The organism is Aeromonas sp. s9 (genome assembly GCF_040907765.1).
GTDB lineage: Bacteria > Pseudomonadota > Gammaproteobacteria > Enterobacterales > Aeromonadaceae > Aeromonas > Aeromonas caviae.
This window is the reverse complement of the sequence record NZ_JBFOCK010000006.1, coordinates 1-115,343: the sequence shown is the minus strand read 5'-3', so window position 1 is coordinate 115,343 and position 115,343 is coordinate 1. Positions and strand designations below refer to the sequence as shown.

Sequence of the window (115,343 nt, the reverse complement as noted above, 5' to 3'; positions counted from 1 at the left end):
TCCCAGCTGGAAGGTGGTGCGTTCGGCATAGTTGACGAAGCCGACGTTGGCCAGGGCATTGCCCTGGGCGATGTTGACCGCCCCCCAGTTGAGCCCCTTCACATTGTTGGTCAGGTTGACGAAGCCCAGATTGAGGCCGGTATCCTGCCCTTCGTGCCAGTTGACGGCGTTGATGGCGACCCCGCCAAACTGGTGGCGCACCCGGCTCGCGCCAAAGAACACACCAAGCTGCAGGCCGGTGAACTGATCCACGTCGGAGAGGGCGAACACCGGCAGATCGATCCCCTTCACCTGGCCGGTGCGGCCGTAGAGGAAGGAAGCCCGTGCCCCTTCCACCTGATTGGACGAGGGCAGGTTGACACCGGGCAGGGAGATCTGGACCGGCGTGCTGGCCTGGGCGACACCGGCGAGGGTCAGGGCACCACAGCCGAGCAGCAGGGCGAACGGTTTCATCGGGGATTCCTTGTGAAGAGGGTGTGGCTCAAGGGTACCAGCGCAGGCCCCGGGGAACGAGACCCCGCCCCCTGCCCTGCGTCACCTCTCGTCTGAACCCGGGGATGGCTCTCTCGGCGGATTGGAAAATTCAAACAGAAACTAACATTTATGCCATTTATACCAAAGGTGGATTGGTTGCAGAATGCTCAAACGTGTGTTTGAACAGAGCAAACAACACGTAACACAGGGATGACGTGCTGTACCCGCAAGAAGGGTCGATTGACCCGCAAAAACAGTGTTCTGCCGAACCGGAGACCCATGATGAATATGGACGTGATCAAGAGCTTTACCGAGCAGATGCAAGGCTTTGCCGCTCCCCTCCCCCGCTACAACCAGCTGCTGGCCAGCAACATCGAACAGCTGACCCGGTTGCAACTGGCGTCCGCCAATGCCTACGCCGAACTGGGGCTCAACCAGTTGTAGGCCGTCGGCAAGGTGCAGGATGCCCAGAGCCTGGCGGCCCTCGGCACCGTGCAGCTGGAGAGCGCCAGCCAGCTCTCCCGCCAGATGCTGGATGACATCCAGAAGCTCAACGCCCTCGGCCAGCAGTTCAAGGAAGAGCTGGATGCCCTGACCGCAGATGGCATCAAGAAGAGCACGGGCAAGGCCTGATAACCCCTGGCTGCCCGTCTTGCGGGCAGCCACATCTCCCTACGACTCGACAGAACGGGCAAGTGCCCGCCTCGGGCGTGGGTGAAGGAGAACACATGAGCCAATCATCTTACGGCCCGCTGTTCGAGGCCCTGGCCCACTACAACGACAAGCTGCTGGCCATGGCCAGAGCCCAGACCGAGCGCACGGCCCAGGCCCTGCTGCAGACCAGTCTGGACGATCTGGGCCAGGTGCTGGAGCAGGGCAGCCAGCAGCCCTGGCAGCTGATCCAGTCCCAGATGAACTGGTGGCAGGATCAGCTCAAGCTGATGCAGCACACCCTGCTCAAGAGTGCAGGCCAGCCGAGCGAGCCGGTGATCACCCCGGATCGCAGCGATCGCCGCTTCAAGGCCGAGGCCTGGAGCGAGCAACCCCTCTATGACTACCTCAAGCAATCCTATCTGCTGACCGCAAGACACCTGCTGGCGGCGGTGGATGCCCTGGAGGGCGTGCCCGAGAAGAGCCGGGAGCGACTGCGCTTTTTCACCCGCCAGTACGTCAACGCCATGGCTCCCAGCAACTTCCTGGCCACCAACCCGGAGCTGCTCAAGCTCACCCTGGAGTCCGACGGCCAGAATCTGGTGCGCGGCCTTGCGCTCCTGGCCGAAGATCTGGAGCGCAGCGCCGATCACCTCAACATCCGCCTGACCGACGAGTCCGCCTTCGAGCTCGGCCGGGATCTGGCGACCACCCCGGGCCGGGTAGTGCTGCGCACCGAGCTCTTTGAGCTCATCCAGTACAGCCCGACCACGGCGACGGTGGGCAAGACCCCGGTGCTGGTCGTGCCCCCCTTCATCAACAAGTACTACATCATGGACATGCGCCCCCAGAACTCCCTGGTGGCCTGGCTGGTCGCCCAGGGGCAGACGGTCTTCATGATCTCCTGGCGCAACCCGGGGCCGGCCCAGGCCGACATCGATCTCGACGACTACGTGGTGGACGGGGTCATCGCCGCCCTGGACGCCGTGGAGGCGGCCACCGGCGAGCGGGAGGTGTACGGCATCGGCTACTGCATCGGTGGCACTGCATTGTCACTCGCCATGGGCTGGCTGGCGGCGCGGCGCCAGAAGCAGCGGGTGCGCAGCGCCACCCTGTTCACCACCCTGCTGGACTTCTCCCAGCCCGGGGAGCTTGGCATCTTCATCCACGAGCCCATCATCGCGGCGCTGGAAGCCCAGAACGAGGCCAGGGGCATCATGGACGGGCGCCAGCTGGCGGTCTCCTTCAGTCTGCTGCGGGAGAACAGCCTCTACTGGAACTACTACATTGACAGCTACCTCAAGGGCCAGAGCCCGGTGGCGTTCGATCTGCTGCACTGGAACAGCGACAGCACCAACGTGGCGGGCAAGACCCACAACAGCCTGCTGCGCCGACTCTACCTGGAAAACCAGCTGGTGAAGGGGGAACTTCGGATCCGCCACACCCGCATCGATCTCGCCAAGGTGAAGACCCCGGTGCTGCTGGTGTCCGCCGTGGACGATCACATCGCCCTCTGGCAGGGGACCTGGCAGGGCATGGCGCTGTTCGGGGGCGAGCGGCGCTTCATTCTGGCCGAATCCGGGCACATCGCCGGCATCATCAATCCGCCGGATGCCAACAAATACGGCTTCTGGCAGAGCGAGGCCGAGGCGGACAGCCCGACGCAGTGGCTGGCGGGGGCGACCCACCAGAGCGGCTCCTGGTGGCCCGAGATGATGCGCTTTATCAAAGACCGTGACGAGGCAGAGCCCGTCCCCGCCCGGCAGCCTGTCGAGGGGCTGGAGGCAGCCCCCGGCAGCTACGTCAAGGTACGGCTCAATCCGGTGTTTGCCGGCGTCAGGAAGCAAGAAGAGGAACCCGCATGAGTACACAACCCCTTGCCGTGGGCCAGAAAGCCAGCCTGACCAAGCGCTTCGGCCCGGCCGAGGTGGCGGCCTTCGCCGGCCTCTCGGAGGATTTCAATCCCCTGCACCTGGACCCGGACTTCGCCGCCACGACGGTGTTCGAGCGCCCCATCGTCCACGGCATGTTGCTGGCGAGCCTCTTCTCCGGGCTGCTCGGTCAGCAGTTGCCAGGCAAGGGGAGCATCTACCTGGGCCAGAGCCTCGGCTTCAAACTGCCGGTGTTCGTGGGGGACGAGGTGACGGCGGAGGTGGAGGTGATTGCCCTTCGAAGCGACAAGCCCATCGCCACCCTGGCCACCCGCATCTTCACCCAGGGCGGCGCCCTCGCCGTGACGGGGGAAGCGGTGGTGAAACTCCCTTGAGCGCCAGTGGCCCCCAGAGACACAACCAGCCCGGTCGGGCTGGTTTTTTTGCCTGTGCTCGCCCCTTTTTCGGGGCAATTCGGCCCGGGCCCTTTCCCTGCCCCGCCTAACTGCCTAGAATGACCCCCCGCTGTTTCAGCCATTCATCCAGCTAGAGGATTTCCCATGGAGACGTTTCTGCTCGAAGGTCACCCCTTCGTTGCCTTGTGTGACCTGATCAAGCATCAGGGTTGGGCCGATTGTGGCGGTGCCGCCAAGGCGCTGGTCGCCGAGGGCCTGGTGGAAGTGGACGGTCAGGTCGAGACCCGCAAACGCTGCAAGATAGTCGCCGAGCAGGTGGTCAACTTCAACGGCATGAAGGTGGTCGTGAAAGAAGGCGTCAGCCCCGAGATCCTCTGATCCCGGCTTGAACAAGGGCGCCAAGCGCCCTCTGGCCTTCAGCTGGCCTTGATGGAGAGGGTCAGCACGAAGCGGGCCATGGCCTCGTCGCCGTTGCGCGACGGGCAGGTGGCCACCACCTGGATGGGGCGGTTGATGCGCTGACCGCTCGCCAGGGACTCGTCGATCATGGCGTCGATAAGCTCCCCCGCCGCGCAATCAAACTGCACGTCCCCCTCCGGGCGCTTCAAAAACTCCCCCTGCACATCCTTGAAGGCGAAATGCACCTTCTTGCGCCGCGCCCGCCCCTTCTCCATGACCAGGAGCCCTCCCACCAGGTCGGCACCGGTGGCGAGCGCCCCGAAATACATGCTGCCCAGGTGGTTGCGGGTGCGCCAGCCCAGCGGAATGCGGATGCGCAGCGCCCTGGCGTCCATCTGCTCGATGACGGGGGCACAGAAACCAATGACGGGAATGTAGCGCCAGGCGAACAGACGCAGGGCGAGGTTGCCTTTGAGGCGTTGCAGGTCCATTGCAAACTGATCCGATGAGTGAATGTGACGCAAATGTTGCCAGCCTGCTTCCCGATAGACAAGCCTCCCGTGCCATCCCTGTGAGCGGCCCCCCAAAGGGTATTTGCAAAATTCATGCAATGGCTGGGTTCTATTTACCTGGCAAATGATAAAACCGGCCTTTCCTGATCCCGGGTCGCCTCTCTTTTCCCCTTTTTCCGATTTTTATCAAGGTCCCGCCCCGGATGACGGGACCATGACAGCCATATCCGAATGAAACACAACGAGAAATACTCCCCGTCAGGGGGCTAGCCCAGGATCCCGCCCCCGCCACTGGGATTATTCGCAGTAACCAAACCCCCTCTCCCTCGCTAGGCTGTTGCTGGCCCGGAAGTAGCCACTCGGCACCGGGTCAACCCGTCTACCAATCTCACCATAAGGATAGAGAGATGAGTCACGTGCAACAGTTGTTCAACGGGGGCGAGAGCGCCGGTACTTTCCAGCTCAACTTCAACAACAACCGTGCCTACGAGCTGTTTGGCCGGGAGTACCTCAAGTGCTATGCCAACCTCAGCGCCAAGGGGAAGATGAGCAAGCCCCTGCCCACCGGGCCGCTGAGCTACACCGTCGACTTCGCCATGGATTGCGGCTGCAGTTCGGTGCTGTTTGACTTCAACCTCGCCTACAAGAAGACCTTCGGCAACCAGTTGCAGGCCCCCCTGTGGCGCGAGTCGGACTACGAGGCCGAGCTGGTGCTCTGCCAGCTGGTGCGCGAGGCACCGGCCAACCGCCTGAGCAACCATGATCAGTTCGCCGAGGCCGAGGCCTTCTTCAACGACGTCAATCTGCCCGATACCGTCCGGGCGGTGGGCAATGATCCCTATGCCGACAAGGACGGCCTGGTGGAGTTCATCGTGGCCAACGAGCTGCTGGACGATCCCGCCGTCATGGCCAAGCTGGCGGAGCAGAAGGCCTACCTCATCGCCATCACCTCCGTGGTCACCGCCTACATCAACCGTTACGCCGAAGCCTATGGCGAGCAGTACAAGACGGACGCGGATCTCTGGGCCAGGGCCCTCTCCAAGATCCCCCTGATGGGGCCGAGCAAGATCGATCAGCAGAGCTACAGCCGCCACATCAAGGGGCTCAGCATCGCCACCGACTTCATCAACTTCATCATGGACGTGGTGGTGAGCCAGGGCACCACGGCGCTGGCCAGCTTCAACAAGTTCCTGCAAAAGCAGGGGGATGCCATCCGCTTCGGGGTGGAGAACAACAAGGACTTCTACAAGACCATCACGGTGGGGGTCACGGTGGAAGTGTTCAAGGTGGGCAACGAGCTGGTCTATGTGCCGAAGATCAAGCAGTACCGCGTCAACTTCGACCGCCAGAACAGCAAGTTCACCTCCGCCTGTGCCAGCGCCGAGTTCGTCGACATCTACTTCAACTACCTCTATGCCGCCAACGTGTTCGACTACGAGGCCCTCAAGGACCCCGAGATCAAGCGCGACTTCGACAGCTTCATCCAGAAGCAGCGCAAGGCACAAATTGAAGAAGCGGATACCTTCTTCAACGATGACTTCCCGCCCCTGGAGCCCAAGCTGGTCAGCCGCAGCAAGGTCACGGTGTAACCCCGCCAGTCAAAAAAACAGCCGGCAGATGCCGGCTGTTTTTTTAGGTGGGCCTCAGGCCCGTTTCTCTTCAAGCCAGGCCCCCTGGCTCTGCATCTCGAACAGCTGGGCATAATGCCCCCCCAGCGCCATCAGCTCGCCGTGGGTGCCGCGCTCGCTCACCCACCCGCGGGAGAGCAGCAGGATTTCATCGGCATCCACAATGGTGGAGAGACGGTGGGCGATGGCGATGGTGGTGCGGCCACGGCGCGCCGCCGAGAGCGCCTGGGAGAGGGCGAGCTCGGTCTGGGAGTCCACGCTCGCGGTCGCCTCGTCCAGGATGAGGATGCGCGGATCCCCCACCAGGGCGCGGGCAAAGGAGAGCAGCTGGCGCTGGCCGGCGGAGAGGTTCTTGCCCCCCTCCTCCATCAGTGTGGCCAGGCCATCGGGCAGGCGGCGCACGAAATCGGCCAGCTGCACCTCCTCCAGGGCCTGCCAGAGCCGGCCATCCTCGATGCCGTCACGCCCAAGGCGCAGGTTCTCGGCCAGGGTGCCGACGAAGATGAAAGGATCCTGCTGCACCAGGCCGATGCTGCGGCGCACCGCCGAGAGGGCCAGGCCGTTCATGGGGTGATCATCGAAGTGGATGCTCCCCCGATCCAGGGGGTAGAAGCCCTTCAGCAGGCTGATGATGGTGGACTTGCCGCTGCCGGTGTGGCCCACCAGCGCCAGCATCTGGCCCGGCCGGGTGGCAAAGCTCACATCTTGCAGTACCTGCTGCTCCCCGTCGTAGGAGAAGCCCACCCCGTCGAAGCGTACCCGTCCCTCCAGGGGGCGCACCTCCCCGTCGGTGCTCTCGCGGGTTTCATCGAGCAGGGCGAATACCCGCTCCCCCGCCACCATGGCCTGCTGCAACTGGTTGAGCTGGTTGGTCATCTCGATGAGGGGCTCGATCATCCGCCCCAGATAGCTGATGAAGGCGTAAAGCACCCCCACCTGGATGGCCCCCGCCGTGCTCAGCCCCTCGTGGGCAAACAGGGCCAGCAGACCGATGAGCACCATCATGTAGAAGAGATCGATGAGGGGGCGCAGCAGGATGCCGTTGATCTTGAGGCTCTTGATCCGCGCCTGCCAGTGCTGCTGGTTCACCCCGGCAAAGGCATTGGCGAAGTGGCGCTCCTGCACCATGGCCTGGATCACCGGCATCCCCTGCAACGACTCGTTGAGACGGCTGTTGATGTCGGAGAGCAAGGATCGGGTCGCCCGCACCACGGGCACGCTCAGTTTCTGGTAGAGCCACATCACGGCCCCCACCGCCGGCAGCAGGGTGGCGCACACCAGCATCAGGCGCAAGTCCAGCAGCGCCATGGAGAGCAGGATGCCGCACAGGAGCACCACTTTTTGCACCAGGAGCCCTATCACCTGGACATAGAGGTTCATGATCGCCTCGGTGTCGTTGGTGATGCGGGAGATGAGGGAGCCCGAGCGGTGCTTGTCGAAATAGCGGGCAGGCAGGCGGATGGCGGTGGCGAACACCTGCTCACGCAGGCGCTGCACCACCGCCTGGGCGATGCGGTTGAAGCGCAGGGATTGCAGATAGAAGCCGGCCGCCGACAACACCTGCAACCCCAGATAACCGGCGGCAAGGGCGGCGATGATGCCCCACTCCAGCCGGCGCGGCGCCAGGTAGTCATCGATGAAGAGCTTGATGAGCAAGGGGCCCGCCACCTCGGCGCCGGTGGCGAGCAGCAGGCAGATGCCCGCCTGCACCAGCCAGCGGGGGTAGCTGGCGCAGTAGGCGAGCAGCCGTTTGATGGTTGGATTCACAGACTTGCCTCCAGCGCAAGGTTCCACGGGAATTGACTCTCTTTGCTCCCCTCTCCGATCGCGGGAGCCGGGCGGGGGGTGAAGGAAACCAGGGGTCTTGTCATCCTGTTCACAGGCTCTCCTCCACGTCCTGCTCCAGGCGCTGGTAGCGGACCATGTCCGCGTACCAGCCGTTCCTGGCCATCAGGGCCTCGTGACGGCCCCGCTCGCTGATCGCTCCCTGCTCCAGCACCAGGATCTCGTCCGCCTGCTCCACCGCCGTCATGCGGTGGCTCACCAGCACCAGGGTGCGTTTGTGGACCTTGAGGGCCAGCAGGATCTGCTGCTCGGTGTGGGCATCCACCGCCGAGAGGGCGTCATCCAGCACCAGGATAGGGGCATCCAGCAGCAGGGCGCGGGCGATGGCCAGACGCTGCTTCTGACCGCCGGAGAGGGTCACCCCCTTCTCCCCCACCTCGGTTTCATACCCTTTGGGGAAGCGACTGATGTCGTCGTGCACGCAGGCGATGCGCGCCACCCGCTCAATCTCCTCCCGACTCGCCTCGGGGCGGCCCAGGGCGATGTTGGCCGCGATGGTGGTGGAGAACAGAAACGGCTCCTGGGGCACATAGGCAAACTGGCTGCGCAGCTCACCCAGCGACAGTTGCGAGATGGGCACCTCCCCCATGCGGATCTCCCCGGCCGTGGGGTTGGCCAGGCGCATCAGCAGCTTGAGCAGGGAGCTCTTGCCTGCCCCGGTGCGTCCCACTATCCCCAGCATGGCGCCAGCCTGCAGGGTGACATCCACCCCCTGCAACAGGGTGCGCTGCTCCAGCCGGTAGCCCAGTCCCTGCACCCGCAAGGGAAAGGCCGAGGCCAGCGCCACGGGATGGACCGGCTCCTCGATGTCGCTGCGCTCCCCCAGCAGGCTTTCGATGCGCGAGTAGGCGGCGCTGCCCCGCTCGATGATGTTGAACAGCCAGGCGATGGCGAACATGGGCCAAATGAGCTGGCCGAGGTACATGGTGAAGCTGGTGAGCTCCCCCAGAGTCAGCTTGTCTTGCAGCACCAGGGCGCTGCCCCCTGCGACCGCCAGAAAATAGGAGCAGCCGATGCACAGGTAAATCACGGGGTCGAACTTGGCGTCGATGCGGGCCACCGCCATGTTGCGCTCCCCCGCCTGACGAGTCAGCTCGGCAAAGCCCTCGTCCTCCAGGGATTCGACCGTGTAGGATTTGAGCACCCGTACCCCGGATAGGGCCTCCTGGGTCTTGTTGTTGAGGCGGGAGAAGGCCCCCTGAGCCGCCTTGAACTCCTTGTAGATCTGGGTCCCGAAGCGGTTCATGAAGAAGGCCATCACCGGCAGGGGCAGCAGGGAGAGCAGGGTCAGCTGCCAGGAGTACTGGCTGCACATGATGGAGAGCACCAGGATGCCGACGATGAAGGAGTCCACCAGGGTCAGCACCCCTTCCCCTGCGGTCATCTCCACCGCCTGGATGTCGTTGGTGGCGTGGGCCATCAGATCACCGGTACGGTGGCGCTGGTAGAAATCCGGGCTCATGCGGGTGAAGTGGCTGAACAGCCGGTTGCGCAGCACGTAGGCAAGCCGGTAGGAGGCACCGAACAGCATGACCCGCCACACGTAGCGCAGCAGGTAGATAAGCAGTCCCAGGCCAAAAAGCCCCGCCAGATAGCCGGTCAGGGTGCCGCTGTCCAAGTCACCCTTGGCGATGCCATCCACCACCCAGCCCACCACCTTGGGGGGGATCACGGTCAACAGGGCCACCAGCATCAGCAGGGAGATGGCCACCAGATAACGCCGCCACTGATCCTTGAAAAACCAGCCAAGCCGCAAAAATACGCTCACAGAGAAGTCCTTGGTCGCGGCGCGCTGCCGCGTGATCGTGAAGAGAAGCTCAATACAATCGCCCCCTGGCGGGGGCGAACGAGTGGGTCATCATAGCCTGAAGCGGGTGACTTGAGAACGATTGCTATCTTGCCCTCCCTCAGAGCCGCTTGTCGGGGGGCGAAAACGGGAAGGCGACCGACTCCTGCTGCTCCCCGGTGAGCAGGAAGTGGGAGACCTCCTCCCGGGTCTGGGTAAAGACCTGCTGCAACTGGTTGAGCTCCCCCTCGCTCAGCTCCTCCTGCAGCCGCAGCCGCCACTCCAGTTCCCCGGCCAGCAGTTGCAGGCGGGAAGCGGAGATGTTGGCCGACACCCCCTTCAGGGTATGCAGCAAGCGGCACGCCACTTCGGGCTGCTGGCGACGCAGGGCGGTGCGGATGTCCCACAGATCGTCCTTGTGCTCGGAGAGGAACAGCTTGAAGAGGATCTGCAGCGCCTCCCTGTCATGCTCCAGCCGGCGCAGGGCATCCTCCAGATCCAGCACGCCCATGAGGGCCGGCGGCTTGACCTCGATGGGCACCTTGGGCTCCCCGCCGCTGCTCTTCACCCATTGCAGCAGGTTGTTGTAGAGATCGAGCTTGCTCACCGGCTTGGTGACATAGCCGTTCATGCCGACGCCAAGGCAGCGCTCCCTGTCCCCCGGCATGGCGCTGGCGGTGAGGGCGATGATGGGCACATCGTGCTTGTCCACCATCTTGCGGATCTGGCGGGTGGCATCCAGCCCGTCCAGCACCGGCATCTGCAGATCCATCAGGATGACGTCGAACGGCTGCTCCGCCACCTGCTCCACCGCCTCGCGGCCGTTGTCCACCACGGTGACCTTGGCCTCCACCCGGCGCAGGTACTCCAGAATGAGCTGCTGGTTGACCCGGTTGTCCTCGGCCAGCAGCACCCGGGTACCGCGCAGCAGCTCCCGGAACTGCTGCTGATCCCCCTGGGCCTCCGCCTGGCGGACCTTGCTGTCATGGGAGCTGCCGTTGAGCAGTTCGTCCACCTTGGCCAGCAAGGCGTTTTCGGTCATGGGCTTGGCCAGGAAATGGGTCAGTCCCATGCTCTCCATCCGCCCGTGCAGCCCCTCCCTGGACCAGGCGCTGGTCATCAGGACAGGCAGGCGCCGCCACTGGCTGTGCTGGTACATCTCGAGAGCCAAGTCCAGGCCATCCTCCTGACCCATGCGCCAGTCGAGGATGGCGAGGCGGATGTGATGCCCCTCTTCCCGCAGCACCTGACGGGCGCGGGAGAGGCTGTTGACCGTGATGACGGACGCCCCCGCCCGTCCCAGGATGTCCTTGGCCAGCTCCAGCACCAGCTCGTTGTCATCCATCATCAGGATCAGAGGCTGGTGATCGAAGAAGACCCGGCGCCCCGAGACACCGTACACCGCCTGGGAGATGGGGATCTCGAACAGGAAGGTGGATCCCACCCCGGGCTTGCTCTGCACGGTGATCTCCCCGCCCATCAGCCCCACCAGCCGCTGGGAGATGTTGAGGCCAAGCCCGGAGCCGCCATATTTGCGGGTATTGCCCGCCTCCAGCTGGGTAAAGGGCTGGAACAGCTGGGCCTGTTTCTCCGGGGCGATGCCGATGCCGGTATCCCGCACGCTGAAACAGACCCGCATGGGATGCTGGCTGGTGAGCGTAATGGCCACCTCCACCTCGCCCCGCTCGGTGAACTTGATGGCATTGTTCACCAGGTTGACCAGCACCTGACCGAGGCGCAGCGGATCCCCGCGCAGGAAGTCGGGCACGGCGGGAGACTTGTTGATGATGACCTCGATGTGCTTGCGCTCCGCCAGATCCGCGAACATGGCGGCGAGGGAGTCGAGCTGCTCGCTGAGATCGAAGTCGATCTCCTCCAGAGTCAGCTTGCCGGACTCCACCTTGGTGAGATCCAGGATGTCGTTGATGAGCAGCAGCAAGGTATCCGACGAGGATTTGATCTTGTTGAGATAGTCCCGCTGCTGGGGATCCAGACTGGTTTGCAGTGCCAGGGCGCTGAAGCCGATGATGGCATTCATGGGGGTGCGGATCTCGTGGCTCATGTTGGCCAGGAAGTCGCTCTTGGCCTGGGCCAGCAGCGCGGCATGGCGAGAGAGCTCGCTCAGCTTCTGGTTGCGACGCCACAGGGTCGCGGCCACCAGCGAGAAGCAGAGCAGCGCTCCCCCCAGCACCATCAGGTAGAAGCGGCTCTTGAGAGAGGAGGCCCGCTCCAGCTTGCTCTGCTTCCAGGCGGGCAGCGAGCTCAGCCCCTTCATCTCCACCACCTGATTGCGCAGGCGATGGTACTCCATCACCTGCTGATTGAACTCCTGGCCCAGCCGAACGAGGGCCGCGACCCTCGGCTGCTCGCCATAGCGGTCGAGCAGGTGCTGCTGGAGTTGCAGCAGTTGCCGCTGCTCGTTCTGATCCCAGCTGCGTCTGAGGTAGTGGTGCAGGCGCATGAGTTCGGTCAGGTCGCGGTACTGCGCCTCACCGACCGGCAGGGTGCCTTGCAACGCCTTGAGCTGGCCCTGGAAGCGGGGAGCCAGATACTCGATGGTCATCTCCATGGTGTAGAGCCTGGCGAGATCCAGCAGATAACCGTCGATGTCCCGCTGCAACGCCTGGGAGCCGGGGTCGTCCACCGACTCCGGATCCTCGTGCACCAGCCTGACGAACCTGTCCAGGTGACTGGAGAGCAGGCTCAGGCGTTGCTGTACGCTGCCATCGCTGGCCTTCTCGCGCCCCAGCAGATAGACGGTATCGGTATTGACCCGATTGAGCACCATCTCAGCCGCCACGCTCAAATCGAAGGCACGCTGCTGCTGGCTGAGCAACTGCCAGCAATAGGCAGAAAAGCCCACCAGCGATACGATGATAAGGCCAAAGACAACACGATTGGCCCGTGCAACACTCTTCATCCCGTCTCGATTCTCATGTCATGGTCGGCCATCCGGTGACATCAGGTCACGGCCGGAGGCCAACTGTGAAAAACCACTGAGTGCTATGTTACCGTTAGTCGGCGCTTTGATTGCAATAAAGATGTTGCCGGGCCATGAAATAAGGAAGCAATTATGTCACTTGTCACCACCTATTGTAGCCAATGCTTTACCCGCAACCGCCTGCCTGTCGAAAAAGCAGACTCAAACGCGAAGTGCGGCCGCTGCCGTCACCCCCTCTTCGAACAAACCCCGGTGGCGGGGCGTCAGGCCAGCTTCGATGCCCTGATCCAGTCCGACATCCCGGTGGTGGTGGACTTTTGGGCAAGCTGGTGTGGCCCCTGCCTCCAGTTTGCCCCCGTCTTTCAGGAGGTCGCCCGGGAGCTTGAGCCCCGCCTTCGCTTCGTGAAACTCGATACCGAGCAGGAGGCCGCCATCGCAGGTCGCTATGGCATCCGCAGCATTCCTACCCTGATGGTCTTCCAGCGGGGGGAGATCCTGGCACAGCGCAGCGGCGCCCTGCCCAAGAGCCTGTTCAAGGAGTGGCTGCTCTCCTTCACCTCCCCCGTCAAATGAAAACAAAATGTTTCATTTCTGTTTGATTGAAGATCCATTTTCACTTGACTCTGTGAGTCGCCACATGATTTGACCATATCCCCCTGTTTCAAACAGGGGGATAAATGTAACCTCGGCATCACAACAACAACCATAAATTAACCGAGAGAACGTTATGCACACATCGGCTGTACCTACGACTCCCCCCTCACGCTGGCTGGACATCAAGTCCGGGATCGTCATCCTGGATCTGCTCCTGCTCTGCGCCATGCTGGCATGGCTCCCGTTTGACCCCATGGTCAACAAGGGGCTGGCCATCCTGATCTTCATCGCCATCCTCTGGCTGACCGAGGCCGTGAACATCACCATCACCGCCATCTCCATCCCGGTGCTCGCCACCCTGCTCGGGGTGTTCGACATGAGCAAGTCGCTGACCGACTTTGCCAACCCCGTCCTGTTCCTCTTTTTTGGCGGCTTTGCCCTCGCGGCAGCCCTCTCCAAGCAGGGACTCGACACCCAGATCGCCGGCAAGGTGATGCAGCTCGCCAAGGGACACCTGGGCTGGGCTTCCATCGTGCTCTTCACCATCACGGCCGCCCTCTCCATGTGGATCAGCAACACCGCCACCGCGGCCATGATGATGCCGCTGGCCCTCGGCATGCTGAAGGGGCTGGACGTTCACAAGGAGCGCCGCACCCTGGTCTTCGTGCTGCTTGGCGTCGCCTATAGCGCCAGCATCGGTGGCATCGGCACCCTGGTGGGCAGCCCCCCCAATGCCATCGCCGCCGCCCAGATGGGCTTGGGCTTCACCGACTGGCTGGAGTTCGGCATCCCCGTGGTGATCATCTTCATGCCGGTAGGTATCGGCCTGCTCTACTGGGTGACCCGTCCCAATCTCTCCCACCAGGTGAGCACCGAGCAGGTCACCATTGAATGGACAGGTCAGCGCAAAGTGACCCTGGCCATCTTCCTGACCACGGTGCTGCTGTGGATTGGATCCCAGCCTCTTGCCAAGGCGCTGGGCGGCATTCCCCAGTTCGATACCCTGATCGCCATGGGCGCTATCCTGGCCATCGCCGTCAGCCGGGTCGCCAGCTGGGATGACATCAACCAGAACACCGACTGGGGCGTGCTGCTGCTGTTCGGGGGTGGTCTCACCTTGAGCGCCATCCTCAAGCAGACCGGGGCCAACGCCTTCCTGGCGGAGCACCTCTCCAGCGGCCTCTCCTCCATGCCCATCTTCGTGATCCTGCTCTGCCTGGCCGCCTTCGTGGTGTTCCTGACCGAGCTGGTCTCCAACACCGCCACCGCCGCGCTGCTGGTGCCGCTGTTCGCCGGGGTGGCCGAGGCTCTGGGGGTCTCCCCCATCGTGGTCTCCGTGCTGATCGCCGTCGGCGCCTCCTGTGCCTTCATGCTGCCGGTGGCCACGCCCCCCAACGCCATCGTCTTCGCCAGCGGCCATATCCAGCAACGGGAGATGATGCGGGCCGGCCTGGTACTGAACCTGGTGTTCACCGTCATCCTGACCATGCTGGCCTATTTCATGGGGGATATCCTCCACTGAGGTTCGCCCCCTAATGCCCCTCCAAGCCCCGCATCGCCGGGGCTTTTTCTCGCCCCGACACCACCGCACTCCCTACCCGTGACATCACGGCGACATTAACTCGCACTTAAGAAATCACCTCCATGATGCTGACAACGGCCATCACGCAGCCATGGCTGACGATGGCGATGATCATGGACATCACGACAAGGGGATCACCTCATGGGAAAGACGATGCAGAACAACCGTGAAATCAAGGTATGGGATCCGGTGGTCAGGGGATTTCACTGGGCCACTGTGCTGTTGTGCGTGCTGAATCTCTTCATCCTTGAAGAGGGAGCGCGCAACCACCGCTATGCGGGATATGCGCTGGCAGGACTGCTGGTACTGCGCATCGTATGGGGTTTCATCGGCTCCTATCATGCCCGCTTCGCCCAGTGGCTGCCGACACCGGCCGGCGTCATCACCTATCTCAAGGAGACGATCAAGGGGCGCCACCCCTACTACGCCGGTCACAATCCTTTGGGGTCCTTGATGATACTGCTGCTGTTGACCTGCCTTGTCGGCACCGCCGCCAGCGGGATCATGACCGAATACGGGCCGCTCTCCGGCACCCATCGCATGGAAGAGATCCACGAGTTCTTTGCCAAGGGGTTGCAGGTGGCCATCTTCGTCCATGTGCTGGCCGTCATCGCCCTGGATCGCCTGGTACGGGGCGATCTCGTCAGGGCGATGATCACCGGCAAGAAACGGGTGCCGGCGGACACCCGGGTGGTCGACAGGCCCTGAGCCTCCCTCAGCCCGACAGATGAAAAAAAACCCCGCATCGCGGGGTTTTTCACAGGAGCAGACATCAACCGACGCTGCAGCTCGTCAGTTTCCAGATCCGGTCTACGTAATCCTGGATGGAGCGGTCGGAGTTGAACTTGCCCATGGTGGCCGAGTTGATGATGGCTTTCTTCGCCCACAGGGCCGGATCCCGGTACCAGGCGTCGATCAGCTTGTGCGTCTCGGAGTAGGACTCGAAATCGGCCAGGGTCAGGTAAGGGTCTCCCCCTTCCAGCAGGGAACGCTTGATGGAGGAGAGTTCCCCCGGGCGACCCGGCGTGAAGTAGTCGGTATCAAACCAGTCCAGCACGGCTTTCAGTTCGGAGTTGGCGTAGTAGAAGTCATACGGGTTGTAGCCGCGCGCCTTCAGGGACTTCACCTCGTCCACATTCAGACCGAAGATGGCGCAGTTTTCGGCACCCGCCTCTTCGGCGATCTCGATGTTGGCTCCATCCAGCGTCCCGATGGTGATGGCACCGTTCAGCGCCATCTTCATGTTGCCGGTACCGGATGCTTCGTAACCTGCGGTGGAGATCTGCTCGGAGACATCCGCCGCCGGGATCAGCTTCTCGGCAAGGCTCACGCGGTAGTTCGGCATGAACACCACTTTCAGCTTGCCCTGGATACGGGCGTCGTTGTTGACCCGCTCCGCCAGCTTGTTGATGGCGTAGATGATGTCCTTGGCCAGCTTGTAGCCGGGCGCCGCCTTGGAGCCGAAGATGAACACCCGCGGATGCATGTCATAGTCCGGGTTCGCCAGCAGGCGACGGTAGAGCGCCATGATGTGGATGAGGTTCAGCTGCTGGCGCTTGTACTCGTGCAGACGCTTGATCTGGACGTCGAAGATCGCCTCCGCGCTCACGTCGATGCCGGTTTCCGCCTTGATGACCTTGACCAGCTTCTCCTTGTTGTGGCGCTTGATGGTCATGAACTGCTGCTGGAACGCCTTGTCGTCGGCAAACTTCACCACGCTGCGCAGCTTGTCCAGTTGCAGCGGCCACTCCTTGCCCACTACCTCGTTGTAGAGTTCGGCCAGTTCCGGGTTGCAGGCCAGCAGCCAGCGACGGGGAGTCACGCCGTTGGTGACGTTGCACATCTTCTCGGGCCACAGCTCGGCATACTCGGGGAAGAGATCTTCCTTCACCAGCTTGGAGTGGATCTCGGCCACACCGTTCACCTTGGAGGAGCCGATGACGCACAGGTTGCCCATACGCACCTTGCGCACGTCACCCTCTTCGATGATGGAGAGCTTGGCCTTGATGGCATCGTTGCCCGGCCACTTGGGCTCCACCAGCTCGTTCAGGAAGCGGGCGTTGATTTCATAAATGATCTCGAGGTGACGGGGCAGTACCTTCTCGAACAGGCTGACGGACCACTTCTCCAGCGCTTCCGGCAGCAGGGTGTGGTTGGTGTAGGAGAAGACCTGATAGCAGATGCCCCAGGCGGTATCCCAGTTCAGCCCCTCTTCGTCCACCAGCACGCGCATAAGCTCGGGGATGGCCACGGTGGGGTGGGTATCGTTGAGCTGGATGGCGATTTGCGCGGCAAAGTTGCTGAAGTCACTGCCATGCACCCGCTTGTAGCGACGCATGATGTCCTTGATGGAGCAGGCGCAGAAGAAGTACTGCTGGATCAGGCGCAGCTCCTTGCCGGCGTCGGTCTCATCGTTCGGGTAGAGCACCTTGGAGATGGTCTCGGCCTGGGCCTTCTCGGCCTGGGAGTCGATATAACCACCGGCGTTGAACACGTCCCAGTCGAAGAACTCGGAGGCGCGGGATTCCCACAGACGCAGGATGTTGACGGTGTGACCACCGAAGCCGACCACCGGAATGTCCCAGGGCACCCCTTTGATCTTGCGACCGGCGTGCCACACCTTCTTCAGGCCACCCTTGTCACCAAAGACGGTCTCCACGTAGCCGTAGAGCGGGATCTCCTGCACCGATTCCGGGCGGCAGATCTCCCAGGGGTTGCCATATTCGCGCCAGGAGTCCGGACGCTCGATCTGACGGCCATCCTGAATTTCCTGACGGAACAGGCCGTGCTCGTAGTGGATGCCATAGCCCACCGCCGGGTAGTTCAGAGTGGCCAGGGAATCGATGAAGCAGGCAGCCAGACGACCCAGGCCGCCGTTGCCAAGGGCCATGTCAGGCTCTTGTTCACACAGATCGGTCAGTTCCAGACCAAGTTCACCCAGCGCCTCTTCACAGACTTTGTAGAGGGAGAGGTTGTGCAGGTTGTTGGAGGTCAAACGCCCCATCAAAAATTCAGCAGAGAGATAGTGAATCGCACGAGTATCTTTCTTGAAGTGAGCCTGCTGAGTACGGGTCAGGCGCTCGTACACCTGTTCATTGACGGCGGCAGCGGTCGCTTTCCACCAGGCATCCGGAGAGGCTTTCTGTTCGCTTGTACCCAAGGTAGAACGCAGGTGACGCACGATACTCGCCTTGAGCTGATCTTTATCCAGTTGGAGATCCTGGTCTGTCTTCTTCTTGGTAGCCATAAACCATTTTCCTTCGTTACAAATAAAAAATGTCATCCCATCGGGTGGACCGGCGCTGTTGTTATCTCAGAATATGCTCCGGCGGGGGCATACTAGCTAAAGCCAAGGGTTTAAAAGTTAACGTGAGTCACACTTTAACGCATAAAAATGACAGTTTCACCATGAAAACCCTTTCCTTGAGCCAGCCTGAATGAAATATAAATTTCGTTTTAAATCATAGTGATATAAGAAAACAAAAAAGATAGTTTCATGAATAGGTTTTCAATGATTGCCTGTGACTGAAAATACGTGAAAATAACCGCCGACTAGGGAGAAATTGAAAGCGCTTTCAATTCACACCCCCTCGTCAGGTAATAAAAAGGATGCCCCAATCGGAGCACCCTTTGATTTCAATTAACCATGTGCCTTGAACTGATTGCTCATAGGGTCGTAGTGATACCCGATCTGTTGCAGACGGGTAGCCAGCTGATCTTCTGTCATATCGTAGTAAGCCAGCAGCTCTTCCAGACCATCACACTCCAGCCGCAGCTTCTCGTTGATGATCCCGAGCAGAATGTTCGCATCCAGTCGTTGCAAGGTACTAACGTCCATCTCGCTCCCTCCTCTCCCTATACAGGACTGTATAACCATGAGCGCCGACCCGAAGTTTGTCTACAGGTTAAAAAACACCCTGTATAAGGAAGATATAAATATCCTTTTTAATCATGTAGTTAAAGTCATCTCCTGTTAATCGGCTCACACTTTTAGCCACAAATGACTTGTCACTCCTTGCGAACAGAACTACTGTATGTGCATACAGCATGGTTATTCATACAGGAACGACATATGAGCCAGCCCCTGAATCTTTGCCCCCCCTCCTCCTCTGCCGGTCTGATCACCACCTGGCCCACTCGCCATCAGAGCAAGATGGGACAAGAGCAGCGGCGCGGCCCTCTCCATCAGGAAGCGCCGCTGCTGGATGCCCTGGGGCAACTGAGTCAGTCTGACAGTGGCTGGATCCTGCTCGTCGCCCCGCCCGGTCTGCCCGCCGCCGCGCAATTGCAGGCCAGAGGGATCAATCCTGCCAGGGTGCTTGTCGTGCACGCCCCCAAGATCAAGAATTGGCAGCGCCTGCTGGAGCAGAGCCTGATCAATGGTCACTGCGCCGCCGTGCTGACCTGGCTGCCCGAACAGGTCGCCCTGGACCGGAGCACATTGAGCACCCTGGGCCAACGTGCCGGTGTCCTGACCCGCTTCTTCGAGCCCTCAACCCCTCTGGGTGGGGCACTGAGCTACGGCGGCCAGGATATCTACCTGAACCACTGATCGCCCCTTCGGCGTAACAGCCAATGCGCCGGCATTGCCCACCGGGTTATCCAGGCTTCCGACCCGGGATGCCATGACGACAAAGACAAAGCAGCACAGCAGCACAGCAGCACAGCAGCACAGCAGCACAGCAGCACAGCAGCACAGCAGCACAGCAGCACAGCAGCACAGCAGCACAGCAGCAGTAAATTTGCTCAGGCCCAGACCGTCAAATGGGGCCCGTAAAAAAGGCGACCCGAGGGTCGCCTTTCAACATGCTGCTGTACGGGGGCTAATCGCTCTCCGTTTGCATCGAAGTCCGATTGATCAAGCCAGCTTGGTCTCCAGCTCGGCAATCTTGGCGGACCAGTAGGCCGGGCCGGTCTCGTGGATGTTGTTGCCCTGGGAGTCGACCGCCACGGTGACCGGCATGTCTTCCACCTCGAACTCGTAGATGGCCTCCATCCCCAGATCGGCAAAGGCCACCACGCGCGCCTTCTTGATGGCTTTCGCCACCAGATAGGCGGCGCCGCCCACCGCCATCAGGTAGACAGCCTGGTGCTGCTTGATGCTCTCGACCGTCTTGGGGCCGCGCTCGGACTTGCCGATCATGCCGATGAGGCCGGTTTCTCCCAGCATCATGTCGGTGAATTTGTCCATCCGGGTGGACGTGGTGGGGCCAGCCGGGCCGACCACCTCGTCACGCACCGCATCGACCGGGCCCACGTAATAGATGAAGCGGTTGGTGAAATCGACCCCTTCCGGCAGTCCTTCACCTTTTTTCAGCATGTCGGCGATGCGCTTGTGGGCGGCGTCGCGGCCGGTCAGGATCTTGCCGGAGAGCAGCACGGTATCACCGCTCTTCCAGCTGGCAAGCTCTGCCTTGGTGATGCCATCCACGTTGACCCGGCGCACATTGCCACCGGACTCACGGGTGATCTCCGGCCAGTCTTCCAGCCTGGGGGGTGTCAGCTCCGCCGGGCCGGAGCCATCGAGTTCGAAATGCACGTGACGGGTGGCGGCGCAGTTGGGGATCATCACCACGGGCTTGGAGGCGGCGTGGGTCGGTGCGGATTTCACCTTCACATCCAGCACCGTGGTCAGGCCGCCCAGCCCCTGGGCACCGATCCCGAGCTTATTGACCTTGTCATAGAGCTCGACCCTCAGCTTCTCTTCGGTGGTCTCGGGACCACGGGTAATCAGCTCCTGGATGTCTATGTGCTCCATCAGAGCTTCCTTGGCGAGCACCGCCGCCTTCTCGGCGGTGCCGCCGATGCCGATGCCGAGCATGCCGGGCGGGCACCAGCCAGCCCCCATGGTCGGCACCGTCTTGAGTACCCACTCCACGATGTCGTCGGAGGGATTGAGCATCACCATCTTCGATTTGTTTTCGGAGCCGCCGCCCTTGGCCGCGATACTCACTTCCACCTTGTTGCCCGGGATCATGTCGATGTGCACGACAGCGGGGGCATTGTCTTTGGTGTTCTTGCGGCTGCCGGCCGGATCCGCCAGCACGGAGGCGCGCAGCGGGTTGTCCGGATTGGTATAGGCGCGGCGGGTGCCCTCATCCACCATCTCCTGGACCGTCATGTCGCTGTCCCACTGTACCTGCATGCCGATCTTGACGAAGCAGGTGACGATACCGGTGTCCTGACAGAGCGGGCGATGACCTTCGGCAGACATGCGGGAGTTGATCAGAATCTGGGCCAGGGCATCTTTGGCGGCCGGGTTGATCTCGCGGTCATAGGCGGCCTTGGCGGCCTGCACGAAATCGAGGGGGTGGTAGAAGGAGATGTACTGCAGGGCGTCAGCAATGGAATCGATAAAGTCCTGTTTTCTAATGATGCTCATATCATCCTCACTGGTCCTTGTTATCGCTTGCGCGAGCAAGGGCTTCCATATGAGCCGGGCCTTCGGCAGGTGGCAAATGCACCTGGAGCCGGCAGACTGCGGCGTGTTTTTATAACGGTGTTTTTCTTAAAAATGCCGGCGGCCATGATACGCTTGACCACCCGAACCGGCTAGGGAGCCGGGCGCAAACTGTTGCCTATGTAACAAAAAATGAAACCAAGACTGCATATCCACCATTTCGACCCGCAGGCCTCGCTCCACACCTGGTTTGCCTGCCTGCAACACCAACCCTGGGCCATCCTGCTGGAATCCGCCGGCCCCCTGGGGGCTGACAACGGTTTTGACATCATCAGCGCCGATCCGCTTGCCACCCTGGAAACCCGGGGTACCAGCACCTGCCTCACCCAGGATAACCACCAGCACCATCATGACGGCGATCCCCTCGCCCTGCTCGCCAAGACCCAGCAAGCCCTGCTTGGGGAGCGCGTTGAGGATGACTCGGGATTGCCGTTTATCGGGGGAGCCCTGGGACTCTTTGGCTACGATCTGGGCCGACGATTCGAGCGTCTGCCCGCAGTGGCGCAACAGGACATCCAGGTGCCCGACATGGCGGTCGGGATCTACGACTGGGCGCTGCTGCGAAATGTCGCGACGGGACACTGGCAACTGGCCCACTGGGGTGATGAAGCCGGCCTCGCCCGCAGGCTCGACTGGCTGATGGCGCAGCGCGAACGAACCACCCTCCCCCTTCGCCTGACCGGCCCCTGGCAGAGCAACATGACGCGGGCCGAATACGGAGACAAGTTTGCCCGTATCCAGGCCTATCTGGCGGCGGGGGATTGTTACCAGATCAACCTGACCCAGCGCTTCAGCGCCCCTTATCAGGGGGATGAATGGTCCGCCTATCTCGCCCTGAGCGCCGCCAACAAGGCGCCGTTCTCCGCCTTTGTCCGCTTGCCGCACAGCGCCATTCTGAGCCTCTCCCCGGAGCGTTTCCTGCTGCTCGACAAGCGCCATATCGAGACCAAGCCCATCAAGGGCACCCGTCCTCGCCACCCTGATCCCGCCCAGGATGCCAGGGTGGCCGAGTCGCTCGCCAGCGCCGACAAGGACAGATCGGAGAACCTGATGATCGTCGATCTGCTGCGCAACGACATCGGCCGGGTGAGCCGGCCGGGGTCGGTCACGGTCCCGCACCTCTTTGCCGTGGAATCCTTCCCGGCGGTGCATCATCTGGTTTCCACCATTCACGGAGAACTGGATGCGCGCTGGCAAGAAGTGGATCTGCTGCGGGCCTGCTTCCCCGGCGGCTCCATCACAGGGGCTCCCAAGATCCGGGCGATGGAGATCATCGAGGAGCTGGAACCGGTGCGGCGCAATGCCTACTGCGGCAGCATCGGTTATCTGAGTCAGCACGGAAGGATGGATACCAGCATCTGCATCCGTACCCTGATCGCCGAAGCCGGTCAGCTGCACTGCTGGGCGGGGGGCGGCATCATCGCCGACTCCGATCCCGACGCCGAATATCAGGAGACCTACGACAAGGTGGCCCGCATCCTGCCACTGCTCGATGCCCTTTGACCCCATCCGGCCCTGCGGGGCCGACACAAGGAGACCCATGGAGATGACGAGTGCCGAGCTGCTGACCCGCTTTTTGCTGCAGCGCCCCGCCCCCGCCCATCGCCTGGCACTGGCCGGGCTCAAACCTGCCGCCGTGTTGATCCCCCTGGTGGAGCGCCCCGAGGGCCTGCACCTGCTGCTGACGCGCCGCAGCGCCGCCCTGCGCCACCACCCGGGGCAGATCAGCTTTCCCGGCGGGCGCCAGGACCCGGAAGACCGGGACCTCATTCACACCGCGCTCAGGGAAACCGAGGAGGAGCTTGGCATTCCCCCCTCCCAGATCCGGATCATCGGCAGCCTCACCCCTCTCAATACCGTCTCACGCTTCGATGTGCTGCCGGTCCTCGCCATGCTCGACCCAGGCTACGGGCTGACCCTGAGCCAGGACGAGGTGGCCCAGGCCTTCGAAGTCCCCCTCGCCCACGTGCTGGATCCGGGGCAGCACATATCCCTGAGCCTGCCAAGGGCGGACGGACGTCACACCATCTATTGGATCCCTTGGGAGCAATCTTTCATCTGGGGGGCCACTGCCAGCATGATCCGCCAGCTTGCCCAACACATCTCGACATAACATTTCGACAACATGATGAGGTGGGAAATTATCCAGTTAACATTCAAATAACACTGCATTTGATAAATAAGTTTTGATTTTTTATTCTTTTGATCACATTTCTACAAGAAAGTACGGGTTTTAGCCGCACAAAGGTGAATTTGATCAACATTTTTGATTAAAAAGAAAGTATTCTTGCGCCGACTAATTAAAACCACACATTCGGGGTGAGACACATGTCCAATACTGTCACTGGCGCACAGGATGTTGCAGCCGCACAGGAGCAAGGAATCAGCTCGGTCCAATCTCGCGGTTGGAGTAAACAAGACACCACCTGGGTGATCAGCCTGTTCGGTACCGCCGTCGGTGCAGGTATCCTGTTCCTGCCCATCAACGCCGGCATGGGTGGCTTCTGGCCGCTGGTAGTGATGGCGCTGCTGGTCGGCCCCATGACCTACCTGGCACACCGTGGTCTGGCGCGCTTCGTGCTCTCCTCCAAGCAGCCCAATGCCGACATCACCCAGGTGGTGGAAGAGCACTTCGGCGTGGGTGCCGGTAAATTGATCACCCTGCTCTACTTCTTTGCCATCTACCCCATCGTGCTGATCTACGGCGTGGGCATCACCAACACGGTGGAAAGCTTCCTGGTCAACCAGTTGCAGATGACGCCGCCCCCGCGCTGGATCCTCTCCATCGTGCTCATCATGGCCATGATGTCCGTGATGCTGGCTGGCGAGAAGCTGATGCTGAAAGTGACCGAGTTCCTGGTCTATCCGCTCATCGCCATTCTGGCGGGCATCTCCCTGTACCTGATCCCGGACTGGACCGGTGCGGCCCTGAATGAAATGCCGAGCACCAAGGATTTCGCCACCACCCTGTGGCTGACCATCCCGGTGCTGGTGTTCTCCTTCAACCACAGCCCGGCCATCTCCAGCTTCGCCCTGGCTCAGCGCCGTGATCACGGTGAGCATGCCGTCGCCAAGTCCGACGCCATCCTCAAGCGCACCGCCATCATTCTGCTGGGCTTCGTGATGTTCTTCGTCTTCTCCTGCGTGATGAGCCTGACGCCGGCCCAGCTGGCAGAAGCCAAGTCCCAGAACATCGCCGTGCTCTCCTACCTGGCCAACCAGCATGCGAGCCCCATCATCTCCTACTTCGGTCCGCTGGTTGCCTTCGTGGCCATCGTCTCCTCCTTCTTCGGCCACTATCTGGGTGCCCGTGAAGGTCTGAAAGGGATGATCGTCCAGAACATGCGCAGCTCCGGCAAGGCACCGAACCACAAGAAAGTGGAGCTGTTCATCATCGCCTTCTTCATCCTGACCCTGTGGGGCGTGGCCGTGATCAACCCCTCCATCCTCGGGATGATCGAATCCCTGGGTGGCCCCATCATCGCCACCATCCTGTTCCTCATGCCCATGTACGCCATCAAGCGCGTTCCGGCCATGGCGAAATACCAGGGTCAGATCAGCAACGTCTTCGTGGCGACCATGGGCCTCATCGCCATCTCCGCCATCCTCTATCAACTGGTCGGCTAAGCCTTCCTGCGATACCGTCGGGCCAGCATCTGGCCCGGCGCCTCCCACAGCCCGGCAGATCTCCTCTGCCGGGCTGTGTTCGTTATGATCATCAGACACTGGACTCAGATGATCAGAGCCCCTCAGATCAAAGACAGCCCTTTCATCCACTCTCTTTCCCCTTGGTGACAGCTTGCCGCTCATATTCCTTTCCCCATGGCACACGACCAAGGCGTGCTGCGTTATCCCGTCATCTGCCGCACGCCATTTGCCTTGCCAGACAGAACACCAGAGCCCTTGTCCTTACCAGGAACGCCCGATCTTCGGGGTTTAGCCCAGAGAGCCCAGATCCCCACCCAATTGAGCCTTTCTTCAAGGCATTCAAGGAAAATACCGGCCACAGGGCGCAGGCAAACCGCCGAGAGGGCCTTGACCGGGCTTCCCGTACAGCGTCCGAAGAGCAGATGACCCCTTCGGTCACCAGAGGGGATGCCACAGGCCGCCATGCTGACAGCACAAACAGCCCGATATGCCCTGCCGAATGCAGTGCCGGGCACGCGGGTACAGGGAATGGCTTGTTGGCGGTGGCGAGAACACGTAAGGCGGCCAACGGGCCCCTCCCGGGAAATCACACAGGGGGATCCGAGCACTGTCAGTGCCATGACACGGCGAGAAGGTGCAGGGCGCCTGACGCGCGCGCAAATAAAAAGCGCCCTCCGAAGAGGGCGCCTGTGCAGAGCGGAAAGTCTGAGGGGATCAAGCTTCGCGGCTGGGGACCGGGGCGGCATCCAGCAGGCTCTCATCCTCGGCCATGCAGGCGGCCGCAGTGAACAGCACGTCGGTGGAGCTGTTGAGGGCCGTTTCGGCGGAATCCTGCAACACCCCGATGATGAAGCCAACGGCCACCACCTGCATGGCGATGTCGTTGCTGATACCGAACAGGCTGCACGCCAGCGGGATCAGCAGCAGGGAGCCGCCCGCCACACCGGAAGCGCCACAGGCACTGATGGTGGCGACGACGGAGAGCAGAATGGCGGTTGCCATGTCCACTTCCATCCCCAGGGTATGCACCGCCGCCATGGAGAGCACGGTAATGGTGATGGCGGCGCCGGCCATGTTGATGGTGGCCCCCAGCGGGATGGAGACCGCATAGGTGTCTTCCGGCAGGCGCAGCCTCTCGGCCAGGGCCATGTTGACCGGAATGTTGGCGGCGGAGCTGCGGGTGAAGAAGGCGGTCACACCGCTCTCTTTCAGGCAGGTCAGCACCAGGGGATAGGGGTTGCGCTTGATCTTCCAGAAGACGATGAGCGGATTGACCACGAAGGCGATGAACAGCATGCAGCCGATCAGTACCACCAGCAGCTGGGCATAGCCAAACAGCGCATCGAAGCCGGTTTCAGCCAGGGTGGAGGCAACCAGGCCCAGGATGCCGAGTGGAGCGCAACGGATCACGGCCTTGACGATGGCGGAAACCCCGTGGGACACATCGGAAATCAGTGATTTGGTGCTCTCATTGGCGTGACGCATGGCGATACCAAGGCCGATGGCCCAGGCCAGGATGCCGATATAGTTGGCTTCCAGCAGTGCTTTCACCGGGTTGGTCACCACGTTGAACAGCAGGGTCTGCAGCACTTCCGTGATGCCCCCCGGCGGCGTGATCTCGGTAGCGCCTGCCACCAGATGCAGGTTGGAGGGGAAGAGGAAGCTCGCCACCACTGCCACGGCAGCCGCCAGGAAGGTACCCAGCACATAGAGCAGCAGGATCGGTTTCATGTTGGTCTTCTGACCCTGCTTGTGGCCGATGATCGCCGACATCACCAGCACGAAGACCAGCAGCGGCGCCACGGCCTTCAGGGCGCCGACGAACAGGCTGCCGAGCAGACCCGCCGCCTTGGCCCACTCGGGCATGAACATCGCAAGAAGGATACCGAATACCAGACCGACTAGGATCTGGCTAACCAGACTGGTGCTGTTGACCAGTCGAATGAGGGGGTGTTGTTGTGTCATCAAGTAGTCCCTGTGCACTCATGGTGCGTGAATCATTAGTCCTGTTGGCAACCAGCCCCGCGCATTGGCACCGGTCCGTTGACGGTGACGCCGTGGGCAGCTCTTCTGGTGGATCTGTCCCGTTCGCGTGGGGTTGCGGACAAGAATATCCCATCTGCCATGGTTTTTTTCCACATAATCACTGAAAAATATCAGGGTTACCTCACAAAAAATCTACAACAATGTGATAACACAATATCAACCACGGTCAAAATGTCACCAAACCAGTCCGATCATCGGCCACCACTGGGCCAGAAGTGATATGATGACGCCCTTTTTCAGGGAGCCTTGCCATGATCACCTCTTTATTGACCCGACACTTCGGCTTTGATCGCTTGCGGCCCGGGCAGGAAGCGGTGATCAGTCGTCTGCTGGCCGGCAAGAGCGCCGCAGCCATCTTCCCGACTGGCGCGGGGAAATCCCTCTGTTATCAATTGCCCGCCCTCGCACTGCCCCACCTGACCCTGGTCATCTCTCCCCTGCTGGCCCTGATGCACGATCAGCTCGCCTTTTTGCGCAGCAAGGGGATCGCCGCCGCCACTCTGGACTCCAGCCAGACAGCGGAAGAGAGCCGGCGCGTGATGCAGCAGGCCAGCGATGGCCAGCTCAAGATCCTGATGATTTCGGTGGAGCGCCTCAAAAATGAGCGCTTTCGCCGCTTCATCGCCCACATCCCCCTGTCACTGCTGGTGGTGGACGAGGCCCACTGCATCTCGGAGTGGGGCCACAACTTTCGCCCCGACTACCTCAAGCTGCCGGATCATCGCCGTGAACTGGCCATCCCCCAGGTGCTGTTGCTGACCGCCACCGCCACCCCGGCCGTCATGGCGGACATGCAGGCAAAATTTGCCATCGACCGGGACGATCTGGTGGTCACCGGTTTCTACAGACCCAATCTGGATCTGGCCGTCCTCCCGCTGGCCGGCAGTGCCCGCGATACCTGGCTGCGCGAGGAGCTGCACCGGGATCCGGCCGCCCCCACCATCGTCTACGTGACTCTGCAACACAGCGCAGAACAGTGCGCCGCGCAGCTACAGGCCAGCGGCATCCGGGCATGCGCCTACCATGCGGGGCTCGATCCCGCCCTGCGCAGCCAGATCCAGCACGACTTCATGGCTGGCAGACTCGACTGCATCGTGGCCACCATCGCCTTTGGCATGGGCATCGACAAGGCCGACATTCGCCGGGTCATTCACTACGACCTGCCCAAGTCCATCGAGAACTACAGCCAGGAGATAGGCCGCGCCGGACGTGACGGGCTTCCCTCCCGCTGCACCGTGCTGGCGAGCCGCGCCCAGTTGCCGGTACTGGAAAACTTCGTCTATGGGGATACGCCGGACAGGGACGCCATCGCGTACTTGCTCGATATCGTGCGCCAGAGCGGCGCCGAGTGGGAATTCAGCCTGCTGCGCCTCTCCAACGAGACCAACATTCGCCAACTGCCCCTCAAGACCCTGCTGGTCTATCTGGAGATGGCAGGGGTCATTGCACCGGCCTACAGCTACTTTGCCGAGTACCGTTTCAGGTTCGTACTGGAAAAACAGGCGATCCTCGCTCGTTTCAATTCCGAACGCCGCCAGTTCCTGGAGCAGGTCTTTGCCTGCGCCCCCAGGCGCGCACCTGGTGCACCATGGACTTCGAGGCGCTGTGGCAGGGATATCAGGGGGAACGCCAGCGCGCTGCGGCGGCGCTGGACTACCTGCAGCAGCAGGGTTGGATCGAGCTTGAAAGCAAGCAGATGACCGAGGTCTATCGGGTGCTGAGCCAGCAAATCGATACCGCGACCCTGGCCGAAGAGCTGCATGGATTGTTTGAAAAGAAAGAGCAGAGCGAGCTGGCCCGCCTTCAGGCGCTGCTGGCCTTTTTCACCTCGACCACCTGCCTTAGCCATGAGCTTGCCCGCTATTTTGCCGACGACGCGGCCCCCGAGCGGTGCGGGCACTGTTCCGTCTGCCGGGGAGAGATCGCCGTGTTGCCGCCGTTGCCATCACCGGGCTTGCCCAACAAGCACGGTTTGCGCGCCTGGTGCGATCCGCTGATCTCCCTCTGCCATCAGCGCCATCCCAGGATCCTGACCCGCTTCCTGTGTGGCATCGCCACCCCGCTGACCACCCGTCTCAAAGCCAGGGATCTGGCCGGTTTTGGCCAGTTGGCGAACCATCCCTTCGCCGAGGTGCTGGCGGCGGTGTCAGCCCTCTATCCCGCCGGATCCTGAGCTTGCAGGTTTGGCGCCGTTCAGGCGCTGAAAAAATAAGACCCTCGCGGATGCGAGGGTCAAGCCAACGGAAACGTGCTTAAACAGAGCTTAGTATCTGCACAATCACCCACTCTCTTGCTAAAGCGATGACTGCTCGACACAGGGCCAATCTAGAGCAGCCAGAATGTAGCGTCAATGTAAAAATTAGAGCAAAAACACCAAACAAATAACATTACGTTGACGTAAGCGACACATCTTTTCACCCTCTATTCCCTGCCGCCCTTGCCCTTGCTGGCACCGCCCCCTGACAAAACAGAGCGTCACCATTTTCCCCCTCTGGCACACAAAGATTTATTTTTTATGTCTTTGACATTTGCATCACTGTCGTGGCAAAAATAATTTAACAGTCAGTAACATAGGTATGTCACTTACTGCTTCTTCCCGCACGAGGATCGGGAAGCTCCCGCACAAACTTAAACCAATGATGGCGATGGATTACTGGGGGCTGTTGACTAGGCTTAAGAGGTAAACAGAACAAAAGTAGTGATCCACTCTTTTTCAGGGCAAGCGACTATAACGAGGGCTAAGTTATGGGCATCTTCGAGCACTATCAACAGCGGTATGAGAAGGCCAGAGAGGAGGAGTACAGCATCCAGGAGTTTCTGGATATGTGCAAACAGGACAAATCCTGCTACGCCTCTGCCGCCGAACGTCTGCTGACCGCCATAGGCGAGCCGGAAATGATCGATACCTCGACCAATCCACGTCTCAGCCGTCTCTTTTCCAACCGCGTCGTCGCGCGTTATCCCGCTTTCAAAGACTTCTATGGCATGGAAGAAGCCATCGAACAGATTGTCTCCTATCTCAAACATTCCGCTCAGGGTCTGGAAGAGAAGAAACAGATCCTCTATCTGCTCGGACCGGTTGGCGGCGGTAAATCCTCGCTGGCAGAGAAACTCAAATCCCTGATGCAAAAAGTGCCCATCTATCGCATCAAGGGCTCACCGGTGAACGATCACCCCTTCTGCCTGTTTGACATCGACGAAGATGGCGAAATCCTCGAGAAGGAGTACGGCATCCCTCGCCGTTATCTGCGTCCCATCATGTCTCCCTGGGTCGCCAAGCGCCTTCACGAGTTTGGTGGCGACATCACCAAGTTCAAGGTGGAGAAGGTGAACCCCTCCATCCTCGATCAGATCGCCATCGCCAAGACCGAACCGGGGGACGACAACAACCAGGACATCTCCTCCCTGGTCGGCAAGGTCGATATCCGCATGCTGGAACACTTCGCCCAGGATGATGCCGATGCTTACTCCTACTCCGGTGCGCTGTGCAAGGCAAACCAGGGGATGATGGAGTTCGTCGAGATGTTCAAGGCCCCCATCAAGGTGCTGCACCCGCTGCTGACGGCGACACAAGAGGGGAACTACAACGGTACCGAGGGACTCTCCGCCCTCCCCTTCGACGGCATCCTGCTGGCCCACTCCAACGAATCCGAGTGGCAGCAGTTCCGCAACAACAAGAACAACGAGGCCTTCCTCGACCGGGTTTACATCGTCAAGGTGCCCTACTGCCTGCGGGTGTCGGAAGAGGTGAAGATCTACGAAAAACTGCTGTTCAACAGCGAGCTGACCGAGGCCAAATGCGCACCGGGTACTCTGGAGCTGCTGGGCCAGTTCTCGGTGCTGTCGCGGCTCAAGGAGCCGGAAAACTCCAGCCTCTATTCCAAGATGCGAGTCTATGACGGCGAGAGTCTCAAAGACACGGATCCCAAGGCGAAAAGCTATCAGGAGTACCGCGACTATGCGGGGGTTGACGAGGGCATGAACGGCCTTTCCACCCGTTTCGCGTTCAAGATCCTCTCCCGCGTCTTCAACTTCGACCACGCGGAAGTGGCCGCCAACCCGGTGCACCTCTTCTATGTGCTGGAGCAGCAGATAGAGCGCGAGCAGTTCCCGCAAGAGCTGCACGATCGCTATCTGGAGTTCATCAAGGGCTACCTGACTCCGCGCTACGTCGAGTTCATCGGCAAGGAGATCCAGACCGCCTACCTCGAGTCGTATTCAGAGTACGGTCAGAACATCTTCGATCGCTACGTCACCTACGCCGACTTCTGGATCCAGGATCAGGAGTATCGTGACCCAGAAACCGGCCAGCTGTTTGACAGAGCGTCTCTCAACAGCGAGCTGGAGAAAATTGAAAAACCTGCCGGGATCAGCAACCCGAAAGATTTCCGCAACGAAATCGTCAACTTCGTGCTGCGTGCCCGGGCCAACAATGCAGGCCGTAACCCCAACTGGACCAGTTACGAGAAGCTGCGCACCGTGATCGAGAAGAAGATGTTCTCCAACACGGAAGAGCTGCTGCCGGTTATCTCCTTCAACAGCAAAACCTCGGCTGAGGAGCAGAAGAAGCACGATAACTTTGTCGAACGGATGATGGAGAAAGGCTACACACGTAAACAGGTGCGGCTGCTCTCCGAGTGGTATCTCAGGGTACGCAAGTCATCCTGACCCTGCCGTGTTCAAGGGGGAGTTATGGCGCATTTTATCGACCGCAGGCTCAACGGCAAAAACAAAAGCGCTGTCAATCGGCAGCGCTTCATCCGCCGCTACAAGAAGCAGATAAAACAAGCGGTCTCGGATGCTGTCTCCAAGCGCAGCATTCAGGACGTGGACAAGGGCGAGAGCATCAGCATCCCGACCAAGGACATCGGGGAACCCCATTTTCATCAGGGTCATGGCGGCAAACGGGAGATGGTGCATCCGGGCAACGACCAGTTCGTATCTGGTGACAAGATTGACCGGCCCAAAGGGGGTGGCGGCGGCCAGGGGAGTGGCGAGGGCCAGGCTTCGGATCAAGGAGAGGGCGTCGATGATTTCGTCTTCCAGATCTCCAAGGACGAGTACCTGGACTTGCTGTTCGAGGATCTGGAACTGCCGCGGCTGCAAAAGACCCAGCTCAACCAGCTGATGGAGATGAAGACCTACCGGGCCGGCTACACCTCCAACGGGGTGCCTGCCAACATCAACGTGGTGCGCTCCCTGCAAAATTCGCTCGCGCGGCGCATGGCGCTGCAGGCAGGCAAGAAACGTCAGTTGCGTGAACTGGAGGAGCGCCTGGCCCAGCTGGCCTGCGAGCCCAACGACCATTTCGCCGAAATGGCGCAACTTGAAAAAGAGATCAGGGAGCTGAAGCGGAGGATCGATGCAGTCCCCTTTATCGACACCTTCGACCTCAAATTCAACAACTTTGTCAAACGGCCCGTCCCCTCGAGCCAGGCGGTCATGTTCTGCCTGATGGACGTTTCCGGCTCCATGGATCAGGCTACCAAGGAGATGGCCAAGCGTTTCTATATCCTGCTTTATCTATTCCTGAGCCGGACTTACAAGAATGTCGAGGTGGTCTACATTCGCCACCACACCCAGGCCAAGGAGGTGGACGAGCACGAGTTCTTCTACTCCCAGGAGACCGGCGGCACCATCGTCTCCAGTGCGCTCAAGATGATGAACGACATCATCAACGAACGTTATCCCGCCAACCAGTGGAACATCTATGCGGCGCAGGCGTCCGATGGGGACAACTGGGCAGACGACTCGCCCCAGTGCAGGGAGATCCTGATGCGCGACATCATGCCAAGGGTGCGTTACTACTCCTACATCGAGATCACTACCCGCGCCCACCAGACCCTGTGGCACGAATATGAGGCGGTGGCAGAGCAATACACCCACTTCGCCATGGAGCACATTCGCAAGGTCGAGGACATCTATCCGGTGTTCCGGGAATTGTTCAAGAAGCAAGCGGCTTGAGGGATCACATATGGTAGAAACCGCAAGAAAGATAGCGCCGCTGGACGATGGTCCTGACTGGAACTTCGATTTGCTGGAGCTTTATCACCAGGAGATAGCCCGGGTCGCCAAATTCTATCGGCTCGACACCTATCCCAACCAGATCGAGGTGATCACTGCAGAGCAGATGATGGATGCCTACTCCAGCGTGGGCATGCCCATCGGCTATCAACACTGGTCGTTCGGCAAGCGCTTCATCCACACCGAGCGCAACTACAAGCGCGGCCAGATGGGACTGGCCTACGAGATCGTCATCAACTCAGACCCCTGCATCGCCTATCTGATGGAAGAGAACACCATGCCGATGCAGGCGCTGGTCATGGCCCACGCCTGCTATGGTCACAACTCCTTCTTCAAGAACAACTATCTGTTCAAGGCCTGGACCGATGCCTCCTCCATCATCGACTACCTGTTGTTTGCCAAGAACTACATCACCGAGTGCGAGGAAAAACACGGAATCGATGCGGTGGAGAAACTGCTCGACTCCTGCCATGCCCTGATGAACTTCGGGGTGGATCGTTACAAGCGGCCCCAGAAGATTTCTCTGGCCGAGGAGAAGCGACGCCAGAAGGCACGGGAAGATTATCTGCAAACCCAGGTCAACGAGTTGTGGCGTACCCTGCCCAAGCAGCACAAGATTGCCGGGGTGGAAGACAGGCGCTATCCTGCCGAGCCTCAGGAGAACATCCTCTATTTCATCGAAAAAAATGCCCCCCTGCTCGAGCCCTGGCAGCGCGAGGTGGTGCGTATCGTGCGCAAGATCAGTCAGTACTTCTACCCGCAGAAGCAGACGCAGGTGATGAACGAGGGCTGGGCCACCTTCTGGCACTACACCATTCTCAACCATCTCTATGACGAGGGAAAAATCAGCGATCGCTTCATGCTGGAGGTGCTGCACAGCCACACCAACGTGGTCTATCAGCCCCCCTACAACAGCCGGTATTACTCGGGGATCAACCCCTACGCCCTTGGCTTTGCCATGTTCACCGACCTGCGTCGCATCTGCGAGCACCCGACCGAGGAGGACAGATACTGGTTCCCCGATTACGCTGGCACCAACTGGGTCGAGACATTGCATTTCGCCATGCAGAACTTCAAGGACGAAAGCTTCATCAGCCAGTTCCTCAGTCCCAAGGTGATGCGCGACATGAAGCTGTTCGCCATCGATGACGACGATCTGAAGAACTACCTCAAGGTGTCCGCCATTCACAATGAAGAGGGCTACCGGCTGGTGCGTAGCACCCTGTCCGCTCAATACAACCTGAGCAACCTGGAGCCCAACATTCAGGTCTACAACGTGGCAGTGAAAGGCGATCGCTCCCTGACCCTGCGCTATGTTCCCCACAATCGCATCCCCCTTGGCGAGTCACGTCACGAGGTGCTCAAGCATCTGCATCAACTGTGGGGCTTCGATGTGGTGCTGGAGCAGGACAATGGCGAGCTATCCGCAGATATCATCGGCCGTTGTCCGGACCGCAAGAGCATGACCTGACGTCAGTACCGGGCATAAAAAAACGCGCCATCAGGCGCGTTTTTCTTGGGTCAGGGCAATCAGTTGTCACACAGGTTGCTTGGCATGTCCTGACGCAGACGGGTCCAAAGCTTGCCAGACTCGATACCGTACTGGCGTACCGTCATGAACACGGCTTCGTGATCCTTGGTTTCGGCCAGCTTGCGCAGCGTCTTGTAGTAGGCATCTGCGGTTTCCCGCGCCTGCTTGTCCGAGAAGTAGTAGCGGCCAACCCGGCTGTACAAGCCCTTGAAACCGTTGAGGATCAAGGCATAGATGGGGTTGCCAGAGGCAAACGAAAGCTGGTGATGCAAACGGTAGTCGAAGTCCGCATAGGCCTCGGCCGTGTTCTCCACATCATCGGCACCACGCAAGATCTCGGCGGCCTGTTCCGGGTTGTTGCGAATGGCGCCACGGATGAAGATGGTGCAGATGTTGGTCCGGGCGGAGAGCAGTTGTGCCACCAGATCAGGCACCTTGTCCTGATCGAGACGCGCCAGGGTCTCCAGGATGTTGAGACCGGAGGTTTCCCAGAAATTGTTGACCTTGGTCGGTTTGCCATGCTGGATGGTGAGCCAGCCATCACGGGCAAGGCGCTGCAACACTTCACGCAAGGTAGTGCGAGTCACGCCGATCAATTCGGACAGCTCGCGCTCCGCCGGCAGAATGGATCCAGGAGGAAAGCGATTGTTCCAGATGGACTCGATGATGTATTCCTCGGCAAACCCGGCAGGGCTTTGCGCTTTAATGACCATGTAATGACTCTGTTGTAGTGCGTAAAAAGGCCCCCGAATAATAGCAAAGCCGGTCATGCTGGCAAGCAGAAGGTCGGTCCTCTGCTCACATTACCCCGATCTTTTTGTTAAAAATATGTATGCGGCGACAAGTGAGGAGTCAACCAACACCAAATGATGGGAATATAAGCGTTTGCTCGCTGGGCAAGTTCAGCGACCTTATTTATAGTTATCGCTCCCTTGATTAAAATCATGTGCAATCAATCTGATACAGGTGAATATCCGGATGTTCGGCTCGGGTCGGGCTCGACTGCATAGACGCAGATATCAACAACAGAACAGAGAACCATCATTATGCCAATCAGCCTAGGGCGCGCGTTTACAAAGAACTTTTTGGGCAATGCTCCGCGATGGTACAAAATTGCCATCGTTCTATTCCTGCTGATCAACCCGATCATTTTCTACGTTGATCCCTTCCTGGCCGGCTGGCTGCTGGTTGTCGAGTTCATTTTCACCCTGGCCATGGCACTCAAGTGCTATCCGCTGCAACCGGGCGGACTCCTGGCCATCGAAGCCGTGCTCATCGGCATGACCTCCGCCAACCAGATAAAGCATGAGCTGGTGGCCAATATCGAAGTGCTTCTGCTGCTGGTCTTCATGGTGGCCGGCATCTACTTCATGAAGCAGTTGCTGCTCTACGTCTTTACCAAGATGCTGGTGCGCATCCACTCCAAAACGTTGCTTTCTCTCGCCTTCTGCCTGGTGTCTGCCTTCCTCTCCGCGTTCCTTGATGCCCTGACCGTGATCGCCGTGGTCATCAGCGTCGCCACCGGCTTCTACGCCATCTACCACAAGGTGGCCTCCCGGGATGAGTCCGGCAATCTGCATCATGATGACGAAGAGATTGACGAGCTCTCCCGCCAGCATCTGAACGAGTTTCGTGCTTTCCTGCGCAGCCTGATGATGCACGCCGCCATCGGTACCGCCCTGGGGGGCGTCTGCACCCTGGTCGGCGAACCCCAGAACCTCATCATCGGTGAACAGGCCGGGTGGCACTTCGGTGAATTTGCCATTCGCATGGCACCAGTCACCATTCCGGTCTTCATCTGCGGCCTGCTGACCTGCATCCTGGTCGAAAAATTCCGCTGGTTCGGTTATGGCGCCCGCTTGCCCGAGCCCGTGCGTCACATCATGGAATCCTACGAACGCGACGAGGACGCACAACGTACCCCGCAGGACAAGGCCAAGCTGATCGTCCAGGCGCTGATTGCCACCTGGCTTATCACGGGTCTTGCCCTCCATCTGGCTGCAGTTGGGCTGATCGGCCTGACGGTCATCGTGCTCGCGACGGCGTTCACCGGCGTGACTGAAGAACACGCGCTTGGCAAGGCATTCCAGGAGGCTTTGCCATTCACCGCCCTGCTCACCGTCTTTTTCAGCGTGGTGGCGGTCATCATCGATCAACAGCTGTTCAAGCCGGTGATCCAGTGGGTACTGGCGGCCAAGCCGGAGGATCAGCTTGCCCTCTTCTACCTGGCAAACGGTCTGCTCTCCATGGTCAGTGACAACGTCTTCGTCGGCACCGTCTACATCAACGAGGTGAAGACCGCCCTGATAAACGGCGCCATCAGCCGCGAGCATTTTGATCTGCTGGCCGTGGCCATCAACACCGGCACCAACCTGCCGTCGGTCGCCACCCCCAATGGCCAGGCCGCATTCCTCTTCATGCTCACCTCGGCCCTCGCTCCCCTGCTGCGCCTCTCTTATGGCCGCATGGTCTGGATGGCGCTGCCCTATACTCTGGTGCTGGGGCTTGTCGGCTTTTTCTCCGTGGAACTGCTCCTCGGTCCTGTAACCGAATGGTTCTATCAGGCAGGGTGGTTGCTGGATCATGGGGCACTGCCACTGCCCACCCCGTCCACACACTGATCATGAAAGGGGCTGTTCGGCCCCTTTCTTTTCAGATGGGGCTCTGCTCTAATTCAGCCACTATTTTTCTCTGAGAGATCAATCAGATGATCGAGTATCTTCGCCGCATTGCCAGTCATCGCCTGGCCTGGGGATTGCTGGCAGCCTCCGCTTTCGCGCTGGAACTCTGCGCCCTCTTCTTCCAGCACGTGCTGGGTTTGCACCCTTGCGTGATGTGCATTTATGAACGTATCGCCCTCCTCGGCGTACTCACGGCCGGCCTCCTCGGCATGGTCGCGCCAGAGCGCTGGTACCTGCGCTGGAGTGCCATGCTCCTGTGGGGTTACAGCGCCTTCTGGGGCCTGAAACTGGCGCTCAAGCATGTGGATTACCAGATGAACCCCTCCCCCTTCAACGTATGCGAGGGATTTGTTGACTTCCCTGCCTGGGCACCACTGGATAAGTGGGTTCCCTGGATGTTCTACCCGGACGGCGACTGCAGCGAGATCAGCTGGCAGTTCCTCGGTTTCTCCATGCCGCAGTGGCTCGTGGTCATCTTTGCCGCCTATCTGCTGGTGTTCGTCATCGTGGCTGCTGGCAACCTGATAAAAGGGCGCTGCTGCAACTAGTTCGTCACTCGACCCTAAGAAGGGAGCCCATGGCTCCCTTTTTATTTCCTCTTTATCGCCTCACGACCCCATGCCCAGAGGGCCGGATCTCCTTCTCCCTGTTCTGCCAATGAAGTGGCTGCCTGCGGGTGTGCATCATCGTAACAGGCCACAAGCGGGTCAAAGGGCGCAGCAGCGACCTGCCACTCGGCCTACCAACAAGAAGGGAGCCATCGGCTCCCTTCTTTCATGTCGTGCACGGCGATGTCACGCGCCTTCGGAGGTAGCCTTGCTGGCACTTCTCCTGGCCTTCACCATGCCGATCACCATGGGCAACAAGGAGACCGCGATGATGCCGAAGATGAGCAGGGTAAAGTTGTGGCGCACTACCGGCAGATTGCCAAAGAAGTGGCCGGCATAGACGAAGGAGAGCACCCACAAGAGCCCCCCCACCAGGTTGAACGCCAGGAAGCGGGGATAGGTCATGGCCCCCATGCCCGCCACGAAGGGGGCGAAGGTGCGCACTATGGGCAGGAAGCGGGTGATGATGATGGTCTTGCCGCCATGCTTGGCATAGAAGGCATGGGTCTTGACCAGATAGTCCCGGCGAAAGATTTTGGAATCGGGGTTGCGAAACAGCTGCTCACCGAAGAAGTGGCCTATGGTGTAGTTCACCACGTTGCCGAGCACCGCGGCGATGATCAGCACGGCGGCTAGGGTGTGCACGTCCAACACGCTGCCCACGGTGAGGGCACCTGCAGCAAACAACAGGGAGTCCCCCGGCAGGAAGGGAGTCACCACCAGCCCGGTTTCACAGAAGATGATGAGAAACAGGATGGCGTATACCCAGACGCCATAGTTCTCGAACAGCTCTTTCAGATGCACGTCAACGTGCAGAATAAAGTCGATGGCAAAGAGGATCAGATCCATTTTTTGGTACCCATGAAGTGAACGGCGTGGAGTCTACGCCAATGAGACCTGGCTCACAATCTCCCCATGGTCCCCTTTTTCGAATCCCATGAAGGGAGTCATTCAGTCCCCCCTTCTTTTCCCCTCTCCCTGAACGTAGGCTTCTGCTCACTCGGCCTTGTCCAGAGCGGCCAGCACCTCGCCGGGCAAGCATTTCTCCCAGCCCCACAAGAGGAGCAGCAACAAGGTAGCGTCGTCGAGCCAGCCAAGGAGAGGCACCACATCGGGGACAACGTCCACCGGGCTGATGCCATAGAGCAGAATAAGGATCACCAGCCCCTTCGCCCACCAGGGCGTGCCTGGGTGGCGAAAGCCTTGATAGAGGCGGCGCAAACGCCGCCAGATGAGCCAGCGTCTGGTGCTCATGACTCGATCAGCTCGCCGCGCAGCCGCTGGATCTGATCCCGCAGCGCCGCCGCCTGTTCGAACTCCAGATCCCGCGCATGCTGGAACATCTGCTCTTCCATCCGCTTGATCTCCTTGCTGATCTCGCTGGCAGAGCGGGCATGGTACTCCCCTTGCGGTTCGGCAGCCTTGCGACTCCCCTTGCCCGCCTTGCCCGCCGTGCGGCTGCCCCCCATGTCCATCACATCGCCGATGGCCTTGTTGAGCCCCTTCGGCACGATGCCGTGTTCCAGGTTGTGGGCGTGTTGCAGGGCGCGTCGCCGCTCGGTCTCTTCGATCGCAACCTTCATGGAGTTGGTGATGGTATCCCCGTAAAGGATCACCTTGCCGTTGAGGTTGCGCGCTGCCCGGCCGATGGTCTGGATGAGGGAGCGGGTGGAACGCAGGAAGCCCTCTTTATCCGCATCCAGAATGGCCACCAGGGAGACTTCCGGCATGTCGAGTCCTTCGCGCAGCAGGTTGATGCCCACCAAGACGTCGAACTTGCCAAGGCGCAGGTCGCGGATGATTTCCACCCGCTCCACGGTATCAATATCCGAGTGCAGATAGCGCACCCGTACCTCGTGATCCGCCAGGTATTCGGTCAAGTCCTCCGCCATCCGCTTGGTCAGTGTCGTGACCAGCACCCGCTCCTCCACCGCCACCCGCTTGCGGATCTCGGAGAGCAGATCGTCCACCTGGGTGCTGACCGGCCGCACTTCCACCTCAGGATCGAGCAGGCCGGTGGGACGCACCACCTGCTGCACCACGTCACCGCCTGACTTCTCCAGCTCGTAGGGGCCGGGGGTCGCCGAGACGAACACCGTCTGGGGCATCAGCGCCTCGAACTCGTCGAACTTGAGGGGCCGGTTGTCCAGCGCCGAGGGAAGCCGGAAGCCGTACTCCACCAGGGTCTCCTTGCGGGATCTGTCCCCTTTGAACATGGCGCCGATCTGCGGCACCGTGACGTGGGATTCGTCGATGATGAGCAGGCCGTCCCCCGGCAGGTAGTCAAACAGGGTGGGCGGCGGCTCACCCGGTGCGCGGCCGGAGAGGTAGCGGCTGTAGTTCTCTATACCGGAGCAGTAACCCAGCTCCTGCATCATCTCAATGTCGAACTGGGTGCGTTGGCTGATGCGCTGCTCCTCCACCAGCTTGTTGAGGTTCATCAGCTGCTCGCGCCGCCCCTTGAGCTCCTCCTTGATGTGCTCGATGGCACCCAGAATGGTCTCCCGCGGGGTGGCGTAGTGGGTCTTGGGGTAGATGGTGTAACGCACCACCGTCTGCTCGATGGCGCCGGTCAAGGGATCGAACAGGGAGAGGCGTTCTACCTCTTCATCAAACAGCTCCACCCGCAGGGCCAGCTTGTCCGATTCGGCGGGGTAGATGTCGATCACCTCCCCCCGCACCCGGAAGGTGCCGCGCTGGAAGGCCATGTCGTTGCGGGTGTACTGCAGTTCGGCGAGGCGGCGCAGGATATCCCGCTGATTGATCACGTCCCCCACTTTGAGGTGCAGCATCATGCTGAGGTAGGCCTGGGGATCCCCCAGACCATAGATGGCCGATACCGAGGCGACGATCACCACGTCGCGCCGCTCCAGCAGCGCCTTGGTGGCTGACAGCCGCATCTGCTCGATGTGATCGTTGATGGAGGCATCCTTCTCGATGAAGGTGTCCGTGGTCGGCACATAGGCTTCGGGCTGGTAGTAATCGTAATAAGAGACGAAATACTCCACCGCGTTGTCGGGGAAGAACTCCTTCATCTCCCCATAGAGCTGGGCCGCCAGGGTCTTGTTGGGGGCCAGGATCATGGTGGGACGATTAAGAGTCGCGATGACGTTGGCCATGGTAAAGGTCTTGCCCGAACCGGTCACCCCGAGCAGGGTCTGGTGGGCCAGTCCCGACTCGATGCCATAGAGCAGCTGGGCGATAGCCCTCGGCTGATCCCCGGCGGGTTGAAACTGGCTGGCCAACTGGAATAACTTGCTCATGACGACTCCCGGCAAAAAACGGCAAGGGAGCAGTGTACCCCGAGTTGAAGGAGCTGGGTATCCGCTCACCCTCCCTGATGGCTATTGACCCTGAAATACGACCTCTGTATGATGCACCTCCTTGCCTGATGTTCCCCCGTAGTTCAGTCGGTAGAACGGCGGACTGTTAATCCGTATGTCACTGGTTCAAGTCCAGTCGGGGGAGCCAATTCCTCACCATCTCGGTGCAAGTTATCCACTTTAGTGCTTTCCTCTTCCAATTTTAATGCACAAGCCCCCCCCTGCGGCCTGACTCCCTTTTGATATCCCGTTACTGACCAGCAGCGTTTTGTTCTGCTGCGTATAACTATTTGATTTTTATAGAAACAATTTATTGCAGGTATTTTTTGAACAGTCCTTGCAGCCCAGTATTGGCGCGGCTTTCAGCCTGATCGCCAAGTTTCATAAACAGGGTTATCCACAGTTTCTGTGGGTAACTTGACCAAAGCCACGGTTCATCTGGGCTGGCAGCCATTGTCCCCGGTTTGCGATGGCTGCCCCCGCTCTTCCCCATTTTCTGCTGTTTTTCCCTTCCCCCCTAAATGGGATGAATCGACTCGCGGTGCTGCCTGTGGGGGATTTTTTTTCGCTATGCCGCGTCCTGCGGGTCAGCCCTCGCCGGATGAGTCATGAGTCTCTTTTGTTACCCTTCAATTTCCTCAGTGGAAAATGCTGAAAAACATGCCCGTTTGCTCCCCATGCAGCAGGTAATAAATTGTCCACAGGAGCGTCATCCCCTCTCTGCTCGACAGCATATTTCACTCATTGACAGCGGGCCTTGCAGCGTAAAATAGAGGTGTTTTCCCCAGCCCCCCCTCGCATCCCTATCTTCATCGAAGAGACCAGCACTTAACTGGCTGTTAATCCGCTTTGGCGCTTCTTTCTTGATACAGGATCCGGCACAATATCGGCCCCACTTTTATCCTCGGTTTTTCCGGGCATGACCATAGATTTCGTGACACTGCTACATCAAAGCGACTCCCTGCTGCTGTTCGTGGTACTAGCCTTCGGGCTGCTGCTGGGCAAGGTACGCATCGGCAACTTCCAGATAGGCAACACCATAGGCGTGCTCTTCACCGCCCTGCTGTTTGGCCAGATGGGATTCCAGTTTTCCACCTCCACTGAAAACGTCGGCTTCATGCTGTTCATCTTCTGTGTGGGAATTGAAGCGGGGCCGCACTTTTTCAGCGTCTTCCTTCGCGACGGCATCCACTACATCACCCTGACCCTGGTGATCCTGCTGTCGGCCCTGCTGCTGACCGTGGGGCTCGCCAAGTTCTTTAATCTGGGGCCCGGCATGGCCGCCGGCATTCTGGCAGGTTCCCTCACCTCCACGCCGGCCCTGGTGGGGGCGCAGGACGCCCTGCGAAGCGGATTGCTCAACCTGCCCCACCAGACCGACATGCAGTCGGTGCTGGACAACATGGGCATCGGCTACGCCCTGACCTACCTGGTGGGGCTGGTGGGGCTGATGCTGGTGGTGCGCTACCTCCCCTCCCTGGCCAGGCTGGATCTCAACACCGAGGCCCAGAAGATCGCCCGCGAGCGAGGGCTCTCCGACAGCGAGAGCCGCAAGACCTATCTGCCCATCATCCGCGCCTATCGGGTCGGCCCAGAGCTCGCCGCCTGGATCGGGGGGCGTACCCTGCGGGAGACCGGCATCTATCCCCACACCGGCTGCTATGTGGAGCGCATTCGCCGCAACGGCATCCTGGCGAGCCCCGACGGTGATGCCGTCATTCAGGAAGGGGACGAGATAGCTCTGGTGGGCTACCCCGAGAGCCACGAGAAGCTCGACGTCAACTACCGCAACGGCAAAGAGGTGTTCGATCGCAACCTGCTTGACCTCCAGATCGTCACCGAAGAGATCGTGGTGAAGAACGATGCCGTGGTGGGTCGCCACCTGGTGGAGCTCAACCTCACCGAGAAGGGGTGCTTCCTGAACCGGGTGGTGCGCTCCCAGATCGAGATGCCGTTCGATCGCAATATCATGCTGCAAAAGGGTGACGTGCTGCAGATCAGCGGCGAGAAGCAGCGGGTCAAGCTGCTGGCCAACAAGATCGGCTTCATCAGCATCCACAGCCAGACCACGGATCTGGTGGCCTTTGCCACCTTCTTCGTGCTGGGGCTGCTCATCGGCTCCGTCTCCCTGGTGTTCGGCCAGATCGAGTTCGGCCTCGGCAACGCCGTCGGCCTGCTGCTGGCGGGGATCCTGATGGGCTACCTGCGGGCCAACCACCCGACGGTAGGCTATGTGCCGCCTGGCGCCCTGCGTCTGGCCAAGGATCTCGGCCTTGCCGTCTTCATGGTGAGCACCGGCCTCAAGGCGGGGGGTGGCATCCTGGATCACCTGAGCGAGGTGGGGATGGTGGTGCTCTTCTCCGGCATGCTGGTCACCACCTTGCCGGTGCTGGTCGGCTACCTGTTCGGGGTCTGGGTGCTCAAAATGAACCCCGCCCTGCTGCTCGGCGCCATCACCGGCGCCCGAACCTGCGCCCCGGCCATGGACGTGGTGAACGAGGCCGCCAACAGCTCCATCCCGGCGCTCGGTTACGCCGGCACCTATGCGGTGGCCAACGTGATGCTGACCCTGGCGGGCTCCTTCATCATCGGCTTCTGGTTCTAGCCAGGCGGGCCCGCAACACGCAGAAAAAGAGGAGCCTCGGGGCTCCTTTTTTCATGGGTAGACGGCCAGGGGGTTGAATAGTGGAAATCGTGCTATGGGGCCTTCTCTATCAAACCCAATAAGCTAAATCACCCGCAAGGCGCCACTTACACTCAATAAAACGAGTGAGGTGTACGTTATGAAATGCTTATGGATTGTCGTGATCTGGCTGTTCTGCTCCCTGACGCCAGCCTGGGGGGCCGAATCCGACAAGCAGGCGGCCACCAATGAGGAAACGGAAAAAAGCGCCCTGAGCTTCGAGGGCAACGAGCTTGCCAAACCCATGCTGGGCGACCTTGACGCCATGCTGGAGCGCCGCTCCATCCGGGTACTGACGACCTACAACAAGACCGGCTACTTCATCAACAAGGGCGTGCAACGGGGGGCCACCTACGACGCCTTCGTCCAGGTCGAGAAGCGGCTCAACGAGCAACTGCGCAAGGACAAGGCCATCAAGCGCCACCTCAAGGTGCACTTCGTCTTCATTCCCGTGGCCCGGGAAGCCCTGCTGAGCGCCCTCATCGCCGGCAAGGGGGACATCGCCGCCGCCAATCTCACCATCACGGACAAGCGCAAGGAGCAGGGCGTGACCTTCACCGATCCCCTGCTGCAAGACGTGCGGGAGCTGCTCGTCTCCGGCCCCTACTCGCCCAAGGTGGAAAGCGCCGCCGATCTGGGGGGAAAACGCATCTACGTGCGCCCCTCCTCGAGCTATTTCGAGAGCCTCATGGCTTACAACCAGGCGCGCAAGTCGGCGGGAGAGCCCCTCATCGACCTCCAGCCCGCCTCGGAGGTGCTCGAAGATGAAGATCTGGTGGAGATGGTGAACGCAGGCCTGCTCCCCTTCATCGTCATGGACGAGCACAAGGCCCGCTTCTGGCAAAAGATTTTCCCCGGGATCACCATTCACGACACCCCCGTGTTCCGGGAAGGGGGCGTCATCGCCTGGGCGGTGCGCAAGGAGAGCTCCCAGTTGCTCGCCATGCTCAACGAGCAGATAAAGGCGCTGCGCGGCAAGGCGACGGGGGATGAGATCCTGGCCCGTTATCTCAAGCAGAACAAGTTCGTCAAAAGCGCCGCCGTCGAGGCGGAGCGCAAGAAATTCCTGCAGGTGGTCGAGCTGTTCCGTGAATATGGCGAACGCTATGACATGGACTGGCTGCTGATGGCGGCTCAGGGCTACCAGGAGTCCGCCCTCAACCACCAGGCCCGCAGCCATGTGGGCGCCATCGGCATCATGCAGATCATGCCCGCCACCGGCAAGGGGCTGAAGGTCGGCGACATCCGCAAGCTCGAGCCCAATATTCACGGCGGCGTCAAATACATGCGCTGGATGATCGATCACTACTATGCGGACGAGCCCATGACCGCCCTCGACAAGGCCCTCTTCTCGTTCGCCTCCTACAATGCCGGCCCCGCCCGGGTGGCGCGGCTCCGCACCGAGGCCAGAAAACGGGGGCTGGATCCCAACGTCTGGTTCCACAATGTCGAGTACGTGGCGGCAGAGAAAATCGGCCCCGAGACGGTCACCTATGTGGGCAACATCTACAAGTACTACATCGCCTACAAGCTGGTGATGGAGCAGGTGGCCCTGCGCCAGCAGGCGAGCGATGCCCTGAAACAGGAGGCGAAGGAGGACGTCAGCACATCGGCGGCGAAACCGACCCAGTGATCCTTGCCGGACGAGGCGCCCATGGCGCCTCGTCTCTGTGCACATCCTTCTGTGGCCCGTGACCAGAATGAACACAATGGGCACAACAGCCTTAATAGCCATTACGGTCAGATTGTTTTCCAATCAGACATGATTAATTAACCTTCTTGCAACAACCACAAGGAGAGCACCATGTTGCAAGGAACCCTCAAACGCACCCTGATCGGTAGCCTGCTCGCACTGAGCGTCGGCGCCCACGCCCAGATCAACGAAGTCCACTTCCTGATCCCGGGCGGCGCTGGCGGCGGCTGGGATACCACGGCCCGCGGCACCGGTGAAGTGCTGGCCAAGTCCGGTCTGGTCAAGACCGTCTCCTACCAGAACATGTCCGCCGGTGGAGGCGCCAAGGCCATCGCCCACCTCATCGAGACCTCGGCCCAGTCCGACAAGACTCTGATGGTCAACTCCACCCCCATCATCGTCAAATCCCTCTCCAAGGAGCTGCCCCAGTCCTTCCGTGACCTGACGCCAGTGGCCGCCATCATCGCCGACTACCAGGCGCTGGCGGTGAAGGCTGACTCCCCCTATCAGAACTGGGCCCAGCTGCTGGCCGCCTACGAGGAGAACCCGGCCAAGGTGAAGATTGCCGGGGGTTCCGCCCGTGGCAGCCTGGATCACCTGGTCGCCGCCCTGACCTTCAAGAACGCCGGGGCCGACGCCAGCAAGCTGCGCTACGTCGCCTACGATGCCGGTGGCAGCGCCATGGCCGCCGTGCTGGCCGGAGAGACCCAGGCCATCTCCACCGGCTTTGGCGAGGCAATGGAAGCGGTCAAGTCGGGCCAGATGCGGATCCTCGGGGTCACTTCCGACAAACGCCTGCCGGGGGCGGAGCAGATCCCCACCTTCAGCGAGCAGAACAACCCCACCATCTTCGCCAACTGGCGCGGTTACTTCGCCTCCCCCACCATCAGCCCGAAGAAATCCGCCGAGTTTGCCGCCCTGCTCAAGCAGATGTACGACAAGCCGGAATGGGAAGTGGTCCGCAGCCGCAATAGCTGGACCAACCTCTACCAGTCAGGTCCCGAGTTCACCGCCTTCCTTGACGGCCAGGAGCAGCAGATCGGCGGCCTGATGCGCGAGCTCGGCTTCATCAAATAACCCTCGCTGTCCCATCGCAGGCGGGCGCAGGCCCGCCGCTCATGTTGGAGTCAAAAGATGAACATTACCAAGGAGCGACTGGGGGGCCTGCTGTTTCTGCTGCTCTCCCTCGCCTATGGCTACTACGCCACCGAGATACCGGGCTACCCCGGCGACGAATACGAACCCTTCACCGCCAGCACCCTGCCCTATGCCCTGGCCGGGATCGGGGCGCTGCTCTCCCTGCTGCTGGTGCTCTTCCCCGGGGGCGAGCCCCTGCGCCGGGAAGAGGGGGACTGGCGCCGGGTCTTCATCCTGCTCGGGCTCATGGTCATCTACGGACTGGGGCTCACCTGGTTTGGCTTCGTGCTCTCGACCATCGCCTTCCTGAGCGTGGGCATCCGGGTGCTCGGTGAACCCAGCCTGCGCTACGGCCTGATGATCAGCGTCCCCTTCTCCATCGGCTTCTGGGCCCTGCTCACCAAGGGGCTCAACGTCTATCTGGAGCCGGGTCGCCTGTTCACCCTGCTCGGTTTCTAAGGAGTCACCATGTTAGACGGAATCTTGCAAGGACTCGGCACCGCACTGCTGCCGGTCAACCTGATGATGGTGGTGCTTGGCTGCTTCATCGGCACCTTTATCGGCATGTTGCCGGGCCTTGGCCCGGTCACCGCCATCGCCCTGATGATCCCCATCACCTATGGCCTGGATCCGGCCTCCGGCATCATCTTGATGGCGGGGGTCTATTACGGCGCCATCTTCGGGGGCTCCACCTCCTCCATCCTGATCAACGCCCCCGGCTGCTCCGCCACCGTGGTCACCGCCTTCGACGGCTATCCCCTGGCCTGCAAGGGACAGGCGGGCAAGGCGCTGGCCATCGCCGCCTACGCCTCCTTCACCGGCGGCACCCTCTCCGCCATCATGCTGATGGTGGCGGCGCCCCTGCTCGCCAAGGTCTCCCTCTCCTTCCAGTCGGCGGACTACTTCGCCCTCATGGTGCTGGGCCTCTCCGCCGTGGCAGCCTTTGCCGGCAAGGGGCAGGTGCTCAAGGCGCTGATCATGGCGCTGTTCGGCATCATGATCTCCACCATCGGCATCGACCGCAGCGTCGGGGTGGACAGGTTCACCTTCGGGCTGCCGGATCTGCGTGACGGCTTCTCCTTCCTGCTGCTGGCCATGGCCACCTTTGCCCTCGCGGAGATCCTGATGGCGGTGCTGCGCCCCGGCAAGGACAACAGCGAGGAAGAGGCAAGGCAGATGCAGCAGCTCGGCAGCCTCAAGCTGAGCAAGGAAGAGGTCAGGGAAATCGCGCCTCCCATCGCCCGCTCCTCGGTGCTGGGCTTTCTCATCGGCGTGCTGCCGGGAGCCGGCGCCACCATCGCCGCCTTCATGGCCTATGGGGCCGAGCGCAACATCGCCGGCAAACAGCGCCAGGAGCAGTTCGGCAAGGGCAGCCTGCGCGGTCTGGCCGCCCCGGAAGCGGCCAACAACGCCGCCTCCACCGGCTCCTTCGTGCCCCTGCTGACCCTGGGGATCCCGGGCTCCGGCACCACGGCCCTCATCCTGGGCGCCCTGGTGGCCTACGGCATCCAGCCGGGCCCACGTCTGTTCATGGAGCATCCGGACGTCTTCTGGTCGGTGATCATCTCCATGTATCTGGGCAACGTGGTGCTGTTGATCCTGAACCTCCCCCTCATCCCCTACCTGGCCCGGGTACTGGCGGTGCCGCGCCCCGTGCTCATCCCCATGGTGCTGCTGTTCTCCCTGACCGGGGTCTATCTGGTCTCCTTCAACACCATGGACATCCATGTGATGGCCATCGTTGCACTGATCGCCATCGGCCTGCGCCTGCTCACCTTCCCCATGGCCCCCATGCTGCTCGGCTTCATCCTGGGAGGCATGCTGGAGGACAACCTGCGCCGGGCCCTGGTGATCAACGACGGCAGCCTGAGCTTCCTGTGGGAGCGCCCCATCACCCTCGCCTTCACGGTGATCACCCTGACCATGTTGCTGCTGCCCGTCTGGCAGTGGTGGCAGGCTCGCCGGGCCCCCAAGGTGGAGCCTGCCACCAGCCACTGAATCGATGATCCTCTGCCACCTCTGAACCCTGACCATCACGCGCAGAGACCTTGATGCCCACGGGAAGCAAATCCTGATAAAAAGAGCGCCGAAAGGCGCTCTTTTCTTGTCTGGACAACAGGTTCCGGGCGACCGGATCACGGCTTGCTGTAACGCCGCTCCGGCCGCCCGACGGTGCCATATTCGAGCTCGGGGCTCGCCAGTTGCTGCCCCACCAGAAATTCCAGATAGCGGCGTGCCGTGGTCCGGCTCACCCCTATCCGGCTGCCTATCTCCTCGGCACTGGCGGCCTCCGGAGTCAGGGCCGTCAGCACCCGCTGCAGGGTGAGAGCATCGATGCCCTTGGGCAGTCCCTCTGCCGCCACCTGCTGCAACGGCGTACCGAACAGGGTGTCCACCGCCTGCTGGTCGATGTCGGCCAACGCCGCCAGGGCGGCGATGCTCTGACGGTACTTCTCCAGGGTGTCGCGCAGCCGCTCGAACACCACGGGCTTCAAGATGAAATCCACCACCCCGAGGCGCATCGCCTCCTGCAGGGCAGCGGCTTCCCGCGCCGCGGTGAGCAGGATCACATCCAGACTCGCCCCCGCCTGGCGCAGCTCTCTCAATAGCGAGAACCCCTCTCCATCGGGCAACCAGACATCCAGCAGCACCAGATCGGGCCGGAGGATCCCTATCTGCTCCCTGGCATCGAACAGGGTCAACGCCACCCCCAGCACCTCGAAACCGGGGAGGCGCTGCACGAAACGGCGGTGGATCTCGGCAATGGCGGGATCATCCTCGACGATCAGGATCTTGATCACTCACACCTCCTTGGGAATGTAACAGACGACGCAACTTCCCTGCGTCGTGGCTTCGATGGTGATCTCCCCCTGCAGGGCATCCAGGGTCTTGCGCACCAGGGAGAGCCCGATACCGTGTCCTGGCTCGGGCTTGCTGCTGACCCCCTGTTCGAACAACCTGTCCGCCAACTGCGGGTCGATGCCGCCAGCCCCGTCTTCCACCTCCAGCACCAGATCCTGCCCCAGATCGCTCAGGGAAACCCGGATGGGCTGATAGGGCGCACCGTGGCGGCGGGTCGCCTCGAAGGCGTTGTCGATGAGGTTGCCCAGCACCGTTACCAGCTGGGAACCGCTGACACGGGCAGGAATATCGTGCAGACGGGCATCGGGATCGATCACGAGCTCAAGACCGAGCTCGTGGGCCCTGTGGTATTTGCCGAGCAGCAACCCCGCCACCTTGGGTTTGGCGATGGCCCCCATCAGGAAGCCGAGCAGGGTCTGCTCGGTGGCCGCCTCCCGCCCGATGAAGGCGAGCGCCTCCCGGGTGGCACCGAGCTCAATGAGGCCGGCGATGGTCCCGAGCTGGTTGTTGTGTTCGTGGGTCTGCACCCGCAGCAGATCGCTGTAGGCCTGCACCTGGGAGAGCTGGGCGCTGAGTTCCGCCAGCTCGTCCTTGCGCCGAAAGCTCGACACTGCGCCGATCAGCTTGCCCTCGCGCACCAGCGGCAAGCGGTTGACGATGAGGGACTGGCCGTTGAGCACTATCTCCTCGTCAAACTGGGGGGTCTGCTCTTGCAGGATGGAGAGCATGCGACTGCCCGGCAGCAGGTGACCGATGGGCTGGCCGATGGCGCTCCTGGCGGTGGTGTCGTCCAGGCGCAGCAGCTTGATGCCGTTGGGGTTCAGGGAGGTGAGGCGCCCTTGCTCGTCGATGGTGAGGATCCCCTCGCGCACCGTGCGCAGGGTACAGTCGAGTTCCGCATAGAGACGCCCCATCTGCTCGGGTTCAAAGCCGAATATCGCCTTCTTGTAGCGCCGGGCCAGCCAGGCGGCGGCGACACTGTTGAGTACCACAATGAGCAATGTCATGGCCAGGCCAAAGCGCAAATAGCCCTGCAGATCCGCATCGATGTCCCGCACCAGATAGCCGACCGACACCACCCCGATGATCTTGCCCATCTCGTCCCGGATGGGCCCCTTGCCGCGCACCGAGACCCCAAGGGACCCTTGGGCCCTGGAGATATAGGCTTCTCCCTGCAGGGCACGCTCGGGATCATCCCCCACCATGGCTTTGCCAATCCGGTCCGCATTGGGGTGCACCAGGCGGCGTGCCTGCCTGTCCCCGATGACGATGTAGCTGGCCCCGACCTCGGCGCGGATCCGCTCCACCAGGGCATTGAGGCGGACCGTATCCGCCCGCTTCACCCCGGCGATGACGCCGGACTCTCGCGCCACCAGCCGTGCCACATCCAGGGCCTGATCCCCCACCTCACGGTAGCGCTGCTCGGCGACATAGTAGTAGCTGGCCCCGCTCAGCAACACCAGTTGCAACAGACTGACCAGACAGAGAATGAGCAGGAAGCGTCCTTGCAACCCGAGCCTCATGCCTCCTTGTCGCCTCGCAACAAGTCGAGCAGCAGACTGCCATCGCGCAGGGCCTTGTGCACCTGCACCGAGGTGGGTTTGGTGGGATCTTCGTAGAAGTGGGTGGATTCAATCTGCAGGCGCACCAGGTACTCGGCGGGCAACTGGCTTGCCAGGGACTGGTGCAACATGGGGAAGAGCAGTCGATCGGCCCGGGTGATCTCCCCCCCGAGCAGCAGCTTGCCCGGATTGAGCAGGCAGATGAGGTTCGCCAGCACCCGGGAAAGGCGGCCCGCCGCCTGGTGCAGGATGTCCTGACACAGGCTGTTGCCGGCCAGCGCCAGCTCGCACAGCTCGCGGATGGTGACGCTTTCGGGCAGATCGAACTCCTGCATCCGTTCGCGCAGCTCCCGATATTGCGCCTCCAGCGCCTGATTGGTCACCAGGGTGCAGGCGCAGCCGAAGCCACCGCAGTAGCAGCGCTGGCCATAGGGTTCGAGCTGCAGGTGGCTGAGATCCCCGAGCAGAGCCGACTCGCTCTCGATGAGCTGGCCATTGACCACCATGCCGACCCCGATGTCGTTGTGCACGAACACCAGCACCGCATCCGAGCAGTTCCTGGCGGCGCCCCACTCCCGCTCGGCCTGGATCCAGGTGCGCACGTCGCCGCTCACCAGCACGGGAACCGAGAAGGCTTCCTGCAGGGTGGGACCGAGGGGCCAGCTGCGCAGATCGTAATAGGGAAAATGCTTGACCATGCCGGAGTGGCGCTCCACCTGGCCGGGCAGGCAGAGGGCGATGCAGGCCAGACGCAGCGCCTTCTTGGGCAAAAAGCCCTCGATGGCCCGCACCAGGCTGGCCAGCAGCTCGGCACGCTCCGCCTCGTTGAAGACATGGCGATGGCGCGCCAGGGAGTGGCCCGCGAGATCGAACAGGGCCATGTCCACATAGCCGCGCCCCAGACGCATGGAGAGAAACTGGAAGCGGCGCTCGTTGATGCGCAGCAGGGTCTGGCGACGGCCACGCCCCACCGAGCTCTCGCCGCAGGTGACCACCAGGCCGCCGTCCAGCAGCTCGCGGGTGATCTTGGTGATGCTGGCTGGCGACAGGCCGGTCAGACGGGACAGATCGGTACGGGACAGCTCCTTGTGCTCCTCCAGGCTGGCATAGACCAGGCCGTAGTTGAGCTGACGGATCAAATCGATACTGCCTTTCACGATCTCATTCATAGGGTTGGGGCTAACGAAAAGAACGAATGGCGCGATTTTCACACATTCTGCGCCGATCCCCAAATTTGCCGTCTGGAAATCCTGTCCAGACGGCAAAAATGTGATTAGTAACGGAAGCGGGAGACGAGTTGGCGCAATTTGTCACCCGTGCCTGCCAGGGCGCGGGTGGTGGTGCTGGACTCCCCGGACGCCTCGGTCAGCTCGCTGACGATCTGCTGGATGGCCACCAGGTTCTTGTTGATTTCCTCGGAGACCGCGTGCTGCTCCTCGGCGGCCGTGGCGATCTGGATGTTCATGTCGTTGATGGTGCCGACCGCCGCCACCATGCTGTCCAGGGAGCTGGCGATGTGGCTCGCCTCCTGCACAGTCTCCTGGCTGCGTGCCTCGCTGGCCTGCATCACCTCCACCGCCTGCCTCACCCCGCCCTGCAGGCGCTGGAGCATCTCGTTGATCTCCTTGGTGCTCTGCTGGGTACGGCCCGCGAGGGATCGCACCTCGTCCGCCACCACCGCAAAGCCGCGCCCCTGCTCGCCCGCCCGGGCCGCCTCAATGGCGGCGTTGAGGGCCAGCAGGTTGGTCTGATCGGCGATGCCGCGAATGACCTCCACCACGGAGCCTATCTTGCCGGTCTCATGGGCGAGCTGTTCGATGACCCCGGCCGCCACATGCACTTCGTCCACCAGCCGGTTGATGCTGCCGATGGCGCTGTTCACCACCCCCCGGGCCGCATCGGACTCGCGGGCCGCATCGCTGGTGGCGCTGGCTGCGTTGGAGGCGCTCGCCGCCACCTCCTGGGCGGTGGAGCTCATCTCGGTCACCGCTGTCACCACCTGATCCGTCTCCTTGCCGTGGCCCTGCATCTGCCTGTCCGCATGTTCGCTCAGGCTATGCAGCCGATCCACAGCCCCCAGCAACTGGTGACTGGTCTCCCCCACCTGGCTCACCACCGACTGGATCCGCTCGACGAAGCGGTTGAAGGCGGCGGCCAGCTGCCCCACCTCGTCCTTGCTCTGCACCTTGAGGCGCTGGGTCAGATCCCCGTCCCCGTCGGCGATGTCGTTGAGTGCGGCAACCGCATCCGCCAGCGGGCGGGTGACCCGGTTGCCGATCACCACGGTGGCCGCCAGGGTCACCCCCAGGATCACCAGGATGAACAGCACCCCGGTTTTCAGGGAGCCATACATGGTCTCCTCCCGCTCGCTGCGCAGGGTGGCCAGCTCGTTGTCGATGTCGTCGATGTAGAAGCCCGTGCCCACGACCCACTGATATTTATCGAGCACCAGGTTGAAGGAGAGCTTGGGGGCATCCCGCCCGATAGAGGGCTTGTTGGTCCAGTACTCCGAGAAGCCATCTCCTTCCCGCGCCGACTTGATGATCCCCTGAATGAGGAAGGCACCCTTGGTATCCTTGTCCTGCCAGCGGTTCTTCCCCTCCATCTCGGGGCGGGTCGGCAGCAGCACGGTATTGCCCTGATAGTCGTAGACGAAGAAGTAGCCGTCGCTGCCATAGCGCAGCGGCCGCAATATCTCCTTCACCTGCTGGCGCACTTCGGGGCTGTCAGGCTTGCCGTAGCTGCCCTCGATGGCCGTCTTGGCCAGCATCAGATAACTGCTGAGCAGCGCCTTGCGCTCCTTGATTGCCCTCTCCCGCGCCACCACCAAATCCGACTCCAGATCGCTCCTGGCCACTAGGTAGTTGCTGAGATTGACCACCAGGGCCATCAGCAGCACGGGGATGGCCCCCAGTAACAGGATCTTCTGCTTAAGTGTCATTGTGTCACCCTTTGTGCTGTGTTCATTGCTGCATGATGTCTGCCTAAACGGCATGGGAAGCTGGCCGAAAGGGAAGTGCGTTCGCTACAATCCCGCCACCTTTAATTATCGACCAGATGAGCTGACTCATGAACCTATGTCCTTGCGGTTCCTCTCTTTTTCTTGCCAAGTGCTGCGGTGTACTCCACGCAGGTCAGCCCGCCGCCACCCCGGAGCAGCTGATGCGATCCCGCTACAGCGCCTTCGTGCTGGGATTGGGAGAATATCTGGTACACAGCTGGCACCCGGACTATCTGAACGGGTTGACCGCGGCCGACCTCTCATCGACCGACACCCGCTGGGATGGCCTCGAGATCCTCGCCAGCCAGGGCGGCCCCGATGACACCCTCGGCATGGTGGAATTCAAGGCCTGGTTCCTTGAGGGGGACGAACGTCACTGCCTCCATGAACGCTCCCGCTTCGTGCGCCATCAGGGGCGCTGGGTCTATACAGACGGCGAGCAGGATCCGGCGCCGCTGCGGGTGGGGCGAAACGACCCCTGCCCCTGTGGCAGCGGCAAGAAGTTCAAGAAGTGCTGCGGCTGAGGTTTCCCCCACGCCGCCCTCTGGCCAGCCCCCGGGCTGGCCTTCTTTTCCCCGTCATGCTTCCCCCTGCCCGCCTCGACGGTGACGTGAGGTTCATCACATTTCGCTCATCGCTTCACACTTAATGAGCGTTTACGAACATTAATTTGGCCCATATCAAACATTTTACGTCATGAAGGCGCCACACTGGCCTCATCTGGAAGAGATGAGACGGGCAAGAATGAAAAGAATCACCACACAAGTCGTCATCATAGGGGGGGGCGCCACCGGCGCCGGCATCATGCGCGATTGCGCACTGCGCGGCATCGACTGCATCCTGCTTGAGCGGGACGACATCGCCGCCGGCACCACGGGCCGCAACCATGGCCTGCTCCACTCCGGCGCCCGCTACGCGGTGACGGATCAGGAGTCCGCCCGCGAATGCATTCAGGAGAACCGCATCCTCAAGCGGATCGCCAGTCACTGTGTCGAGGACACCGGCGGCCTCTTCATCACCCTGCCGGAAGATGACATCCATTTTCAAAATACCTTCATGGACGCCTGCGCCCTGGCGGGCATCGACGCCCGCCAGCTGGATCCCGCCGAGGCGCTGCGCCTTGAACCCAACGTCAACCCGGCGCTGATCGGTGCCATCCAGGTGCCGGACGGCACGGTCGACCCCTTCCGTCTGGCTGCCGCCAACGTGCTGGACGCGAAAGAGCACGGCGCCCGCATCTTCACTCACAGCAAGGTGCTGGGGCTGCTGCGCACCCAAGACAGAGTGCACGGGGTCAAGGCGATCAACACCCGCACCGGCGAAGCGTTCGAGGTGGAGTGCCAGGAGGTGATCAACGCCGCCGGCATCTGGGGCCAGCAGATCTGCGAGTATGCCGACCTCGGCATCCGCATGTTCCCGGCCAAGGGCTCATTGCTCATCATGGATTACCGCCTCAACCAGCTGGTGCTCAACCGCTGCCGCAAACCGGCGGACGCGGACATTCTGGTGCCAGGCGATACCATCTCCCTCATCGGCACCACGTCGAGTCGCATCGATTACCACAAGATTGACCAGCTCACCGTCGAGCCCGAAGAGGTGGAGGTGCTGCTGCGCGAGGGGATAAAACTGGCCCCCATCATGGCCCGCACCCGATTGCTGCGCGCCTACGCTGGCGTTCGCCCCCTGGTGGCAGTGGATGGCGACGAGTCCGGCCGCAACATCAGCCGTGGCATCGTGCTGCTGGATCACGCCGAACGTGACGGCCTCCAGGGGTTCAACACCATCACCGGCGGCAAGCTGATGACCTATCGTCTGATGGCGGAATGGGCCACCGATCTGCTGGCGAAAAAACTGGGCAACAGCAAACCGTGCCGCACCGCCGAGCTCAACTTGCCCGGCTCGCGGGATCCGGAGAAGGTCTCCGCCCCCGGCCTCTCGGCACCGGCCGAAGGGTCTGCCCAGTTTCGCCATGGCGAGCGGGTCATCGCCTTTTTCCGCGACAACCCCAAGGCCAACGCCCTCATCTGCGAGTGCGAGATGGTGACCGCGGGCGAGATTGAATACGCCCTGCGGGAGCTGGACGTGGACAACCTGGTGGACTTGCGCCGCCGCACTCGTCTGGGCATGGGCCCCTGTCAGGGGGAGCTGTGCGCCTATCGCGCCGCCGGCCTGATGCAGGAGTACGGCAAGGCGGACGGTCGTCAGGCCTGCGTCATGCTGCGCCAGTTCCTGGAGGAGCGCTACAAGGGCACCCGGCCCGTGCTCTGGGGCGATGCCCTGCGCGAAGCCGAATTTACCTACTGGATCTACGAGGGGCTGTTCGGCCTTGGCGAGTGGACGGCCCCCCACCTGGTGAGCGAGCCCCCCTTCCCGCTCGATGCCAGCACCGCCAATTCCACCAAGGAGCGCAGCCATGAAATTTGACAGCATCGTGATCGGCGGCGGTATGGCGGGCCTCTCGGCAGCCCTGCGCCTGGCCGAGGCCGGCCAGAAGACCCTGCTGATGGCTTCCGGCCAAAGCGCCCTGCACTTCTCCTCCGGCTCGGTGGATCTGCTGGAGAGCGACGGGGATCCCCGCGCCGCCCTGCCCGCCTTCATGGCGGCCCATCCGGATCACCCTTACAGCAAGGTGGGGATGCAGAATATCGAGGGGAGTCTGGCCGACCTGCAACGCCACTGCGCCGCGCAGGGATTGCCACTGGTTCGCCAAGAGCGCAACCACCAGCGGCTGACCCCCATCGGCACCCTGAAATCCACCTGGCTCTCCCCCGACACTTGCGCCTGCATGACCGATGCACCCGCCCCGGACGCCATCCTGCTCGCCACCCTGGAGGGATTTCGCGATTTTCACCCGGCGCTCGCGGCGGCGAATCTCGCGACCCACGCCCGTTTTGCCCACAGCCGCATCCTGACCGGGGAAATTCGCCTGCCCCAGCTCGCCCAGTTCAGCCGCAATCCCCACGAGTTTCGCTCCGCCGACATCGCCCGCCTGTTCGACAAGCAGGGGCCAGGCCAGCAGGACCTGCTGGCGGATCTGGCCCGCGAGATCAGCCGCATGGTGCAGGGATGCGGTGTGCCTGGCTGTCGCCATATCGTGCTGCCCGCCTGCCTGTCGCTGGGACTGGTCGGCCCGCGTCTGAGCGAGCTGGAACGGCGCACCGGCTGCACCATCAAGGAGGTGGCCACCATGCCGCCGTCCCTCATCGGCATGCGGATGCAGGAGGCCCTCAAGCGCCGCTTCATGGCCCTTGGCGGCACCTTCCTCACCAGCGAGCGGGTGCTGGGCGCCCGCTATGACGGCGACAAGGTGATCGGGGTGCACAGCCAGCACGGGGAGGATCAGCTGTTCGAGGCGGACCACTTCGTGCTCGCCTCCGGCAGCTTCTTCAGCCGCGGACTGGAGTCGCGCCTCGGGGGCATTCGTGAACCCATCTTCGATGCCGACGTACTGAGCCTTGCCGAGCGCGACGCCTGGGCCGGCCGCCGCCTGTTCGACCACCATCCCTTCATGGGCTTCGGGGTCAAGACCGACGAGCGGCTGCGGGTGCTGCGCGGCGGCAGGCCCCTCACCAACCTTTACGGCGCCGGCAGCGTGCTGGCGCACTATGACCCCATTAAAGAAGGTTCCGGCTCCGGCGTGGCCGTTGCCACCGGCTGGCAAGCCGCTGGCCATATTCTGGCGGAGGGCTGAGATGAATCACATATTCCCACTCCAACGACACGGCGTGCTGGCCCACGACGATGCCCAATTCAAGGAGGGCTCTGGCTCAGGTGTCGCGGTCGCCACCGGCTGGCAGGCCGCCGGTCACATTTTGAGTTCAGCCCAATGATGATTTCGCCCCATATCCCGTGCCTTCACACCCAACGGGAGGAGAACTGACATGCTACTGGATCATGCCAACCAGACTTTCGATCAGTGCATCAAATGCACCGTCTGTACCGCCTACTGCCCGGTGGCCAAGGCCAACCCGGCCTACCCCGGCCCCAAGCAGGCAGGCCCGGATGGGGAGCGGCTGCGCATCAAGAGCCCCGAGCTCTTTGACAGCGCCCTCAAGTACTGCACCAACTGCAAGCGCTGCGAAGTGGCTTGCCCGAGCGGGGTGCGCATCGGCGACATCATCGCCAAGGCCAAGCACCAGTACAGCGGCTTCAAACCGGGGATCCGCGAGTTCGTGCTCTCCCACACGGATCTGATGGGCAGCATGTCCACCCTGATGGCCCCGGTGGTCAACTTCACCACCGGCCTCAAGCCGATGAAGCAGGTGCTGGACAAGGCGCTGGGGGTCTCCTCCCACCGGGACTTGCCCAAATATTCACAAGGCACCTTCCGCGGCTGGTACAAGAAGCAGAAAACGACTCAGGCCCGCTTTGCGCGCCAGATCGCCTACTTCCACGGCTGTTATGTGAACTACAACCACCCCCAGCTCGGCAAGGAGCTGGTGCAGGTGCTCAATGCCATGAACATCGGTGTCCAGCTGCTTGCGCGAGAGAAGTGCTGCGGCGTGCCGCTGATTGCCAACGGCTTCATGGACAAGGCCAGGCAGCAGGCGGCCTTCAATATCCAGCAGCTGGAGAACACCCTGCTCGGCAACGAGATGCCGCTCTTGGCCACCTCCTCCACCTGCGGCTTCACCCTGCGGGACGAATATCCCCACCTGCTGGAGCAGGACAACCACAAGGTGCGCGATCGCATCTCCCTGGTGACCCGCTTCCTGTGGAACGAGTTCGATCGGGGCAACAAACCAGCCATGAAGCCCCTCAATCTGCACATCGCCTACCACACCCCCTGCCACCTGGAGAAGATGGGGGGCGTCATCTATACCCTCGAGCTGCTGCGGGCCATCCCCGGCGTCAAGGTGACGGTGCTGGACTCCCAGTGCTGCGGCATCGCCGGCACCTACGGCTTCAAGTCGGAGAACTACGATACCAGCCAGGCCATCGGTCAGGGGCTGTTCGATCAGATAAACCGGCTCAAACCCGATCTGGTCATCACCGACTGCGAGACCTGCAAGTGGCAGATCGAGATGAGCACGTCGTTTCGCTGCGAACACCCGGTGCACCTGCTGGCACGGGCGCTGGCCTGACCGCCATCCCCCCGGTCCGCCCATCATCACGGGCACCGGCTTGGAAGCGACACGCCCCGGTCAATGTCAGCTCCCCCTCTGGCCGGCATTGACCGGGATCGGCGCGGCAAGGCCCTGACGCCGCCCGGGCAGCCCGATGGGAGGCCCGGGCGGCGAATTCCTTTGGTTGTTTGAACCACCCACACAGTGAAAAGCAGCAACAACACCCACCCCTTTAAAATCCATCTCCCATTACCACCACCAGGAAATATCAAGCCAGCATATTCAGCCAAAAAAAAGAGCCGGCATTCGCCGGCTCTTTGCATCATCTCACCCCATCAGGGGTGCTGGATGATCAGGCTGTGCTGATCCAGCATGGATTGCAGGATGTCGTGAGAGGAGGAGCCGCTCAGGTTCCAGCCACTCAGATCCACGTCCTTCAGGGTGATCTGCTGGGTGACATTGCCATCCCCCGCTGGGGAGACCGACAGGCTCACGTCACTCAGGCCGTTGCCGGTGCTGGTCACCGATGCCTGGAGATGACCCAGCAGGCCATCCACGCTGTTGTCGGTCACCCCCTTGAGCAGGTCCGCCAGATCGATCCTGTCCCCCTCCTGGGGACGGAAGTCGGTGATGGTGTCTATCGCCGGAGAGGCCGTCGTCCCCTCGTCGCCACTGCCCCACACGAAGAGATCGCTGCCGGCGCCACCGGTCAGGAAGTCGTTGCCCTGACCGCCCCGCAGCACATCATCTCCCATGCCGCCCAGGAGGCGATCATTGCCGGAGGAGCCGAACAGCCAGTCCCCCTGATCCGAGCCCAGCAGATCGTGACCGCTCTGGCTGTGGATGGTGATGGTCTCCGTGGCCGAGCTCAGGGTGCCGCCACCCAGGCTGGATTCGGCACTCAGGGTGAGGGCATGATCCCCCGCCGGCAGATCCTTGAGGTAGATGGGCACGGACTGGTCCATCGGCAGCAACCAGTCGTTGCCATCCGCGTGGCCGACGCTCTGGCCGTGCTCGTCCACCACCTGGGCGCTGCCGAGGTTCTGGATCCGCACCGACAGCTCACCCGGGGCCGGATTGACCACGCTGGCGCTGAGGTTGAGCGGCACCCAGGCCCCTTGCAACGCAAGGATATCGTGGGTGCCGACCCCCAATTGGGGATCGTCCGGCTCGGCCGTCACCTGGATGGCAATCTGGGCGCTGTCGGTCAGGACGCCACCGGCGCCAGTATTGCCCTGATCCGAGGTGGTGATGCTCAGGTTATCCTGCCCCCAGAAGTCCCTGGCTGGCTCGTAGTGCAGGTTGCCTGCCAGCAGGCCGTTGAGATCATCGAGCGACCCGACCAGGGTCACCACGCTGGTCCCCGCCCCCTGCACCGAGACGGCGCCTGCCGCCCCCAGCAGGGTCAGCACACCGTGCTCCACCCACAGCACCATGGAGATGGGCGCACTGCCCGCATCCACGTCCTTCACGCTGATCCCGGTGAGCGACAGGGAGCCATCCTCTTTCACCTGCAATGAGCCCGGCACCTGGGTGACAGGGGCATCATTGACCGGCTCGACCTCGATGGGCAGCACGTCGGTATCGCTCAGGGCGCCACCGCTGCCGGTGTTGCCAAGATCATTGGTCACCATGGTCAGGGCATCCTGGCCATTGAAGTCCTGCTCGCCCTGATAAGTCACGCCCCCTGCGAGCAAGGCATTGATGGCATCCTGGGAACCGCTCAGCACCAGGGTATTGCTGCCGCTGCCGCTCACCGTCACGCCACTGCCCGCCGCCAGTTCCAGGGTGCCGTGCAGCACGGAGAGGGTGACAGAGAGGGGGCTGTTGCCCGCATCCACATCGCTCACCTGCAGCCCGTGAATGGTGAAGGGCTGATCTTCCTGCGCCACCTGGGGCGTCGTCGGCAGCTGGTTAACGGGGGCATCGTTGACCGGTTGTACCAGGATGGGCAGCACATCGGTGTCACTCAGGGCGCCACCGCTGCCGGTGTTGCCCCTATCGTCCGTCACCATGGTCAAGGCGTCATTGCCATGGAAGTCCGGGTCCCCCTGATAGGTGACGCCGCCCGAGAGCAGGGCATTGAGATCCGCCAGGGTGCCGGTCAGCACCACATCGCCGGTACCGTTGCCGGTCAGGGTCACGCCGCTCCCGGCCGGCAGGGTCAGGGTGCCGTGCTCCACCGAGAGGCGCACTTCCATGATGCCGTTGCCCGCATCCACGTCCTTGACCTGCAGACCCTGGATGACGAACGGCTCGTCCTCCTGGGCCACCTGGGGATCATCGGGCAGCACGTTGACGGGGGCGTCGTTGACCGGGCTCACATCGAGATGGATGGTGCCGTTCACTTCCGGGCCGAGGGCGCCGTTGTCCAGGCTCTGGGCCGTCACCTTGATCGCCATGGCGTCGTTGGTCACGAGCTCCACCGCGTCGAGCTTGCCCCCATCCGTGGTGACCTGCCAGCGGCCACCGCCAAGATCCACCACGGTGCCGCTCACCCCGCTCGGCAGGCGGATTTCTGCCCCGTCCGGCACCCCTTCCAGGGTGACGCGCACCTGCTCGGGCCCGTTCTCGTGCACATTGCCGGCATTGCCGCCGGTGGCATGGGTATCCCGGGTCTCCACCCCCAGGTTCAGGGTGATCACATCCCCTTCGGTGCCGCTCGCCTGCTCCTGCATGTCGGTGATGACCGCATCCCCCACCGGATTGACGGTGACGGTGAAGCCCGCACTGGTTTCAAGGGGCAGGGTCAGCCCCTTGTCCAGGGTGAAGGCGCTCAGGGTCAGCTCCACGGTGCCGCTGAAGTCCGCAGGCGGGATCAGGGTCAGCTTGGAGAAGTCGGTGCCCACAGGCACCTGCCACACCCCGCCACCGTTGTTGACCGCCGGGGCGGACAGGGTGAAGCCATCCGGCACCCCCTTGATCTGCAACCCGACGATCTGCTCGGAGCCATCGTTGTCGATGAGGCTGGCCCCCAGCCCCCCCAGGCTCACGCTGCCATCTTCCTGGCCCGTGACGTTCTGGACCGTGAGGTTGGCCGGATCGTTCACCGGCAGCACCTCGAAGTTCACGTTGCCGCTCCAGCTCCCCCGATCCGTGCCCGTGGTGGCGGTATCGAGAATATCCACCGTCACCGCCAGCGGCACCTTGCCGCTGAAGTGTTCTTTGGGCACGAACACCAGATCCTTGAGGTCCGCCGGGTCGTTCACCGTGAGGGTGGCGACCGGCTGGCCGTTCTTGTCGAGGAAGTGACCATATCGGGGATCCACGGTCACGACCACCCGCTCCACGGTCTCGAGACCGCCATCGGCCACCGAGGGGCTGATGTCAGCGAGCTTGACCGAGAGATCGAGATGAATGTCGGTGTCTTCCAGGTTGTCAGGCTGGCCGTCGCCGTTTATGTCCTTCACGTTCAGTTGCAGCTCGGGCAGGCCATCCGCCCCGCCGTTGATGTCCACCTCCGGGGTGATGGAGAGGGTGACGTCCTTCTCCACCATCTTGGTGTCACCGCTCACGGTGTCGGTGTTGACCAGGCGCACATTGAAGTGCAGGCCGTCACCGGCATAGTCTTGCGGCAGGGTCAGGGTCAGGCGGTCGAGATCATCGAGGCCACCCGGCAGCTTGATGAGGTACTCGCCGTTGACAAAGTCGAAGGTGAGCCCCTGCACGTTGACGCCCGGGGGGAGACCAGTGATGACGATGCTGAGCTCGTCATGATCAGCATCTGCCGTGCCCAGGGTCACCATCTGCTTGAGCTGGCTGCCGAAGTTGACGCCGTGATCCTCCACCCCGGTGATGGGGGCGCTGTTGTCAAAATCGACATCGGCGGCCACCTGACCCGAGTGGGTCGCGCTATGGAAGTCGGCGCTGGCGGTGATCTCCCGATAGGCCGGGGCGCTCACATCCCCCTCGTTGTTGTCACCAAGGTCGACCCCCCTGGCGCTCACCTTGAAGGTGACGGTGCCGGTGAAGCCATCCGGCGAGCGCAAGGCATAACTGCCGAGGGCGTCGTGGGGCACGGTCCAGTTGCCCTGGCCGTCGTTGATCCCCCCCACCACCACGAAGCCGGGGGGCAGATCGCTGATCACCAGGTAGTCGATGACCTCATCGCTGCTGGGGTCCAGATCCTCGAACACGAAGACGCCGTCCAGCGGGATGTCGTGCCCGTCCGGGCTCTCCAGCTGACCGGTCTGCACCAGGTTGGCATCGGGCTCCACCACCGCCTGGATATCCACATGCAGGGTGCCGTCGATCACCTTCTGGGCAGTGGCGCTGGAGTCCACATCCACTTGTGTCACCGTGACATGGCTCTGGAGGGTGGTGTCCCTGTCGCTGTCCTCGGGCCCTTTCACCAGCAGCTGGCCACCGCCGAGCAGGCTTTGCAGCTCGGCGTCGCTCAAGTCCACGGCGCCGCCGCTCACGGTCAGCTGGGTCTCGACCCCGCCCACGCGGATCCAGACTTCATACCCGGGTTCGATACCGGAGAGGCTGAGGTGGGTCACCTTCTCGGCGCCGTCGGTCAGGTCAGGCTGCCAGTCGAGGACGGTGAACTGATCCTCCAGGCCATGGCTGGTCTTGGCATAGTCGGTAGCGTCGATGGCCGGCTCCACCTTGATGGTGAGGGGCACGTCGAAGCTTTTGTGATCGCCGTCATTCTCGGTCACCACCACGTGGCCGACCAGGTGCAGATCGGCGGTGCTGTTGGGCGGCGGCTGGATCTGCAGGTTGCCAAGGCTGGTCACATCCACCTGATAGAGAGGATTGCCCTTGCCATCGAGCCCGGCGAAGGTCAGGGTCAGCTCCTTGCCACTGCCGTCGAATACCTTGGCCCCTTCCGGCAGCCCTTCCAGCACCAGGTTGAGGGTTTCCGAGTGATCGAGCGGGGTATCCGTCCACTCCCCCGAGGTGAGCTTGAAGTCAAGGGGCGCCCGGCCATCCTCCTGGATGGTGATGCTGTAGCCGTTGCCATCCTGGGTCCAGTCGGTGGTATTGAGATCGAAATGGGGTTCATCCACCACCCCCACCAGATCCACGTGCAGGCTCTGGCTGCCGGTCTCCTTCTCGTTCACCACGGTGTGGGTCTGGCCGCTGGCATCGGTCAGAATGGCGGTGTCCTTCACCACCCCCTTGATGGTGAGATCGAAATCGACGTTGCTGTTTTTGGGCGGCAGCAGCTTGAGGTCATTGATGCGGTCATAGGGCACCTCGTAATAGCCGTTGGCATCCAGGTTGACCGCCACCCCACCGAGCAGCAGGGTGGCACCGGCGGGCAGGCCGCTGATGCGCACGAACAGCTGCTCGGAGCCATCCGTGGTGTCTCCCAGATGGGCGAGCCCAATCTTGCTGCCCAGATCGATCAGGGTATCTTCCTTGCCCTGGATCTCGCGCACCGTCAGCTTGGCGTCGTCCGCCAGCGGGTTCACGTTGACAATCACCTCCAGCGGATCGCCGAGGGCCGTCTCCTTGCCGGTCACCACCGGGGTCTTCTCGGTGCTCACCGGGGTCACAATGAGCTTGATGTCACCGCTGTAGTCCTTGCCGGGCACCACCGTCACCTTGTTGATGTCTCCACCGGCCACCGTATAGAGGCCGTTCGCCCCCGGGGTGAGCACCTTGCCGTTCAGGGTCAGCGTGCCCTGGCCGGACGCCCATTTGATCTGGTAGCTCAGGGTCTCGGAGCCGTCCGTATCGGTGAGACCCGCCTTGACGTTGAGGGCGATGCCGCTGCTGTCCTCGTCCGTGGTGTAGTGCTGGTGCGTGCTGCCCGCATCCCACAGGGGTTTGTCGGCAATGCCCTGCACCGTGATGTCCAGATTGCCGGTCAACACCGGGGGCTTGCTCCCCTCGGTGACCCCCACCTGCAACTGCACCGGGAAGCGCAGCGGAGCACCTCCGTTGTTGTAGCTCGAGTAGTCGTGGTTTGGCACAAAGGTGACACCGGTGAGCTGGAACTTGTCATCGGTGTTGGCCACCGCCACCATGGCCGCGGGCGGCACCTCATACCAGGTCTTGCCCCCCTGAGTGATGGTGGTCAGTGCGACGCCGTTGAAATAGAAGGTGCCCTGGGCGTTGGCTGGCGCCTGGATAAGCAACTGCTCCACATGCCCGCCTCGTCCCGGATGGTCAGGGTCAGAAGACCGTCGTCGGTATCTCCGTCGCCATCCACCAGGTGGAAGCCTATCTGCTGTACCAGGGTGCTGTTGCTGTGATCGATGCCCGATTTGGCGGTGAAGCTGTAGTCACCCTCGGCATTGATCACCAGGGTACCGATGATCTGCCCCGTGCCGTCCGTCACCGAGATGGTGGTGTTGCCCGTGGCGGCGATGGGGTGCTCGGTGCCATTGATGGTCACCGCTCTCACCACCGCATCATCCGCCCCCTCGCTGGCAGTGGCCAGCAGATCGCCGGTCACTTTCGCCCCTTCATTCAGGGTCTTGCTCGCGTCCACGGCCACGGGCACGTCGTCCTGCACGCTCACATGGCCGATCACTTCGGCACTCAGATCCCCGTCACTGTCCCGTGCCTGCAAGGGCAGCTGGATATCCAGCAGATCCTTGCCCTGGACGCTGTGATCCAGGTTGCCGGTCAGCTCGAAGGTGTAGCGGCCGGACACATCCAGGGTCAGCTTGAAGATGAGCTTGCCTGCGCTGTCCTTGCCAAGGTAGACACCCGGCTGGCTGTCTGCCCCTATGGTGACCGCCTTGCCCCCCGACGTCAGGGTATTGAGGGCGTTGAAGCGGGCCACATCCAGTTGCAGGGAAACCACCCGGTCACTCCCGGCGGCGATCGTCACCTGGCCGATGGCAACCTCTCCCGTGCCTGACGGGCTGGTGCCTCCATGCTGGCCACTGCCCCCGTTGAGGTCTGACTCCTTGACGGTCACCCCCTCGATGGCGGTGATCACGGGATCCGCCGCATCGGTGATCACCGCCGTGGTGCTGCCGGTGATCACACTGCCGTCGCTGTCGGTCACCTTCACCGGCAGGCTCAGGTTGAGCTTGTCGTCGGCACCGTGATCCAGGTTGGTGTGTACCGTCACCTGGTAATCGAGGGTTGCCTGGGTGTGGGCTTCGATGCGCCCCGGCACGCTCGGCAGGGTCACCGTCAGCACCAGGGTGCCGCTCGCAGTCACTGCCTGGAAGCTGTGGCCGTTGCTGCCCGCCACCTCTTGCCAGGTGAGGGTCTCACCGTTGTGGGTGATGGCCTTGCCACTCCCATCCACGACTTGGCCCGAGAGGGTCAGCCGCACGTCCACCACGGGATCGGAGTCCGCCGTGATGGTCAGGGTGCCGGTGGCATGCTGATCATCGCCGGTCTGGTTGTTGCCGGCGCCATCGAAGCGCCCTTCACTCACCGTCACACCGGTCAGGTTGAGGGTCGGTTTGTCCCCTTCCGAAATGCGGATGGTGAGGGTACCCGTGGTGCTGTCGTTGTTGCCGCTGCCCTTGTCGCTGTCGACGATGTTGAGCTTGAACGGCAGGTCGGTGGCGTTGCCACCGCTCTGGTGCACCCCCTGATAGAGGGTCACCTTGTAGTCAAAATCGTTGCTGGCGGCGTTGTCCAGCTTGCCCACCAGTTCGACCTGAAGCACCTCGACGCGCTGGCCATTGACTTCCACATAGCCCTTCAGCACCTGGTTGCCCGGGATGCTGGCATCGCCGTCCACCAGCTCGTATTTGACGCTCTGGCCCAGGGCGGTCAGGGCCGGCTGCTCGCTGATGTCGGCAAACGACACCTCGCTCACCCGATCCGAGCCCGCATTGATCTGGAAGTGGCCGGTGCCGGTCAGAGTATTGCTGCCGTCGAGCCCACGCTCATCCAGGCTCACCCCGCTGCCCGCCACGAAGTGCGGCGCATGGCCATCCTTGATGGTGAGCGGCAGGTCGAGGGATTCGCTGCCCTGGTGATCCAGCTCGCCGCTCAAGGTCACCTTGGCGGTGACGCTCCAGTCGCCGTTGTTCTCAACGAGGCTCAGCTCGGCCCGCAGCACCTCGCGACCGTCGGCGCTGGTGCCCACCAGTTCGCCGTTGGTGTCCAGAGTGAAGGTGACCGGACTGCCGTGGCTGCTGAATTTGCCATGCAGACTGCTCTGGATGGCCGCGATATCGAACTTCAGGCTGCTCGCATCGAGCGCGTCCGAGCCGTGGCTCACGGTGAAGCTCATATGGCCCACCACGGCGGCAGCGCCCTGGTTGGCCTCGGTCAGGCTGGTGCCGGTCACGGCGCTGATCACCGGGTCGGCACCATCGCCGATGGCAACGCTCAAGGTGGAGGAGACTTTATCTCCGTCACTGTCGGTCAGGGTAAAGCCCGCCTTGAGCAGGCTGTCTGCGCTTCCCTGATCCAGCGGCTGGTTCAGGGTAAAGACATAGTGACCGTTCTGATCCAGCGTCAACGTGAAGACGTTCTGGCCGTTGACGGCGCCGCTGATGCTGTTGCCGCTGATGGTGATGACCACGGGCTGGCCGCCGCTGGTGAGCCCTTGCAGGCCGGGCTGGCTGGCATCGAATGCGATGTTGACCAGGGGATCGGCCCCGGCGGTGATGGCCAGATCCCCGGTGAGGGTCTGGGCTGCGCTCCAGTCGCTGTCCTCCACCAGGGTGAGGGAGACGGGGTCGACCTGGGGCAGCACGCCGTCGGTGATATGAATATTGAGGGTGCCAAGGTTGCTCTTGTCCCCTTCAAAGTCGGTGCCTTGCACCTGCAGCCCCAGGTTGACGCTGTTGGTGCTGACCGGTTGATCCAGCACGCCGTCGAGCGCCACCTGGTACTTGCCATCCAGCCCCAGGGTCACGGTCAGAATGGTCTTGCCGCCCGCATCCAGCAGGGTGATGACGTTGCCGTTGACCTGATAGTGAGTCGGCTGGCCGCCGCTGGTGAGGCCATTCAGGCCGGGCTGGTTCGCCTCGAAATTGAGCGACACCAGGCGATCGCTGCCCACGCTCACCGGCAACTGGCCATCCAGGGTCTGGCCAGAGGCCCCCTCCTGCAAGGTGACCCCGCTGTCGATGCCAAGGCGGGGATCCACACCGTCGCTGATGGAGACAACCAGATCGGCGCGGGTCTCGTCGCCGTCGATCTCCTTGGCGGAAACGGTGAGCCCGAGGGAGAGCTGGTCGCTGCCCTCATGGTCCAGAGGCCCATTGAGGGAGACGGTGACATTGCCGTCGATATCACTGCCATGTTGGCTGGCAGTCAGCTCGGCCTTCAGCACCTCGACCCGCTTGCCATTCCCATCCAGGTAATAACCCGTCAGCAGGCGATCACCGGTGAATTCGAAGGTCAAGGCGTGGCCGTCGCTGCTGATACCGCTGCCGTTGAGACGGGCCAGGGTTGCACTCTGATCCGCGAAGACGGCACTTGTTGCCACCAAGGGATCGGACTGATGGCCCACCACGAACTGGCTCTGTCCCACCACCGCCGCCGGATTGGTGAAATCATCCTCCGTGAGGCTGATGGGGGCGATGGTGAAGTCCGGCGGTGTGCTGTCCACCAGGTTGACGGTGAGATTGGCGCTCACCAGATCCCCGTCGCTGTCGCGGTACTCCAGGGCAAAGGGCAGGCTCAGGCTATCCTGGCCGTGATCCAGGCTCTGGTTCCAGACGATGCGATAGCTGCCGTCGTTGGCCAGGGTCAGGGTGAAGACGGTCACGCCCCCCGCGCTGGCGGTGAGGGTCTGGCCGCTGACCTGGTAGGCGAGCGCCGTCCCGTGGCTGGTCAAGCCAAGCTGATTGAGGGCACCTTGATCGGCGGCAAAACTCACCTGCAGGTTGCCATCAAGCCCGGCTCCGGTGTGCAGGGATCCGGTGGCACTCACCGGCCCCTTGGCGAGATCCGCCTCGGAGAGGGTCAGGGTATCGCTCTGACCGATGAGGGGAGCCCCGTCGATCACCCGGTTGCCCGCCAGATCCGTCACCTCGGCGCGTACCTCGTAGGGGCCCTGGATGCTGGAGAGATCCAGGCCTCCCAGTTGCCAGCGGCCGTCACTGCCCACCAGGGCACTGCCGCTGAAGAGGGTCTGGCCATTCTGGCCAATCAGGGTGATGGTCACCCGCTGCCCCGCCTCCACGTCCGTGGTACTGCCGCTCAGGGTGACCTTGTCATGGCCGAGGATGCTGTCGGTATCGAGATCGTCGATGTCGATGGCGGCACGGGTATCCACCGTCACCGTCAGGGTGTCGCTGGCCCGGTTGCCCGCGATGTCCACCGCATCGACGCGAAAATCATGGGCGCCATCGGCCAGGGTATCGGGGATCTGATATTGCCAGTTGCCGTTGCCATCCACGGTGAGCACGGCCATCACCTTGCCTTCCAGGGTCAGGGTAACGGTAGCGCCAGGCTCCCCCTTCCCTTGCAGCAGCGGTGTGATGTCGCGGGTCAGGTCATCGGTCTGGCTGGTGCCGGTGTCGCTCTCGTCCGCCAAATCCAGAGTAATGGTGGTGATGGTGTCGAGCAGGGTCTGGCCGGTGTCGCTGGCCCGGTTGCCAGCCGCATCCTGGGTATCGGCCTGGATGGTCAGGGGGCCGTCCACCAGCTTGCCGGTGACGTCGCCGAAGTTTGCCTCCCAGACGAAGCCGGGCAGCACCACTGTGGTGGTGGTCAGGCGGTTGCCATCCTGATCTATCAGGGTGACGGTGACGGTCTGGCCGACTTCCACATCCTCGACAAAGCCGCGGATGATGACGCCGGTCGCCTCGTCGGCATTGATGATGTTGTCGTCGGTCTGGGGCTCTGTGATGGTGATGGCCGCCAGCAGATCCTGATCTTCGGCATAGAGCAGCTCGTCGCCCGGCTGACGCGCCTCATGACCGGTGTCAAACCCCGCATCGGCCAGGGTGTACTCACTGTTGAGATCTACCACCACGAAACCGCCGGCGCTGGAGCCGACCACACCGCCAGCGGTGCCCGCGCCCGGATTACCGGCGGCCGTCTCTGCAAACAGCTCGGTTGGGTCGGCCCCCTGACGGATGGCCTCCTGCAGGCTCGCCAGCTCGGCATCGGCACCGGCGGGCAGTGCCGCCTCGGGCTGGGCGGGCTCGGGGCGCTCGCCGCCAGCCTCGACCAGCTCGACATGCCCGTTGGATCCGCTGACCAGGCGCGTTCCCGGCTCCAGTTGCATGCCAGGGGTGGCAGGGCGCTGGGCGCCGTCAGCATCCATTACAAAAACGGTGCCTTCCACTTTGGCAATAAGAGTCGGTTTCTCGATTCGCAGCTCGGTCATACATCCTCCAACGGGTAAACACTGACTTCCCAGCACATGAAGCTTAATAAGGAAAGTCGCCGTGACAGATGGCTATTTTACCGCCAGCAACCCAGCACAACACTTCTCCATTTTCGATAACATCGAAAGCAAACTCTATTAAACCTCCTATTAAATTCACTTAAACACTGAGAATTTGATTGCAGGCAGACAGAAAAACCTTTTCCTGCCCATTCCGGGCAAAAAACTGGCTCTTCTGGCTCCCAATAGCGCGACAGTTTCTGGCAACCCCTGATTCTCCCGACCCGCCGCACTATTTCAGCAGGCGGGATCTCCCTGACCGGCGCAGGCAAAAAAGTGCATGTGCATTCAGGTATCTACTCTCACCGTCCAGACCGGGCGGGCAGAAAGCCCTCCTCGCGCGCCCCCTGTGCCTTGCTACGCATCCTGTGACGACGCGCTTTCGTCCCCCGTCAGTGGAAAAAGAGAGGCTGTAACCCCGCGATGACGCTCAATAATTCAACCTGGATCGCACTTTTGGGATCCTCCCCCCATGGCAATTGATCTAGCGCAATTCCCGTCGGGATAAATCATTATCCATTTTACCCATTTGGTATTATTCCCTCGATCAATTGCATAAATTCCAATTTATATGCAGCCATAACAATGGATCGGCCTGCCATGCCCGTCGATGATGAGCACAGATGTCCACACCAAGATGGAACGGTCAGGCCCGACATGGACTTTTTATCTGGGAGTGATGACCGTGGGTTCATATGACAAGCTATTTCGACCAGGGCTGGCGGCCCTGCTGCTGACCGCCCTGCTGGGTACAGGCAGTCTGGCACAGGCAGACGACAGTGCCCCCAAGGGCAAGATCGAGGCGCGCAGCGAGCTGTTCGCCAAGGATCACGCCGATCAGTTCAGCAGCTGGAAGGCCACCGGCGAGAGTCGCGAGCGCACCGATGCCCTGGCGGAAGATCCGCAGATGGTGGTGCTCTGGGCCGGCTACCCCTTCTCCAAGGATTACAACAAACCCCGCGGCCACTTCTATGCCCTGACCGACGTGCGGGAAACCCTGCGTACCGGCGCCCCCAAGACCGCCGAAGACGGTCCGCTGCCCATGGCCTGCTGGAGTTGCAAAGGCCCGGACGTGGCCCGCGTCATCGACGAGAAGGGTGAGGATGGCTACTTCAAGGGGATGTGGGCAAAAGGTGGGCCGGAAATCGTCAACACCATCGGCTGCGCCGACTGCCACGACACCGCCTCGAAAGAGTTCAAGGAGGGCAAACCCGCCCTGCACCTCTCCCGTCCCTATGCTGACCGGGCCATGACCGCCATCGGCAAGCCGTTCAAGGAGCAGGGGCGCTTCGATCAGCAGTCTCAGGTGTGCGGCCAGTGCCACGTGGAGTACTACTTCAGCGGCCCGACCAAGGCGGTGAAATTCCCCTGGGACAAGGGCACCACAGTTGAGCAGATGGAGCAGTATTACGATGAAATAGGCTTTGCCGACTGGACCCATGCCCTCTCCAAGACCCCCATGCTCAAAGCCCAGCACCCCGAGTACGAGACCTGGCGCGCCGGCATTCACGGCCAGAACAACGTCGCCTGCGTCGACTGCCACATGCCCAAGGTGCAGAACGAGCAGGGCAAGGTCTACACGGATCACAAGGTGGGCAACCCCTTCGATCGCTTCGATCAGACCTGCCGCAACTGCCACACCCAGAGCAAGGAGATGCTGCAAGGGGTGGTCAAGCAGCGCAAGGAGGCCGTCACCGAGATCAAGCTCAAGGTCGAGAAGCAGCTGGTACACGCCCACTTCGAAGCCAAGGCCGCCTGGGATGCCGGCGCCACCGAGGCCGAGATGAAGGACATTCTGCAGGACATCCGTCACGCCCAGTGGCGCTGGGACTTCTCCATCGCCTCCCACGGGGTGCAGATGCACGCCCCGGAAGTGGCGCTGCGCATGCTGGGGACCGCCCTGGACAAGGCAGCCGACGCCCGCACCAAGCTGGCACGCCTCCTGGCCGCCAAGGGGATCAGCCACGAGATCGCCATTCCTGACATCTCCACCAAGGAGAAGGCCCAGGCCGCCCTTGGCATGGACATGAAGCAGATGAACAGCGACAAGGCCCAGTTCCTCAAGACCACTGTCCCCGCCTGGGATGCCGAGGCCAAAGCGGCCGGACGGCTCGCACAATGACGAGGGAGGCGGGCCCGCACAGCCGGGCCTGCCGCCGGATGGAGGCTTCCTATGGGTGATTTAACGATGGATTTCTTACGACTGATGCTGATGGCAGCCATGCTGCTCACCAGCCTGCAGGGCCAGGCGGCCGATGCGGCAACCGCCCCGGCACCGACTACACATGAAGTGGAATTTCTGCGCAGTGCCGACAAGGCTTGCACCGATTGCCACAAGGAGCAGGTCGAAGGCATGCACGGCAAGCACGGCCAGGCGACCAACCCCAACAGCCTGGCGCCGGTCACCTGCACCAACTGCCACGGTCAACCCTCCCCCCAACACCGGGAAGGGGTCAAGGACGTGATGCGCTTTAGCGACAGCTTCAATAACAAACAGAGCACCGAGCGCTACCCCATCGCCGAGCAGAACGGGGTCTGCATGAGCTGTCACGAGCCCAAAGTGCTGCGCGAGGCGCTCTGGGCCCACGACGTGCACGCCACCAAGCTCACCTGCACCAGCTGCCACGCCCTGCACCAGGCCAAGGAGCCCATGGTGGCTATTCCGGAGAAGTCCCGCATCAAGCTCTGCGTCGACTGCCACAGCAAGCAGCATGAGGCCGTCAAGGCGGCCAAGGCGAACACCACCTCGGGCAAGGAGGCACCATGAGCTGCTCTCGCCGTCACTTTATGGCGGGGATGGGCGCGGGGGCCCTCATCATGATGACGGGGGCTGCTCGTGCCACCACCCTCGCCCACAGCCAGACCATCGACGGGATCCGCTACGGCATGATCCACGACGAGACGGCCTGCATCGGCTGTACCGCCTGCATGGATGCCTGCCGGGAGGTGAATCAGGTGCCAGAGGGGGTCTCGCGCCTCGAGATCATCCGCTCCGGCCCCATCGGTGAATTCCCCGATGCCGAGTACCACTTCTTTCGCAAGTCCTGCCAGCACTGCGACAACGCTCCCTGCGTGCATGTCTGCCCGACCGGTGCCTCCCATATCCGCAAGGAGGATGGCATCGTCGACGTCAACCCGGATCTCTGCGTCGGCTGCATGTACTGTCTGGCCGCCTGCCCCTATCAGGTGCGCTTCATCAACCCTGTGACCAAGGTGGCCGACAAGTGCGACTTCTGCCGCAAGACCAACCTGGCGGCGGGCAAGGAGCCGGCCTGCGTGGAATCCTGTCCCACCAAGGCGCTGGTGTTCGGCAATCTGGATGACCCGGACAGCCCCATCGCCACACGGCTGGTGAAGGAGACCACCTATCGCTACAAGCAGGCACTCGGCACCTCGCCCAAGATGTACCGCGTGCCCAAAGGGGAGATAAAGTCATGACGATGCAAGAGGCGTTTCACTTCCCTTCCCTTGTCTGGGGATGTGACCCATCGCCATCTACCGCAGTAACAGAAGGAGGAATGGATCATGTTGCATGACGCATTTCACTTCTCCTCGCTGGTGTGGGACTGGCCGATCGCCATCTATCTCTTCCTGCTCGGCATCTCCGCCGGGGCCACCACCCTCTCGGTGCTGTTGCGCAAGAAGGGGGCCGGCAGCGAGAGCGGCATCATCAAGGCGACCGCCATTCTGGCGCCGGTGAGCGTGGTGCTGGGGTTACTGATCCTTATCTTCCATCTGGCCCGTCCCTGGACCTTCTGGAAGCTGATGTTCCACTACCAGTTCGACTCCGTGATGTCCATGGGGGTCATGCTGTTCCAGCTCTACATGGCGGTGCTGTTCGCCTGGCTGGCGGTGGTGTTCAGAAGCGAGATCGAGACATTGCGCCGTCACCTGCTGCAAGAGAAGTTCGCCTTTGTGGATGGGCTGATCGCTTGGCTGGCACGCGTTGAACAGATCCTGGCACCACTGCTGCTGCTGCTCGCCGTGCTGCTCGGCGCCTATACCGGCTTCCTGCTCTCGGCGCTCAAGACCTATCCGCTCTTGAACAACCCGGTACTGCCGGTGCTGTTCCTGGCCTCCGGCGTCAGCTCCGGCATCGCCTCCACCATCTTGCTGGCGGTCACCCTGTTCAAGGAGAACCATCACAGCCAGGGGGTGAGCTTTGTTCACCGCTTCGAGCGGCCGGTGCTGGCGGTGGAGATCCTGCTGTTGGTCTGCTTCTTTACCGGCCTCTACTTCGGTGGCGGCCAGAAAGAGGTGGCCATGTGGGCCGCCATCGGCAGCGGCTTCTGGGCCCAGGTGTTCTGGGTGGGCGTGGTGGGGATCGGCATGCTGCTGCCCCAGCTGCTGGCCCTGCTGGCCCCCGCACCGCTGCGGGCCAAGAACGGCTATCTGGTGCTGGTCTGCAGCCTGACCCTGGTGGGGATCCTGCTGCTGCGCTACTTCGTGCTCTATGCCGGCCAGATGACAGTAATTTAAAGGCATGACCACCAGCGCCAGCCGCCCTCCGGTGACTGGCGCTGATTTGTTGCTGGCCCAATGAATTTCTGGTGATGCCACACCCGTTGCTTGGCAATGTTTTTCCCCAAAGGAAGACGACGCGGCGTGTGTGGCATGACATGAATGACATCAAAGATTGAAACGGAGGTTGTGTGCTGGCAGAGCTCGGCTATCTCTCACTGTTGCTGGCGACCGGGCTCGCCCTGCTGCAAGGGCTGTTGCCCTGGCTAGGGCTGCGGCTCGCCTCACGCCCGCTGCTCGGCTGCGCAGCACCGCTGGCCCTCCTGGTCGCGCTCCTGCTCGGGGCTGCCCTGCTGCTGCTCGCCAGCTGTTTTGGCCAGGATGACTTCACCCTGGTCTATGTGGCCCAGCACGCCAACAGCGCCCTGCCCCTTGGCTTCAAGCTGGCGGCCGTGTGGGGCGGCCACGAGGGCTCCATGCTCTTTTTTGTCTTTGCGCTGGGGCTGTGGGGCGCCCTGGTGGCCCTTTGCTCCAGGCGGGTCGATCCGCTGATCACAACCCGGGTATTGGCCATCATGGGGCTGATCGTCGGGCTGTTCGGCCTCTATACCCTGGTCTTCTCCAGCCCATTTGACCGCCAGTTCCCGGGGCCGCTGGAGGGGCGCGATCTCAACCCCATGCTGCAGGACATCGGCCTCATCATTCACCCGCCCCTGCTCTATCTCGGTTACGTCGGCTTTGCGGTTAACTTCGCCTTCGCCATGGCGGCGCTGCACTCGGGTCGGCTCGATGGCGCCGTGGCCCACTGGAGCCGCCCCTGGGCGCTCGGCTCCTGGGTGTTTCTCACCGCCGGCATCGTGCTGGGCTCCTGGTGGGCCTATTACGAGCTCGGCTGGGGCGGCTGGTGGTTCTGGGATCCGGTGGAAAATGCCTCCCTCTTGCCCTGGCTGCTCGGCACCGCCCTGCTGCATGCCCTGGTGGTGTGCGAGAAGCGCGGCGCTTACGGCCACGCCGTGCTGCTGCTCTCCATCTTTACTTTCTCGCTGAGCCTGCTCGGTACCTTCGTGGTGCGCTCCGGGGTGCTCACCTCGGTACACGCCTTTGCGGTGGACCCCAGCCGCGGCCTCACCCTCTTGTTGCTGCTCGGCCTGCTATTGACCTGCGCCCTCACCCTGTTTGCCCTGCGGGCGGACATTCGCGCCCCCTATGCCCGCTTTGGCTTGCTGTCAAAAGAGGGACTGCTCGGCGCCACCATTCTGCTGCTCAGCGTGGCCTGCACCAGCGTGCTGCTCGGCACCTTCTACCCCATGGTGTTCCAGTCGCTCCATCTGGGTTCACTCTCGGTGGGCGCCCCCTATTTCAATACCATCTTCGTGCCGCTGGCCCTCTGCCTGATGGCGCTCATGACCCAACTGCCGCGCCTTCGCTGGCAACATCTGGCAGCCCAGCGCCGCATCAAGGTGCTGCTCCCATGCCTGTTCGGCCTGCTGGGGGGCGCCTTGCTGAGCCTCGCCTATCCCGAGCCGCTGCGGGCAAGCTGGCTGGGGCTTGCGGCCAACGTGCTGAGCCTCTGGCTGATGGCCAGCCTGCTGCTCCCGCTCTTGCAACCGGTCGCCCTGCGCGAGCTCACCCTCAATCGGTTCGGCAGCCTGCTGGCCCACCTCGGGGTGGCGGTGTGCGCCCTCGGCATTGCGCAGGTGAGTCACCACAGTCAGGAGGGGGGCGCGGTACTCGCCGCAGGCCAGCCCTATCGGCTCGGCGCCTTCGAGTTTCGCTATGAGGGGAGCGAGCCGATCATCGGCCCCAACTACACCGCCGAGCGCATCACGCTCAGCGTGCATAAGGACGGTAAAGAGGTGGCCAGGCTGACCCCGGAGCGGCGTCACTACAGCGTGCGCACCATGAACATGAACGAACCCGGGATCAAATGGGGATTGCTCGGCGATCTCTACGTGGTGCTTGGCGAGAAGATGGGACCCGGCGCCTATGCCATGCGACTGCACCATAAGCCGCTGGTGCGCTGGATCTGGCTCGGTGGCCTGTTGATGATGACGGGCGGCGCTCTGCGCCTGCTCGCCCGCCGGCCGCTGCTGGCCCCTCGCCAAAGCTCGGCAAGCTCGCCCCGCCCCCTGCTCAATCAGGAGCCATCATGAACGCCCGTCTGCGCCTGTTCGTGCCGCTCGTGCTCAGTCTGGGGCTCGGCGCCCTGCTCTGGCTCGGCCTTGGCAACAACCCCTACAGCCAGGATGAGGCCGTCGCCGGGCGCACCCTGCCCGCCTGGCAGAGTGACGATCTACTTGGTGGCGCCCCCATCCACACCGCGGCGCTCAAGGGGGAGCCCTTCGTGCTCAACGTCTGGGCCAGCTGGTGCCCCAACTGCCGCGCCGAGCATCCGCTGCTGGGTGATCTGGCCAGTGCCGTGCCCCTCTATGGCCTCAACTACCGGGACAAGGGCGATGCCGCCCGCGCCTGGCTCACCGAGGCGGGCAACCCCTATCGCACCGTGCTGGCCGACCCCGACGGCAAACTGGCCCTTGAGCTCGGCGTATACGGCACGCCGGAGACCTATCTCTTCGCCGGCGACGGTACCCTGCTGACCCGCCATACCGGCCTGCTCACCCGGGAGATCTGGCAACGCCAGTTTGCCCCCCTGCTTGCAAAGGCCCGCAGCAACATCGCCAGCCAGCCCGAAGTGGAAAGTGAAGCGGAGAGAGAAGTAGAGAGACAAGTGCAGGAGAGCAAGCCATGAACCGTCTCGGCCACGCCCTGACCGCACCGCTCTTGCTGGCCTTGAGCCTCGGGGCCCTTGCCAGCGGGGTCGACACCTATGAGTTTCGCCACCCCGAGCGGCAGACCCGCGCTCAGGAACTGGCCCGCGCCCTGCGCTGCCCCCAGTGCCAGAACCAGAACCTGGTGGAGTCCAACTCCCCCATCGCCCGGGATCTGCGGCTTGAGGTCTACCGCTGGGTGGACGAGGGACAGTCTGATGAGCAGGTGATCGCCCGCATGACGGAGCGCTTCGGCGATTTCGTGCGCTACGATCCCCCCTTCAAGCGCAGCACGGCGCTGCTGTGGGGCGGCCCCGCCCTCTTGCTGCTGCTGGCGCTCCATCGCCTGCGCAGGAGCCTGCATCGCCGGCAACCGGCGCGGGTGCCGCTTGTCGGCGACAGAGCCGAGGGGGCGCTCGCTCACGACCCCAGGGCCGAGCTGAACCGGCTGATCATGGCCGAGCAGCAGGCGGGGCTTGCCCCCCACAGCCGCCTCTACCGGGAGCTGGAGCTGGCCCGCCTCGCCAACGCCACCCCACCTGCCGAGCAGGCCCTGCGCGAGCGGCTGGCCAAGGACCGCACCGTCCGTCCGCTGCCCTGGCTGCGCTCCTGGATGCTGCTTGGGGCCCTGTTGCTGGCGCTGATGGCCGGTATTTATGCCGGCACCGGCCGCTATCAGGCGTGGCAGGCGTATCAGGCGCGCCCCGATCCGCTGGCGGGATTGAGCCCGCGGGATCTGCAGGACAAGGAGCTGGGCGCCCTGCACCAGCGCCTGCAAGCCAACCCCACCGATCTCGACGGCTGGGTGGCGCTCGGCCAGCTCTATCTCTATCGGGACGAGTACGACAATGCCCTGCTCGCCTACCAGCGTCTTGCTCTGCTGGAGGGGGGCGCCAGCGCGGCGACCCAGGCCGCACAGGCTACCGTGCTCTATTATCAGGCGGGCCAGCAGCTGACCCCGGAGGCGCAGCGCCTGCTGGGTAGCGCGCTCAAGCAGGACAAGGGTGAGGTGAGCGCTCTGATGCTGCTCGCCTCCGATCACTTCCTGCATGGTCGCTACAGCCAGGCCATTGCGCTGTGGCAGCAACTGCTCGATGAAGAGCGACCCCGTATCAACCGGACCGCGCTGATCGAGGCCATTCAGACCGCGCGGATGATGGGAAGATGAAGCGGGGCAAACGGCGATAATGCAGCGGGCCATCTTCCCTGCCGGGCGCCGTTTTTATCGCCATGGTCGCCATGAACAACCTTTTCATCATCCCAAGGCGCCGAAAGGTGCAAAAAGAGTCGTCATCCCGCCCCTCGCCAGCATATAGTGCGCCCCCGTAGTGGCGTGTCTGCCATGGCCTGACAGGCCTCTATGACTCCCTTTTGCGGGCCCAATAGCCCCGATGCGGGGGATTTCAAGGTGCGCTGGCCCATAAAATGGAAATATCCGGCCACCAGACGTTGTGAAGCGTCAATTACCGTCATATAACTTAGCCAAATGTCCCTGTGAGTCGTAGTAGAGTCAAACCATGAACCTTCGTCCTTTTCTTCCCTTGCTGCTCGGCGCCTTCCTCCTTCCCGCCAGCATGGAAAGCGCCCATGCCAACCCGTTTTCTGCGACCTCTTCTTCCACCAACAGCCTGCTCGAACCCCGCAGCAACCTGCCGCTGAGATCCGATGCCTACGTGGTCGTCAACCCGAAAACCGGCGAGACACTGGCAGAGCGCAACGCCAACCGGGTGATGTCCATCGCCTCCATCACCAAGCTGATGACAGCGCTGGTGGTACTGGATGGCAATCAGCGCCTCAACGAGACCCTCACCGTCACCATGGATGACGTGGACAGACTCAAGGGCACGGGGTCGCGCCTCGCGGTGGGCTCGCGTCTGAGTCGCGCCGACATGCTGCACATCGCACTGATGTCCTCTGAAAACCGCGCCGCCTCCGCCTTGGGACGGCACTACCCAGGTGGCCGCAAAGCCTTTATCGAGGCAATGAATGCCAAGGCCCGCATGCTCGGCATGTGGAGCACCCATTTCGCCGACAGCACCGGGCTCAACCCCCGCAACGTCTCCACCGCACACGATCTCGCCAAACTGGCTGCTGCCGCATCCACCTACCCGCTGATCCGCCAGTACACCGCCTCCGAGCAGCGTCTGGTACGCAACGGCAAGCGCCAACTGCACTACCTCAACTCCAACCGCCTGGTACGGGAAGGAAGCTGGCCCATTCTGGTCTCCAAGACCGGTTATATCCGCGAGGCGGGGCGCTGCCTGGTGATGGGAACCCGGGTCAACAACGAGCCCGTGGTCATGGTACTGCTTCACGCCAACACCACGGATGAACGGGTCGCCGATGCCAGAAAGATCAAGAGCTGGCTGGAAACCTCGGGCCGCATGACCCTGACGGCGCAGTCCACTCCCCAGCCCAGGCTCTTCAGCAGCCAGTAACGGCTACGAGAACAAGGGCCCCCGAACCGGCAGGTGCGGGGGCCTTTTTCATGAGTGGCAATCACCCCCTATTGCCTCTTTCTGCTCCCCCGGTGATCCCGACCGTATGGTGCTTCGTTAAGGAGGCAAAGAGAAACCAAGGGCATCAACAGGGCCGCCACATGCACCTCAAACCCCATCTTCCCGAGAAGATCTGTCCCGTCTGCCAACGTCCTTTTGCCTGGCGGCGCAAGTGGGCCCGCTGCTGGCAGGAAGTGCGCTATTGCAGCGAACGCTGCCGTCGTCGGAAGGAGCACCCCTGATGGAGCTGCGCCTCATTCTCGGGGATCAACTGAACGCAGGTCACAGCTGGTTTCGCACGCAGGATGCCGCTGTTTGCTACCTGATGGCGGAGCTGCGCCAGGAGACGGACTACTGCCGCCACCATCGCCAGAAGGTGCTCACCTTCTTTGCCGCCATGCGCGCCTTCGCCGCCGCCCTCACCAAGGCGGGCCACCGGGTCTGCTACCTGACTCTCGATGAGAGCGCCCCCTGGCCCGATTTGCCGAGCTTGCTGGCGGCCCAGCTAGAAGCGTATCAGGCCGAGCGCTTCGCCTGGCAGAGCCCGGACGAGTGGCGCCTTGCAAGCCAACTGACCCAGTGGGCCTCAGGCCTTGCCATCCCGACCGCTGAGGTGGACAGCGAACATTTTCTCACCCCCCGCGATGGCTGGCGACGCTACCCCCACAGCCGGATGGAGTTCTTCTACCGCGCCCTGCGAAAGCAGTACCGGGTGTTGCTCGATGAGCGCGGCCAGCCCCTTGGGGGGCGCTGGAACTTCGATGCCGAGAATCGCGCCAAATTGCCGGCGAGCCAACCCATCCCGGCGCCCCTCACCTTTGCCAACGAGGTGAGCGACATCGATGCCATGCTGACCCGCCACGGCGTCGCCACCATTGGCAGTGCCGATGCCGACGCCCTGCCCTGGCCCGTCACCCGGCGCCAGAGCCGCGCACTGCTTGAACACTTCCTTGCACACTGCCTGCCCCACTTCGGTCGCTATCAGGACGCCCTGAGCGAGCGGGGCTGGAGCCTGTTCCACAGCCGCTTGTCGTTTTCCATGAACAGCAAGATGCTCCATCCCCTCGAGGTGATCCGCGCTGCGCAAGCTCACTGGCAGGCCAATCAGGCCACCATTTCCCTGGCGCAGGTGGAGGGGTTCATCCGCCAGATCCTCGGCTGGCGCGAGTTTGTCCGCGCCCTCTACTGGGAAAGGATGCCCGAGTATCGGCGCACCAACTTTCTCCGGGCCGAGCGACCCCTGCCCGGTTTTTTCTGGAATGGAGAAACCAGCATGGCCTGCGTGCGTCACGCCATTCGACAGTCTCTGGAGCACGCCTATGCCCACCATATCCAGCGGCTGATGGTGACCGGCAACTTCGCCCTGCTGGCGGGGATCCACCCTGACGAGGTGGATGCCTGGTATCTGGGCATCTATGTGGATGCCATCGAGTGGGTGGAGCTGCCCAACACCCGCGGCATGAGCCAGTTTGCCGATGGCGGTCTGATGGGCAGCAAGCCCTACGCCAGCAGCGGCGCCTATCTCGAGCGGATGGGCCACTACTGCAAGGGGTGTCACTATCAGGTGAAGGCCCGCAGCGGGCCGGACAGCTGCCCCTTCAACAGCCTCTATTGGCACTTTCTCTGGCGCAACCGGGACAAACTTGGCAACAACCCTCGCCTCGCCCTGCCCTATGCCAACTGGGATGGCCAAACCACAGAACAGCAACAAGCCATCCTGACGACGGCAGAGCATCATCTGCTCCACCTGGAGCGGCTCTGAACCGACCGGATTTCATGCCAGAAAGTGAGCAAATGACAACATTGAGAGCCAGTTAACAAAATGTGAATAGCAATAACCACCAATGACATCGACACCAGTTGAATATCCTGTGGCGGCTGATTAAGGTGAAGGCCCCAGTCAAGGAGAGACAAGATGGACATAGTGGTACTCGGTGGTGGCGTGGTCGGTGTGACCAGCGCCTGGTATCTGGCCAAGGCCGGTCACAAGGTGACCCTGCTGGAGCGGCGTGACGGGGTGGCCCTTGAAACCAGCCATGCCAACGCGGGTCAGATCTCCCCGGGTTATGCTTCCCCCTGGGCTGCCCCCGGCATTCCCCTCAAGGCCGCCAAATGGCTGCTGCAAAAGCACGCCCCCTTCACGGTGCGGCCCACCTCGGACCCCTTCCAGCTGCGCTGGATGCTGAAGATGTTCGCCAACTGCACGCCAGCAGCCTATGCAGTCAACAAGGGGCGCATGGTGCGGCTGGCCGAATACAGCCGCGACTGCATGAAGCAGTTGCGCGATGAGCTGGCGCTGGACTACGAGGGGCGCCAGCTCGGCACCCTGCAACTGTTTCGCAGTCAGGCCCAGCGCGATGCCAGCCAGCGCGACATCGCCGTGCTCGAAGAGTACGGCGTCCCCTATCAGTCTCTGAATGCCGACGGCTGCGAGGAGGTCGAGCCCGCCCTGGCAAGGGTGCGTGGCAAGGTGGTGGGGGGCCTGCGCCTGCCGGGGGACGAGACGGGGGATTGCTTCCGCTTCACCCAGGCCCTGGCTGACGAGGCCCGCAAGCTCGGGGTGAGCTTCGTCTTCAACTGCGCCATCGACGAGGTCGAGATCGCGAAGGGACGCGCCGTGGCGGTCCGTGCCGGCGAGCAGCGCTTCCAGGCCGACGCCATCGTCTGTGCCCTCGGCAGTTATGGCACCGGCTTCCTGCGCCCCCTCGGAATTGAGCTCCCCGTCTACCCGGTCAAGGGGTACTCCCTCACCCTGCCGATGACGGATGCCGAGGGCGCCCCGCGCAGCACCGTGCTGGACGAGACCTACAAGGTCGCCATCACCCGCTTCGACGAACGGATCCGGGTGGGCGGCATGGCCGAACTCTCGGGCTTCAACCTGGCGCTCAACCCCAGACGCCACGATACCCTGGCCATGGTGGTGAGGGATCTCTTCCCCCAGGGGGGAAATCTGGAGCAGGCCACCTTCTGGACCGGGCTGCGCCCCATGACGCCGGACGGCACGCCCCTGGTGGGCCCAAGTCCCATTCCCGGGCTCTGGCTCAATACCGGCCACGGCACCCTGGGCTGGACCATGGCGGCCGGCTCTGGCCGGTTGCTCAGCGATCTCATCTCGGGCAGCGCCCCCGCCATCAGCGACGAGGGGCTCACCCTGGCCCGCTACGGCTAGCCCGCTGGGCGCAATGCCAGATGCAAGAGAGGGAGTGCCCGGCACTCCCTCTCTTTATTCGTCCCTCTTCGCCGGAACTGGGCCAGCCGGTGCCAGCCCCGGCATCGACTGCCAGACCCGGGCGGGGTCAGGCTCCTCAATGGCCGCCATCATCAGCTGCTCGCTCCAGCGTCTATGGAGTTGCCACAGCGCGCTGCCCGCCTCCCCCTGCCCCTTGGTGCACTGCTTGGCCACGTCCGCGGTCCGGTAGAAGTAGCGCACCAGGGTGGTGAGCTCGGGCTCGGGCCAGCGGCAGCCAAAGTGGCGCAGCCGCTCGGACCAGAACGCAATCTGGCGTCCCTCGTGCTCCTGCTCGACCCCGTGCAGGGCGGGGATGAGATCCATCGCCTGCCACAGCGCCCCATACCCGACGAAGCGTTCATCCAGTGCCTCCAGCGCCTCGTCCAGCAGCAGCAGGGTCTGGGGCCAGCTGTCGGCCTGCTCGCGGATGCGCTCCTGCGCCTCGCACACCGCCGCCAGCCAGTCCATGGCCAGCCGGCAGATAATGGCCTCCTTGTTGGGGTAGAGATGGTAGAGCGACTTGATGCCCACCCCGGCGCGGGCGGCGATGGCATTGGTGTTGAGGGCCGCAAACCCCTGCTCCTGCAACAGGGCCAGGGTGGCCTGCTCGATGCGGCTCGCCACCTCCTGGCTGCGCAGTTGCCTGGGTTGGCGCCGCATGCAAAGTTCGGCCGGCAGCACGTGTTGTGACATTCTCTTCCCCCGATGCGGTGTCCGCCCCCAAGGGGCAACTGGTGTTCATAACTACATGATGAGACAAGGTAAACACAAGTCAAAAAAAGTGCAGTAATCGCTGGCATTTTTCAGAGTAGCTGCAATAACCATAGGTGCTCATATCTGCAGTAAGAACTGCAATTAACCCAAGGAGAGCGCGCAATGGATAGCAAACACCCCAATCTCAGGCTGGGCACCATCGCCCTGCTGCTAGGTGGCCTGCTCGGCTGCCAGCAAGACAACAGTGAGCCACCGCCCGGCAACACCCTCTATCTCAACGGCAAGATCCACACCCAGGATGGGCAACGCAGCCAGGCCGAGGCCATGGTGGTGCAAGGGGGCAAGTTCACTTACGTGGGCACTCGCGAAGGGGCCGAGGCCTTGAAAAACAGTGCGACCCAGGTGGTGGATCTGCAAGGCAAAATGGTGCTGCCGGGCCTGCACGACAACCACATCCACCTGCTCGGCACCGTGGCGCTGGACATGTGCGATCTGGACGGCCAGAGCGTCAACCTGGATCAGCTGGCGGCCAAGATCGGCGAGTGCCTGCCCCGCTACGCCCCGGCTCCCGGGGAGTGGCTGGTGGTCAACCAGTGGTCGCCCTATGACGGCAACACCCCCACCGCCACCCATGCCACCCTGCTGGCGGCCCTGGATGCGGCGGCGCCGAACAACCCCGTGATGCTGGCCGGGGTCGACGGCCATGCCGGCGGCTACAACTCCCAGGCGCTGGCGCAGGCACAGGACGAAGAGGGCAATGTGGTCGGCTTCAATGCCACCACCCTGGCTCCAGGCGGCGTGTTCGAGGCCTTCATCCCCTATGTGGATCTCGCAACCGGCGTGGTCCGGGACGCGGCCCGCAGCGCCATTGCGGTCCCCGACACCGGGGTGCTGAGCGCGGAGGGTGAACAGGCTGCGGCCCAGTATGACAAGATACTCCCCGCCATCTCCGAGCTGATGGCGTCCCGCGGCATCACGGGGGTGCAGGATGCCTGCGCCAACGACTTCATCCGGGGTCGGCTGCGCAAGATGCAGGACCAGGATCTGCTGCACATGCGCGTCACCGCCGCCACCTGCTTCAACCAGGATGACTACAGCGGCAAGCTGGACATTGACGGGCACCTGGCCAAGGCGAACCAGGTGCGCGACGCCTTCGCAGGCAACCCCCTCATCAAGGCCGATGCGGTCAAGATCTTCCTCGACGGCTTGCTGGAGGGGGATCCCTTCACCAGCCCCCCTTCCTGCCCAATGCCGGCATGCTGGAGAACTACCACAGTCCCCATCTGGCCCTGGATCCCGCCAGCGGCGAGGTGAGCATCACTGCGGACAGCGAGGATGCGGGCAGCAACGGCATAGTCAACTACAAGGAGGCGGATCTGACGCGCTACGTCACGGCACTGGATGGGGCCGGGTTTGGCATCCACATGCACAGCATCGGCGATCGCAGCACCCGGGTGGCCCTCAATGCCCTGGAGGCGGCCCGCGCCAGCAACGGGAACAGCGGCATCCCCCACACCCTGGCTCACCTGCAGGTGGTGCATCCGGACGATCAGAAACGCCTCGGCGAGCTTGGCCTCTACCTCACCTTCACCTATGCCTGGACCACGCCCCAGCTTGCCTACGACATGCTGGTCAGCCCCTTCATCCAGCCAACCAAGGCAGGGCAGTCCCTGAGCGAAGCCATCTACGACCCCATGGGCTATCTCCATGACGCCCTCTACCCGGTCGAGCGTTCGCGCCAGGCCGGCGCCGTGCTGGTGGCGGGCAGCGACGCCCCGGTGGACAGCCGGGACCCACGCCCGTTCGCGAACATGGCCGCCGGCATAGTGAAGGCGGCCGGCAGCGGCGACGACTTCCGGGCCAGTCAGCGCACCTCCCTTGCCGAGATGCTGGCCGCCTACACCATCAACGGCGCCAGGGCGGTCCGTCAGGGCGACATCACCGGCTCCATCGAGGCGGGCAAGTCGGCGGACTTCATCGTGCTGGACAGGGACCTGTTCGCCCTGGTCAAGGCCGGCACCCCGGAGCAGATCGCCGATGCTCGGGTCGAGCAGACGGTCTTCATGGGGCAGACCGTCTATCCCAGACCCTGAATGACACGGGCCCCGCAAGGGGCCCGTTTCTTATGGCTCATTCTTATGGCTCACAGGGGGCACCTCCTCCGCCAGCCCCGGCTGCAAAGCCAGGGTGAACAGGGCCGCCACCATGTCGGACTGGGTGATGATGCCCACCAGCTGCTCCCCCTCCACCACCGGCATGTGGTGCAGCCCCCCGTCGGAGAAGGCCTCCACCAGATCGTAGAGAGGCTGGTAGCGCCGCGCCGTCTGCACCTCCCGGGTCATCAGATCTACCACCTGCTGCTGTTCAAGGGCCTCCTTCGCCCTCGGCTGGCGACCCGCCCGGTCGATCATCAGGTCGTGCAGGGTGATGATGCCGACCAGCCTCTCCCCCTCATCCACCACCGGCAGCGCCTTGATCTGGTGGTGGGAGAGCAGATGCCACGCTTCCATGGCGAGCGCCTGTGGCGTCGTCACGACGAGATCCCGCGACATCACATCCTGGCAACGCACCGTCCCCACCCGCTCGCGCAGGGCGTGAAGCTGGGCCTCCTGCAGCAGCTCCTGCAAATCCTGGCGGCTGATGTCCAGCAGCTCCCCGTGTTTTTGCAGGGCAAAGTCGATGTCCTGGGTGGCGAGTCGGGCACTCGGCTGGGGATCCGCCGTCTGGTGGCGATTGGGCGCCGCCTTGCCGCCATGGGGATAACGACGCCCCAGGGCGCGGTTGTAGAGCAAGCCCAGACTCAGCAGCAACAGGGAGTTGAGCAGCACCGGCAGCAGCACGTAGCCGACCCCGAGCGCCCGGATCCCCTCGCCGCCGATGACGGCGGTCAGGGCCACGGCGCCGCCGGGCGGGTGCAGGCTGCGGGTGAGGAACATGGCGGCGATGGCCAGCATCACCGCCAGGGCCGAGGCGATAGCCATGTCCGGCACCAGGCTCGCACTCAATACCCCCATCAGGGCCGACACCCCGTTGCCCACAAGGATGGACCAGGGCTGGGCCAGGGGGCTGGCCGGGGCGGCAAACAGCAGCACGGCGGAGGCCCCCATGGGGGCGATGAGCCAGTGCACCTCGAGCCCCAACCCCCAGCGGCACAGCAAGGCGGTGCCGAGCAAGCCGATGAGGGCGCCAAGGGCGCCGTAACAACTCTCTTTGACGCTGGTATTGGTCGATACCGGCAAAAAATCCCTGAACTGCATGGTGCTCCCGCGGACGATAACATTTATTTCAAATGCGCAATTCTAGCCACTTTCCCCCGTCCCGCACCAGCCCCCCGCTCCGCCATGGCCATCATCCGCACGCGTTTTCCCTTCTTAACATTGTCTTAAGAGTCCGCTGGCACCCTTTACGCCATCCCAACACTGGAGCCCAACGGTATGACTCACCTCAACGATGCCCTGCGCCGCTTCGACGGCCAACGCCGGGTCTGGACGGCGGGACTGGAGCGAACCCTGCTCGGCTGGCTTGCCAGTCGCAGCGCATTGCCGCCCTCTTCGCAGGCACCCCGCCGGATCCTGGTCATTCGCAGCACCAACCGCATCGGCAACAACCTCTTCCTGCTGCCCTTCCTGCACCAGCTTCATCGCGCCCATCCCCACGCCGAGCTGGAGCTGGTGTGCAGCCCCACCGCCCTGCTCCCCTTCCTGGCCGATCTGCCCCTGCGGCACATTCATCAGATCCGGTTGCAGGGCAGACACCTGCCGGGCGCCCTCTCGGCACTCTCGTGTCTGCGCCGCCAACACTACGACAGGGTCTACGTCCCCTTCGCCTCCAGTACGGATCACTTCATCGCCGCCTGGGTACAGGCCCGTGAGAAATGCGGCTTCGACGATGGCCACGGGGATCTCATCTTCCCGCGTCCGCGGGCTGCGGACAGTGAGTGCCACTACGCCCACCAGCCCCTGCAACTGCTCGGCATACCGGGCAATCCGGCCGAACCCATTCCCCTTGGCAGCCTGTTGCAGGGGCCAAGCCCGGCCTTGAGTGCGCTGCGACGAGCCCATCCTGGCCGTCCCCTGATCGGCTTTTTCACCGGCGCCCGCAAGGGCAAGGGGCTCTCCCAGCCCCAGTGGCAGCGGTTGCTTGGGGATCTGCGCCGTCACAGCCCGGATGCCCTGCTGATCCAGCTCGCGGATCCCGCCGCCCCCGAGCACCTGCTCGGGGACGTGCACGTTTCCCTTGGCAACATGGGGGAGCTGGCCCGCTTCACGGGCGGCCTCTCCCTCTTCGTCAGCGCCGACACCGGTCCCCTGCACCTGGCTGCCGCCAGCGGTGTGCCCTGTCTTGGCCTCTTTACCCAGACCGACCCCGCCCGCTACGGGTGCCTGGGTGCCCAGCACCTCAATCTGGTGATCGAGGATCGCAATGCCATCCCCCTCGACCAACAGTGGCTGGCCGAGGCGCTCGCAAGCGCCCCTCACCCGGTGACGATGTCGGTTTCCCCCACCCGCTACCAGCCCGCCTCCCACCCCGCCCTGATCCCCCTCTAGGGAGCGGCCATGCAAAAAAGAGGGAAGGCTGTCGCCTTCCCTCTCTCGTCTTGGTGACACTCACCGGGCGCTCGTCCGGGTGAATGGAAGCCCTCAGGCCAGCTCGGCGCGCAGCGCCCGGGTCGCATCGACCATCACCTTCAGGGCTGCGGTGGTCTCTTCCCAGCCGCGGGTCTTGAGGCCGCAGTCCGGGTTCACCCAGAGCCGGTCTGCCGGGATTTGTTGTGCAGCCTTGCGGATGAGGTCTTCAATCCAGCCCTGGCTCGGTACGTTCGGCGAGTGGATGTCGTAGACGCCCGGGCCGATCTCGTTGGGGTAGTTGAAGCGCTCGAACGCTTCGAGCAACTGCATCTGGCTGCGGCTCGTCTCGATGGTGATCACATCCGCGTCCAGCGCCGCCACCGCCTCGATGATGAGGTTGAAGTCGCTGTAACACATGTGGGTGTGGATCTGGGTGCTGTCCACCACCGGGCTTGCGCTCAGGCGGAAGGCGCGCACCGCCCAGTCGAGATAGGCCTGGTGATCCTGCTTGCGCAGGGGCAGCCCTTCGCGGATCGCCGGCTCGTCGATCTGGATGATCTTGATGCCGGCGGCTTCCAAGTCAGCCACCTCATCGCGAATGGCCAGGCCAATCTGCAGGGCGGACTGCTCGCGGCTCACGTCTTCCCGCGGGAAGGACCAGCAGAGAATGGTCACGGGGCCGGTCAGCATGCCCTTCACCGGCTTGTCGGTCAGGCTCTGGGCAAACTTCGTCCACTCAAGGGTCATGGGGGTCGGACGGTCGATGTCACGGGTGATCACCGGCGGCTTCACGCAGCGGGAGCCATAGCTCTGTACCCAGCCAAAGCGGGTGATGGCAAAGCCGTCCAGCAGCTCCCCGAAATACTCCACCATGTCGTTGCGCTCGGCCTCGCCGTGCACCAGCACGTCCAGCCCGATGGCCTCCTGGCGCTCAATCGCGTCCTTGATCTGGGCCTGGATGCCCGCCTCGTAAGCCTGGTCATCGATGCGCCCGGCACGCCAATCCTGACGCAGCACCCGGATTTCCGAGGTCTGCGGGAAGGAGCCGATGGTGGTGGTGGGCAGGAGCGGCAGCTTCAGATCCGAGCGCTGCGCGTCGGCACGCACCGGGTAGGCGCTCTGGCGATCGAAGTCACTGTTGGTCAGGCTGGCGAGTCGTGACTGCACCGCCTTCTTGTGAACCCGGCTGTCAGACTCCCGATCCACGATGGGCTGGCTGTAAGCCTCGATTTTGTCCAGGGCGCCGCCGTCCAGGTAGTCGGACAGCAGCCCCAGCTCATAGCACTTTTGCAGGGCGAAGGCGAACCAGCTGCGGGTCTGGGGATCCAGCTCGTGCTCCAGGGTCAAATCCACCGGGCTGTGCAGCAAGGAACAGGAGGAGGCCACCCAGAGGCGCTCGCCAAGCTTTTCTTTCAAGGCCTTGAGGGTCGGCGCCAGCTTGGCCAGGTTGGCACGCCAGACGTTGCGGCCGTTGATGACACCCGCCGAGAGTACCCACTGGGCCGGCAGGTGCGGGACCAGGGTCTCGAGCTGCTCGGGGGCAGCCACCAGATCCAGGTGCAGGCCGTCCACCTTCAGACTGGTGATGATGTCCCGCTGATGGGCCACGGACCCGAAGTAGGTGGTGAGCAGCAGCTTGCAGGGGCCGCTCAGGCGCTCATATGCCTTGAGGTAGGCCAGGCGCCACTCGTCCGGCAGGTCCAGCGCCAGGGCTGGCTCGTCGATTTGCACCCACTCCACCCCCTGGGCCGCCAGTTTGGCCAGGATCTCCTGGTAGACGATCAGCAGGCGATCCAGCAGTTCGAGGCGGGAGAAGCCGCTCTCTTTCTCCTTGCCAAGCCACAGGTAGGAGACAGGGCCCAGCAACACCGCCTTGACCGGCAGCCCAAGGGCCTTGGCCTCTTCCACCTCGTCAAAGAGCTGGCTCCAGCCCAGCTTGAAGCGCTGGTCACGGTAAAATTCCGGCACCAGGTAGTGGTAGTTGGTGTTGAACCACTTGGTCATCTCGGCAGCGGCCGCCGCCGGGCCGGTCGGCGCACGGCCACGGGCCACCCGGAACAGGGTGTCGAGGTCGGTGTCGCCGTGGCGGTGACGGGCAGGCACGGCGTCCACCAGCAGGCTGGTACCCAACACCTGATCGTACCAGGCAAAATCCCCCACCGGCAGCAGGTTGACCCCGGCGGTACGCTGGGCCTGCCAGTGGCGCTCACGCAGGCTCTTGCCCACGGCGACCAGCTCGGCCTGGGTGGTTTCGCCACGCCAGTAGGATTCGAGGGCAAATTTCAGTTCGCGCTTGGCGCCGATACGGGGAAAGCCCAGGGTGTGTGCGCAGGTCATAGGTTCCATTCCTTATGCTCGTTTATCTGATGAGGATCTGGATTGTTTGGCCATCCAGATGTTTACACATCCAAAATGACAAGATAAGGTGACCTTGGCTATTGAATCCTCTTCAACTGGCTCTCAAGAATTTCTCAACTGACGCACAAAGGAGCAGTGCCATGGTCGCGCCCACCCCATCCAGCCCCCCTCAGAGCAGCAATCTGGGCATCGATCTCAAACACCTGAAGACCATCAGCGCCCTCGCCGAGCAAGGGTCCCTGGCCGGGGCCGCACTCACCCTCAACCTCACCCAGTCCGCCCTCTCCCACCAGCTCAAGGAGCTGGAGACCCGCCTCAATCTGGAGCTGTTTCTTCGAAAAAGCCGCCCTCTGGTGCTGACGGCGGCAGGCCAGCATCTGCTGGCCCTGGCCCGTCAGGTGCTGCCCGCCCTGGCCCAGACCGAGCGCCAGCTGGTCGCCCTGCACAGCGGCGAGGCGGGCAGGCTGCATCTGGCCCTCGATTGCCACAGCTGCATCCAGTGGCTGCTCCCGCTGTTGCCGGACTTTCGCCGCCAGTGGCCCGGCGTAGATCTGGAGGTGGAGTCGGTGCCGGGTTTCGATGCCATCAGTGCCCTGCTTGGCGGCCAGCTCGACCTGCTGCTCACCTCGGATGTGCAGGCCCGCGGGGATCTTCATTTCGAGCCGCTGTTCGCCTTCGATCTCACCCTGGTGATGGCGCCGGATCACCCCCTCTGCCAGCAGCGGCGCATCGCACCGGACGATCTGCGACCGGAGGTGCTGTTGGTCTACCCGGTGGAGCGGGCGCGCATGGACGTGTTCAGCCGTTTCCTGCAACCGGCCGGGGTGGAGCCCGCCCGTTGCAAACCGGTGGACAACACCTCGGTCATGCTGCAGATGGCCGCCGCCGGGCTCGGGCTCGCCGCCCTGCCCCGCTGGGCCAGCGAGGAGTTCGTGCGCCAGGGCCTGCTTGAGGCGCGCCCTCTCGGGGAGGGCATTCGCCGCCACATGTATGGCGCCGTGCGCGCCGCCGACAAAGATCAGGCCTGCCTGCAGAGCCTGTTCGAGCGCATTCGCACCCGGATGGCGGCCCAGTAAGCCGGGCACAAAAAAGCCGCCAGGATCAGGCGGCTTTCACCACGGGTTGCCCGCGCAGACGAAGAGTCGGGTATCAGCATTCATCACCCCTCGCCCCACCCAGCCTTCGCGGGCAGTTGCCACACAGTTCCCCATCCCGGCGCTTGTAGTGCAGGCAGCAGCGCTGGCGCACATAGCCCGGGAAGGCCTCGTCCCGGGGCAGGCCTGCTTCGCACCAGCCCGTCAGATGTGCCGACGGCAGGCCACAGGATTCAAGCCAGAGGGGAGCATGGGACCTCACCTCCTCCCGACTCACCTCCCCGAAGAAATCGGGCACCCGCACCAGGGCCGCCAGCAGATCGTCCGCCAGGAGCGGGCGCACGAAACCGGGGCGCAGCCGCTGCGCCGTCCCAAGGAGGGTGAACTGCCCCTGCCAGTGCGCCTGGAGTCGCTCCCCGGCCGTCTTGATCAACACGCCGACCTCCCCTTTGATCATGGGCTCGGCCGGCAGGGTAAAGCCCGACACCACGCCGGCCTCATGCCCCTGTCCCAGCCTGTCGAGGGCAGGCACGGCCTGATGGCGGTAGACGGCCACCATGGCGAGATAGATGGATTGCCAGCAGAGCATGCCCCAGCTGCGGGTGAGCCAGTAGGCGGGTCCCGCCTCCGGGTGTGCCTGCTGCCAGTGCGCATGGAGGGCTGCGGCCACCTCGGCCGACGTCGCTCCGGTGGCATCCGTCAGTGGCGGACGCACGTCACCGGCCGCCACCAGGTTCCCCTTGAGGGACGGGATCAGGCTGGCCGCCGCCGCGAACAGGGCCTGGTGATCCGAGACGAGGGCGCGTTCCGCGTCCGCTTTTTCCCGGCCAAGGCCGTGCTCCCGACCAAGGCTGCGCGGCACACCGCGCGCCCTCTCCTCGCCCATTCGTTGAAAGGGCCCCGGGCGCGTGCCGGGGCGCAAGGTCAGAATGCGTATTTGAGTCGCGCCTCCACGCTTCGTTCGGCCCCGAACCAGCAGTTGTTCTGGTCGTAGCAGGAGTAGTAGGTCTTGTTGAACAGGTTGCTGGCGCCAAGCGATACCCCTACCCCTTTCAGGCTTGCGCTGAGGGCGGCGAGATCGTAGGAGGCGGACATATCCATCAGGAGGTAGTCCGGTACCTTGTCGGTGTTGGCGGCATCCATCTCGGCCTCCCCCACGTAGCGCAGGCCGGCGCCCACTCGCATCCCCTCGAGGTTGCCGCCGGGGTAGTAGTTGCTCCACAGCGACGCCATCTGTCTGGGGACCCAGACCGGCGTCTTGCCCTGCAGCGTGGTGGTGTCACGCGTGATCTCCATGCCCATCAGGGTGTAGTTGAGGGCCAGATCCAGCTGGCTGGTGAGATCGGCTCTCCCCTCAAGCTCGATGCCCCTGGAGACCGTCTCCCCGGTCTGCAGCTTGGGCCCGTAGACATTGTCCGGATCCGTCACCAGGGCGTTCTTCTTGGTGATGTGGAACGCCGACAGGGTCGCCGTCTTGCTCATGTCGTCGGAGAGGAACTTGACGCCCCCTTCCCACTGATGGCCGGTCGCCGGTTTGAACGCCTGGCCCTGCTTGTCCGCCCCCGGCACCGGCTCGAAACTCTCGGCATAGCTCGCATAGGGGGAGAAGCCGCCATCCAGCTCATAGAGGGCGCCGACACGGAAGGAGAGGTTGTCCTGATCGAGGTGGGCCAGGGACTGGCTGTCCGCCCCCTGATAGAGGGTCCGGCTGTCGGTGTCCATCCGGTAGCGGTCGTAGCGGGCGCCGCCGATGGCCACCAGTCGATCGAGGCGCACCTGATCCTGCAGATAGACGCCGGTCTGGGACTGACGGATCACCTTTTTATCCTGGTAATTGAAAGTGAGTGCCTCTGGGACTATCTGGCTATGGTTCGGGTTGAAAATGTCGATGCTGGGCGCCGAGTAGTCGAGGGTATCCCGGTAGAGGATATGGGCATCCAGGTACTGGTAATCGACCCCAAGCAGCAGGTTGTGCTGGGCAGAGCCCGTCTGTACCTTGCCCGCCAGCTGGTTGTCGATGACAACGCCGCGAGAGTCTTCATCGGTGAGATAGGCGTTGCGGGCCAGGGTGCGGTTGTCCGCCGCCAGGGCCGCGTTGTAGGTGTTGCGCTGATAGGCGGACGCATCCATGTAGCGGGCATTTTGCAGCACCTGCCAGCGCTCGTTGAAGTCGTGGCTCAGCTTGTAGCCCAGCAGGGTCACGTCCCGGTTGTACTCGTTCCAGTTCTCGTCGCCAAGGAAGGTGTCGCTGCCAAGCTGCCCCAGGGGGTTGGACTTGGCCGAGCCGCTGGCGGGCACAGTGGTGTAGATGCCGGCCTCGGGATCCTTCTGGTAGTAAAGGTTGAGGTTCAGCAGGGTGCGCTCGCCGAGCTGCCAGTCCAGGGACGGCGCAAAGACGTAGCGCTCCTCCTTCGAGGTCACCGCCTGGCCATCCTTCTCCCGGGCCAGCCCCACCAGCCGATAGGCGACCTGCTCGTTGATGACACCGGTGCTGTCGAGGGTCATCTCCTTGAGGGTGCCCGTGCCGGTCGCCACGCTCACGTTGTGCTTGCTCTCCCGCTGGGGGCGCTTGGCGATGAGGTTGACCATGCCGCCGGGGGGCATGCTGCCATAGAGCACCGATGTCGGCCCCTTGAACACCTCCAGCTGCTCGATGGCCACCGGATCTATCTGGGGTTGCAGGTTCCAGTCGTTGTACTGGAGCAGCAGGCCGTCATAGAAGTTCTGGTAGTTGTCAAAGCCACGGATGTTGAACAGATCCAGCCGGTTGACCGCCCCGCCCCGCAGCTCGGTGTTGACGCCGGGCACGTAGCGCAGCGCCTCGCTCACCGAGCTGACACCGCGCAGCGACAGGGTCTCCCCATCCACCACCGAGATGGCCTGGGGCGTCTCGATGGGGTCGAGCCGGGTCTTGGTCGCGGTGTTGCGATAGGTCTGGCCGAGTACGGTCAGGGTCTCGTCGGCGGTGGCCGTATCCTGGCTTTCGGGCGCGGCGGCCTGTACAGAGCCTGCAAGCAGGGTGGAGATGGTCACGGCGACCAGGGTCAAAGGGGGGTGAACAAGCTGCATCTGAATCCTCGATTACTTACTGCGTGTGAATAGTAACAAATATCATTTGCATTTTATTGTTCTATTTTGCCCCGATATTAACAATTTGGGGCATGTTGGCGCGGCAGCGGGGAAAGCGAGGGTGGCAGGCATGCCATCTGCTATCGGAGGCAACATGGCGACGCCGTCGAGGCTCTCAGAGAACACCCATCATGGCCGCCTGATGAAGGACACCGCCTTCACTTGCACAGCCAATTAGAAAGTAACCATCACATATTCAGAACATGGCGGCATTTTCACCACCATATTTACACTCATCTGACAAGTATGGTCGTGTGTGCCCTCCCCTTGTTGATCCTGGTCAATCGCTATTGATAAATGAGGCGATAGCATACCCACCCTTTTATCAGCCCTGATTGAGACAATACCAAGCCATCCGGCGATCGCACCCTGCTGGTGGAGCTGGACGGCTTCCACATCTTCGGCGCCTTGCAGGCCGTGATGGGGGAGGACAACCTCTTCTTCCTCCTCGGGGACCAGGCCCTCGATGGCCACGGCAGGACCCTGCCAGCAGCCCGCCTGCTGGAAGGGGGACAACGTCTGCAACAGAGCGATCCCACCGCTCATCCCTATCGCCTGGTGGCGCTCAACGGTTACAAGGAAGTGCTGGCGTTTGCCTGGGCGTACAACCAGGAGAACCTGCTTGCCGCCCCTGTGCTGGCGCTGTTGCTGGGGCTGCTCACCTTCTATCTGAGGGGGCGCAGCGGCTCCCCTCGCAGCGAGCTTGCCAGAGCCATGGCGGCCCGGGAGTTCATCCCCCATCTGCAACCCGTGATGGACAGGCAGGGACGCCTGCGCGGTTGTGAAGTGCTGATGCGCTGGCGTCATCCCACACAAGGGATGATTGCCCCCAACCACTTCATCCCCCTCGCGGAGGAGTGCGGCTACATAGTGCCGATGACTCGCCAGTTGATGGCCCAGACCCGGGATTATCTGCTCGAGGTAGCCGACAGGCTGCCCCCCGGCTTTCACGTCGCCGTCAATGTCTGCGCCCAGCACTTCAAAAACCGGGACATCGTCGCCGAGTGCCGCGACTTTCTCCGCGCCTTCCCGGGTCAGGATCTGCGTCTGGTGCTCGAGGTGACGGAGCGGGAGATGGTGGATGCGGACGAGCAGACCCGCGCCATCTTCGATGCCCTGGACGAGCTGGGCGTGCTCATCGCCATCGATGACTTTGGCACCGGCCACTCCAGCCTCTGCTATCTGCAGATGTTCCATGTGGACATCATCAAAATCGATCGCAGCTTTATCAAGGGAATGAAAGAGGAAGGCCCCTCCCGCCATATCGTCGAAAACATCCTGGATCTTGCCCATCGCATGGGGCTGGCTCTGGTCGCCGAGGGGGTGGAGACTCAGGAGCAGGTCGAAATGGCACGCCATTATGGCATCGACTACCTGCAGGGCTTCTACTTCGCCAAGCCGCTGCCACCGGCCCAGTTCACTGATCTCCTGGCCAGCGCCACACGCCCGGAGCCATCCCGGCGCCATGCCGGGGTGAGACTCCTTCCCTAACGGGGGCGACGGGCAGCCAGTACTCCATGGTGGCGTCGGGCTGCTGGCCGTCAAAGCCGGGGGCATAGCGCTCCAGCTCGAAACCGTCCAGCCCTCGGTATGCCGACTCCGGCAGCCAGTGCAGGATGAACCAGTGCAGACTCTCCCCCAGTTGGGCAATGGGTCCTTTGTGGGTGAGCACGGCATACTCCGGGGCCGGCACGTTGAGACTCGACAGGCCGGGGGGCGTAGGCGCCGTCGTGGCCACTCCGGCCCAGTAAGGCAGCCGCTCCCCTGCCCCCGACACATCCACCACCCCCAGCCATTCCCTCGACAAGCCCAGCGCCCCCGTCTCGCGCAGCGCTCGCCAGATGGCGGGCACCGTCTGCTGAAAATCCGGTGAGGCATCGAACAACCCCCGGATCGTGCCCCTGACCCCCTGCAAGGTGAACGCCGGCAGGCTCTCTATGCGCACCTGCACCAGGTTGGGAGAGGCAGAGCGGGGGACCGCCGCCCGCACCAGGGGCGTACGCAGCCCCAGCCGCAGGCCCCGCTTGCGATACGCCAGCGGCGAGCAGCCAAATTGCTGTTTGAAGGCACGGCTGAAACTCACTTCCGAGCCAAACCCGTGATCCAGCGCCACATCCAGCACCCGCAGCCGGGTGGAGAGCAGCGCCTCCGCCGCCATGCTCAGCTTCAGCTCGCGCACATAGTGAGCCACCGTCTGGCCCGTCTCATGCAGGAATACCCGTTGCAACTGCCAGCGGGACCAGCAGCTCTGCCGGGCCAGCACCTCCAGGGAGAGCGGCTGATCCAGATTGGCATGGATATAGTCGAGCACTCGCTCGATCCGGGTGAGGTGGGCGCGCGCCTCGGGTGCCGGCTCACGGAGTGGGTGGAGAGAAGTCGGTGTCATGATGCGCTTGAGACCACGCCAGCAGAGGGCGCTCTGGCCCGGGAGGGCCACATTAAACAGGGGTGTCGCGCCGACCGCAAGGCTGGCGCACCGCCTGGCTATTCATCCCGCCTCGCTCAAGGTAGACGGCTCTGGCCATGCTCGGCAAAGTGGCTGCGAAGGGCGCTGATCACCCGCCGCACCTTCTCCGGGATCTCCCGCTGGGGGGTGATGGCATGGATCTCCATGGGAGGGGCCAAAAAGCCTGGCAGCAGCACGAGTAACCGACCGGTTGCGAGATCTTCTTCTATTTCACCTTCCGGTTGCAGCGAAATCCCCTGCCCTGCCAGGGTGAACTGGCGCAGGGGCAAGACGTTGTTGCACAGCACCCTGGGCTTGGGCTTGATCTTGTGGGCCTCCCCCTTCTCGTCCAACAGCAGTATCCCGCCCCCCAGCATGTCCGAGGCCAGCCAGTCGTGGGCCAGCAGATCTGCCGGGCTGCGCGGCGTGCCCTTGCGTGCCAGATAGGCGGGCGAGGCACACAGCAGCATCCGGGTCTGACCCAGCCTGCGCGCCACCAGGGTGGAATCTTCAAGCGTGCCGACCCGCAGCGCCACGTCGATGCGATCCTTGATGAGATCCCGCTTCTCGTCGTCGGCAATGATCTGGATGCCCAGGCCCGGGTGCGCCTGCAGCAGCGGCGAGAGCGCCCGCGCCAGGGGCTGGCCGGCCATCCCCACCGGCGCGGTGATCCGCACTTCTCCGAGCAGGCTGTCGCGCACCTCCGAGAGGCGCAGCTCGGTGTCGTTCAGGGTCTGCTGCAACGACTGGCACCCCTGCCACACCACCTCCCCCGCTTCGGTCAGGCTGAGGCGGCGGGTGGAGCGGTGCAGCAGGGGCAGGCCGAGCTGGCTCTCCAGTTGACTGATATGCTGGCTGACGGCGGACGGGGTCATGCCGAGGGCCTTGGCGGCGCCGGTCATGCTGCCCGCCTCCACCACGGCCGCGAAGATGGCGTAGCGTCTGAGCTGATCCATTATGAAGCCCTGCTTACAAGTGAATGCAATTTTAAGTGGATTATTAAATCACACTCGGGGGCGTAGGATAGCCCCATTCCCACAGTGAAGGAGAATTCCCATGAAGATTGCCCTCATCGGTGCCAGCGGTTTTGTCGGTTCAGCCATCCTCCAGGAGGCCGTCAGCCGCGGTCATCAGGTCACCGCCATCGTGCGTGACGTGAGCAAGGTCGCCGCCCATCCCCTGGTCACCGCCGTGGCGGTGGACGCCCAGGACAGCCAGGCACTGGCCAAGGTGCTCAAGGGGCACGATCGGGTGATCAGTGCCTACAACCCGGGCTGGAGTGCCCCGGACATCTACGATCAGTACCTCAAGGGGGCCAGCGCCATCGTGGCCGCCGCCGTCGCGGCCAACAGCTGGCTGCTGGTGGTCGGCGGTGCCGGCAGTCTGGAAATCGCCCCGGGCGTGCAGCTGGTGGACACCCCGGAGTTCCCGGCAGAGTGGAAGCAAGGGGCCCTCGCGGCCCGGGATGGTCTCACCGCCCTTCGCCGGGAAACCACCCTCGACTGGCGTTTCGTCTCCCCACCGGTGTTCCTCGCACCCGGCGAGAAGCGCAGCGGTTACCGCCTTGGCACGGATCAGGTGCTGTTCAGCGGCGAGCAGCCCGCCGGGATCACGGTCGGCGATCTGGCGGACGGGGTGCTGAACGAGGTGCAAGCACCGGCTCACCTGCGCCAGCGTTTCACCCTGGGGTATTGAGGAAAGGTGCGCCAGCAACCCTTCCCATGACAGTCACACGGAGGGAGGCGGATGCCTCCCTCCGCCTTTTCTCTCCCGCGTCTATCCCGTCACGCCAATGTCGCTCTCACCCGGTACGGCCGATCGCTGCCTGAGCCGCCCGTTGCTCGTTCCATTCGCTCAAGTCCGAATTCCATTTCGAATTTTGTATATAACTAAGAATATTTTGTTGCTTCCACCTTATAACCTCGAACAGTAGCATCACCCTCAACCCAAACGGCGCCACTCAAGAAGAGTGCGCCCCGGTTTCGCAACACCCCGCACGCCGGGGCACGCAGACCCCGTTCACGGAAAGTGAGGAGATGCCCATGACCACCCCATCATTGCCGATCATCGATCTCGCCGCCCTCAAGGGCACCCCGGCTGCACGCAGCCAGATGCTGGCGCAGCTTGGCCAGGCCGCCCGCGAAGTGGGCTTTTTCTATCTGGTGGGCCATGATCTGAGCGAATCGGCGCGCCAGGAGACCCTGGCGCTCGCCGCCCGCTTCTTCGCCCTGCCACTTGAAGAAAAACTGGCGGTGCAGATGGTCCACTCCCCCCACTTTCGCGGCTACAACCAGGTGGGGGCAGAGCTCACCCGGGCACGGCCGGATCTGCGGGAGCAGTTCGATATCATGAACGAGGCCCAGGCCCTGCCTGTGGCGCACATTCGTGAACCCTGGCAGCGCCTCATCGGCCCCAATCAGTGGCCCGCCGCCCTGCCCGAGATGAAAACACGTCTGCTGGCATGGCAGGATCGACTGAGCGACATCACCCTCACCCTGCTGGACGCTTTCGCAGAGGTGCTGGGGCAGCCCGCCGGCGTATTTGACGAGAGCATTCGCGGTGCCCCCTACCAGCACATGAAGCTCATTCACTACCCCGGGCAACCCGAAGGCAGCAGTGGTCAGGGGGTAGGTGCCCACAAGGATCCCGGCTACCTGACCCTGGTGATGCAGGACGATCACTCCGGGCTCGAGGTGGAGACGGCGGATGGCTGGATCCCCGCGCCCCCCTTGCCGGGCGCCCTGGTGGTCAACATCGGCGAGCTGCTGGAGCTCGCGTCCGACGGCTACCTCAAGGCCACCCTGCACCGGGTGGTGAGCCCACCTCCCGGGGTATCGCGCCTCTCCTGCGCCTTCTTCATGGCGGCAAGGCTGGATGCGACTGTGCCACTGCTTAGCCTCTCCCCCGAGCTGGCGGCGCTGGCCGAAGGGCCCCAGAGCGATCCCGCCAACCCGCTCTTTTATCAGGTGGGGGAGAACGTGCTCAAGGGGAGGCTGCGCTCCCACCCGGATGTGGCGGCCCGCCACTATGCAGGCGAGCCGCAGCGCGAGCCAGCGCTAGTCTGACAACCCGCCACTCGACATTAAAAAAGGGGCGCGACGGCGCCCCGGATAACACAAGCAGTCGGGCAACGACCTGACAATGACGGAGTACAAAAATGAAATTCAAGACCATGAGCGTACACAGCGGCCAGCGGATCGACCCCCAGACCGGCGCCCTCACCACCCCGCTCTACCAGAGCAGCACCTTCAGCTACTTCAACGCCCAGGCGGGCAAGGAGCGCTTCGCAGGTCAAGCCCCCGGCTTCATCTACAGCCGCTTTGGCAACCCCACCACCGCCGAACTGGAACAGAAGCTGGCAGCCCTCGAAGGTGCCGATGAAGCGCTGGTGGTGGCGAGCGGCATGGCAGCGGTGAGTGCCATCATGTATGCCCTGGCCGACAGCGGTGATGAAGTGGCCTATATCGGCCCCCTCTACGGCGGCACCGATGCCTTCCTCAAGCAGACCTTCAGCCGCGCCGGCATCAAGATCACCGCCTACGAGAGCGATCAGGCGCTGCTGGCCAACATCCGCCCCGCCACCAAGGTGGTACTCTTTGAAACCCTGACCAACCCCACCCTCAAGGTGGTGGATCCGCGGGTGGTGGTGGAGGCGGCCCGCAAGGTGGGTGCCATCACGGTGTGTGACAACACCTTCCTCACCCCCTATCTGCTGCGCCCGCTCGAGCTTGGCATCGACATCGTCATGCACAGCGGCACCAAGTACCTGGGCGGTCACGGCGACATCATCGCCGGGGTGGTGGCGGGTCGTCATGAGCTGATGAAGTCGATTCGCACCGTGGCCCTCAAGCACATCGGCTCTCCCATCGGCCCGCAGGAGGCCTACCTGCTGCAACGGGGGGTCAAGACCCTTCCCCTGCGCATGGATGCCCACCTGCACAACGCCCAGAAGGTGGCCGAGTTCCTGGATGCCCACCCGGCGGTGAAGAAGGTGATCTACCCGGGCCTTGCCAGCCATCCGGGCCACGATGCCCTCGGCGCCTTCGCCAGCGGCTTTGGCGGCATGGTGAGCATCGAGCTGGAAGGCGGGTTTGAGCGCTGCGCCACCCTGCTTGACAACCTGCAACTCTTCGTGCAGGCGGTGAGCCTCGGCGATCTCGAGAGTCTCGCCTGCCATCCGGCCAGCACCACCCACGCCGCCATGGACGAGGCGAGCCGCCTCGCCGCCGGGGTCAATGACGACCTCATCCGCTTCAGCATCGGGGTGGAAGACGCCGACGATCTGATTGCCGATCTGGCCGCCGCCCTGGCCCTTCTCTGATATCCAGTGGCGATCCGGGGGAGTGACGCAATAAAAAAAGGAAGGCAATGCCTTCCCTTTCTCTTTTCTGCCCGTCGCCCTCATCAGGCGTCGTGGTAATCCTGGCAGGCGCTCAGGGTGTTCTCCATCAGGCTGGCGACCGTCATGGGGCCCACGCCCCCCGGTACCGGCGTGATGAAGGCGGCGTGATTGCGCGCGGTCTCATACTCCACATCTCCCACCAGGGAGCCGTCCGCAAGGCGGTTGATGCCCACGTCGATCACCAGGGCACCGGGTTTGACCCACTCCCCCGGAATGAAGTTGGGCTTGCCCACCGCCACCACCAGCAAGTCGGCCCGGCGCACCTGGGTCTCCAGATCCTGGGTGAAGCGGTGACAGGTGGTGGTGGTGCAACCGGCCAGCAGCAGCTCCAGCGTCATGGGGCGCCCCACGATGTTGGAAGCCCCGACCACCACCGCATGCAGACCGTGGGTCTTGACGCCTGTGGTCTCGATCAGGGTCATGATCCCCTTGGGGGTGCAGGGTCGCAGCGCCGGGATGCGCTGGGCCAGACGACCCACGTTGTAGGGATGGAAGCCATCAACGTCCTTGTCGGGACGAATGCGCTCCAGCACCTGGGTGGTATCGCAGTGAGCCGGCAAGGGCAACTGCACCAGGATGCCGTCCACTTCCGGATCCTCGTTGAGCTGGTCGATCAGGGACAGCAGCTCCGCTTGTGTCGCCGTGGCGCTGAGGTCATAGGAGCGGGAGACAAATCCCACCTCTTCACAAGCGCGACGTTTGCTGCCCACATAGACTTGGGAGGCCGGATCCAGCCCCACCAGGATCACCGCCAGACCCGGTGCCCGTTTCCCCTGCGCCAACCGCTGCTGGACTTGCGCGGCGACCTGATTGCGAATCGTTTGCGCAACCTGTTTTCCATCAATGATTTTGGCAGACATCGTTCTTCACTCACCATGTGTTCAACTGCGGCGCATTGTCGCATTTTTTTGGCGCGGGTGTTAGCGGCTCTCGCAGGGAGGGCAATAAGTAGGCACTTGAATTTACTGGCGGAAAAAGTCGTTGACGCTGACTTTGGCGCTTGGGTATGATGCCCGCCCGTTGCCCAGTGGTGCCGCCGAAGGTATGCTGGATGGCGAATTTTCGGTGATTAGCGCAGCCCGGTAGCGCATCTGGTTTGGGACCAGAGGGTCAAAGGTTCGAATCCTTTATCACCGACCAGGTTCATCGGGAAATCCCCGGATTTCTTGATACAACGCGCCCTTAGCTCAGTCGGATAGAGCAACGGCCTTCTAAGCCGTGGGTCGCAGGTTCGAATCCTGCAGGGCGCGCCATTTAAAATGTGTTTTAAATCATTGAGTTATTGACGAAGAGTGTGACTTATCGTCCATTCGGCAGATTATCTCAAGATGACCTTGGCCACGCCTTGGCAGACACAAAATGGCGATGATTTCAGTGGTGGCTGTAGCTCAGTTGGTAGAGTCCCGGATTGTGATTCCGGTTGTCGTGGGTTCGAGCCCCATCAGCCACCCCATTGTTTCTCTGTTGTTGCTATCTGTTGCGAAAGAAATGAAAGGCTTGAATATGGCCGGCAACTCATCAGCAAGGCAGACTTCGCGCAATTTATGCGCGGCGATAAACCGGCCCCGCGCCGGTTTTTTGTTTTAGCGAATCAATTAACGCCCATGGAGGCGGCCTATGTCTCTTCGTCATCCGGGTCGCAAGCAGCCCGCTCGCCAGCCCTCCCCCGCGACGGGCAACCCCGCCCTCGATCTCTTCCACCGCAACTGGCAAGCGCTCGAAAAGCTACAGGCAAAGATCGACAAGCAAGCCCTCAACGGCCGCGATATCTATCAGCGTTTCACCAGCGAAATAGAACCCCTTGAGCGTCAACAGTGCGAGCTCATCTTTGCCCTCGCCAAGCGCCTGGTCGATTTTACGGCTCGCAAGAGCTTTACCCTGTGGCAGCGGGAGACCTTGCACCACTGGATCCACGATCTCATCAGCTATATCGAGTCCAATCCGTTTCGTGGCGAGATGGATTTGGCTCCCCTCTTTCACCAAATCCAAACCAATACCGCCCTGCACATGGATGACGAACAGCTCGACTATCAGTGTGACGTTCTTACCCAGATGCTGATGGAGACTTGTGGCCACTGCCCCGATGACATCGATACCTTGCGCGAGATGCTCAAAAACCCCGATCGGTTGAACGAGTACATGATGAATGCGGCGCGCCAGCATATGGCCGAAGAGTGCAACACCGTCGATAAAGAAGAGGATGCCCGCTTCGACGATGATGAGTTGTTTGCCGATGAGCCTCTCTTCGGCACTGAGCAGCAAGATGCTTTTGCCCACGCGCGCACCCGTCGTGAGCAAGAGGAAGAGGCGCGCATCGAACAGTTGTTCAGCAAATCCAGCCTCAAGCAGCTCTATCGCAAGCTCGCCCTGGCGCTGCACCCGGATCGGGAACCCGACCCCGTCATGCAGGCGGAAAAGACCCGCATCATGGGCCAACTCAGCCAGGCCTGGGAAAACAAAGAGATGTTCACCCTGTTGCAGCTGGCCCACACCCACCTGCCCGAGTTCGATAACCTGCTCAGTGACGAGAACCTCGCTTACCTCAACCCGATGCTGAAACGCCAGCTACGCGAGCTCGAAGTCAGCTACTACGGCGGGCAAGACGGGCTAATGGGCGCGGTGCTGCACAAATTCAAGCAATCATCCAAGAAAAAGACCGAGCAGGCCTTTGCCGAACATCGGGACTATTTGCTGCGTGATATCGACCACCTGACTGCCCAGCTGGCCGAGATCACCACCCTGCAGACCCTCAAACCCTATCTGGCGGCCCGCTGGGATCAGCAGCAAATGAGGTGGGATGAGGAAGAGGACGATATGGAATGGCTGTTTAGGTAACGGCCAGCGGTGACCGACCATCTCATCAATCAATCAATCAAGGCGCCACTGGCGCCTTGATTGTTTTCACACTGCTGGTTTTTACACTGATCGTGCTATCGGATAGCCAGCCTTAAATCAGGGTCACCTGACGCGCTTTGGCATCAGGCGCCAGCGCCTGTACCTCATCATGGATAGTTGTGAAGGGCTCAGGGGAAATGGCGGCTGCCGATGCGATTTTGCGCTGCTGATATTGGGCCAGACGCAAGTCCAGCAGCTCTTGCACCATGCGATGCAGAGGATCGATATCCTCCTCACTCACCGCGAAGCGTGGGCAGAAGCGATCCTCCCTTACCTCGAACCAGTACTCCCCCTTGGCGCCTGGATTGCCGCCACTGCTGAACTTGATCGGATTGCTCTTCCAGTAACTGAGCCAAGCCGGGCTGTCGGCGCTCAGGGCTTGCTGCTTGGCCGGCAGATCGAGACGGGCCAGCTCGGGATGCCGCTCGAACAGGTAACGGGAGTGGCTGGCCAGCGCTGCCAAGGTGGGTGGCTCACGCAGACCGTCGAGTTCGAGCAAGGCCAATAGCAGGATCAACTTGAAGCTCTTGTTGAGCGCGGTGTTCTCCACCCCCGCACGCAGAAAGTCGCCGTGCCGGTTCAGCACGCGCAGCTCCTCCTCCCCCAGATCGCCCGCTTGGGCGAGCAGCTCAAACCAGCCCCCCTGTTTTTGGGTATCGAAACGCAGTTGCTCACCCAGCCGGGCAACCCAGGTTTGCCGCGCAGTGGGACGATAACCGAGGTACTCCTTGAGGATCTGATAGGTCTCAAGCAGAGTCGGTTGCTGCTGCCTTTTTAACAGCGCTAGCAACGGAAGCAGCTTGGGATCCAGATTGATAAAACAACCTGCCGCCAGCGTCATCGCCCTGTTTGCGTGCGTTGGCGAGTAGGTCAATTGCGTTTGCAGCAGCTGAGGCTTGTAGAGACACGCCTTGTGATTGCCCACCAGATCGATCACCACCAGGCGTTCTTTGCCTTGATAGAGGCGCAAGCCCCGCCCCAACTGTTGCAGGAACACGATGCGCGACTCGGTGGGACGCAGCATCAGCACGGTATCGATGGCGGGCAAGTCGGTGCCTTCGTTGAACAAATCTACCGAGAAGATGATATCGAGCTCGGCGGCGGCCAATTGCTCCTGGGCGGCTTGTCGCCCCTGACGGGAGCCCGCATAGACGGCTACCGCCCGCACTCCGGCTTGCTGGAAGACGCTGGCCATAAAATCGGCATGACGGGTCGAGATGCAGAAGGCCAGCGTGCGCTGCTGGCGTAAACGTCGCCACTGGCTAAGGGCGTGCTGAGCCCGCTTCTGACTGGCGAAGGCACTCTCCAGCGCATGGGGGTCAAACTGACCGTTGCGCCAAGGCAGCGCGGCATAGTCGATAGTGTCATCCAAAATGCCGTGATAGGTGAGCGGCACCAGCATCTTTTGCTCAATGGCGAGCGCCAGCCCCCGTTCAAAGACGAGATTGTTGTCGCACAGCGCCAGAATATCGGCCTGATCGGTGCGGTCAGGGGTCGCGGTCAGCCCGAGCAGGAAGCGGGGCTTGAAGTGGTTTAGCAAGCGCCGGTAGGAGGGTGAGGCGGCATGATGAAACTCATCGACCACCACGTAATCGAAGTGATCCGGTGCAAAGCGCAGCAGATGCCGACTCTTGCCCAGCGTCTGGATGGAGGCAAACAACCAGTCGGCCTCATCCTGCTGCTGACCGTGATAGAGGCCAGAATTTGCCTGCGGCGCCATGTGCAAGAAGGTCTGGCGCGCTTGGGTCAGGATCTCCTCCCGATGGGCAACAAACAGCAGGCGGGCCGCCTGCATCTGGCGCACATCAAAAGCCGCGAGCCAAGTCTTACCAAGGCCGGTCGCCATGACCACCACGCCCCGTTTATGCCCCTGTGCCCGCGCGGCTTGCAGCGCCATCAGCGCCTCTTGCTGCACGCTGTTGGGGATGGGGGCTTCACGCAGCTGCTCGGCGCTGCTGCGATGATCCCCGGTGAGCACCCGCAACTCCCGCAGCGCGCTCTGCCGATAGCGAGCGAGGTAGCCATCTATCCAGTCGTGGGTAAGGAGCACGACCCGCGCGTCTTGCGCCAGCCGCTCGATTTGAGCCGCGAGCTGACGCAGGCTGTGATGCGGCTCGCTGGGTCCGCTCGGCTCAGCCCTGAGCGACCAGTTCCACTCCAGCGACTCGGTAAGGGCGGCGGCAGAGATATTGCTGGAGCCGAGAAACGCCTGACCACCGAGCACCGCTGGCGACCCTTCCTGGCCAACTTGCTGGCCTAGGTACTGGGCTGCGTGCTGGACAAACAGATAGGACTTGAGGTGAAAACCGCGATTGCCCTGACTCTGGTAGATCAGCGCGCAAGAGCGAGCGGGATCAAATTTGAGCAACTCGCGCAGCGCCACCGGCTGGGTCACCTCCAGATAGTCCGAGGTGATCACCCGAAGCCGTGCTCCTCGCGCCAGCGCCTCGTGCAGGGCACCGCGCAACAACACCAGCCCGCTTTGGCGAATAAAGGAGACACACAACTCAATGCGGCTACCCTCGCCACAACGGGCGATGGCGTCCAGCAGATGTGGCAACAGGGGATCGTTGAACTCCGGATCCCCCGCCTCTCCCCCGCTGATGAGCACGGGTGCACTCATGACCCGACCTTGCGCACGATGGCGTTAAGCCAACACTCCTGCTCGCGGCCGGGGCGTCGATCCGCAGTCTGCCAGATCTCGACCTCGCTCAGCGGCAACGGCGTTATCAGGGCTTGCAGCCCCGCCTCATCCAACTGGGTGAAGGCTCGGCCATCGCGCTCGGTCTCGTCTACCCCATATTTGAACGAGCAATAGAGCAGACCACCGTCGGCGAGTTGCTGGCACAGATGGACCATTACGGCATCCAATTCGGCACGGGGAACATGCAGCAGACTGGCACAGGCCCAGATGGCATCGACCGGCGCGGGAGCCACGAACTGATCGAAACGGCACAGTTGCACCGGCTGACCAAGCAGGCGCTCGGCGCGCAGGGCCAGCTCCGCGCTGGCATCGAACGCAGTGACCTGAAAGCCCTGCTCTCGGAAGTAGAGACTGTCCCGACCAGAGCCGCAGCCCGCATCGACGATATGAGCGCCGGGAGCGAGCAGAGGCAGGAAGCGCTGGTAAAGCGGCTGCATATCGACCGACAGCGTGCCTTCGACGAAGCTATCGGCGTGTTGGTTGTAGTAATCGATAGACATAGTAAACAGGCACCTAGCAGAAAACGCTCAGATTAACAGAGAGTTAGGGGTAAAAAAATCGAGTCAGTGCCATTTCAGACAATCCGCAGTACGGGAAGGCCAACTGGCACCTTCTTCGCTATTCATAAATGCTCTATTGACCCTAACGGCGCTCAGTTCATGCTATCAAAAAGAGTGTTATTCTAAGCCTGAGAGCACGGTAGCTCTATGAAGCCAGATCACCAAATCGATCATTTCTACTATTTGGCCAAGATGTACGCTGCGTCAGCGATTCATCATGGCGGTCTAATAGATCAGAACCACAGTCTGGGTTCACTTTGCGCCCAACACTGCTGGCGGTGTGCTCTGCCCATCACATCTAACTTGCCCCAAGGAGTTGGTGCGACAAGTTGTGCCATTGGAGGACCGCAGGTTGCCGAGGCTATCTTTACGCCAGGTGACGGTCTCGCCGGTGCTGGGATTGCTGACCCGTACATTGCCTAGACTATCTTTGCGGTAAGTGGTGCCTTCGCTGCTGCGCACATTGCCGAGAGAGTCTTTGCGCCAGGTGGTGCCGCTTTGCGAATCCCTGACGTTGCCGAGACTGTCCTTGCGCAGGGTGCCGCTATTGCCATCATCACACTGGTAGCGGGTATTACCGAGGCTGTCTTTGCGATAGGTACAGTCGGCGGCCCCGGCACTCTGGACCACCAGCAGTAACAGGGCACCAGCTAATACGCCGAGCGGGGGTAACGAAGGTGACATAAACATGCTCCTTGGTTGGGGCTGACTGGGACTCTCTTCAAGCGGGTCCAGTATATGCCGCCTCAATACCCATGCCGATACTGGTTACATACACATGTCGCATTTTGGAGCAGATGCGGGGTGTCTGATCACCGAGCCGGCGTTTATCGGCGGGGTCTGCTGGACGACGATGGCAATGGGTTGCAACCCAGACAATCAAGGCGCCTGTGTAGCGCCTTGATTGTTTTACGCGATCTGCATCGTTAAACGACTATGCCGTCGGCGCCGTTTCCTCTATGGCAATCGTGCCGGGCTCTTCCAGAGCCTCGACGATCAATGATAACCGATCCTGTTCGAAGTCCATATGCATGGCGTCCAGTTGCGGCAGTGTCTTGCTGGCCTTCGCCGAGAGTTTGTTGAATCTCTCCACTTTGCCATACAGCCCTTGCTTGCCCACCAGCGCCTTGACCGTGTTGTTGTAGTGATTGCTGGCAGTGTTGAGCGTGCCGCCCAAGCTGCTCAGACGTTCGGCAACAAGGCAGACCTGGTTGTAGATGTCGCCGGCTTTTTCACTGATCTCGCGGGCCTCCGTATTGCTGCGTTCGATCATCCACAGATTTGATACCGTGCGCAGGATGGGGATCAGGGTCGTATGTGAGACCAGTACGATGCCCTTGTTGTATCCATACTCGAACAAATCCTTGTTGTGCTTCAACGCTTCGATATAGGCGGGTTCAATCGGCATGAACATCAGCACAAAGCTGGGGCTGTGCATGCCAATCAAGTTGATGTAATCCTTCGATGCCAGATCGTCGATATGCTTGCGCACCGCTTTGAGATGCTCTGCCATCGCCAGCTGATACGCCTCTGGGCTCTCGGCCGCTACCGCCCGATCATAAGCCACCAAAGAAACCTTGCTGTCGATGATGATGTGTTTGCCATCCGGCAGTTTGATCAGATAGTCGGTCTGCTTGTGCTTGCCTTCCGCATCCTTGAAGCTGCTCTGCACTTCGTAGTGGGCCGCTTCAATCAGGCCACTCATCTCCAGTGTGCGGCGCAGTTGCGCTTCCCCCCAGGCTCCGCGCTGCTGGGAATCGCCCTTGAGGGCCGACGTGAGGTTGTTGGCCTCCTTGCTCATATTCAGACCAATTTCCAGCACCTTCCGGATCTCGGCATTGAGCTGAGCGCTGCCTTGCACCGAGACATCGTGCACCTCGTTGATCCGTTTCTGGAATCCTTCGATCTGCTCGCGAAATGGCTTGAGCAGGCTATCGATCCCGATCTGGCTGCTCTGAGTGAACGCCTTGCCCTTCTCGTCGAAAATCTTGTTGGCGAGGTTTTCAAACTCCTGTGCCAGTGTCTTCTTGGCATCGGCAAGTTGACCCAGCTGCTCCTGGAAGTGCTCTTCCCGCTTTTGCAGCGTGGTTTTGAGCTCGGTGTGTTCGTTATCAACCTGATGCAACCGCTCCTGCAGGCCGAGAATGGCGTTCTCACGCTCTTTCAGGGTCTGTTTGACATCCACCAGTTGTTCACGGACTTCGCGCTCCGCGCTCTGCAGGGATTGCGCATGTTTGCCTTCATTGGCCAACTTATCCTTGAGCTGGCTGATCTCATCATGGGCTGCTCGGTTTTGCCCATCAGCCAGATTCAAGCGTTCACGCAAGTCAGCGATCTGCTCTTTCTGACCACGGTTTTCGGCCTGTGCCGTCTCCAGACGCTTCTCCGCGTCATGTTGCTGCTCCTTGGCCGCGCTCAACTGCTGCTGCAAGGCCTCGCTGGCAGCCTTACGTTCGCTCAATTGCGTCGCCAACTCTTGCAGCTGCTCTTTGGCACCCTCTAGCTGGGTCTGCACCTTGCCGGCCTCCACCTGCTGCCCATAACATTGTTGTTCCGCCGCCTTGAGCTGCTCCTGAGCCTGTGCCAATTGCTGTGTCAGCAAGCCCTGTGCCTGCTGTGCCTGCCCCAGTTGGCTAGTGAGCTGACCGAGCCGGTTGCCGTGGCGCAGCGCCGCCACAAAGTAGCCAATCACGCAGCAAGCGATTGCAATGATGACGCTGATGACAATGATCTCCGTAGTCCACTGGCTGATTTGCATGAATACTCCTTAAGCGTGCTTGAAAGGCAGATGTAAGTGGTGCGAATAGTGCTTTTGCCCGGCGATAACCACGATAATCGCGTCAATGCCTATGCTGGCCACTACTGTGCAACAGGCTAACACGCCCGATTTCATGGAAACCGATGGTGACTCACACTCCCGCCTGCTGATGCTCAACTGAGCAGAATGTTTATTAAAAATCCCGTTGGATGGCGACGTTCACAGGCTTGTCGGCCGCACCTTTGAGCATGGCGTCGAGCTTGTCGACGGGCTGGGATGGTATGCGGTCCCCGGGGTTGGCTCATCTTCCTATTCGACGTCTTCTTCGTCCGCACGCGCGTGGCTCATGGCGCGGCCTTGGGCCGCAAACTCATTGCGACGCGCCCAGCTGAAATCCGCCAACACCAGATCCGGGTAATAGGCGCTGTTAGTGCCCATCATGACGCTGACCACAAAGTCCTGTATCACCTTCAAATACTGAATGAGGCCGTCCAGCGTGGGAGATGGCGCATGGATAAAGGCCAGGATCACCTCGGATACCTGAATGCCGACGGCAGCCAGCCCCTCACTGAGCGTGAAGGCGAGATCTTCCCCTGCGTGCCACCCCTCATCCAACTCGAAGTAATGGATGAGGGCCTTGCCAAGTTGCTCCGCCGTGCGCCACGCCTCCAGGCCGTGCACCTCCCCGGTCTGCCTGCTGATCGCACGCGTTACCCGTTTATTTTTCCTCCACAACATCGGCAACGCTTCGCGCTGGGATGCCCTCGATATGCGGCGACACCCCCTTGCAGAGCAGACAATGGAAGAAGGGAAACAGCAATTCATGCACGACGCTGGGCGAGCCGAAATAACCCGCTTGGGACGCCGTTTGCAGCATCTGCGCAAAGCCATCGGCGGGGACTTGCCCGGCGGCATAAAAGGCAATTTCGCTTTCGATGATCGATTTGGCCTCCTCCAAAGACCAGCCGAAATGATCAGGATCCAGCGACAACCGCATTCTCGATGCCAGCCACCAACCTTCACTGTCACGAACAAAGAGCACTTCCGCCGCCTTGCTCCCCGTCCAGCTCCGGTATAGGTGGAGAGTTTCTCCTTCGAAATAGCAGAACCATTTGTACTCCATCGCCGGAGGGATAAATCCCTGTCGGATGTTGGCCATCTGCTCATCGCGAAAGCGCAGGCTCAGCGGAAGGGTGAGCGCATCTCGATGCAATGGTTGTAACCCTTGCCAATCATGCCGTGTCGCCGCCTTCATCCTTTATCTCCCAAGTCATCAGTTAAAACCCAGATGACTATATCGTTCGAGCAAAGCCGCTTCGATACTGGGGTTTTGCACATGTCGTATTTTCAAGCAGATATTTTCAAACTAATAGACAGATAAGAGGCAGGCGAGACGGACGGGGCAGTTCCTCACAACCACACGGCTTCCTGCTCCAGCGCCATCCCGCTGGCTTGCATTGACCGGATCAATTGCTTCACTTCCACGTCGAAATCGGCTGTCGCAGGGTGTGCCAGCATGGCGTTGAATTCGCGCTGGGTATCCTGCCAAAGCGTGGTACAACCGAAACGCTCGAGACGAGATGGCCACTCGGGCATCAACCACAGGGCCACGCTGTGGCCAAGACGGCTGCGAAGCCGGGCAAAGTTGAGCAGACCCACTCCGTCGTAGTCGGGAAAGAAGTGGATCGCAGGCGCCCGCTGGCGCAAGGCGAGCCAATCCAACAATGTGTTGGGCAATTGGCCACTGTAATAAGCAACACTGGCGGGCTGGGCGCAGGGTAGCCAGTCCAGCTGGTCAAACAGCGCCTGATTTTCCACAAGCCATAGCGGATGTTCGGTATACCAGGTGCTGTCGGCGTGCACAGTCAGAGCGGCGACGCCCAGTTGATCGGTGCTCAGTCGCAAGTCCAGCCGGTTGTCTTTATCGTCTCGCCACGCCACCTGACCGGGACCGGCCTTTAACAGCAGATAGCTGAACTCATGCCCATGATCTGCCCCCTTGCTACGGCGAGTTGCGGCGATGTTACGCGCTCGGCGTGGCAGACCATCGACCAATTCGGCTTGCTCTATTGGCACCAGTTGTCGCCACTGGTGTTCCACCACGGCGGGCAGCCTTATCTCAAATACGACTCCCCTGCCCTCGGGCCGCATCTGTATGCTGCCGGTAGCGCGGGCAAAGCTGCTCAGCTCACGTCGCTGCCCCTCGCTCAATTGAGAGCTGGCAAGCCCTCCTCCAGGGGCTTGGCGCAATTTGCGCAAGGCGGCGATCAAACTACGGCTCATGGTCGCTCCTTGGGAGCAAGCACCAGCCAGCTCTGCCGATTGATATGGTTCTTGCCGGCATGGTGATGGATAGGTACGCAATAGCGTGCCGTGGTCAACGGAGCTGGCGAGGCGCAGATCAGGGCAAAACCGAATTCTGCCGCCACATCGATCAAATTTTTCTGGTTGCGGGTATCCAGCGCCAGCGCCTCATCCAGATAACAGATGGTACGGATGCGCTTGTTCTTGTGATGCATCAGGTGGAGCATGGCCAGCCCGGTCACCAGCTTGGCCATCAATACGGTGCCGTTGGAGGCCGCACTGTCTATCTCGGTGAAGGACTCCTCCTGCTGATCCTGCTTACCTATCACAAACTCCAGGCGAAACAGATCGGCGACACGGAGCCCTTGCCGGGCATTGCCCTCATCAAACAAGGTCTGTTTGGCGCGATCCAATCGCACATCATCCAGCACGCTTTGCTGATTAAACAGATCGAAGCTCTCCCCCGTCTCCACCTGAGCGGACTTATCGAGCAGAATTTCGATGGCTTCCACCAGGTGTGCTTCATCCCTGGGCTCGATTTTGAAAACCCTGAGGTCGGACAGTTGACGCTGACTCACCAGCCGGTTAAAGCCCCGCATCTGCGCCTTAAAAGCATTCAGCCCCTGTCTGAGCTGTTTCAGGCTGGCGGTGACATTGATCACGGCACTGCGGGCCTTCTTCTCCAATGCCTCGGCTTCTTTTGGCAACATCTGATGGAAATCGAGGATCCGACTCCACTCCTCGTCCTGAGTCGGGCAGTGTTCATACTTGGTGAGTCCGCCAGCGTGCAAATCCTGCAAACCGCGCTGCAACGCGCTGTTCAACGCCAACAATTGACGACTATCGGTCTGGAATTCTTGCAAACGGGTATATAGGGTATCCAGCGTTCTGGTGGCTCCCCCGAGCCAGGGATGGTAGGAAAGAGATTCCAGATAACCGAATTCTGGCCCCTGATCCTCGCGCTGGTTACGCATGGTGACGATGCCGTTATGCTCATCATCCAGTCGCATCTGCGCTTGTCGCAAAGCATTGAGTTGATCAACCAAGCTCAATTGCTGCTGGTTAATCGCTGCCAGCTCGGCCTGTAGCCTATCCAGCTCTTGTTCATGGGCTATCAATTGCTCTGCTCGCTGGTCACTCTGGGCCAATAGATGCTGCCAGGTGTCGAAGTCGGCCAGCTCCTGCCGCAGTTGTTGCTGCTCCTGCTCTAATCGTTGCTTGTGTGCCTCGGCCTGATGGCGCTGCTCGGCTGTTTGCCGCTGCTCCTCCAAACTGGCGATATGCCTGTCGGTATCCCTGATCTGCTCCTCCAGCTCGGCTTCACTGAGTTGCTGAAACTGGGGATGCAACCGATGAAGGTTAATGCGCAGGCCAGCCAGCATCAGCGTCTCGCTCGGCGCCTGTGACAACTGTTGTTTCAACCGGGGCATATCAAGTTCGAAATCTGCCGGTCCCAACTGCATCACTCCGGCCTGGAGCACCCGGTTTAGTCGCAGTAACTCCTCTTCACTCAGATGCTCAGCCATGTGTCGATAGAGATTGTCGGCCAAAGTCTCCTGCTGCCGATGCAGGCTCATCGACAACTGCTGTTGCCGACGTAAATCTCGCCTTATGTCCTCTACGCTGCGGCTCTTGACCTGCCCCAGCAGGGTGATCTGAGCCTCCAAATTCTCCTTGACCGCCGCCAGCTGTGTTTCAAGTTGCTCACGTCCCGAAAGCAGGGTAAACCGACGCTCCAGCTCCGCTTGCTGCTGATTGAGCGCCAGCAGCTGAGTATGGGACTGCTGTTTTACGAGCCGTTCGACACTCAGCTCCTGAATACGGCTCCCCGATTGCTTTTGTGCCGTCTCGCATTGCAACACCTTGGCTGCCAATTCCTCTGCTGTGGACTCATAGTAGGAGTGCCACTGCTTGAGGTCTTCTTCTATCTGTGGGCACCAGACGATGAGCTTGCCTCTGAGCGTCAAACGCTCTTGCACTTGTTTGGCCAAGCTCAGGATCCGTGCAGACTGATTGACCGCCGCCTGATACTGAGCCCGTTCACTATTGACCTCGCTAAGGAAGGTGCGAACAAGTCCCTGATATGAGATCATGTTTGTCATCTGGAGCCATGGAACAGGGTTCATCATGAGTTATCAGCTCACCTTCGC

Annotated in this window: 79 protein-coding genes, 4 tRNA genes and 3 pseudogenes (1 of these 86 running past the window's edge); 51 read left to right on the top strand and 35 right to left on the bottom strand. The window is 62.1% G+C overall.

The window, feature by feature from the left end:
* Nucleotides 1-453 carry the 5' portion of a hypothetical protein gene (locus AB5Y54_RS00765; protein WP_010674879.1) on the bottom strand. It extends 111 nt beyond the left edge of the window, so the window shows 453 of its 564 coding nt (coding positions 1-453); the start codon lies at nucleotides 451-453; its stop codon lies off the left edge, out of view.
* 303 nt (nucleotides 454-756) lie between these two features.
* Between AB5Y54_RS00765 and AB5Y54_RS00760 the strand changes: the two are divergent.
* The 4 genes and pseudogenes from AB5Y54_RS00760 to ybcJ all read left to right on the top strand — a co-directional run bounded on the left by AB5Y54_RS00760 (nucleotide 757) and on the right by ybcJ (nucleotide 3,790).
* Nucleotides 757-1,107 (top strand): annotated as a pseudogene (locus AB5Y54_RS00760) (phasin family protein).
* A gap of 95 nt (nucleotides 1,108-1,202) precedes the next feature.
* The gene (locus AB5Y54_RS00755) at nucleotides 1,203-2,990 is read left to right on the top strand and encodes a class I poly(R)-hydroxyalkanoic acid synthase (RefSeq protein ID WP_323900149.1); all 1,788 of its coding nucleotides are present in this window, start codon (nucleotides 1,203-1,205) and stop codon (nucleotides 2,988-2,990) included.
* Nucleotides 2,987-3,391 (top strand): MaoC family dehydratase, encoded by a 405-nt coding sequence (locus tag AB5Y54_RS00750; protein ID WP_104452975.1) that lies wholly within the window; start codon nucleotides 2,987-2,989, stop codon nucleotides 3,389-3,391. Before AB5Y54_RS00755 ends, AB5Y54_RS00750 begins: the two co-directional genes overlap by 4 nt.
* A 165-nt stretch (nucleotides 3,392-3,556) precedes the next feature.
* On the top strand, nucleotides 3,557-3,790 hold the full coding sequence (ybcJ, locus tag AB5Y54_RS00745; RefSeq protein WP_010674882.1) for a ribosome-associated protein YbcJ: 234 nt from the start codon (nucleotides 3,557-3,559) through the stop codon (nucleotides 3,788-3,790).
* A 38-nt stretch (nucleotides 3,791-3,828) separates the two neighbouring features.
* Here the strand turns inward: ybcJ and AB5Y54_RS00740 are convergent, their stop codons facing one another.
* Nucleotides 3,829-4,302: a DUF4442 domain-containing protein gene (locus AB5Y54_RS00740; protein ID WP_104452976.1), complete on the bottom strand. Its 474-nt coding sequence runs from the start codon at nucleotides 4,300-4,302 to the stop codon at nucleotides 3,829-3,831.
* 428 nt (nucleotides 4,303-4,730) lie between these two features.
* On the opposite strand from AB5Y54_RS00740, the gene AB5Y54_RS00735 reads away from it, so the two are divergent.
* Nucleotides 4,731-5,912, top strand: coding sequence for a hypothetical protein (locus AB5Y54_RS00735; RefSeq protein ID WP_042016562.1), 1,182 nt, complete (start codon nucleotides 4,731-4,733; stop codon nucleotides 5,910-5,912).
* Nucleotides 5,913-5,966: 54 nt separating this feature from the next.
* On the opposite strand, the gene AB5Y54_RS00730 is transcribed toward AB5Y54_RS00735, so the two are convergent.
* The 3 genes from AB5Y54_RS00730 to AB5Y54_RS00720 all read right to left on the bottom strand — a co-directional run bounded on the left by AB5Y54_RS00730 (nucleotide 5,967) and on the right by AB5Y54_RS00720 (nucleotide 12,502).
* Complete coding sequence (locus AB5Y54_RS00730; RefSeq protein ID WP_368153101.1) at nucleotides 5,967-7,718, bottom strand: ABC transporter transmembrane domain-containing protein; 1,752 nt, start codon at nucleotides 7,716-7,718, stop codon at nucleotides 5,967-5,969.
* A gap of 109 nt (nucleotides 7,719-7,827) precedes the next feature.
* Nucleotides 7,828-9,564 carry an ABC transporter transmembrane domain-containing protein gene (locus AB5Y54_RS00725; protein WP_104452977.1) on the bottom strand — a complete coding sequence of 579 codons (1,737 nt, stop codon included), beginning with the start codon at nucleotides 9,562-9,564 and terminating at the stop codon, nucleotides 7,828-7,830.
* A 139-nt stretch (nucleotides 9,565-9,703) separates the two neighbouring features.
* Entirely contained in the window at nucleotides 9,704-12,502 is a 2,799-nt protein-coding gene (locus tag AB5Y54_RS00720; protein WP_041211503.1) for a response regulator, read from the bottom strand.
* Between the two features lie 153 nt (nucleotides 12,503-12,655).
* Here AB5Y54_RS00720 and trxC point away from each other — a divergent pair, with 153 nt between their 5' ends.
* The 3 genes from trxC to AB5Y54_RS00705 all read left to right on the top strand — a co-directional run bounded on the left by trxC (nucleotide 12,656) and on the right by AB5Y54_RS00705 (nucleotide 15,407).
* Nucleotides 12,656-13,096: a thioredoxin TrxC gene (gene trxC, locus AB5Y54_RS00715; RefSeq protein WP_041211504.1), complete on the top strand. Its 441-nt coding sequence runs from the start codon at nucleotides 12,656-12,658 to the stop codon at nucleotides 13,094-13,096.
* A 154-nt stretch (nucleotides 13,097-13,250) separates the two neighbouring features.
* Complete coding sequence (locus AB5Y54_RS00710; RefSeq protein ID WP_041215077.1) at nucleotides 13,251-14,639, top strand: DASS family sodium-coupled anion symporter; 1,389 nt, start codon at nucleotides 13,251-13,253, stop codon at nucleotides 14,637-14,639.
* Nucleotides 14,640-14,840: 201 nt separating this feature from the next.
* Nucleotides 14,841-15,407 (top strand): cytochrome b/b6 domain-containing protein, encoded by a 567-nt coding sequence (locus AB5Y54_RS00705; protein ID WP_080770075.1) that lies wholly within the window; start codon nucleotides 14,841-14,843, stop codon nucleotides 15,405-15,407.
* A gap of 64 nt (nucleotides 15,408-15,471) precedes the next feature.
* On the opposite strand, the gene AB5Y54_RS00700 is transcribed toward AB5Y54_RS00705, so the two are convergent.
* Both AB5Y54_RS00700 and AB5Y54_RS00695 read right to left on the bottom strand, forming a co-directional pair.
* Nucleotides 15,472-17,946, bottom strand: a complete 2,475-nt coding sequence (locus tag AB5Y54_RS00700) for a glycogen/starch/alpha-glucan phosphorylase (protein ID WP_104452978.1) — start codon at nucleotides 17,944-17,946, stop codon at nucleotides 15,472-15,474.
* Nucleotides 17,947-18,339: 393 nt separating this feature from the next.
* Nucleotides 18,340-18,537 carry a DUF4250 domain-containing protein gene (locus tag AB5Y54_RS00695; protein WP_005323525.1) on the bottom strand — a complete coding sequence of 66 codons (198 nt, stop codon included), beginning with the start codon at nucleotides 18,535-18,537 and terminating at the stop codon, nucleotides 18,340-18,342.
* A 234-nt stretch (nucleotides 18,538-18,771) separates the two neighbouring features.
* Here AB5Y54_RS00695 and AB5Y54_RS00690 point away from each other — a divergent pair, with 234 nt between their 5' ends.
* The gene (locus tag AB5Y54_RS00690) at nucleotides 18,772-19,251 is read left to right on the top strand and encodes a cell division inhibitor (RefSeq protein ID WP_104452979.1); all 480 of its coding nucleotides are present in this window, start codon (nucleotides 18,772-18,774) and stop codon (nucleotides 19,249-19,251) included.
* 306 nt (nucleotides 19,252-19,557) lie between these two features.
* Here the strand turns inward: AB5Y54_RS00690 and AB5Y54_RS00685 are convergent, their stop codons facing one another.
* Nucleotides 19,558-21,081, bottom strand: a complete 1,524-nt coding sequence (locus AB5Y54_RS00685; protein ID WP_368153096.1) for a fumarate hydratase — start codon at nucleotides 21,079-21,081, stop codon at nucleotides 19,558-19,560.
* A 210-nt stretch (nucleotides 21,082-21,291) separates the two neighbouring features.
* Between AB5Y54_RS00685 and pabB the strand changes: the two genes are divergently transcribed.
* The 3 genes from pabB (at nucleotide 21,292) to AB5Y54_RS00670 (ending at nucleotide 24,786) form a co-directional block, all read left to right on the top strand.
* Complete coding sequence (pabB, locus tag AB5Y54_RS00680) at nucleotides 21,292-22,662, top strand: aminodeoxychorismate synthase component I (RefSeq protein ID WP_050498229.1); 1,371 nt, start codon at nucleotides 21,292-21,294, stop codon at nucleotides 22,660-22,662.
* A gap of 43 nt (nucleotides 22,663-22,705) precedes the next feature.
* Nucleotides 22,706-23,272: a CoA pyrophosphatase gene (locus AB5Y54_RS00675; protein WP_323900330.1), complete on the top strand. Its 567-nt coding sequence runs from the start codon at nucleotides 22,706-22,708 to the stop codon at nucleotides 23,270-23,272.
* Nucleotides 23,273-23,487: 215 nt separating this feature from the next.
* A complete protein-coding gene (locus tag AB5Y54_RS00670; protein ID WP_029314600.1) occupies nucleotides 23,488-24,786 on the top strand; it encodes a serine/threonine transporter in 1,299 nt (432 codons plus the stop codon).
* A gap of 735 nt (nucleotides 24,787-25,521) precedes the next feature.
* On the opposite strand, the gene sstT is transcribed toward AB5Y54_RS00670, so the two are convergent.
* Nucleotides 25,522-26,772: a serine/threonine transporter SstT gene (sstT, locus tag AB5Y54_RS00665; protein ID WP_010674901.1), complete on the bottom strand. Its 1,251-nt coding sequence runs from the start codon at nucleotides 26,770-26,772 to the stop codon at nucleotides 25,522-25,524.
* A gap of 332 nt (nucleotides 26,773-27,104) precedes the next feature.
* Between sstT and AB5Y54_RS00660 the strand changes: the two are divergent.
* From AB5Y54_RS00660 to AB5Y54_RS00645, 4 genes and pseudogenes are all read left to right on the top strand, one after another.
* A pseudogene (locus AB5Y54_RS00660) lies at nucleotides 27,105-29,026 on the top strand (ATP-dependent DNA helicase RecQ).
* A gap of 572 nt (nucleotides 29,027-29,598) precedes the next feature.
* Nucleotides 29,599-31,521 (top strand): PrkA family serine protein kinase, encoded by a 1,923-nt coding sequence (locus AB5Y54_RS00655; RefSeq protein ID WP_010674903.1) that lies wholly within the window; start codon nucleotides 29,599-29,601, stop codon nucleotides 31,519-31,521.
* A 24-nt stretch (nucleotides 31,522-31,545) separates the two neighbouring features.
* Nucleotides 31,546-32,817 carry a YeaH/YhbH family protein gene (locus AB5Y54_RS00650; RefSeq protein ID WP_041215071.1) on the top strand — a complete coding sequence of 424 codons (1,272 nt, stop codon included), beginning with the start codon at nucleotides 31,546-31,548 and terminating at the stop codon, nucleotides 32,815-32,817.
* A 10-nt stretch (nucleotides 32,818-32,827) separates the two neighbouring features.
* Nucleotides 32,828-34,348, top strand: coding sequence for a SpoVR family protein (locus tag AB5Y54_RS00645; protein WP_039040868.1), 1,521 nt, complete (start codon nucleotides 32,828-32,830; stop codon nucleotides 34,346-34,348).
* A gap of 59 nt (nucleotides 34,349-34,407) precedes the next feature.
* Here AB5Y54_RS00645 and fadR read toward each other — a convergent pair whose 3' ends face one another.
* A complete protein-coding gene (fadR, locus tag AB5Y54_RS00640; RefSeq protein ID WP_010674906.1) occupies nucleotides 34,408-35,121 on the bottom strand; it encodes a fatty acid metabolism transcriptional regulator FadR in 714 nt (237 codons plus the stop codon).
* A 333-nt stretch (nucleotides 35,122-35,454) separates the two neighbouring features.
* Between fadR and nhaB the strand changes: the two genes are divergently transcribed.
* Together nhaB and dsbB are read left to right on the top strand one after the other, a co-directional pair.
* Nucleotides 35,455-37,029, top strand: a complete 1,575-nt coding sequence (nhaB, locus tag AB5Y54_RS00635; RefSeq protein WP_045524552.1) for a Na(+)/H(+) antiporter NhaB — start codon at nucleotides 35,455-35,457, stop codon at nucleotides 37,027-37,029.
* Nucleotides 37,030-37,115: 86 nt separating this feature from the next.
* Nucleotides 37,116-37,637: a disulfide bond formation protein DsbB gene (gene dsbB / locus AB5Y54_RS00630; protein WP_010674908.1), complete on the top strand. Its 522-nt coding sequence runs from the start codon at nucleotides 37,116-37,118 to the stop codon at nucleotides 37,635-37,637.
* A 246-nt stretch (nucleotides 37,638-37,883) separates the two neighbouring features.
* Here dsbB and AB5Y54_RS00625 read toward each other — a convergent pair whose 3' ends face one another.
* The 3 genes from AB5Y54_RS00625 to uvrB form a co-directional block, all read right to left on the bottom strand.
* Nucleotides 37,884-38,546, bottom strand: a complete 663-nt coding sequence (locus tag AB5Y54_RS00625) for a DedA family protein (RefSeq protein WP_010674909.1) — start codon at nucleotides 38,544-38,546, stop codon at nucleotides 37,884-37,886.
* A gap of 147 nt (nucleotides 38,547-38,693) precedes the next feature.
* Nucleotides 38,694-38,951, bottom strand: a complete 258-nt coding sequence (locus AB5Y54_RS00620) for a DUF1232 domain-containing protein (RefSeq protein WP_041215068.1) — start codon at nucleotides 38,949-38,951, stop codon at nucleotides 38,694-38,696.
* The gene (gene uvrB / locus AB5Y54_RS00615) at nucleotides 38,948-40,960 is read right to left on the bottom strand and encodes an excinuclease ABC subunit UvrB (RefSeq protein ID WP_368153090.1); all 2,013 of its coding nucleotides are present in this window, start codon (nucleotides 40,958-40,960) and stop codon (nucleotides 38,948-38,950) included. Before uvrB ends, AB5Y54_RS00620 begins: the two co-directional genes overlap by 4 nt.
* Nucleotides 40,961-41,092: 132 nt before the next feature.
* On the opposite strand from uvrB, the gene AB5Y54_RS00610 reads away from it, so the two are divergent.
* The 6 genes from AB5Y54_RS00610 (at nucleotide 41,093) to AB5Y54_RS00585 (ending at nucleotide 48,531) form a co-directional block, all read left to right on the top strand.
* Nucleotides 41,093-41,168: transfer RNA gene (locus tag AB5Y54_RS00610), tRNA-Asn, on the top strand.
* 771 nt (nucleotides 41,169-41,939) lie between these two features.
* A complete protein-coding gene (locus AB5Y54_RS00605) occupies nucleotides 41,940-43,625 on the top strand; it encodes an aspartate:alanine antiporter (protein WP_029314601.1) in 1,686 nt (561 codons plus the stop codon).
* 178 nt (nucleotides 43,626-43,803) lie between these two features.
* Complete coding sequence (locus AB5Y54_RS00600) at nucleotides 43,804-45,336, top strand: transporter substrate-binding domain-containing protein (protein ID WP_368153088.1); 1,533 nt, start codon at nucleotides 43,804-43,806, stop codon at nucleotides 45,334-45,336.
* A 171-nt stretch (nucleotides 45,337-45,507) separates the two neighbouring features.
* Nucleotides 45,508-46,473 carry a tripartite tricarboxylate transporter substrate binding protein gene (locus AB5Y54_RS00595; RefSeq protein ID WP_201996948.1) on the top strand — a complete coding sequence of 322 codons (966 nt, stop codon included), beginning with the start codon at nucleotides 45,508-45,510 and terminating at the stop codon, nucleotides 46,471-46,473.
* A gap of 57 nt (nucleotides 46,474-46,530) precedes the next feature.
* Complete coding sequence (locus tag AB5Y54_RS00590) at nucleotides 46,531-46,992, top strand: tripartite tricarboxylate transporter TctB family protein (protein WP_005300329.1); 462 nt, start codon at nucleotides 46,531-46,533, stop codon at nucleotides 46,990-46,992.
* 9 nt (nucleotides 46,993-47,001) lie between these two features.
* A complete protein-coding gene (locus AB5Y54_RS00585; protein WP_201957001.1) occupies nucleotides 47,002-48,531 on the top strand; it encodes a tripartite tricarboxylate transporter permease in 1,530 nt (509 codons plus the stop codon).
* Between the two features lie 137 nt (nucleotides 48,532-48,668).
* Here AB5Y54_RS00585 and AB5Y54_RS00580 read toward each other — a convergent pair whose 3' ends face one another.
* The 4 genes from AB5Y54_RS00580 to AB5Y54_RS00565 form a co-directional block, all read right to left on the bottom strand.
* The gene (locus tag AB5Y54_RS00580; protein ID WP_201996949.1) at nucleotides 48,669-49,334 is read right to left on the bottom strand and encodes a response regulator; all 666 of its coding nucleotides are present in this window, start codon (nucleotides 49,332-49,334) and stop codon (nucleotides 48,669-48,671) included.
* Nucleotides 49,335-50,918 carry a sensor histidine kinase gene (locus AB5Y54_RS00575; RefSeq protein WP_043155894.1) on the bottom strand — a complete coding sequence of 528 codons (1,584 nt, stop codon included), beginning with the start codon at nucleotides 50,916-50,918 and terminating at the stop codon, nucleotides 49,335-49,337.
* The gene (locus tag AB5Y54_RS00570) at nucleotides 50,915-52,126 is read right to left on the bottom strand and encodes an ROK family transcriptional regulator (RefSeq protein WP_223919568.1); all 1,212 of its coding nucleotides are present in this window, start codon (nucleotides 52,124-52,126) and stop codon (nucleotides 50,915-50,917) included. The genes AB5Y54_RS00575 and AB5Y54_RS00570 overlap by 4 nt, the downstream gene beginning before the upstream one ends.
* A gap of 104 nt (nucleotides 52,127-52,230) precedes the next feature.
* A complete protein-coding gene (locus tag AB5Y54_RS00565; protein ID WP_309563588.1) occupies nucleotides 52,231-53,898 on the bottom strand; it encodes a methyl-accepting chemotaxis protein in 1,668 nt (555 codons plus the stop codon).
* A 128-nt stretch (nucleotides 53,899-54,026) separates the two neighbouring features.
* Here AB5Y54_RS00565 and AB5Y54_RS00560 point away from each other — a divergent pair, with 128 nt between their 5' ends.
* The 5 genes from AB5Y54_RS00560 (at nucleotide 54,027) to glpC (ending at nucleotide 59,042) form a co-directional block, all read left to right on the top strand.
* Nucleotides 54,027-54,482 (top strand): YchJ family protein, encoded by a 456-nt coding sequence (locus tag AB5Y54_RS00560; RefSeq protein ID WP_080768035.1) that lies wholly within the window; start codon nucleotides 54,027-54,029, stop codon nucleotides 54,480-54,482.
* A gap of 220 nt (nucleotides 54,483-54,702) precedes the next feature.
* On the top strand, nucleotides 54,703-56,382 hold the full coding sequence (gene glpA / locus AB5Y54_RS00555; RefSeq protein WP_368153083.1) for an anaerobic glycerol-3-phosphate dehydrogenase subunit A: 1,680 nt from the start codon (nucleotides 54,703-54,705) through the stop codon (nucleotides 56,380-56,382).
* Complete coding sequence (gene glpB / locus AB5Y54_RS00550) at nucleotides 56,372-57,649, top strand: glycerol-3-phosphate dehydrogenase subunit GlpB (RefSeq protein ID WP_368153081.1); 1,278 nt, start codon at nucleotides 56,372-56,374, stop codon at nucleotides 57,647-57,649. The genes glpA and glpB overlap by 11 nt, the downstream gene beginning before the upstream one ends.
* Nucleotide 57,650: 1 nt before the next feature.
* Nucleotides 57,651-57,788, top strand: a complete 138-nt coding sequence (locus AB5Y54_RS00545) for a hypothetical protein (RefSeq protein WP_202014997.1) — start codon at nucleotides 57,651-57,653, stop codon at nucleotides 57,786-57,788.
* 51 nt (nucleotides 57,789-57,839) lie between these two features.
* On the top strand, nucleotides 57,840-59,042 hold the full coding sequence (gene glpC, locus AB5Y54_RS00540; protein WP_041211522.1) for an anaerobic glycerol-3-phosphate dehydrogenase subunit GlpC: 1,203 nt from the start codon (nucleotides 57,840-57,842) through the stop codon (nucleotides 59,040-59,042).
* Nucleotides 59,043-59,359: 317 nt separating this feature from the next.
* Here the strand turns inward: glpC and AB5Y54_RS00535 are convergent, their stop codons facing one another.
* A complete protein-coding gene (locus tag AB5Y54_RS00535; RefSeq protein WP_368153078.1) occupies nucleotides 59,360-65,125 on the bottom strand; it encodes a type I secretion C-terminal target domain-containing protein in 5,766 nt (1,921 codons plus the stop codon).
* Complete coding sequence (locus AB5Y54_RS00530) at nucleotides 65,056-70,245, bottom strand: retention module-containing protein (RefSeq protein WP_368153077.1); 5,190 nt, start codon at nucleotides 70,243-70,245, stop codon at nucleotides 65,056-65,058. The genes AB5Y54_RS00535 and AB5Y54_RS00530 overlap by 70 nt, the downstream gene beginning before the upstream one ends.
* A 739-nt stretch (nucleotides 70,246-70,984) precedes the next feature.
* Here AB5Y54_RS00530 and nrfA point away from each other — a divergent pair.
* The 11 genes from nrfA (at nucleotide 70,985) to AB5Y54_RS00475 (ending at nucleotide 83,201) form a co-directional block, all read left to right on the top strand.
* The gene (gene nrfA, locus AB5Y54_RS00525) at nucleotides 70,985-72,427 is read left to right on the top strand and encodes an ammonia-forming nitrite reductase cytochrome c552 subunit (RefSeq protein WP_201996957.1); all 1,443 of its coding nucleotides are present in this window, start codon (nucleotides 70,985-70,987) and stop codon (nucleotides 72,425-72,427) included.
* Between the two features lie 51 nt (nucleotides 72,428-72,478).
* Nucleotides 72,479-73,072 carry a cytochrome c nitrite reductase pentaheme subunit gene (gene nrfB, locus AB5Y54_RS00520; RefSeq protein ID WP_201996959.1) on the top strand — a complete coding sequence of 198 codons (594 nt, stop codon included), beginning with the start codon at nucleotides 72,479-72,481 and terminating at the stop codon, nucleotides 73,070-73,072.
* The gene (gene nrfC, locus AB5Y54_RS00515; RefSeq protein ID WP_201996961.1) at nucleotides 73,069-73,743 is read left to right on the top strand and encodes a cytochrome c nitrite reductase Fe-S protein; all 675 of its coding nucleotides are present in this window, start codon (nucleotides 73,069-73,071) and stop codon (nucleotides 73,741-73,743) included. The genes nrfB and nrfC overlap by 4 nt, the downstream gene beginning before the upstream one ends.
* Nucleotides 73,744-73,830: 87 nt before the next feature.
* The gene (gene nrfD / locus AB5Y54_RS00510) at nucleotides 73,831-74,784 is read left to right on the top strand and encodes a cytochrome c nitrite reductase subunit NrfD (protein WP_201996968.1); all 954 of its coding nucleotides are present in this window, start codon (nucleotides 73,831-73,833) and stop codon (nucleotides 74,782-74,784) included.
* Nucleotides 74,785-74,957: 173 nt separating this feature from the next.
* Nucleotides 74,958-76,919 (top strand): heme lyase NrfEFG subunit NrfE, encoded by a 1,962-nt coding sequence (nrfE, locus tag AB5Y54_RS00505; RefSeq protein WP_368153074.1) that lies wholly within the window; start codon nucleotides 74,958-74,960, stop codon nucleotides 76,917-76,919.
* The gene (locus AB5Y54_RS00500; RefSeq protein ID WP_368153072.1) at nucleotides 76,916-77,515 is read left to right on the top strand and encodes a DsbE family thiol:disulfide interchange protein; all 600 of its coding nucleotides are present in this window, start codon (nucleotides 76,916-76,918) and stop codon (nucleotides 77,513-77,515) included. The genes nrfE and AB5Y54_RS00500 overlap by 4 nt, the downstream gene beginning before the upstream one ends.
* Nucleotides 77,512-78,702: a heme lyase NrfEFG subunit NrfF gene (gene nrfF / locus AB5Y54_RS00495; RefSeq protein ID WP_368153070.1), complete on the top strand. Its 1,191-nt coding sequence runs from the start codon at nucleotides 77,512-77,514 to the stop codon at nucleotides 78,700-78,702. The genes AB5Y54_RS00500 and nrfF overlap by 4 nt, the downstream gene beginning before the upstream one ends.
* A 349-nt stretch (nucleotides 78,703-79,051) precedes the next feature.
* A complete protein-coding gene (locus tag AB5Y54_RS00490; RefSeq protein ID WP_029314613.1) occupies nucleotides 79,052-79,972 on the top strand; it encodes a serine hydrolase in 921 nt (306 codons plus the stop codon).
* 161 nt (nucleotides 79,973-80,133) lie between these two features.
* Nucleotides 80,134-80,274, top strand: coding sequence for a DUF2256 domain-containing protein (locus tag AB5Y54_RS00485; RefSeq protein WP_080944260.1), 141 nt, complete (start codon nucleotides 80,134-80,136; stop codon nucleotides 80,272-80,274).
* Nucleotides 80,274-81,794, top strand: coding sequence for a cryptochrome/photolyase family protein (locus AB5Y54_RS00480; protein ID WP_201996973.1), 1,521 nt, complete (start codon nucleotides 80,274-80,276; stop codon nucleotides 81,792-81,794). Before AB5Y54_RS00485 ends, AB5Y54_RS00480 begins: the two co-directional genes overlap by 1 nt.
* A gap of 153 nt (nucleotides 81,795-81,947) precedes the next feature.
* Nucleotides 81,948-83,201, top strand: coding sequence for a D-amino acid dehydrogenase (locus AB5Y54_RS00475; protein ID WP_201996974.1), 1,254 nt, complete (start codon nucleotides 81,948-81,950; stop codon nucleotides 83,199-83,201).
* Nucleotides 83,202-83,255: 54 nt separating this feature from the next.
* Here AB5Y54_RS00475 and AB5Y54_RS00470 read toward each other — a convergent pair whose 3' ends face one another.
* The gene (locus AB5Y54_RS00470; protein WP_199767332.1) at nucleotides 83,256-83,954 is read right to left on the bottom strand and encodes a TetR/AcrR family transcriptional regulator; all 699 of its coding nucleotides are present in this window, start codon (nucleotides 83,952-83,954) and stop codon (nucleotides 83,256-83,258) included.
* Nucleotides 83,955-84,137: 183 nt separating this feature from the next.
* On the opposite strand from AB5Y54_RS00470, the pseudogene AB5Y54_RS00465 reads away from it, so the two are divergent.
* Nucleotides 84,138-86,068 (top strand): annotated as a pseudogene (locus tag AB5Y54_RS00465) (amidohydrolase).
* A gap of 30 nt (nucleotides 86,069-86,098) precedes the next feature.
* Here AB5Y54_RS00465 and AB5Y54_RS00460 read toward each other — a convergent pair.
* On the bottom strand, nucleotides 86,099-87,232 hold the full coding sequence (locus tag AB5Y54_RS00460) for an HPP family protein (protein WP_368153066.1): 1,134 nt from the start codon (nucleotides 87,230-87,232) through the stop codon (nucleotides 86,099-86,101).
* A 177-nt stretch (nucleotides 87,233-87,409) separates the two neighbouring features.
* Between AB5Y54_RS00460 and AB5Y54_RS00455 the strand changes: the two genes are divergently transcribed.
* Nucleotides 87,410-88,522 carry a glycosyltransferase family 9 protein gene (locus AB5Y54_RS00455; RefSeq protein WP_368153064.1) on the top strand — a complete coding sequence of 371 codons (1,113 nt, stop codon included), beginning with the start codon at nucleotides 87,410-87,412 and terminating at the stop codon, nucleotides 88,520-88,522.
* 93 nt (nucleotides 88,523-88,615) lie between these two features.
* Here AB5Y54_RS00455 and metE read toward each other — a convergent pair whose 3' ends face one another.
* Nucleotides 88,616-90,880: a 5-methyltetrahydropteroyltriglutamate--homocysteine S-methyltransferase gene (gene metE, locus AB5Y54_RS00450; protein ID WP_160839232.1), complete on the bottom strand. Its 2,265-nt coding sequence runs from the start codon at nucleotides 90,878-90,880 to the stop codon at nucleotides 88,616-88,618.
* Between the two features lie 161 nt (nucleotides 90,881-91,041).
* Here metE and AB5Y54_RS00445 point away from each other — a divergent pair, with 161 nt between their 5' ends.
* Entirely contained in the window at nucleotides 91,042-91,977 is a 936-nt protein-coding gene (locus AB5Y54_RS00445; protein WP_039041273.1) for a LysR substrate-binding domain-containing protein, read from the top strand.
* A gap of 73 nt (nucleotides 91,978-92,050) precedes the next feature.
* On the opposite strand, the gene AB5Y54_RS00440 is transcribed toward AB5Y54_RS00445, so the two are convergent.
* Together AB5Y54_RS00440 and AB5Y54_RS00435 are read right to left on the bottom strand one after the other, a co-directional pair.
* The gene (locus tag AB5Y54_RS00440; RefSeq protein WP_368153111.1) at nucleotides 92,051-92,773 is read right to left on the bottom strand and encodes a siderophore ferric iron reductase; all 723 of its coding nucleotides are present in this window, start codon (nucleotides 92,771-92,773) and stop codon (nucleotides 92,051-92,053) included.
* Between the two features lie 146 nt (nucleotides 92,774-92,919).
* On the bottom strand, nucleotides 92,920-95,064 hold the full coding sequence (locus tag AB5Y54_RS00435) for a TonB-dependent siderophore receptor (RefSeq protein ID WP_368153061.1): 2,145 nt from the start codon (nucleotides 95,062-95,064) through the stop codon (nucleotides 92,920-92,922).
* Nucleotides 95,065-95,499: 435 nt separating this feature from the next.
* Between AB5Y54_RS00435 and AB5Y54_RS00430 the strand changes: the two genes are divergently transcribed.
* Complete coding sequence (locus tag AB5Y54_RS00430; protein WP_201985371.1) at nucleotides 95,500-96,615, top strand: EAL domain-containing protein; 1,116 nt, start codon at nucleotides 95,500-95,502, stop codon at nucleotides 96,613-96,615.
* Here the strand turns inward: AB5Y54_RS00430 and AB5Y54_RS00425 are convergent.
* Both AB5Y54_RS00425 and AB5Y54_RS00420 read right to left on the bottom strand, forming a co-directional pair.
* Nucleotides 96,542-97,510, bottom strand: coding sequence for an AraC family transcriptional regulator (locus AB5Y54_RS00425; RefSeq protein ID WP_324033975.1), 969 nt, complete (start codon nucleotides 97,508-97,510; stop codon nucleotides 96,542-96,544). The genes AB5Y54_RS00430 and AB5Y54_RS00425 overlap by 74 nt on opposite strands.
* A gap of 116 nt (nucleotides 97,511-97,626) precedes the next feature.
* The gene (locus AB5Y54_RS00420; protein ID WP_042016607.1) at nucleotides 97,627-98,526 is read right to left on the bottom strand and encodes a LysR family transcriptional regulator; all 900 of its coding nucleotides are present in this window, start codon (nucleotides 98,524-98,526) and stop codon (nucleotides 97,627-97,629) included.
* A gap of 100 nt (nucleotides 98,527-98,626) precedes the next feature.
* On the opposite strand from AB5Y54_RS00420, the gene AB5Y54_RS00415 reads away from it, so the two are divergent.
* The 3 genes from AB5Y54_RS00415 to AB5Y54_RS00405 all read left to right on the top strand — a co-directional run bounded on the left by AB5Y54_RS00415 (nucleotide 98,627) and on the right by AB5Y54_RS00405 (nucleotide 101,891).
* Nucleotides 98,627-99,265 carry an NAD(P)-dependent oxidoreductase gene (locus AB5Y54_RS00415; protein WP_368153058.1) on the top strand — a complete coding sequence of 213 codons (639 nt, stop codon included), beginning with the start codon at nucleotides 98,627-98,629 and terminating at the stop codon, nucleotides 99,263-99,265.
* A 347-nt stretch (nucleotides 99,266-99,612) separates the two neighbouring features.
* Nucleotides 99,613-100,635 carry an isopenicillin N synthase family oxygenase gene (locus tag AB5Y54_RS00410; protein ID WP_103260261.1) on the top strand — a complete coding sequence of 341 codons (1,023 nt, stop codon included), beginning with the start codon at nucleotides 99,613-99,615 and terminating at the stop codon, nucleotides 100,633-100,635.
* A gap of 92 nt (nucleotides 100,636-100,727) precedes the next feature.
* Nucleotides 100,728-101,891, top strand: coding sequence for a PLP-dependent aspartate aminotransferase family protein (locus AB5Y54_RS00405; RefSeq protein ID WP_042863960.1), 1,164 nt, complete (start codon nucleotides 100,728-100,730; stop codon nucleotides 101,889-101,891).
* 83 nt (nucleotides 101,892-101,974) lie between these two features.
* On the opposite strand, the gene folD is transcribed toward AB5Y54_RS00405, so the two are convergent.
* Nucleotides 101,975-102,832, bottom strand: a complete 858-nt coding sequence (gene folD, locus AB5Y54_RS00400) for a bifunctional methylenetetrahydrofolate dehydrogenase/methenyltetrahydrofolate cyclohydrolase FolD (protein WP_010674955.1) — start codon at nucleotides 102,830-102,832, stop codon at nucleotides 101,975-101,977.
* Between the two features lie 203 nt (nucleotides 102,833-103,035).
* Here folD and AB5Y54_RS00395 point away from each other — a divergent pair.
* The 4 genes from AB5Y54_RS00395 (at nucleotide 103,036) to AB5Y54_RS00380 (ending at nucleotide 104,807) form a co-directional block, all read left to right on the top strand.
* Nucleotides 103,036-103,112: transfer RNA gene (locus AB5Y54_RS00395), tRNA-Pro, on the top strand.
* A 36-nt stretch (nucleotides 103,113-103,148) separates the two neighbouring features.
* Nucleotides 103,149-103,225: transfer RNA gene (locus tag AB5Y54_RS00390), tRNA-Arg, on the top strand.
* Nucleotides 103,226-103,349: 124 nt separating this feature from the next.
* Nucleotides 103,350-103,425 (top strand) — tRNA-His (locus tag AB5Y54_RS00385).
* Between the two features lie 164 nt (nucleotides 103,426-103,589).
* Complete coding sequence (locus AB5Y54_RS00380) at nucleotides 103,590-104,807, top strand: J domain-containing protein (RefSeq protein WP_104453005.1); 1,218 nt, start codon at nucleotides 103,590-103,592, stop codon at nucleotides 104,805-104,807.
* 112 nt (nucleotides 104,808-104,919) lie between these two features.
* Here AB5Y54_RS00380 and AB5Y54_RS00375 read toward each other — a convergent pair whose 3' ends face one another.
* The 8 genes from AB5Y54_RS00375 to AB5Y54_RS00340 form a co-directional block, all read right to left on the bottom strand.
* Nucleotides 104,920-107,490 (bottom strand): DEAD/DEAH box helicase family protein, encoded by a 2,571-nt coding sequence (locus AB5Y54_RS00375; protein ID WP_232092814.1) that lies wholly within the window; start codon nucleotides 107,488-107,490, stop codon nucleotides 104,920-104,922.
* Nucleotides 107,487-108,071: a bifunctional 2-polyprenyl-6-hydroxyphenol methylase/3-demethylubiquinol 3-O-methyltransferase UbiG gene (locus AB5Y54_RS00370; RefSeq protein WP_005330546.1), complete on the bottom strand. Its 585-nt coding sequence runs from the start codon at nucleotides 108,069-108,071 to the stop codon at nucleotides 107,487-107,489. The genes AB5Y54_RS00375 and AB5Y54_RS00370 overlap by 4 nt, the downstream gene beginning before the upstream one ends.
* A 312-nt stretch (nucleotides 108,072-108,383) precedes the next feature.
* Entirely contained in the window at nucleotides 108,384-108,815 is a 432-nt protein-coding gene (locus AB5Y54_RS00365; RefSeq protein WP_021140579.1) for a hypothetical protein, read from the bottom strand.
* 250 nt (nucleotides 108,816-109,065) lie between these two features.
* Nucleotides 109,066-110,889, bottom strand: a complete 1,824-nt coding sequence (gene rmuC, locus AB5Y54_RS00360; protein WP_109113028.1) for a DNA recombination protein RmuC — start codon at nucleotides 110,887-110,889, stop codon at nucleotides 109,066-109,068.
* Nucleotides 110,890-111,198: 309 nt separating this feature from the next.
* Nucleotides 111,199-111,570 (bottom strand): hypothetical protein, encoded by a 372-nt coding sequence (locus AB5Y54_RS00355; protein ID WP_162540652.1) that lies wholly within the window; start codon nucleotides 111,568-111,570, stop codon nucleotides 111,199-111,201.
* Between the two features lie 37 nt (nucleotides 111,571-111,607).
* Nucleotides 111,608-112,144, bottom strand: coding sequence for a hypothetical protein (locus AB5Y54_RS00350; RefSeq protein ID WP_109113030.1), 537 nt, complete (start codon nucleotides 112,142-112,144; stop codon nucleotides 111,608-111,610).
* 155 nt (nucleotides 112,145-112,299) lie between these two features.
* A complete protein-coding gene (locus tag AB5Y54_RS00345; protein ID WP_021140990.1) occupies nucleotides 112,300-113,172 on the bottom strand; it encodes a hypothetical protein in 873 nt (290 codons plus the stop codon).
* Nucleotides 113,169-115,322 (bottom strand): hypothetical protein, encoded by a 2,154-nt coding sequence (locus tag AB5Y54_RS00340; protein WP_368153051.1) that lies wholly within the window; start codon nucleotides 115,320-115,322, stop codon nucleotides 113,169-113,171. The genes AB5Y54_RS00345 and AB5Y54_RS00340 overlap by 4 nt, the downstream gene beginning before the upstream one ends.
* Nucleotides 115,323-115,343: the final 21 nt, after the last annotated feature.

What these genes read in the sequence shown, in the direction of transcription:
- AB5Y54_RS00755 (WP_323900149.1), top strand. Translation starts at nt 1,203, where the DNA reads ATGAGCCAATCATCTTACGGCCCGCTGTTCGAGGCCCTGGCCCACTAC.
- AB5Y54_RS00750 (WP_104452975.1), top strand. Translation starts at nt 2,987, where the DNA reads ATGAGTACACAACCCCTTGCCGTGGGCCAGAAAGCCAGCCTGACCAAG.
- ybcJ (WP_010674882.1), top strand. Translation starts at nt 3,557, where the DNA reads ATGGAGACGTTTCTGCTCGAAGGTCACCCCTTCGTTGCCTTGTGTGAC.
- AB5Y54_RS00740 (WP_104452976.1), bottom strand. Translation starts at nt 4,302, where the DNA reads ATGGACCTGCAACGCCTCAAAGGCAACCTCGCCCTGCGTCTGTTCGCC.
- AB5Y54_RS00735 (WP_042016562.1), top strand. Translation starts at nt 4,731, where the DNA reads ATGAGTCACGTGCAACAGTTGTTCAACGGGGGCGAGAGCGCCGGTACT.
- AB5Y54_RS00720 (WP_041211503.1), bottom strand. Translation starts at nt 12,502, where the DNA reads ATGAAGAGTGTTGCACGGGCCAATCGTGTTGTCTTTGGCCTTATCATC.
- trxC (WP_041211504.1), top strand. Translation starts at nt 12,656, where the DNA reads ATGTCACTTGTCACCACCTATTGTAGCCAATGCTTTACCCGCAACCGC.
- AB5Y54_RS00710 (WP_041215077.1), top strand. Translation starts at nt 13,251, where the DNA reads ATGCACACATCGGCTGTACCTACGACTCCCCCCTCACGCTGGCTGGAC.
- AB5Y54_RS00705 (WP_080770075.1), top strand. Translation starts at nt 14,841, where the DNA reads ATGGGAAAGACGATGCAGAACAACCGTGAAATCAAGGTATGGGATCCG.
- AB5Y54_RS00700 (WP_104452978.1), bottom strand. Translation starts at nt 17,946, where the DNA reads ATGGCTACCAAGAAGAAGACAGACCAGGATCTCCAACTGGATAAAGAT.
- AB5Y54_RS00695 (WP_005323525.1), bottom strand. Translation starts at nt 18,537, where the DNA reads ATGGACGTTAGTACCTTGCAACGACTGGATGCGAACATTCTGCTCGGG.
- AB5Y54_RS00690 (WP_104452979.1), top strand. Translation starts at nt 18,772, where the DNA reads ATGAGCCAGCCCCTGAATCTTTGCCCCCCCTCCTCCTCTGCCGGTCTG.
- AB5Y54_RS00685 (WP_368153096.1), bottom strand. Translation starts at nt 21,081, where the DNA reads ATGAGCATCATTAGAAAACAGGACTTTATCGATTCCATTGCTGACGCC.
- pabB (WP_050498229.1), top strand. Translation starts at nt 21,292, where the DNA reads ATGAAACCAAGACTGCATATCCACCATTTCGACCCGCAGGCCTCGCTC.
- AB5Y54_RS00675 (WP_323900330.1), top strand. Translation starts at nt 22,706, where the DNA reads ATGACGAGTGCCGAGCTGCTGACCCGCTTTTTGCTGCAGCGCCCCGCC.
- AB5Y54_RS00670 (WP_029314600.1), top strand. Translation starts at nt 23,488, where the DNA reads ATGTCCAATACTGTCACTGGCGCACAGGATGTTGCAGCCGCACAGGAG.
- sstT (WP_010674901.1), bottom strand. Translation starts at nt 26,772, where the DNA reads ATGACACAACAACACCCCCTCATTCGACTGGTCAACAGCACCAGTCTG.
- AB5Y54_RS00655 (WP_010674903.1), top strand. Translation starts at nt 29,599, where the DNA reads ATGGGCATCTTCGAGCACTATCAACAGCGGTATGAGAAGGCCAGAGAG.
- AB5Y54_RS00650 (WP_041215071.1), top strand. Translation starts at nt 31,546, where the DNA reads ATGGCGCATTTTATCGACCGCAGGCTCAACGGCAAAAACAAAAGCGCT.
- AB5Y54_RS00645 (WP_039040868.1), top strand. Translation starts at nt 32,828, where the DNA reads ATGGTAGAAACCGCAAGAAAGATAGCGCCGCTGGACGATGGTCCTGAC.
- fadR (WP_010674906.1), bottom strand. Translation starts at nt 35,121, where the DNA reads ATGGTCATTAAAGCGCAAAGCCCTGCCGGGTTTGCCGAGGAATACATC.
- nhaB (WP_045524552.1), top strand. Translation starts at nt 35,455, where the DNA reads ATGCCAATCAGCCTAGGGCGCGCGTTTACAAAGAACTTTTTGGGCAAT.
- dsbB (WP_010674908.1), top strand. Translation starts at nt 37,116, where the DNA reads ATGATCGAGTATCTTCGCCGCATTGCCAGTCATCGCCTGGCCTGGGGA.
- AB5Y54_RS00625 (WP_010674909.1), bottom strand. Translation starts at nt 38,546, where the DNA reads ATGGATCTGATCCTCTTTGCCATCGACTTTATTCTGCACGTTGACGTG.
- AB5Y54_RS00620 (WP_041215068.1), bottom strand. Translation starts at nt 38,951, where the DNA reads ATGAGCACCAGACGCTGGCTCATCTGGCGGCGTTTGCGCCGCCTCTAT.
- uvrB (WP_368153090.1), bottom strand. Translation starts at nt 40,960, where the DNA reads ATGAGCAAGTTATTCCAGTTGGCCAGCCAGTTTCAACCCGCCGGGGAT.
- AB5Y54_RS00605 (WP_029314601.1), top strand. Translation starts at nt 41,940, where the DNA reads ATGACCATAGATTTCGTGACACTGCTACATCAAAGCGACTCCCTGCTG.
- AB5Y54_RS00600 (WP_368153088.1), top strand. Translation starts at nt 43,804, where the DNA reads ATGAAATGCTTATGGATTGTCGTGATCTGGCTGTTCTGCTCCCTGACG.
- AB5Y54_RS00595 (WP_201996948.1), top strand. Translation starts at nt 45,508, where the DNA reads ATGTTGCAAGGAACCCTCAAACGCACCCTGATCGGTAGCCTGCTCGCA.
- AB5Y54_RS00590 (WP_005300329.1), top strand. Translation starts at nt 46,531, where the DNA reads ATGAACATTACCAAGGAGCGACTGGGGGGCCTGCTGTTTCTGCTGCTC.
- AB5Y54_RS00585 (WP_201957001.1), top strand. Translation starts at nt 47,002, where the DNA reads ATGTTAGACGGAATCTTGCAAGGACTCGGCACCGCACTGCTGCCGGTC.
- AB5Y54_RS00575 (WP_043155894.1), bottom strand. Translation starts at nt 50,918, where the DNA reads ATGAGGCTCGGGTTGCAAGGACGCTTCCTGCTCATTCTCTGTCTGGTC.
- AB5Y54_RS00570 (WP_223919568.1), bottom strand. Translation starts at nt 52,126, where the DNA reads ATGAATGAGATCGTGAAAGGCAGTATCGATTTGATCCGTCAGCTCAAC.
- AB5Y54_RS00565 (WP_309563588.1), bottom strand. Translation starts at nt 53,898, where the DNA reads ATGACACTTAAGCAGAAGATCCTGTTACTGGGGGCCATCCCCGTGCTG.
- AB5Y54_RS00560 (WP_080768035.1), top strand. Translation starts at nt 54,027, where the DNA reads ATGAACCTATGTCCTTGCGGTTCCTCTCTTTTTCTTGCCAAGTGCTGC.
- glpA (WP_368153083.1), top strand. Translation starts at nt 54,703, where the DNA reads ATGAAAAGAATCACCACACAAGTCGTCATCATAGGGGGGGGCGCCACC.
- glpB (WP_368153081.1), top strand. Translation starts at nt 56,372, where the DNA reads ATGAAATTTGACAGCATCGTGATCGGCGGCGGTATGGCGGGCCTCTCG.
- AB5Y54_RS00545 (WP_202014997.1), top strand. Translation starts at nt 57,651, where the DNA reads ATGAATCACATATTCCCACTCCAACGACACGGCGTGCTGGCCCACGAC.
- glpC (WP_041211522.1), top strand. Translation starts at nt 57,840, where the DNA reads ATGCTACTGGATCATGCCAACCAGACTTTCGATCAGTGCATCAAATGC.
- AB5Y54_RS00530 (WP_368153077.1), bottom strand. Translation starts at nt 70,245, where the DNA reads ATGACCGAGCTGCGAATCGAGAAACCGACTCTTATTGCCAAAGTGGAA.
- nrfA (WP_201996957.1), top strand. Translation starts at nt 70,985, where the DNA reads ATGACCGTGGGTTCATATGACAAGCTATTTCGACCAGGGCTGGCGGCC.
- nrfB (WP_201996959.1), top strand. Translation starts at nt 72,479, where the DNA reads ATGGGTGATTTAACGATGGATTTCTTACGACTGATGCTGATGGCAGCC.
- nrfC (WP_201996961.1), top strand. Translation starts at nt 73,069, where the DNA reads ATGAGCTGCTCTCGCCGTCACTTTATGGCGGGGATGGGCGCGGGGGCC.
- nrfD (WP_201996968.1), top strand. Translation starts at nt 73,831, where the DNA reads ATGTTGCATGACGCATTTCACTTCTCCTCGCTGGTGTGGGACTGGCCG.
- AB5Y54_RS00500 (WP_368153072.1), top strand. Translation starts at nt 76,916, where the DNA reads ATGAACGCCCGTCTGCGCCTGTTCGTGCCGCTCGTGCTCAGTCTGGGG.
- nrfF (WP_368153070.1), top strand. Translation starts at nt 77,512, where the DNA reads ATGAACCGTCTCGGCCACGCCCTGACCGCACCGCTCTTGCTGGCCTTG.
- AB5Y54_RS00490 (WP_029314613.1), top strand. Translation starts at nt 79,052, where the DNA reads ATGAACCTTCGTCCTTTTCTTCCCTTGCTGCTCGGCGCCTTCCTCCTT.
- AB5Y54_RS00485 (WP_080944260.1), top strand. Translation starts at nt 80,134, where the DNA reads ATGCACCTCAAACCCCATCTTCCCGAGAAGATCTGTCCCGTCTGCCAA.
- AB5Y54_RS00480 (WP_201996973.1), top strand. Translation starts at nt 80,274, where the DNA reads ATGGAGCTGCGCCTCATTCTCGGGGATCAACTGAACGCAGGTCACAGC.
- AB5Y54_RS00475 (WP_201996974.1), top strand. Translation starts at nt 81,948, where the DNA reads ATGGACATAGTGGTACTCGGTGGTGGCGTGGTCGGTGTGACCAGCGCC.
- AB5Y54_RS00470 (WP_199767332.1), bottom strand. Translation starts at nt 83,954, where the DNA reads ATGTCACAACACGTGCTGCCGGCCGAACTTTGCATGCGGCGCCAACCC.
- AB5Y54_RS00460 (WP_368153066.1), bottom strand. Translation starts at nt 87,232, where the DNA reads ATGCAGTTCAGGGATTTTTTGCCGGTATCGACCAATACCAGCGTCAAA.
- AB5Y54_RS00455 (WP_368153064.1), top strand. Translation starts at nt 87,410, where the DNA reads ATGACTCACCTCAACGATGCCCTGCGCCGCTTCGACGGCCAACGCCGG.
- metE (WP_160839232.1), bottom strand. Translation starts at nt 90,880, where the DNA reads ATGACCTGCGCACACACCCTGGGCTTTCCCCGTATCGGCGCCAAGCGC.
- AB5Y54_RS00445 (WP_039041273.1), top strand. Translation starts at nt 91,042, where the DNA reads ATGGTCGCGCCCACCCCATCCAGCCCCCCTCAGAGCAGCAATCTGGGC.
- AB5Y54_RS00435 (WP_368153061.1), bottom strand. Translation starts at nt 95,064, where the DNA reads ATGCAGCTTGTTCACCCCCCTTTGACCCTGGTCGCCGTGACCATCTCC.
- AB5Y54_RS00425 (WP_324033975.1), bottom strand. Translation starts at nt 97,510, where the DNA reads ATGACACCGACTTCTCTCCACCCACTCCGTGAGCCGGCACCCGAGGCG.
- AB5Y54_RS00420 (WP_042016607.1), bottom strand. Translation starts at nt 98,526, where the DNA reads ATGGATCAGCTCAGACGCTACGCCATCTTCGCGGCCGTGGTGGAGGCG.
- AB5Y54_RS00415 (WP_368153058.1), top strand. Translation starts at nt 98,627, where the DNA reads ATGAAGATTGCCCTCATCGGTGCCAGCGGTTTTGTCGGTTCAGCCATC.
- AB5Y54_RS00410 (WP_103260261.1), top strand. Translation starts at nt 99,613, where the DNA reads ATGACCACCCCATCATTGCCGATCATCGATCTCGCCGCCCTCAAGGGC.
- AB5Y54_RS00405 (WP_042863960.1), top strand. Translation starts at nt 100,728, where the DNA reads ATGAAATTCAAGACCATGAGCGTACACAGCGGCCAGCGGATCGACCCC.
- folD (WP_010674955.1), bottom strand. Translation starts at nt 102,832, where the DNA reads ATGTCTGCCAAAATCATTGATGGAAAACAGGTTGCGCAAACGATTCGC.
- AB5Y54_RS00380 (WP_104453005.1), top strand. Translation starts at nt 103,590, where the DNA reads ATGTCTCTTCGTCATCCGGGTCGCAAGCAGCCCGCTCGCCAGCCCTCC.
- AB5Y54_RS00375 (WP_232092814.1), bottom strand. Translation starts at nt 107,490, where the DNA reads ATGAGTGCACCCGTGCTCATCAGCGGGGGAGAGGCGGGGGATCCGGAG.
- AB5Y54_RS00370 (WP_005330546.1), bottom strand. Translation starts at nt 108,071, where the DNA reads ATGTCTATCGATTACTACAACCAACACGCCGATAGCTTCGTCGAAGGC.
- AB5Y54_RS00365 (WP_021140579.1), bottom strand. Translation starts at nt 108,815, where the DNA reads ATGTCACCTTCGTTACCCCCGCTCGGCGTATTAGCTGGTGCCCTGTTA.
- rmuC (WP_109113028.1), bottom strand. Translation starts at nt 110,889, where the DNA reads ATGCAAATCAGCCAGTGGACTACGGAGATCATTGTCATCAGCGTCATC.
- AB5Y54_RS00350 (WP_109113030.1), bottom strand. Translation starts at nt 112,144, where the DNA reads ATGAAGGCGGCGACACGGCATGATTGGCAAGGGTTACAACCATTGCAT.
- AB5Y54_RS00345 (WP_021140990.1), bottom strand. Translation starts at nt 113,172, where the DNA reads ATGAGCCGTAGTTTGATCGCCGCCTTGCGCAAATTGCGCCAAGCCCCT.
- AB5Y54_RS00340 (WP_368153051.1), bottom strand. Translation starts at nt 115,322, where the DNA reads ATGATGAACCCTGTTCCATGGCTCCAGATGACAAACATGATCTCATAT.